Annotated in this window: 118 protein-coding genes, 3 tRNA genes and 1 rRNA gene (2 of these 122 running past the window's edge); 83 read left to right on the top strand and 39 right to left on the bottom strand. The window is 46.7% G+C overall.

The window, feature by feature from the left end; translation table 11 throughout:
• The 6 genes from N774_RS0109300 to N774_RS0109275 form a co-directional block, all read left to right on the top strand.
• Positions 1-2,274, top strand: partial view of a hypothetical protein gene (locus N774_RS0109300; protein WP_024860977.1) — the 3' portion only. The gene continues 654 nt to the left of window position 1, outside the view; the window shows 2,274 of its 2,928 coding nt (coding positions 655-2,928); its start codon lies beyond the left edge, outside the window; the stop codon is at positions 2,272-2,274.
• A 90-nt stretch (positions 2,275-2,364) separates the two neighbouring features.
• Positions 2,365-2,838 carry a hypothetical protein gene (locus N774_RS0109295; protein ID WP_024860976.1) on the top strand — a complete coding sequence of 158 codons (474 nt, stop codon included), beginning with the start codon at positions 2,365-2,367 and terminating at the stop codon, positions 2,836-2,838.
• Between the two features lie 63 nt (positions 2,839-2,901).
• Complete coding sequence (locus tag N774_RS0109290) at positions 2,902-3,186, top strand: hypothetical protein (protein WP_024860975.1); 285 nt, start codon at positions 2,902-2,904, stop codon at positions 3,184-3,186.
• 112 nt (positions 3,187-3,298) lie between these two features.
• Positions 3,299-3,499, top strand: coding sequence for a helix-turn-helix domain-containing protein (locus tag N774_RS0109285; protein ID WP_024860974.1), 201 nt, complete (start codon positions 3,299-3,301; stop codon positions 3,497-3,499).
• Between the two features lie 58 nt (positions 3,500-3,557).
• Positions 3,558-4,778 (top strand): tyrosine-type recombinase/integrase, encoded by a 1,221-nt coding sequence (locus N774_RS0109280; protein ID WP_024860973.1) that lies wholly within the window; start codon positions 3,558-3,560, stop codon positions 4,776-4,778.
• Positions 4,779-4,950: 172 nt separating this feature from the next.
• The gene (locus tag N774_RS0109275; protein ID WP_024860972.1) at positions 4,951-5,415 is read left to right on the top strand and encodes a GNAT family N-acetyltransferase; all 465 of its coding nucleotides are present in this window, start codon (positions 4,951-4,953) and stop codon (positions 5,413-5,415) included.
• A gap of 264 nt (positions 5,416-5,679) precedes the next feature.
• Here N774_RS0109275 and N774_RS0109270 read toward each other — a convergent pair.
• The 3 genes from N774_RS0109270 to N774_RS0109260 all read right to left on the bottom strand — a co-directional run bounded on the left by N774_RS0109270 (position 5,680) and on the right by N774_RS0109260 (position 6,004).
• Positions 5,680-5,755 (bottom strand) — tRNA-His (locus N774_RS0109270).
• Between the two features lie 63 nt (positions 5,756-5,818).
• Positions 5,819-5,895 (bottom strand) — tRNA-Arg (locus tag N774_RS0109265).
• 35 nt (positions 5,896-5,930) lie between these two features.
• Positions 5,931-6,004 (bottom strand) — tRNA-Gly (locus N774_RS0109260).
• 760 nt (positions 6,005-6,764) lie between these two features.
• Between N774_RS0109260 and N774_RS0109255 the strand changes: the two genes are divergently transcribed.
• The 11 genes from N774_RS0109255 (at position 6,765) to N774_RS0109205 (ending at position 18,920) form a co-directional block, all read left to right on the top strand.
• Positions 6,765-7,652, top strand: coding sequence for a carbohydrate ABC transporter permease (locus N774_RS0109255; protein ID WP_024860971.1), 888 nt, complete (start codon positions 6,765-6,767; stop codon positions 7,650-7,652).
• On the top strand, positions 7,652-8,557 hold the full coding sequence (locus tag N774_RS0109250) for a carbohydrate ABC transporter permease (RefSeq protein ID WP_024860970.1): 906 nt from the start codon (positions 7,652-7,654) through the stop codon (positions 8,555-8,557). Before N774_RS0109255 ends, N774_RS0109250 begins: the two co-directional genes overlap by 1 nt.
• Positions 8,558-8,590: 33 nt before the next feature.
• Positions 8,591-10,324, top strand: coding sequence for a biotin/lipoyl-binding protein (locus tag N774_RS0109245; RefSeq protein WP_024860969.1), 1,734 nt, complete (start codon positions 8,591-8,593; stop codon positions 10,322-10,324).
• 13 nt (positions 10,325-10,337) lie between these two features.
• Positions 10,338-11,510, top strand: coding sequence for an ABC transporter permease (locus tag N774_RS0109240; protein ID WP_024860968.1), 1,173 nt, complete (start codon positions 10,338-10,340; stop codon positions 11,508-11,510).
• A gap of 23 nt (positions 11,511-11,533) precedes the next feature.
• Complete coding sequence (locus tag N774_RS0109235) at positions 11,534-13,945, top strand: ABC transporter substrate-binding protein (protein WP_024860967.1); 2,412 nt, start codon at positions 11,534-11,536, stop codon at positions 13,943-13,945.
• 271 nt (positions 13,946-14,216) lie between these two features.
• Positions 14,217-14,738, top strand: coding sequence for a DUF4190 domain-containing protein (locus tag N774_RS19810; protein WP_024860966.1), 522 nt, complete (start codon positions 14,217-14,219; stop codon positions 14,736-14,738).
• Between the two features lie 94 nt (positions 14,739-14,832).
• A complete protein-coding gene (locus N774_RS19470; RefSeq protein WP_024860965.1) occupies positions 14,833-15,246 on the top strand; it encodes a DUF4190 domain-containing protein in 414 nt (137 codons plus the stop codon).
• A gap of 3 nt (positions 15,247-15,249) precedes the next feature.
• The gene (locus N774_RS0109220; protein ID WP_024860964.1) at positions 15,250-15,645 is read left to right on the top strand and encodes a DUF2752 domain-containing protein; all 396 of its coding nucleotides are present in this window, start codon (positions 15,250-15,252) and stop codon (positions 15,643-15,645) included.
• Between the two features lie 109 nt (positions 15,646-15,754).
• Positions 15,755-17,182 carry a lipopolysaccharide biosynthesis protein gene (locus N774_RS0109215; RefSeq protein ID WP_024860963.1) on the top strand — a complete coding sequence of 476 codons (1,428 nt, stop codon included), beginning with the start codon at positions 15,755-15,757 and terminating at the stop codon, positions 17,180-17,182.
• Between the two features lie 64 nt (positions 17,183-17,246).
• Entirely contained in the window at positions 17,247-17,957 is a 711-nt protein-coding gene (gene deoD, locus N774_RS0109210; RefSeq protein WP_024860962.1) for a purine-nucleoside phosphorylase, read from the top strand.
• A 399-nt stretch (positions 17,958-18,356) separates the two neighbouring features.
• The gene (locus N774_RS0109205; RefSeq protein ID WP_024860961.1) at positions 18,357-18,920 is read left to right on the top strand and encodes a DUF4190 domain-containing protein; all 564 of its coding nucleotides are present in this window, start codon (positions 18,357-18,359) and stop codon (positions 18,918-18,920) included.
• Between the two features lie 148 nt (positions 18,921-19,068).
• Here the strand turns inward: N774_RS0109205 and N774_RS0109200 are convergent, their stop codons facing one another.
• Both N774_RS0109200 and N774_RS0109195 read right to left on the bottom strand, forming a co-directional pair.
• Positions 19,069-20,442 carry an ABC transporter permease gene (locus tag N774_RS0109200; protein WP_024860960.1) on the bottom strand — a complete coding sequence of 458 codons (1,374 nt, stop codon included), beginning with the start codon at positions 20,440-20,442 and terminating at the stop codon, positions 19,069-19,071.
• Entirely contained in the window at positions 20,429-21,169 is a 741-nt protein-coding gene (locus N774_RS0109195) for an ABC transporter ATP-binding protein (RefSeq protein ID WP_024860959.1), read from the bottom strand. The genes N774_RS0109200 and N774_RS0109195 overlap by 14 nt, the downstream gene beginning before the upstream one ends.
• A gap of 422 nt (positions 21,170-21,591) precedes the next feature.
• Here N774_RS0109195 and N774_RS0109190 point away from each other — a divergent pair, with 422 nt between their 5' ends.
• From N774_RS0109190 to N774_RS0108975, 43 genes are all read left to right on the top strand, one after another.
• Positions 21,592-24,525, top strand: coding sequence for an extracellular solute-binding protein (locus tag N774_RS0109190; RefSeq protein ID WP_024860958.1), 2,934 nt, complete (start codon positions 21,592-21,594; stop codon positions 24,523-24,525).
• 169 nt (positions 24,526-24,694) lie between these two features.
• Positions 24,695-25,633 carry a carbohydrate ABC transporter permease gene (locus N774_RS0109185; RefSeq protein ID WP_024860957.1) on the top strand — a complete coding sequence of 313 codons (939 nt, stop codon included), beginning with the start codon at positions 24,695-24,697 and terminating at the stop codon, positions 25,631-25,633.
• 12 nt (positions 25,634-25,645) lie between these two features.
• Entirely contained in the window at positions 25,646-26,524 is an 879-nt protein-coding gene (locus tag N774_RS0109180; RefSeq protein ID WP_024860956.1) for a carbohydrate ABC transporter permease, read from the top strand.
• 218 nt (positions 26,525-26,742) lie between these two features.
• A complete protein-coding gene (locus N774_RS0109175) occupies positions 26,743-28,245 on the top strand; it encodes a hypothetical protein (protein WP_024860955.1) in 1,503 nt (500 codons plus the stop codon).
• The gene (locus tag N774_RS0109170) at positions 28,242-28,871 is read left to right on the top strand and encodes a Yip1 family protein (RefSeq protein ID WP_024860954.1); all 630 of its coding nucleotides are present in this window, start codon (positions 28,242-28,244) and stop codon (positions 28,869-28,871) included. Before N774_RS0109175 ends, N774_RS0109170 begins: the two co-directional genes overlap by 4 nt.
• A 12-nt stretch (positions 28,872-28,883) precedes the next feature.
• The gene (locus N774_RS0109165) at positions 28,884-31,700 is read left to right on the top strand and encodes a DUF5696 domain-containing protein (protein WP_024860953.1); all 2,817 of its coding nucleotides are present in this window, start codon (positions 28,884-28,886) and stop codon (positions 31,698-31,700) included.
• A 3-nt stretch (positions 31,701-31,703) separates the two neighbouring features.
• Positions 31,704-32,642: a carbohydrate ABC transporter permease gene (locus tag N774_RS0109160; RefSeq protein WP_024860952.1), complete on the top strand. Its 939-nt coding sequence runs from the start codon at positions 31,704-31,706 to the stop codon at positions 32,640-32,642.
• A gap of 12 nt (positions 32,643-32,654) precedes the next feature.
• Positions 32,655-33,665, top strand: coding sequence for a carbohydrate ABC transporter permease (locus N774_RS0109155; RefSeq protein WP_024860951.1), 1,011 nt, complete (start codon positions 32,655-32,657; stop codon positions 33,663-33,665).
• Positions 33,666-33,817: 152 nt separating this feature from the next.
• The gene (locus N774_RS0109150) at positions 33,818-35,632 is read left to right on the top strand and encodes a glycerophosphodiester phosphodiesterase family protein (RefSeq protein WP_024860950.1); all 1,815 of its coding nucleotides are present in this window, start codon (positions 33,818-33,820) and stop codon (positions 35,630-35,632) included.
• 462 nt (positions 35,633-36,094) lie between these two features.
• On the top strand, positions 36,095-36,409 hold the full coding sequence (gene rpsJ, locus N774_RS0109145; RefSeq protein ID WP_009985001.1) for a 30S ribosomal protein S10: 315 nt from the start codon (positions 36,095-36,097) through the stop codon (positions 36,407-36,409).
• Positions 36,410-36,519: 110 nt separating this feature from the next.
• Positions 36,520-37,152, top strand: a complete 633-nt coding sequence (gene rplC, locus N774_RS0109140) for a 50S ribosomal protein L3 (RefSeq protein ID WP_024860949.1) — start codon at positions 36,520-36,522, stop codon at positions 37,150-37,152.
• A gap of 17 nt (positions 37,153-37,169) precedes the next feature.
• Complete coding sequence (rplD, locus tag N774_RS0109135; protein WP_024860948.1) at positions 37,170-37,793, top strand: 50S ribosomal protein L4; 624 nt, start codon at positions 37,170-37,172, stop codon at positions 37,791-37,793.
• Complete coding sequence (gene rplW, locus N774_RS0109130; RefSeq protein ID WP_024860947.1) at positions 37,793-38,086, top strand: 50S ribosomal protein L23; 294 nt, start codon at positions 37,793-37,795, stop codon at positions 38,084-38,086. The genes rplD and rplW overlap by 1 nt, the downstream gene beginning before the upstream one ends.
• 72 nt (positions 38,087-38,158) lie before the next feature.
• Positions 38,159-38,992: a 50S ribosomal protein L2 gene (rplB, locus tag N774_RS0109125; protein ID WP_024860946.1), complete on the top strand. Its 834-nt coding sequence runs from the start codon at positions 38,159-38,161 to the stop codon at positions 38,990-38,992.
• A gap of 22 nt (positions 38,993-39,014) precedes the next feature.
• Positions 39,015-39,299 (top strand): 30S ribosomal protein S19, encoded by a 285-nt coding sequence (rpsS, locus tag N774_RS0109120; RefSeq protein WP_009984992.1) that lies wholly within the window; start codon positions 39,015-39,017, stop codon positions 39,297-39,299.
• A 20-nt stretch (positions 39,300-39,319) separates the two neighbouring features.
• Complete coding sequence (gene rplV / locus N774_RS0109115; RefSeq protein ID WP_019680104.1) at positions 39,320-39,655, top strand: 50S ribosomal protein L22; 336 nt, start codon at positions 39,320-39,322, stop codon at positions 39,653-39,655.
• A gap of 19 nt (positions 39,656-39,674) precedes the next feature.
• Positions 39,675-40,469 carry a 30S ribosomal protein S3 gene (gene rpsC, locus N774_RS0109110; RefSeq protein ID WP_024860945.1) on the top strand — a complete coding sequence of 265 codons (795 nt, stop codon included), beginning with the start codon at positions 39,675-39,677 and terminating at the stop codon, positions 40,467-40,469.
• Positions 40,469-40,894, top strand: a complete 426-nt coding sequence (rplP, locus tag N774_RS0109105; protein ID WP_024860944.1) for a 50S ribosomal protein L16 — start codon at positions 40,469-40,471, stop codon at positions 40,892-40,894. The genes rpsC and rplP overlap by 1 nt, the downstream gene beginning before the upstream one ends.
• Positions 40,894-41,094, top strand: coding sequence for a 50S ribosomal protein L29 (rpmC, locus tag N774_RS0109100; RefSeq protein WP_019680107.1), 201 nt, complete (start codon positions 40,894-40,896; stop codon positions 41,092-41,094). Before rplP ends, rpmC begins: the two co-directional genes overlap by 1 nt.
• 19 nt (positions 41,095-41,113) lie before the next feature.
• Positions 41,114-41,374: a 30S ribosomal protein S17 gene (gene rpsQ / locus N774_RS0109095; RefSeq protein ID WP_019680108.1), complete on the top strand. Its 261-nt coding sequence runs from the start codon at positions 41,114-41,116 to the stop codon at positions 41,372-41,374.
• A gap of 39 nt (positions 41,375-41,413) precedes the next feature.
• Positions 41,414-41,782 carry a 50S ribosomal protein L14 gene (gene rplN, locus N774_RS0109090; protein WP_009984984.1) on the top strand — a complete coding sequence of 123 codons (369 nt, stop codon included), beginning with the start codon at positions 41,414-41,416 and terminating at the stop codon, positions 41,780-41,782.
• An 18-nt stretch (positions 41,783-41,800) separates the two neighbouring features.
• The gene (rplX, locus tag N774_RS0109085) at positions 41,801-42,142 is read left to right on the top strand and encodes a 50S ribosomal protein L24 (RefSeq protein WP_024860943.1); all 342 of its coding nucleotides are present in this window, start codon (positions 41,801-41,803) and stop codon (positions 42,140-42,142) included.
• 18 nt (positions 42,143-42,160) lie between these two features.
• Positions 42,161-42,700: a 50S ribosomal protein L5 gene (gene rplE / locus N774_RS0109080; RefSeq protein WP_024860942.1), complete on the top strand. Its 540-nt coding sequence runs from the start codon at positions 42,161-42,163 to the stop codon at positions 42,698-42,700.
• 16 nt (positions 42,701-42,716) lie between these two features.
• The gene (locus N774_RS0109075) at positions 42,717-42,902 is read left to right on the top strand and encodes a type Z 30S ribosomal protein S14 (RefSeq protein WP_009984979.1); all 186 of its coding nucleotides are present in this window, start codon (positions 42,717-42,719) and stop codon (positions 42,900-42,902) included.
• 24 nt (positions 42,903-42,926) lie between these two features.
• Positions 42,927-43,325, top strand: coding sequence for a 30S ribosomal protein S8 (rpsH, locus tag N774_RS0109070; RefSeq protein ID WP_019680111.1), 399 nt, complete (start codon positions 42,927-42,929; stop codon positions 43,323-43,325).
• Positions 43,326-43,339: 14 nt separating this feature from the next.
• Entirely contained in the window at positions 43,340-43,885 is a 546-nt protein-coding gene (gene rplF / locus N774_RS0109065; RefSeq protein WP_024860941.1) for a 50S ribosomal protein L6, read from the top strand.
• Positions 43,886-43,904: 19 nt separating this feature from the next.
• Complete coding sequence (gene rplR / locus N774_RS0109060) at positions 43,905-44,264, top strand: 50S ribosomal protein L18 (protein WP_024860940.1); 360 nt, start codon at positions 43,905-43,907, stop codon at positions 44,262-44,264.
• 15 nt (positions 44,265-44,279) lie between these two features.
• Positions 44,280-44,780: a 30S ribosomal protein S5 gene (rpsE, locus tag N774_RS0109055; RefSeq protein ID WP_024860939.1), complete on the top strand. Its 501-nt coding sequence runs from the start codon at positions 44,280-44,282 to the stop codon at positions 44,778-44,780.
• A gap of 14 nt (positions 44,781-44,794) precedes the next feature.
• Entirely contained in the window at positions 44,795-44,971 is a 177-nt protein-coding gene (rpmD, locus tag N774_RS0109050) for a 50S ribosomal protein L30 (RefSeq protein ID WP_024860938.1), read from the top strand.
• A gap of 18 nt (positions 44,972-44,989) precedes the next feature.
• A complete protein-coding gene (gene rplO, locus N774_RS0109045) occupies positions 44,990-45,430 on the top strand; it encodes a 50S ribosomal protein L15 (RefSeq protein ID WP_024860937.1) in 441 nt (146 codons plus the stop codon).
• Position 45,431: 1 nt separating this feature from the next.
• The gene (gene secY, locus N774_RS0109040; protein ID WP_024860936.1) at positions 45,432-46,781 is read left to right on the top strand and encodes a preprotein translocase subunit SecY; all 1,350 of its coding nucleotides are present in this window, start codon (positions 45,432-45,434) and stop codon (positions 46,779-46,781) included.
• A gap of 15 nt (positions 46,782-46,796) precedes the next feature.
• Complete coding sequence (locus N774_RS0109035; RefSeq protein WP_024860935.1) at positions 46,797-47,435, top strand: adenylate kinase; 639 nt, start codon at positions 46,797-46,799, stop codon at positions 47,433-47,435.
• Positions 47,435-48,187, top strand: coding sequence for a type I methionyl aminopeptidase (map, locus tag N774_RS0109030; RefSeq protein ID WP_024860934.1), 753 nt, complete (start codon positions 47,435-47,437; stop codon positions 48,185-48,187). Before N774_RS0109035 ends, map begins: the two co-directional genes overlap by 1 nt.
• A gap of 14 nt (positions 48,188-48,201) precedes the next feature.
• Complete coding sequence (locus tag N774_RS0109025) at positions 48,202-48,444, top strand: KOW domain-containing RNA-binding protein (RefSeq protein WP_024860933.1); 243 nt, start codon at positions 48,202-48,204, stop codon at positions 48,442-48,444.
• 15 nt (positions 48,445-48,459) lie between these two features.
• A complete protein-coding gene (gene infA / locus N774_RS0109020) occupies positions 48,460-48,678 on the top strand; it encodes a translation initiation factor IF-1 (protein WP_009984966.1) in 219 nt (72 codons plus the stop codon).
• 52 nt (positions 48,679-48,730) lie between these two features.
• Positions 48,731-48,844 carry a 50S ribosomal protein L36 gene (gene rpmJ / locus N774_RS0109015; protein ID WP_009984964.1) on the top strand — a complete coding sequence of 38 codons (114 nt, stop codon included), beginning with the start codon at positions 48,731-48,733 and terminating at the stop codon, positions 48,842-48,844.
• 33 nt (positions 48,845-48,877) lie between these two features.
• Positions 48,878-49,246, top strand: coding sequence for a 30S ribosomal protein S13 (gene rpsM, locus N774_RS0109010; protein ID WP_024860932.1), 369 nt, complete (start codon positions 48,878-48,880; stop codon positions 49,244-49,246).
• A gap of 14 nt (positions 49,247-49,260) precedes the next feature.
• Entirely contained in the window at positions 49,261-49,665 is a 405-nt protein-coding gene (gene rpsK / locus N774_RS0109005; protein WP_024860931.1) for a 30S ribosomal protein S11, read from the top strand.
• Positions 49,666-49,686: 21 nt separating this feature from the next.
• On the top strand, positions 49,687-50,286 hold the full coding sequence (gene rpsD, locus N774_RS0109000; protein WP_024860930.1) for a 30S ribosomal protein S4: 600 nt from the start codon (positions 49,687-49,689) through the stop codon (positions 50,284-50,286).
• A gap of 66 nt (positions 50,287-50,352) precedes the next feature.
• A complete protein-coding gene (locus N774_RS0108995; RefSeq protein WP_024860929.1) occupies positions 50,353-51,318 on the top strand; it encodes a DNA-directed RNA polymerase subunit alpha in 966 nt (321 codons plus the stop codon).
• Between the two features lie 48 nt (positions 51,319-51,366).
• A complete protein-coding gene (gene rplQ, locus N774_RS0108990) occupies positions 51,367-51,708 on the top strand; it encodes a 50S ribosomal protein L17 (protein WP_024860928.1) in 342 nt (113 codons plus the stop codon).
• A 421-nt stretch (positions 51,709-52,129) separates the two neighbouring features.
• Positions 52,130-52,654: a preprotein translocase subunit YajC gene (gene yajC, locus N774_RS18255; RefSeq protein ID WP_024860926.1), complete on the top strand. Its 525-nt coding sequence runs from the start codon at positions 52,130-52,132 to the stop codon at positions 52,652-52,654.
• A 54-nt stretch (positions 52,655-52,708) separates the two neighbouring features.
• Positions 52,709-53,110, top strand: coding sequence for a TIGR04086 family membrane protein (locus N774_RS0108975; protein ID WP_024860925.1), 402 nt, complete (start codon positions 52,709-52,711; stop codon positions 53,108-53,110).
• On the opposite strand, the gene N774_RS18250 is transcribed toward N774_RS0108975, so the two are convergent.
• The 9 genes from N774_RS18250 to N774_RS0108925 all read right to left on the bottom strand — a co-directional run bounded on the left by N774_RS18250 (position 53,104) and on the right by N774_RS0108925 (position 62,504).
• Positions 53,104-54,741, bottom strand: a complete 1,638-nt coding sequence (locus tag N774_RS18250; protein ID WP_051463390.1) for a S1C family serine protease — start codon at positions 54,739-54,741, stop codon at positions 53,104-53,106. The two genes, N774_RS0108975 and N774_RS18250, sit on opposite strands and share 7 nt — an antisense overlap.
• 3 nt (positions 54,742-54,744) lie before the next feature.
• The gene (locus N774_RS0108960; RefSeq protein ID WP_242836667.1) at positions 54,745-56,220 is read right to left on the bottom strand and encodes a sensor histidine kinase; all 1,476 of its coding nucleotides are present in this window, start codon (positions 56,218-56,220) and stop codon (positions 54,745-54,747) included.
• Positions 56,221-56,259: 39 nt separating this feature from the next.
• The gene (locus tag N774_RS0108955) at positions 56,260-56,967 is read right to left on the bottom strand and encodes a response regulator transcription factor (protein ID WP_024860921.1); all 708 of its coding nucleotides are present in this window, start codon (positions 56,965-56,967) and stop codon (positions 56,260-56,262) included.
• Between the two features lie 329 nt (positions 56,968-57,296).
• The gene (locus N774_RS0108950) at positions 57,297-57,983 is read right to left on the bottom strand and encodes a sporulation initiation factor Spo0A C-terminal domain-containing protein (protein ID WP_024860920.1); all 687 of its coding nucleotides are present in this window, start codon (positions 57,981-57,983) and stop codon (positions 57,297-57,299) included.
• 275 nt (positions 57,984-58,258) lie between these two features.
• Positions 58,259-58,684, bottom strand: a complete 426-nt coding sequence (locus tag N774_RS0108945) for a hypothetical protein (protein ID WP_155250382.1) — start codon at positions 58,682-58,684, stop codon at positions 58,259-58,261.
• Positions 58,647-58,904: a hypothetical protein gene (locus tag N774_RS0108940; RefSeq protein WP_024860918.1), complete on the bottom strand. Its 258-nt coding sequence runs from the start codon at positions 58,902-58,904 to the stop codon at positions 58,647-58,649. Before N774_RS0108940 ends, N774_RS0108945 begins: the two co-directional genes overlap by 38 nt.
• A gap of 27 nt (positions 58,905-58,931) precedes the next feature.
• Complete coding sequence (locus tag N774_RS0108935; RefSeq protein WP_024860917.1) at positions 58,932-59,864, bottom strand: TIM44-like domain-containing protein; 933 nt, start codon at positions 59,862-59,864, stop codon at positions 58,932-58,934.
• Between the two features lie 53 nt (positions 59,865-59,917).
• Positions 59,918-61,291 carry an O-antigen ligase family protein gene (locus tag N774_RS0108930; RefSeq protein WP_024860916.1) on the bottom strand — a complete coding sequence of 458 codons (1,374 nt, stop codon included), beginning with the start codon at positions 61,289-61,291 and terminating at the stop codon, positions 59,918-59,920.
• 28 nt (positions 61,292-61,319) lie between these two features.
• The gene (locus tag N774_RS0108925; protein WP_155250381.1) at positions 61,320-62,504 is read right to left on the bottom strand and encodes a hypothetical protein; all 1,185 of its coding nucleotides are present in this window, start codon (positions 62,502-62,504) and stop codon (positions 61,320-61,322) included.
• Positions 62,505-63,523: 1,019 nt separating this feature from the next.
• On the opposite strand from N774_RS0108925, the gene N774_RS0108920 reads away from it, so the two are divergent.
• Both N774_RS0108920 and N774_RS19465 read left to right on the top strand, forming a co-directional pair.
• Complete coding sequence (locus N774_RS0108920; RefSeq protein ID WP_024860914.1) at positions 63,524-64,231, top strand: PspA/IM30 family protein; 708 nt, start codon at positions 63,524-63,526, stop codon at positions 64,229-64,231.
• A gap of 24 nt (positions 64,232-64,255) precedes the next feature.
• Entirely contained in the window at positions 64,256-64,429 is a 174-nt protein-coding gene (locus tag N774_RS19465) for a hypothetical protein (protein WP_196231544.1), read from the top strand.
• Positions 64,430-64,558: 129 nt separating this feature from the next.
• Here N774_RS19465 and groL read toward each other — a convergent pair whose 3' ends face one another.
• The 3 genes from groL to N774_RS0108900 form a co-directional block, all read right to left on the bottom strand.
• Positions 64,559-66,181: a chaperonin GroEL gene (gene groL, locus N774_RS0108910; RefSeq protein WP_024860913.1), complete on the bottom strand. Its 1,623-nt coding sequence runs from the start codon at positions 66,179-66,181 to the stop codon at positions 64,559-64,561.
• A 154-nt stretch (positions 66,182-66,335) separates the two neighbouring features.
• Positions 66,336-66,608 (bottom strand): co-chaperone GroES, encoded by a 273-nt coding sequence (locus N774_RS0108905; protein ID WP_024860912.1) that lies wholly within the window; start codon positions 66,606-66,608, stop codon positions 66,336-66,338.
• Between the two features lie 150 nt (positions 66,609-66,758).
• Positions 66,759-67,874: a hypothetical protein gene (locus N774_RS0108900; protein WP_024860911.1), complete on the bottom strand. Its 1,116-nt coding sequence runs from the start codon at positions 67,872-67,874 to the stop codon at positions 66,759-66,761.
• A gap of 58 nt (positions 67,875-67,932) precedes the next feature.
• Between N774_RS0108900 and N774_RS0108895 the strand changes: the two genes are divergently transcribed.
• From N774_RS0108895 to N774_RS0108885, 3 genes are all read left to right on the top strand, one after another.
• Positions 67,933-68,250, top strand: a complete 318-nt coding sequence (locus N774_RS0108895) for a YabP/YqfC family sporulation protein (RefSeq protein WP_024860910.1) — start codon at positions 67,933-67,935, stop codon at positions 68,248-68,250.
• Positions 68,192-69,358: a sporulation protein YqfD gene (locus N774_RS0108890; protein ID WP_080770468.1), complete on the top strand. Its 1,167-nt coding sequence runs from the start codon at positions 68,192-68,194 to the stop codon at positions 69,356-69,358. The genes N774_RS0108895 and N774_RS0108890 overlap by 59 nt, the downstream gene beginning before the upstream one ends.
• A 116-nt stretch (positions 69,359-69,474) precedes the next feature.
• Complete coding sequence (locus tag N774_RS0108885; protein ID WP_024860908.1) at positions 69,475-72,183, top strand: glycoside hydrolase family 9 protein; 2,709 nt, start codon at positions 69,475-69,477, stop codon at positions 72,181-72,183.
• Between the two features lie 173 nt (positions 72,184-72,356).
• Here N774_RS0108885 and N774_RS0108880 read toward each other — a convergent pair whose 3' ends face one another.
• The 21 genes from N774_RS0108880 to N774_RS0108780 form a co-directional block, all read right to left on the bottom strand.
• Positions 72,357-72,977: a hypothetical protein gene (locus tag N774_RS0108880; RefSeq protein WP_024860907.1), complete on the bottom strand. Its 621-nt coding sequence runs from the start codon at positions 72,975-72,977 to the stop codon at positions 72,357-72,359.
• Positions 72,978-72,987: 10 nt separating this feature from the next.
• Positions 72,988-74,274, bottom strand: coding sequence for a phosphoribosylamine--glycine ligase (gene purD / locus N774_RS0108875; RefSeq protein ID WP_024860906.1), 1,287 nt, complete (start codon positions 74,272-74,274; stop codon positions 72,988-72,990).
• A gap of 21 nt (positions 74,275-74,295) precedes the next feature.
• Entirely contained in the window at positions 74,296-74,832 is a 537-nt protein-coding gene (locus N774_RS0108870; protein WP_024860905.1) for a hypothetical protein, read from the bottom strand.
• A gap of 11 nt (positions 74,833-74,843) precedes the next feature.
• The gene (locus N774_RS0108865; protein WP_024860904.1) at positions 74,844-75,365 is read right to left on the bottom strand and encodes a hypothetical protein; all 522 of its coding nucleotides are present in this window, start codon (positions 75,363-75,365) and stop codon (positions 74,844-74,846) included.
• Between the two features lie 12 nt (positions 75,366-75,377).
• Positions 75,378-75,893: a hypothetical protein gene (locus N774_RS0108860; protein WP_024860903.1), complete on the bottom strand. Its 516-nt coding sequence runs from the start codon at positions 75,891-75,893 to the stop codon at positions 75,378-75,380.
• A gap of 99 nt (positions 75,894-75,992) precedes the next feature.
• Positions 75,993-76,583: a hypothetical protein gene (locus N774_RS0108855; RefSeq protein ID WP_024860902.1), complete on the bottom strand. Its 591-nt coding sequence runs from the start codon at positions 76,581-76,583 to the stop codon at positions 75,993-75,995.
• Between the two features lie 54 nt (positions 76,584-76,637).
• Positions 76,638-77,819, bottom strand: a complete 1,182-nt coding sequence (locus N774_RS0108850; protein ID WP_024860901.1) for a phosphoribosylaminoimidazolecarboxamide formyltransferase — start codon at positions 77,817-77,819, stop codon at positions 76,638-76,640.
• A gap of 33 nt (positions 77,820-77,852) precedes the next feature.
• The gene (locus tag N774_RS0108845; RefSeq protein WP_024860900.1) at positions 77,853-78,335 is read right to left on the bottom strand and encodes a hypothetical protein; all 483 of its coding nucleotides are present in this window, start codon (positions 78,333-78,335) and stop codon (positions 77,853-77,855) included.
• A gap of 26 nt (positions 78,336-78,361) precedes the next feature.
• A complete protein-coding gene (locus N774_RS0108840; protein WP_024860899.1) occupies positions 78,362-79,075 on the bottom strand; it encodes an IMP cyclohydrolase in 714 nt (237 codons plus the stop codon).
• Positions 79,076-79,104: 29 nt separating this feature from the next.
• Positions 79,105-79,725 (bottom strand): putative ABC transporter permease, encoded by a 621-nt coding sequence (locus N774_RS0108835; RefSeq protein ID WP_024860898.1) that lies wholly within the window; start codon positions 79,723-79,725, stop codon positions 79,105-79,107.
• 4 nt (positions 79,726-79,729) lie between these two features.
• Positions 79,730-80,353, bottom strand: a complete 624-nt coding sequence (purN, locus tag N774_RS0108830; RefSeq protein WP_024860897.1) for a phosphoribosylglycinamide formyltransferase — start codon at positions 80,351-80,353, stop codon at positions 79,730-79,732.
• Positions 80,354-80,391: 38 nt separating this feature from the next.
• Positions 80,392-81,273: an expansin EXLX1 family cellulose-binding protein gene (locus N774_RS0108825; RefSeq protein ID WP_024860896.1), complete on the bottom strand. Its 882-nt coding sequence runs from the start codon at positions 81,271-81,273 to the stop codon at positions 80,392-80,394.
• Positions 81,274-81,392: 119 nt separating this feature from the next.
• Positions 81,393-82,430 (bottom strand): phosphoribosylformylglycinamidine cyclo-ligase, encoded by a 1,038-nt coding sequence (gene purM, locus N774_RS0108820; RefSeq protein ID WP_024860895.1) that lies wholly within the window; start codon positions 82,428-82,430, stop codon positions 81,393-81,395.
• Between the two features lie 58 nt (positions 82,431-82,488).
• Positions 82,489-83,913 (bottom strand): amidophosphoribosyltransferase, encoded by a 1,425-nt coding sequence (locus tag N774_RS0108815; protein WP_024860894.1) that lies wholly within the window; start codon positions 83,911-83,913, stop codon positions 82,489-82,491.
• Positions 83,914-83,916: 3 nt separating this feature from the next.
• The gene (purC, locus tag N774_RS0108810) at positions 83,917-84,636 is read right to left on the bottom strand and encodes a phosphoribosylaminoimidazolesuccinocarboxamide synthase (RefSeq protein ID WP_080770467.1); all 720 of its coding nucleotides are present in this window, start codon (positions 84,634-84,636) and stop codon (positions 83,917-83,919) included.
• A gap of 192 nt (positions 84,637-84,828) precedes the next feature.
• Positions 84,829-85,476 (bottom strand): HAD hydrolase-like protein, encoded by a 648-nt coding sequence (locus N774_RS0108805; RefSeq protein ID WP_024860892.1) that lies wholly within the window; start codon positions 85,474-85,476, stop codon positions 84,829-84,831.
• Positions 85,473-86,129: a DUF4272 domain-containing protein gene (locus N774_RS0108800; protein WP_024860891.1), complete on the bottom strand. Its 657-nt coding sequence runs from the start codon at positions 86,127-86,129 to the stop codon at positions 85,473-85,475. The genes N774_RS0108805 and N774_RS0108800 overlap by 4 nt, the downstream gene beginning before the upstream one ends.
• Positions 86,130-86,169: 40 nt before the next feature.
• A complete protein-coding gene (purE, locus tag N774_RS0108795; protein WP_024860890.1) occupies positions 86,170-86,670 on the bottom strand; it encodes a 5-(carboxyamino)imidazole ribonucleotide mutase in 501 nt (166 codons plus the stop codon).
• Between the two features lie 25 nt (positions 86,671-86,695).
• Entirely contained in the window at positions 86,696-87,904 is a 1,209-nt protein-coding gene (locus N774_RS0108790) for a hypothetical protein (protein WP_024860889.1), read from the bottom strand.
• A gap of 15 nt (positions 87,905-87,919) precedes the next feature.
• The gene (locus tag N774_RS0108785) at positions 87,920-89,011 is read right to left on the bottom strand and encodes a WG repeat-containing protein (RefSeq protein WP_196231543.1); all 1,092 of its coding nucleotides are present in this window, start codon (positions 89,009-89,011) and stop codon (positions 87,920-87,922) included.
• Positions 89,012-89,033: 22 nt separating this feature from the next.
• On the bottom strand, positions 89,034-90,047 hold the full coding sequence (locus N774_RS0108780; protein WP_024860887.1) for a glycosyltransferase family 2 protein: 1,014 nt from the start codon (positions 90,045-90,047) through the stop codon (positions 89,034-89,036).
• Positions 90,048-90,603: 556 nt separating this feature from the next.
• On the opposite strand from N774_RS0108780, the gene N774_RS0108775 reads away from it, so the two are divergent.
• The 12 genes from N774_RS0108775 (at position 90,604) to N774_RS0108720 (ending at position 107,772) form a co-directional block, all read left to right on the top strand.
• On the top strand, positions 90,604-93,102 hold the full coding sequence (locus tag N774_RS0108775; protein WP_024860886.1) for a hypothetical protein: 2,499 nt from the start codon (positions 90,604-90,606) through the stop codon (positions 93,100-93,102).
• A 33-nt stretch (positions 93,103-93,135) separates the two neighbouring features.
• Positions 93,136-94,221 carry a hypothetical protein gene (locus tag N774_RS0108770; protein WP_024860885.1) on the top strand — a complete coding sequence of 362 codons (1,086 nt, stop codon included), beginning with the start codon at positions 93,136-93,138 and terminating at the stop codon, positions 94,219-94,221.
• 50 nt (positions 94,222-94,271) lie between these two features.
• Entirely contained in the window at positions 94,272-94,463 is a 192-nt protein-coding gene (locus N774_RS0108765) for a hypothetical protein (RefSeq protein ID WP_024860884.1), read from the top strand.
• Positions 94,464-94,977: 514 nt separating this feature from the next.
• A complete protein-coding gene (locus N774_RS0108760) occupies positions 94,978-96,033 on the top strand; it encodes a LacI family DNA-binding transcriptional regulator (protein ID WP_024860883.1) in 1,056 nt (351 codons plus the stop codon).
• A complete protein-coding gene (locus N774_RS0108755) occupies positions 96,023-96,562 on the top strand; it encodes a DUF5662 family protein (RefSeq protein WP_024860882.1) in 540 nt (179 codons plus the stop codon). The genes N774_RS0108760 and N774_RS0108755 overlap by 11 nt, the downstream gene beginning before the upstream one ends.
• 442 nt (positions 96,563-97,004) lie before the next feature.
• Positions 97,005-98,828, top strand: coding sequence for an excinuclease ABC subunit UvrC (gene uvrC / locus N774_RS0108750; RefSeq protein ID WP_024860881.1), 1,824 nt, complete (start codon positions 97,005-97,007; stop codon positions 98,826-98,828).
• Between the two features lie 534 nt (positions 98,829-99,362).
• On the top strand, positions 99,363-100,562 hold the full coding sequence (locus tag N774_RS0108745) for a type II secretion system F family protein (RefSeq protein ID WP_024860880.1): 1,200 nt from the start codon (positions 99,363-99,365) through the stop codon (positions 100,560-100,562).
• A 21-nt stretch (positions 100,563-100,583) separates the two neighbouring features.
• Positions 100,584-102,191, top strand: coding sequence for a pilus assembly protein PilM (pilM, locus tag N774_RS0108740; RefSeq protein ID WP_024860879.1), 1,608 nt, complete (start codon positions 100,584-100,586; stop codon positions 102,189-102,191).
• A gap of 2 nt (positions 102,192-102,193) precedes the next feature.
• Complete coding sequence (locus N774_RS0108735) at positions 102,194-102,991, top strand: hypothetical protein (protein WP_024860878.1); 798 nt, start codon at positions 102,194-102,196, stop codon at positions 102,989-102,991.
• A 70-nt stretch (positions 102,992-103,061) separates the two neighbouring features.
• The gene (locus tag N774_RS0108730; protein ID WP_024860877.1) at positions 103,062-106,286 is read left to right on the top strand and encodes a polymer-forming cytoskeletal protein; all 3,225 of its coding nucleotides are present in this window, start codon (positions 103,062-103,064) and stop codon (positions 106,284-106,286) included.
• A 15-nt stretch (positions 106,287-106,301) separates the two neighbouring features.
• Positions 106,302-106,772 carry a PulJ/GspJ family protein gene (locus N774_RS0108725; RefSeq protein ID WP_024860876.1) on the top strand — a complete coding sequence of 157 codons (471 nt, stop codon included), beginning with the start codon at positions 106,302-106,304 and terminating at the stop codon, positions 106,770-106,772.
• 13 nt (positions 106,773-106,785) lie between these two features.
• On the top strand, positions 106,786-107,772 hold the full coding sequence (locus N774_RS0108720) for a type II secretion system protein (RefSeq protein WP_024860875.1): 987 nt from the start codon (positions 106,786-106,788) through the stop codon (positions 107,770-107,772).
• Positions 107,773-107,827: 55 nt separating this feature from the next.
• On the opposite strand, the gene N774_RS0108715 is transcribed toward N774_RS0108720, so the two are convergent.
• Positions 107,828-108,700, bottom strand: coding sequence for a prepilin peptidase (locus N774_RS0108715; RefSeq protein ID WP_024860874.1), 873 nt, complete (start codon positions 108,698-108,700; stop codon positions 107,828-107,830).
• A gap of 138 nt (positions 108,701-108,838) precedes the next feature.
• Here N774_RS0108715 and N774_RS0108710 point away from each other — a divergent pair, with 138 nt between their 5' ends.
• The 6 genes from N774_RS0108710 to N774_RS0108680 form a co-directional block, all read left to right on the top strand.
• On the top strand, positions 108,839-110,521 hold the full coding sequence (locus tag N774_RS0108710) for a GspE/PulE family protein (protein ID WP_024860873.1): 1,683 nt from the start codon (positions 108,839-108,841) through the stop codon (positions 110,519-110,521).
• A gap of 24 nt (positions 110,522-110,545) precedes the next feature.
• On the top strand, positions 110,546-111,646 hold the full coding sequence (locus N774_RS0108705; protein ID WP_024860872.1) for a type IV pilus twitching motility protein PilT: 1,101 nt from the start codon (positions 110,546-110,548) through the stop codon (positions 111,644-111,646).
• A 486-nt stretch (positions 111,647-112,132) separates the two neighbouring features.
• Positions 112,133-112,681, top strand: a complete 549-nt coding sequence (locus N774_RS19965; RefSeq protein ID WP_024860871.1) for a type II secretion system protein — start codon at positions 112,133-112,135, stop codon at positions 112,679-112,681.
• A gap of 85 nt (positions 112,682-112,766) precedes the next feature.
• Positions 112,767-113,930 (top strand): S41 family peptidase, encoded by a 1,164-nt coding sequence (locus N774_RS0108695; RefSeq protein WP_024860870.1) that lies wholly within the window; start codon positions 112,767-112,769, stop codon positions 113,928-113,930.
• A gap of 111 nt (positions 113,931-114,041) precedes the next feature.
• The gene (locus N774_RS0108690; RefSeq protein WP_024860869.1) at positions 114,042-114,659 is read left to right on the top strand and encodes a type II secretion system protein; all 618 of its coding nucleotides are present in this window, start codon (positions 114,042-114,044) and stop codon (positions 114,657-114,659) included.
• 471 nt (positions 114,660-115,130) lie between these two features.
• Positions 115,131-115,343 (top strand): 16S ribosomal RNA (locus N774_RS0108680) (it continues 1,300 nt past the right edge of the window).

Raw genomic sequence — 115,343 nt, 5'->3', positions numbered from 1 at the left:
GGTTGGGACAGAGCGTTTAATGAGATATTCAACACTTGGCCTGATCTTAAAGTTCCATTCCTAATCCGTGAATCAAGCTATATGCTTACATTTGTGGGAGAGTATGGCGTTTCGTTCAATCAGATCATTAATTTCAAAACTACTGATATGGCTGACAGTTCATTGTGGGCTGCAATGTTTGATAACGTAAGTTACGGTCACGGTTCAGTACTCTCACTGAGCAGGGCCAAGAATATCGAACATGCAAGCAGGCTGCTGAATGATGCAGTTCTGCTTGTTGTTGATGATACAAAGGCAGATGAATCAAAAAAACGTGAGGAAGCAATAGATGTTCTTCAGCGTAGGGCGCTCAACAGCAATTCTGGTTTCTGTCAGATACCAGTGATCGTATCAGATTACGCATTTGCTCAGATGCGTCCGGATCTGTGTATTGATTTCTCAGGTTATGATGGTAACTATGATATCAGTCAGGCAGTCCTGACAGAGGTATTGGAGTCCCACGACGCCAAGCTCATCGAAAGAATACAGAAGGAATTTTGTGAGTTTATCGAGATTTTTAATGCGAATATCGAAGAAGTCTCTAAGAAGACTCCGTATATGATTCCTGCTCAACGCAGAAACGCTTACTATATACTCGTAGCTGCCCTACGAACATATGATGAATATTTTGGCGTATTCTTCGACGAAGGAACAGAGTCGAGGCTGGTAGATATCCTTAGTACATACAACGAGGTTGGTTCAAGTAACGATGAGTTACTACTTACTCTTCTAGGCAACTGTCTGAATGAGGAGATTAGCAGCGGACGCTTTAATTTCATAAAGCGGACGAAGTTTATCGTTATCAATCAAGGAAACAACTCGGTCATCGTTGACGATGACTACGTCTATTTCGATACGGACATAATAGGAGAGCTTGCTCGCAGTAAGTTAAAGCTTAATAGCGTCAACACACTTACGGATGCAATAAAAGCAAGCGATTGCCTTAATATCAATGATCACAATAGCAAGTGTTACAGGTTTCATGTTCAGAATTCCGATGGGGAATCGTATATGCTGTATACTTACGGCGTAAGCAAGAAACTTATCAATGCAGAAAATCGTAAGAGGCTTGAACTTGCCGATTATCAGAAGTTCCTTCTCGACTATAGTGAGCTTGGACAGAACGAGTTACTTCCGCTGGGTATAACAGCAGATGGCAGATATGTTGGTAAGGATATATCATTTGGGAATAAGTCCAACGATCATATCTTTATCACAGGACAGAGCGGAAAAGGCAAGTCCTTCTGCGCAACAAATTTATTACCATTATTGGCGATGCTCGGGAGCAGGATGCTCGTTTGTGACGTAAGTGACTCATTCACTCGTGATGAAGTTATCAGAGCACTTCCCCCAGAGGTCGTCGATGCTCTATTCGAGTTTATCGAAGTTGCTGACGGCAAAAGAAAAATACCTGTAAATCTTTTGCTCATTGGAGACTGTTCCGGCCTTCCGGCTAGGAAGCGCCGCATTGTCAGCTTTATTAAGGCTATTGCGGGTAAACTCGATAAGGACGAAACAAGATCCCTTACTGGCGTAATTTCGGATATGCTGAAGAGGTATCCAAATATTACTTCAGTTTCAACCGAAATGCTCCGTAACGCGCTTAAAAGAGGCGGTAAGGTCGGCAATCATGTGTTCAGCCTTATCAGTTCTACGCTTGACGACATTGACAAGATAGGGTTCGAGGAGCAAGGCTGGGCAGAATTCTTTGAAAAAACAAAAAAGATTCCGGTTCTATACTTGGGGAACGAATCAGGTGATAAAGAACACTCATTACTCGATGCATTGATAGCATCGGCTTTTGAGTGGCAACGAGACCATGATACAGCTCCGCTGTCAATAGTTGTGGACGAGATCAAAGACCAGTGTTTTGCTGAAGGCAGTCCACTACATACTATATTGACCCAAGGAAGAAAGTTCAACACCAAGTTCATAGGTATGACTACGGAATATATCTCAATCGGCAGTCGCGCTATCGACGTAGTTAAGGAGGCAGGTATCAAGATTTTCTTCCGACCTGCTAAATCCCTCGAGCGTATAGCTGTCGAGCTTGGATATAAGAACGCAGCTAACGCTGGCTTCGGTTCTATGGGTATCGGTGATATTATACTCTGCGCTGAGTTGTACAATAAAATTGACGGGGTGAACGAGCCTATCGTTATTCACGCAAAGGCTATCAAGTTCATCGACACACCTCTCTATGGAAAGTTCCAGAAGGAGTACGGTATAAAATAAGTTAATACTGGTTGCGCCCTTCGTGGGCGCACCGTATACAATAATTATATGCTAAATGACCATACAGGTCAAGCAGAAGGAGAAAAAATTATGTCAGAGTTAAAATGTAATAAAATCAACAAATATGAAAAAACCAATAATGTTAAGTCTGAGCCACCAATAGAGATTAGTACTTATTCCATAGAGGTTGGCGAAAAGATACTTGAAATGGGTTATTGCTTAAAGAGTGGGGAAAAATTTATTAAAAAGTTAACGGATGTGTTTTGGGTTAGGGAAGTTATTCGCTGTGCTAATCCATATAGAATAATAGAAATTGTCAAGCTCGTTTATTCAACATGCTGCAACGGTGTATGTGTTGCTATTATGCCGTTTAAAGATTTTTTGAATTGCAAGTATGACAAGTACTGCAATAATATCAAACGTTTCCCTGAATGCAGTGATAACGATTATAACAGATTATTTGATTATAATATCAAAAGTGCGGTTTATAAAGATGAGTATTTGAATTTTGACGAGATAGATAAACTCAAAGCTCGTTTTGGTACTTCCCCATTCCCATACTAATGGAGGTATTTGCCTAATAATTACCATATCAAGTCAAGCTCGGCTCTGAAAGGAGAGATTACTATGTATAGCATTAACCCACCACCGCTTTCAAAAGCAGGTTGGATATGGCTGAGGGAATGGCAGCATAAAAAAGGAATTTCCGATGAAGATTTTGCTTCCGGCCTGAAGATCCATATGAATACATTGAAATCCTATGATAATTCAGCACATACTTTGACTATCGAGAAGTTGGATAATCTCATGGCTACCGTAGGGGAAGAACCAATAGTTTATGTGATAAATAAGTATATTGAATATATTGCGAATTTGAGAAGATTCCAAGCTTACATTAACCATATGAACTAATATAATCCACAGAAATCAATGTGGTAAAACAACTGAGATGATTCAGTCTTGGTTGATAATATATGTAACTATAGTAAGCAGGTCAAGTGCCCTGCTCAGAAAGGAGAAAAAGATGTTAACAGCAGAGAATACATTTAAAGAGTATCCTGATATTGTTTCTACGAAGCAGATGATGAAAATGCTTCACATAGGCAGAAACAAAGCGTTTGAACTGCTTAAGGGCGACATACCGTCTATCAGAATAGGCAGCACGCACAAGATACCGAAGCTTTACATTATCGAATACCTCAATAAGCATTCGATGGAAAGTTAATATCATAATCACGGCTGCTGCGATGAACGGCAGCCGGATTTTTAGGAGGGTATAAATTATGGATTATAAGCTTCACACAAATAAAGGTCTGTGGCATGTCAACTTTTATGTCGCAGATGCTAAAGGCAAGAAAAGACGCAAGCAGTTATCTACCGGCATAAAGGCCTATGATAAGTACGGCAGAGAGATTAATAAGAAGCTTGCTGATGCAAAGGCCAAAGAGATAGTTGCGAGATTTGACGGTATCGTTGATAACGATTTTTCGACGTGGACGTTAGATAAATGTGTAAAGTACTGTCTTGAAAGCAATAAGACGAAGATATCTCCGACAACGTATAATGACTATGTTTCGGCTATAAATAAGCATATAACGCCATACTTTAAGAACGGGAAGCCATTGAAGGATATGAAGGCAAGAGATATAGAAGTGTTTAATGAGTATAAGTTGAATCAGGGGTTGAGCCCAAAGACTGTACATAAGCTTCTAAGTCTTATAGGTCCTGCATTCAGATATGCTGAGAAGAACGATTTTATCATTAAGAACCCTATGAGGGTTGTTGACAGGCCGTCGAAGGTCAAGAAGGAAGGCTGCTACTACAATGCAGCGCAGCTTAATATCCTTGCTCATGCGGCTAAAGGCTCATACATAGAAACACCTGTAGTACTTGCTATGGTACTCGGACTCAGAAGGTCTGAGATAGTCGGTATAACCTGGGATAACGTCGATTTCAATAAAAGACTGCTGCATATAAAGCAGAGCGTTATTATGGGCGATTCCAGCATACTTCCGCATGGGACCTATAAGGTCATAGGTCACACCAATAGCCTTAAGCCGAAGGATATTATTCTGAAATACTTCCTCAAGACTGAAAGCAGCGAGAGAAGCTTTACGATCAACGATGCACTTTATAACTATCTTAAAGCTCTTAAAGTAAAGCAGGAGACTATGATGAGGGAGACAAATGAGTATAAGGATTTCCTGTGCGTTAACCCTGTAGGTGCGTTAATAACGCCGGACAGTATAACGCATCAGTTTACTAAGCTCCTTGATGAAAATGAGCTCCCTCATATCAGGTTCCATGAACTCAGGCACTCTTGTATCAGCCTTCTCGCAAATAATAATGCGTTCTCGATGAAGCAGATACAGGACTATGCCGGGCACAGTGACTTTCTCACGACTTTTAACGTGTACAGTCATACCGATGATTCAGATAAAAAGAATGAAATGGACTATATTACAAGCTGCTTCACAGACCTATTCGGTGATAGCAGTGACTAATAAACGAAGAGCAGGTGTTCCTATATCGGGAGTACCTGCTTATGTTATACATGCTTGCTTATCACTTCTCATAGCAGTATTCTTGACTTTTGGCGACAGTGCAGTGTATAATATGGATAGTAAGCAGGGAACTGTGATAAATCGGAGTTTGTAAGAAGATCGAGGAAGTAGAATGAATATTGTCATAGTAGAAGAAAAACAGGTAAAAACAATTGTAGACATGTCTGTCAGAGCATTTGAAACAGACGTAAATGTTGGCGGAACAAAAGGCGACTGTCCGCCTGAATATGATTCAGTAGAATGGCATAAACAAATGGCTCGAGAGGGGCATTTGTATCAGGCAATGATAGGAAAAGATATTGTGGGAGCAGCCGTCATATTCTCGGACGAAACAAAAAATACCGTGTACATTGGCAGAATTTTTATTGACAGCATCTATCATAGAAAAGGTTATGGAACTCATTTAATGGAGTGCATAGAAAAGTACTACCCATTTGCCGAAGAATTTAATCTGGACACTCCAAGCTGGAATGTACGGACAAACGCTTTTTACGAAAAATTAGGGTATCAAATCATAAAAGAAGAGGACGGATTTGTTTTTTACAGGAAGACGAGAAAGGGAACTTCTAAATTCTGATTTAGCTTAGTACCATGATAGATTCAAAACTTATGGAAAATGATACAGAGAGTCCCCGCGAGTGCGGGGACTTATAGTTTTACGTTTTAACATTAATCGCGCGGCAGAAGAGTTATCAGCCCGATGAAAGATAGAACTTTTCATTTCTTTTTTTATGACATTGATATGCAGCTGATTTTGCAAGTATCGTCAAAAAGTGTAGGAAAACTGTAGGAAAAAAACGAAAAAAGCACTTCCGATTTCTCGAAAGTGCCTATTTCATGAGGGTGGGAGATGGGATTCGAACCCACGGTCTTCGGGACCACAATCCGACGCTTTAACCAGCTAAGCTACACCCACCATATTCAATAAATAAAAACGAAGCTCTCCATTAGATGGAGTCAAGTAACGGAGAGTTTCGGAATGGCGCGCCTTGCTGGATTCGAACCAGCGGCTTACTGCTTAGAAGGCAGTTACTCTATCCAGCTGAGTTAAAGGCGCACAGAAAACTTTAGCAGCAAAAGCTGCTAAGAGAATGGAGCGGGTGATGGGAATCGAACCCACGTAACCAGCTTGGAAGGCTGGAATTCTACCATTGAACTACACCCGCACGGCGTTTCAACATGAAATATTGTATCATAATCAGAGCTGATTGTCAATACCACTTTTGAAAAAAAGTCACATTTACTAAAAAAATCGACCTGTCAAACTTTATGAAAGACAAAATGCCGATTGATATTGTAAAACATGATTTTTTATAAAAAATCATGTCACAAAACGTTATTGTCTAACGTCTAATATAATAGAAGAGTATGGTATATTCAGTTCGGGCTTCTGCATTATTAAGAAAGAATTAAGATTTTCCGCAGTTTAAAAATAAGAATATGCATTTATAATTTCTAATAAAGTGACGGATTTGTAATTTAAAAGTCACGTTAATGTCACGTTTGTGTAGTATGATATGAATGTAATAAGGGGAGCGGCGGAAAAGAGCTGTCCGCATACATTGCTTTTTACTAAAAAAATCCCGAAATACAGGTCTTTATTTGCAATTATGCAGAAATATTCCCTGAATGTGAAGAACTGCTGCTCATTCTATTGACAAGGCTTTGTCAATGTTGTATTATTTTAAATGTGTAACAGAATACGAAAATATTTTTTATCAATGCACAAAATGACATACTTCGGTTGTGTTATTAGTGTGGAATGTTTTATACAGCCAATTGATACATACTAAAAGTTAAATTAAAAAAATATTTCTCGGCTTCGTCTTTTACGGCTTGGAAAAACACTTATATATAGAGCAGCCAAAAGCGAGGACGAAATAAAGATATAGATCAGCATAAGATTTTTTGTAAGGTTGTGTTAAAATGAGAAATAAGACAAAGGATCAGTGCGGAAGAAAAGGTGAGAGGATATTCAGCAATGTGTGCGTGCTGCCGAGCCTTATGGGAGTAATGATATTCTTCCTTGTTCCGTTCTGCATAGTAATATACTACTCACTGATCAACAATCCTGTTCTGAAGGATTTTGTCGGGATCGAAAATTACATCAAGCTGTTCAGCAATTCAGCTTTTACAAAGGCTGTTAAGAACACTGCGTTTTTCTCACTTGTAGCGGTACCGCTTTCGGTTATACTGTCTCTGGGGCTTGCGATGCTTCTGGAGCGCAATATCCCCGGCAAGAGCATATTCAGAACATTCTTCCTGAGTCCTCTGATGGTCCCCACTGCTTCTGTAGTTCTTGTGTGGCAGGTACTCTTCCACAATCACGGAACGGTCAATCAGATAGTTGAGGCAATGGGCGGACACTCAGTTGACTGGCTGAAATCCTCATCGGGACAGCTGGTTATAATATGTATGTTCCTATGGAAAAACTTAGGCTACAACATGATACTCTTCATGTCGGCGCTGTGTGCAATACCAAAGGACATCATTGAGGTGGCTGACCTTGAGGGTGCGGGAAGCTTCTATAAATTCGTACATATAAAGCTCAGGTATCTTTCGCCGACTATCCTGTTCGTGCTGATACTTTCCATGATAAATTCATTCAAGATATTCCGTGAGGTATACCTCCTGACGGGAAATTATCCCAACGATTCGCTTTATATGCTCCAGCACTTCATGAACAATACGTTCAACAGCCTTGACTATCAGAAGCTCTCGGCAGCAGCGGTGCTGTTTGCCCTTGTTATGATAGTGATAATGGCAGTTCTCCTCATTGCCGAGGACATCTTCGGAAAGGACGTGGAGAACTGATGAAGCTGAAAAGAATATCGGTGAAAAGCCGAAGAAAAATAATCAATTCCTTAGTATTTGTATTTATATTCATGGCGGCTGTACTGTTTATTATGCCCACGGTGCTGACGCTTGCAAACTCCTTTATGACTTCAAATGAGATAAACGCCAATTACGGCGCTATGCTGTCGAATATGACCGAGGACAAAAAGACCTTTATCTCCAGTAATGTAAACCTTAAATTCATTCCCGACAAGGTGACATTTGACCAGTACAAGGCAGTCCTCATTCAGAATTCCGACTATCTCATGAAGTTCTGGAACTCGGTATGGCTGACAGTTCCTATAACAGTGTTCCAGATGGCTGTGGCGATACTCACGTCATACGGATTCTCAAGGTATCCCAATAAATTCAAGGGTATCATCTTCTTTGCATATATCATACTTATGATAATGCCCTATCAGGTAACTCTTGTTCCCAATTATCTCGTTGCGGATAAGTTCGGACTGTTGGATACCAGACTTTCCATAATACTTCCTGCTGTATTCTCGCCTTTCAGTATATTCCTGCTGACAAAGGTAATGCGGCGCATACCTGTCTCATTTGTTGAGGCGGCAAAGCTTGACGGCGCAGGAGAATTCAAGATACTTACCAAAATATATATCCCACTTTGCAAGGGAGCTATAGTATCCATTGCCATGCTGGTATTCATAGATTACTGGAACATGGTGGAACAGCCCCTTGTACTTATGAAAGAATCTACGCTTCACCCCCTTTCCGTATTCCTTTCACAGATAAGCACAGGCGATATAGGTCTGGCGTTTGCGGTAGGAGTCGTATACATGATACCGACGGTGCTGATGTTCCTCTACGGTGAGGATTACCTCATAGAGGGAATAACCTATTCGGGCGGAATCAAGGGCTGATGCAGAAAAGTCATCTCTCAAAGGAGTAATAATATGAACGAAACAAAAGAAATTCAGGATATACAGGCAGAGCGCGGAGAAAAAGAAGCAAAGTCGCCTGCCAAAAGACGTGAGCTCATAAAGACGCTTATCATAATATTTCTGGCGCTGATGCTGGTGCTCACATTCTTTTCAAATACCATAATGAACAAGGCGCTCCCCGAGATCTCCACTGAGTCGGTTACTTCGGGAAAGCTCACTGAACGCATCAGGTCACAGGGCACTGTTGAGTCGAATCAGGCGTATGAGGTAAAGGCGGAAGCCAACAGAGTGGTGGAAAAGGTACATATAAAGTCGGGACAGGAGGTCCACAAGGACGACGTCCTCTTTACAGTAAACGCTGTGGGAAATGAAGCCCTTGAGCTTGCTGAATCGGATTACGACAAGGCAAAGCTGGATTACGAAACAGCTCTCCTGAAGGAGCCACTTGATTATTCCGAGGACAATCGGGAAATAAATGCTGCACGTGATGAGATAAATGCTCTCATCGCAAAGCGGGACGCCGCAAGGAACAATGAAGGAATATTAGCTGCGGAAAAGGAGAAAAACAAGTCCAACAAGGCTGAGTATTCAAGAGTTTCCGCTTTACAGACAAAGCTTGATACGGCTGTCCAGAATATCACTTCTGATATGTATGAGGAGGCTGACCCCGAATTCATCGGAGACCTTCCGACTCTTTACAGTGTTTATGCAGCTGCCGAGGAGGAGTACAAGACAGCCCACGATCTCTATGTAGAGGCTCTCACTGCAAACGCAAATGTTGAGATCACAAAGGCAGAGGCTGACGCCAAGCAGGCAGTAAGAGATTCTGCAAAGGACGCTTACATCAGTGCAAAGAGCAGCAAGCGCAGCGAGCTCAACTCACGTCTCAGCGAGGTCTCGGAGGAAGCTGCAAGGCTCAAGGGCGAGATAGAGGCTTACACCGACTCGATTACAGAGGAAGCAGGTAAAGACACCTATGAGTCTCTTGCCGCAAGCGTTATTGAAAAGCAGAATGCCCTTGAAAAGAAGATCATCGAGCTCAACAAGACAAAGAAGAGCGATTCCATAAAGGAACAGCAGAATGCTCTCAATCTTGAGTCCCTTAAAAAGGACATGGAAAGAAAAAAGGAAAAATATGAAAAGCTGAAAAAAGACGATAAGGCTACCGAGATAAGATCAAAGTACGACGGCGTTGTAAGCGCCATTAACATAAAGGTCGATGAGACTACCGTTGAGAATTCGCCCCTTGCCGTTATCGATCTTGTTTCCGAGGGCTATACCGTAAAGCTCACCGTTGACGCCGACAAGCTCAAAAAAGTCAAGAAAGGCGCCATTGCCGAGGTCATGAACAATTACGACGGCGATGTGGAAGCCGTTCTCAGCGAGATCAAAAGCGATCCGAGTGCGGGAGCAAAGAAAAAGTCCCTTATTTTCACGGTAACAGGCAATGTTGAATCGGGAGACACTCTTGATCTTTCCATTCCGCTCGGAAGCGGAACATATGATGCCATAGTCCCGAAAAGCGCAGTTGTTCCCGACAACGGCAGCAGCTACGTGCTTGTAGTCCGTCAGAAGAGCACTCCTCTTGGCAACCGCTATTATGCTGAAAGAGTTACCGTCAACGAAGAAGCAAAGGACGAGGTCTCCTGTGCAGTTTCGGGAGACATCAGCAGAGGCGACTTCGTTATCACCGCAGCAAGCAAGCCTCTCCATCCGGGAGATCAGGTACGCATGAAGGATAAATAAGGCGGTGCACCTTATGAAAAAAAGATTCAGACCTGTTTATGCGGTCATCGCCGCGGTGAATGCCGCCGCAGTTGCAGGAGCGCTGATACTCACGGCAGCGGGGAGCAGCGCTGCAAGGTCACAGCGTTACAACTACGCCCATGACCGCTGGAAAAACGGCAGCAAGGGAGATTACTCACAGGTGAGCTGCTTTTTCAGCGAGGACGCAGGCTTTGACAGGAATGAGGCAGCAGGCGTCAAGTCAAGACTGATGGGCAAGCTTAAAGAGGCTGCCATAGAGCCTAAGGAGACACAGAAGCTTGTCCCCGACGCATACAGCGCTTCGGCGGGAAAGGTCACGGTAACTGGCGATATCGGAAAGCGCTCGGAAGCAGAGATTACCGTGGCGGGAGGAGATTTCTTCCTGTTCAGGAGCTTCGATCTTGTCAGCGGCGCATTTTTCTCTGACGACGATCTTATGCAGGACGGAGTGGTCGTTGACCGACAGCTTGCATGGAATCTGTACGGCACGGACAATGTGGCAGGCAGCAGCATATACATAAACAACGTTAAGCTATATATTTCGGGAGTCATTGAACTGCCCCGAACTGATGCCGAGGAGCGCTGTATCAGCAGTACTCCCATGGCGTATATATCATACTATGCAGCAGAGCTTGTATTCGGCAGCGGTCCCGAAGAGGGCGGCGGAGATAAAGCCGGGTTCAGAAAGATCACCTGCTACGAATTTATCAGTCCCGAGCCTGTTGAGAATTTCCTTTATAACTTTGCAAAAGAGGATCTCAGCGAACTATACAGGGGGCAGATAAGCATAGTCGACAACAAGGAGCGATTTGTACCCGACAAGAGGGTCAAGGCTCTGAAACGGCTTGAGGACAGCGTTGTCCGTAAGGACAAGATAGTCTATCCGTTCTGGGAGAATGCTTCAAGAATGGTGGAATTCAAGCTTTCATTCATCTACGGAGGGCGCAGGCTTCTCCTTGCTATACCGCTTATAACGCTGATATGGCTGATAATCATGGCATACAGGACGTTTACGCGAAAGAAAAAAGAGCTCGGAAAGGCTGCGGTAAGCTTTGTATCGGCGAAGATGTCATCGCTGAGAAAAAAGAACAGCCGCAGCACGGAAGAGAACAAAGAAAGCTCCGCAACAGAAAAACAGGAGCAAACAAAAGAAAGTAAAATATAAAAAAACAAAAAAGAGGAATTATTATGAAAAAAACATTTACGACCAGAATCACAGCATTAACAGCAGCATTAACAGTTATCGTCGGCTCGGCAGCTTCATGCGGCAAAAGAGACAACGACAGCGAGGGAAGATCGAAGACAACAAAGGAGCTCATGGCAGCTTCCTACAAGGCAGTGGAAATAGACACTGATGTGGACGATGTCCAGAGCATTGACAGGATCGACGAGAACAGGATACTTCTCGGTTCGGCTGATGGAAGAAGCAATAGTCCCACATTCTATATCTCTGACAATGATTTCCAGAACTGTGAGCAGATCGATATCGACTGGGGCATAAAGGAGAGCGATGATGTTTACTTCAATACAGCCTACAGCCCTGACGGCGAGATACTGGCATTTGCAACATTCTGTGACTACGGTGACAAGGAGAAGCCGAATTTCGAGGATCCGAATTTCGATTATGAAAACTTTGACTTTGAAGAGTTTTACAGCAACGTAACATACAGCTATAAGCTTTATGCAGTCGATCTTGAAGGAAATATCAAGTCAAAAACAGATATTACAGGCCTTGAAGAATATGAAGATGAAGACGGTAACATTAACATCGGACGCATGTTCCCATGCGGCGGCGGAAAGATCATCTGCGAGACTTATATGGGCGAGACAGATGCTATCATCATAAACTCTGACGGAAAGGTCGGGGGCGAGCTCGACGGACTCGATGCCACCTATATCGACAGCGTTGCAGTGCTTGATGACAAGACCGTCGGTGTAGCAGGCTATTTCAAGGACGCTGATACCGCTGTCAAAATGCTTGACATTGATACGATGAAGCCCACAGGCGACGTTATCGACCTGAAGAAAGCAGGACTTTCAGATAATACAGGTACACTGTTCAGAGGCAACGGCGATTATAAGTTCCTTATGAGTACTTCTACGGCTCTCTGCGGAGTCAAGGAGGACGGAAGCGGCGTTGAGATCATCAACTGGCTGGATTCCGACTTTGGAAACGGCGATGCAAGCTCAATAATCTCCATGGATAACGGCGATTATGTAGTTGCGTATCAGGATTACAGCAGCATGACAGCCAGCTACGGACTGTACAGACTTACAAAACGTGACATTTCAGAGATCGAGAATACAAAGGTACTCACTATCGGCGTTATGTACGATAACTGGAGCGTAAAGCAGATGGTATCCGACTTCAACAAGTCTCACGACGGCGTTCGCTTCAAGATGGTGGATTACAGCAAGTATGATGAATACGACATGGAAAACGACAAGAGGATAAGCTCGGGAGAAGAGCAGCTCAAAAAGGATATCGTTTCAGGCAACGCTCCCGATATGATAGTATGCCAGAATCTGGCTATCATCAAGAATCTGGCAAACAAGGGACTTTTCGTTGACCTCAACGATTATCTCTCAAAGGACAGCGATATCCATACCGACGACATTATGCCCAATATCCTTGAGGCATGCAAGGTCGGCGGCAAGATGCTCTCAATTCCCACATCATTCAACGTAGAGACATATGCTATCAAGGAAAAGAACTTTGATAAGGATACATGGACTATCGACGAGATGATCGATACATACAGTAAGATGCCCGAGGGAACATCTCTCACTGCCCTTGACTCCAAGGAGTCCATTACCGAGATGATAATCAGCTCTCTCAGCAGCTGTATCGACTACGAAAAGAGGACCTGCAGCTTTGACACTCCCGAGTTCAAGAAGATACTCGACTTTGCAAACAAGTTCCCCAAGCAGGACGATATTATCGACTGGGACGACAACGATGCTGTTAATGAGATCTACAACAGTGACAACTTCATGAAGGATAAGCAGCTCATCGAGAATGTTTATATTTATAGTTTTGAAATGTACATTTCTCAGTTCAAGGGCAGATTCGGCAACGACAAGGTCAAGTTTATCGGCTTGCCTTCAGTAGGCGGAAACGGCGGCGTTATCTCACTGTCAGAGAATCTTTCTATCCTTGCGGATTCTTCCGATAAGGACACCTGCTGGGAGCTCATCAAGGAATTCTTCAAGGAATCTGATGAAGAGGATGAGGATTCACAGATGATGTATATGAACGGACTTTCCACTATCAAGTCCAAGTTCGATAAGATGGCTGATGCTGCTACAAAGAAGCCTTACTATATAGACGAAAACGGCAAGAAGATAGAGTACAACTACACATACTACGATCAGAGCAAGAACAAGGCAGTTGATATTGATCCTCTCACTGAGGAAGAGAAGAATGAGCTGGTAGACTATATCACCAATGCTACAGTTGTTGCAGATGAGTTTGATCCTGAGATACAGAATATCATCATAGAAGAAGCCGAGGCTTTCTTTGAGGGTGAAAAAACATCTGACGAGATCATCAAGAATCTCCAGAGCCGTGTTTCTCTGCTTCTCAGCGAGCAGGGCTGATAATATTCATGTAAACCTACTTAAATTGGTTTAAATACAACCTCCTTAATTTATGGCACTGCCGCCTGAACTGCGGCAGTGCCGCTCTCTTTATAGGGGAAAATAAAGGCTTGCTGCGGGCTGCGTTTATGATCACAATTTAAATATTTTAAATAAAAATTTCATATGACATCATAACTTTTTCCAATAATTTTTGTCTTTTCTATTGACAAAAATCGACTAAAGTGCTATACTTTACGTATTATAGTACCTTTAGGGAGGAATTTTAATAATGGATAACAATTACAACAACGATCAGCCAAATGGCTTCGACAGTCCGCCAAATTTGACGCCTGATCCTGAGACACAGCAGAACAGCTTTGACAGTCAGCCAAGTGTGACACCAAGTCCTGAGACACAGCAAAACGACACTGCCGGTCAGCCTAACGCAGCACCTGATTTCAATCAGGCACCTATGGGGGATTCTTATAACGGAAATGCACCCTACAATGCTCCTTTCAACGGAAGCGCTCCTACATCAGCGGGCGGTCCTAAGGGCAAGGCGATCGCTTCAATGGTACTCGGTATTGTTGCAGTTGTTCTGGGCTGCTGCATCCTTACAAGATGGATAGGTATCATATGCGCTATTATCGGTCTTGCACTCGGTGGTATAGCTATCAAAAAGAATGAGGACGGCAGAGGAATGGCTATTGCAGGTCTGGTTTGCAGCATAATCGCAATTGCATGGTTCCTTTTAGGTCTTATTCTTCTTGCAGCAGGTTCAGCTCCGTTAGGTTTAGCTGCATTTTCATAAAGCGGAAATAAATGCTTTCGGTGGATCGAAAACGTTTATTTTATAAATACCGATCACGGTATAATTTATTTTTAATTTAAAGGAGAGTTTTATCATGGATAACAATTATAATAACAATCAGAACGATTACCAGAACAATGGTCAGGTAAATGCTGATCCGTATGCTCAGCCTGCATTTGATCCATACAGCAATTCAATGGATCAGACACCCAAGTCAAACGGTATGGCTATCGCTTCTCTCGTACTCGGTATCATTTCAATAGTTATCTGCTGTACTACATGGCCCGGAGGTATCCTCGGAATCCTTTCTGTTATCTTTGGTGCAGTATCAATAAAGAAAAACGGCAAGAACGGTCTGGCAGTAGCCGGTCTCGTATGCGGTATAATTGGTACGCTCCTTGGCTTCGGTTATATGATCGTTATTCTCGTTAAGGGCGAAGCACTTATGAGCTGGGCTGAAAAGGCAGCTGAGAATGCCAATAAGGCAGCTATCTTTTTTAAGAAGTAATAAATGTCTAAACGTCTGAGAGCAGCAATTGCGATCGCTGTGCCCATCATGGCACTGGTCCTTCTTGCGCTCAGAGATAGAGTTATCGGACTGGCAAAGAGTCTTCCGCCATGCACTTTCCATAAGGTTACAGGCTATTGGTGTACGGGCTGCGGAAATACCAGAAGCTGTATTGCTTTATTGCACGGCCATATATGGACGGCAATAAGGAACAATGCAACTATGCCCTTTCTGTCACTGCTGCTGTGTCTGCTGTATGCTGAGAATCTTGCAGCTGTATTCGGTAAGGATATAAAGATCCTTCCGAGAAAAACGTGGATATGGATGATAGTGATAGGATTGTTCTTTGTGTATTTCATAATAAGGAATTTCATTCCTGCACTTGGTCCGATCTCTTAAAATATCAATAAAAAAGCTTCCGTTTCGGAAGCTTTTTTTGCTTGGACGTTGATTTATTAAAAATTTCATGTTATAATATTAGCGTATTATATTATGCGGAGTGTGAAAAATGAATAAATATAAAAAACTGGTCTTTAATACGGGGATCTTTGCTATCGGAAGCTTCGGTGCGAAAATACTTAATCTTCTGCTGACAAGGCTCTATGCCCTGAATCTGAGCGATACGGAATCTGGTATAAAGGGACTTCTTGAGCTTTCACTGCTGTTTTTGCAGCCTATATTCACCTTTGCACTTCAGGAGTACCTTATCCGCTTCGGTCTTGATAAGGAGTACGACAAGCGTGAGGTGTTCTCGACTTCGGCTGTCATAACCTCAGCAGGTATGATGCTCATGGCTATCACTGTGCCGTTCCTGAGCCGCATGTCCTCGCTGAGCTATATGAAGGGCTTCACCGTGATGCTCATAATCTATGTCATCATGTCGTCCCTGAGAATGCTCTGTCAGAACTTTGTCCGTGCAAGGGACCTTGTAAAGCTGTTTTCCATAGACGGTATCCTCGCCACACTTACTCTGCTGATATTCAACCTCATTTTCATCTCACATAATCACTGGGGAGTAAAGGGCTTCCTGCTGGCAGCTATCCTTTCCGACGCCTGCTCGGCGGTTTTCCTGTTTATTGCAGCTAAGCTCCATGAATACGCAGGTCTGCGCTATTTCAACAAGGAGCTGGGCAGGGAAATGATGCATTTTGCCGCACCTCTTATCCCTACCATAGTAATGTGGACCATTACCAGTCTTTCCGACAGACTTTTCATAAACAATATGAAAAGCGACCGCGTTGAGCTGGGAACGGGTATGGCGGGGATCTACGACTACGCCAACAAGATACCCAGCCTTATATCCATGGTATCCACCATATTCTATCAGGCGTGGAGCATGTCCGCAATAACGGAGAACTCCTCCGCTGACCGCAACAGATTCTACGAAAAGGTCTACTCTGCCTATGAAGCCGTGCTCTTTATGGCTTCCGCAGCGCTTTTCCTTATAATAAAGCCCATAACATCGTTCATTGTACCTTCAAAGACCTATTCCGAGTATGCTGATGTATATATTTATACTCCCATACTTGTGGTGGCAGTAGTATTTATGAGCCTTAACCAGTTCCTCGGCAGCATATACTCAGCTACCAAGCACCCCAAGAACTCCTCATGGACAGCCCTTGTAGCCTGCACGGTAAATATCGTGATGAACTACTTCCTCATACCCGAATGGGGCATACAGGGCGCCGCATTTGCAACATTCCTCAGCTATATCATCTGCTACGGCGCAAGAATGATAGACGCAAGATACTATGTGCCGTTCAGGTTCGATATGATAAAGACTCTGGTGAACACCGTATCACTGCTGCTTATGAGCGTTCTCATCATAGGAGCGCCTAAGCTTTATATGCTTTGGGTATCTCTGCTGTTCGTGCTGGTAATGTTCATCAATTATCAGGCGCTCATAGATACAGCAAAGAAGCTTCTGAAACGATAATGCCGCTGCGTGCGACATTCAACTCTCAATTCTCAACTCTAAACTAAATAAAGGAGGGCTAAATATGCCGACACCACACAACAATGCAAAGAATGGCGATATCGCTAAAACAGTTCTCATGCCTGGAGACCCCCTGAGAGCAAAATTCATTGCCGAGAATTACCTTGAAAACGCTGTATGCTACAACGAGGTCAGAGGTATGCTGGGCTTTACGGGTACCTATAAGGGAGTTCCCGTGTCCGTGCAGGGAAGCGGCATGGGTATGCCTTCTATAGGAATATATTCATGGGAGCTTTTCAACCAGTACGGCGTGGAGAACATTATCCGCGTAGGTACGGCAGGCGGCGTTGCTGACAATGTACAGCTCCGCGACGTAGTCATAGGCATGAGCGCAAGCACAAATTCAGCCTATGCATCGCAGTACAGACTCCCCGGCACATATGCGCCTACAGCTTCATGGCATCTCCTCTCCGCAGCAGTAAAGGCAGCAGAGACAAAGGGCGGCAGCTTCCATGTGGGAAATATCCTGTCCAGCGATACATTTTATGATGATGCCGACAGCCTTGCCGACTGGCAGAAAATGGGCGTGCTTGCTATCGAAATGGAGGCAGCGGCACTTTATATGAATGCTGCAAGGGCAGGGAAGAACGCCCTTTGTATCCTGACAGTTTCCGACTGTCCGCTGAAAGGCCTTTCCACTACTGCTGAGGAAAGACAGACTACTTTCCGTGACATGATGGAGATAGCTCTGGAGACTGCATATTCATTGAAATAATGTGTACCCGATAACCGCCGTCAGGCGGTTATCACTATTAATGGCAGAAAAAGCCTTAATAATACTGTTTTTTCTGCATTTTCAGCTGCCGAGCATAAATTAAAACAAGAAAAAATAAAATATTGAGGAATTTTAAGATAACTTTAAGATTATTTTAAGGTTGGGACGATATATTATAAGTGGATTAAGTAATCCCCCAATTCCCCTTCTATATTTATTCATTTCATTTGTTTAGGCTATGCATTATTGCATAGCTTTTTACTTTTATGGAGAAACCGCTCCGAAATCGGGAGTTCGGGATATTTTTTTGCTGTTTGACTTGCTATTTTTTCGCTTTTATGATATAATATCATTATATATTATTCTCAGTATTTTTTCGTATAATTTAAGGGGGCAGGCATGAATAACAATAACTACGGCGAAAATAACGAGACAGTTCAGAATAACGGAGCTTATCAGCAGAATAACCCTTACCCGCAGAATAATCCATATCCGCAGAACAATAACGGGTATCCTCAGCAAAACGGCTACCCTCAGCAGGGCGGTTATCCTCAGAATTATCCGCAGAACAATAATTACATGAACAATCAGCAGCCGTATTACGGCGGCTACCCTCAGCGCGGCGGTTATCCGCAGAACTATCCTCAGGGCAATTATCCTCCGCCTCCTATGTTCAACAATCCTTATGCTGCTCCCGATCCGAAGGAATTGGGCATGCCGGGCTTCGGCATAACGTCGATGATAATGGGTATATTATCTATTGTTGGCGGACTGTGCTTCTGGGTAGGCGGTGTTCCCTTTGCAGTTCTCGGTATCATATTCGGTATCGTGGGTATGATAGTCAAGGGCGGCAGAGGAATGGCGATCGCAGGACTTATTTTGAGCGTGTTCACACTTGTGGGCGGCTACATTATCTGGGACTTCATTTCAGGCGGTCTGCTTGAAGAGCTTGGGATACGTTAGTACAAGGCATAAATTGGTTTACATAAATATACGGCAGGGCAGCTCGGTCAGGGCTGTCCTGCTGTATTTTCAGCGTATACTGAAATAAAAAGGCGCAGCAGCTCCGCACGGGAACTGCTGCGCCTTTTCATGGGGAAAGGGAAGAGGATTAATCCTCGGTGGTTTTGCTTGATTTTTTGAACTTGGACTTCTGTCCGAGATTGAGCGAGATAGTGAGTATCTTGTCTGACTTGAAAAGCTTGAGAGCGAAGAACATCACTACTGCGAATACAATTATCTGATAGCCGAAGCCCAACCAGAATGCGGTGGTATTTCCGAACATGAGGTTTGGCATGGCGGTGAATGTGTGAGTAAATGGGATAGCATAGATGACTGCCTTTGCTGCTGTAGGAAGCGAGCTTATATCAGTGAACATGGTTATCATCCATGGTATCATCACCAGCATTACTATAGGGAGTATCATGGTCTGAGCTGACTTTGAGTCATTGACCAGAGCTCCCAGTATGATCGATAATGCAAGGCATATCATTATGGTGATGAAGAGCTGGGCTCCTATGAGCAGGTAATCCGCTGCACCCAGCTGAAGTCCCAGCTGCTTTAAGGCGTCTCCCGACGACATTATGGTGGAAAGAGCAGTGCCTGCGGGCTCGGAAGCGTCCTTTGGCAAGCCCGACGCGATATCCGAAGTCATTGAGGACATCATACCCGTAGTGTATGATGTGAAGCCGATCATCATTACGCCTGCGTTTAAAAGAGCAACGATGGCGGCTGCCAGCATTTTTGCTGTTATAACCGAACCTCTTGAAACAGGTGTGGATAACAGAGTTTCCAGAGTTTTGTCGATCTTTTCGTTTGAGATAGAAGCGATAAGTGACTGTGAAGTCATCATTATGAGTATCACAACTATGAGCGGAAGTATCATATTCTGCATCATAAGCTTGGTCACTATCGAGCCCATGGATACCTTTGCGGACTTATCCGCAACTACCGTATGCTCGGTAACTGTCAGAGGATCCTCGATAGTCATGAGCTGTTCCTTTGTAACGCCCTTCTGGTCTGCCATTTTCTGTGAGACGTAAAGCGTTATTGCGGACAGGGTATTTTCGGGACCCGAGGTCATATTGCTGAATGCTGCCGCACCCTTGACCTTGCTTACGGAGAGTACCTCGGGCTTTTCGCCCTTTTCCACAGCTTCACCGAAGCCCTTGGGTATCAGTACGAAGCTTTTCAGCTTCTTCTGAGCTTTAAAGGCAGAAGCGAGATCGTCTTCAGCAGCGGATACAAGGTTTATCTCATTGCCGTTTGCTTTGAAGTGATCGAGCATTTCGCCTGTGAAAGCGGAATCGTCCATATTACAGATGTGAAGCGTAGTGCTTTTTGCTTCCTCGACTATCTCGCTGGTAGCTGATTCCATGACATGTCCCATAATGAAGAATATAGCCAGCATAAATATGAGGGAGAATATCATCTGTTTGTTAATGAGCTCCGAGAGCTCTTTCTTGAGCAGGTTAATGAACTTCATTCTCTTTCACCACCCTTTCAAAGACATTCTCGAGGTTGGGCGCTTCATAGCGTGCCTTGAGCTCGTCGGGGCGTCCCGTCACCATAAGGTGACCCTTTGAGATGATGCCGACGCGGTCGGAAACGAACTCTATCTCGAGCATATTGTGTGATGAGAGAAGGAAGGACATCTTCTCTTCTGCTGCAAGCTTTTTTATCATTTTGCGTATCTCGATAGCGTTTAGAACGTCGAGACCGCTGGTAGGCTCGTCAAGGATAGCGAGCTTTGGTTTTGTCATTACAGCTCTTGCAAGGAGAAGCTTACGTATCATACCGCGGCTGTAGCTGCCGATCTTGTCGCCCAGCCTGTCGCCGAGACCGCATATTTCCTTTGCGCGGTCAACGTATGAATTGAGCTTATCTATATCTGATGTAAAAAGCCCTGCCATGAAACGCAGGTACTTGATACCTGTCATCTGCTTGTAAGCGCCCGCCTCATCGGGAAGGTAGGTTATGTTTTCCCTTACCTTGTCGGGAGCCTTTATTATACTGTGACCTGCCACCACAGCGTCGCCTGCTGTTGGCGTCAGCAGAGTGGAGATCATTCTGATAGTAGTGGTCTTGCCTGCGCCGTTGGGACCGATAAGAGCAAATATCTCGCCCTCGGCAATTTCAAAAGAAACCTTGTCTGCTGCCAGCACTTTTGAGTACTGCTTGGAGAGTTCCTTTACTTCAAGTACGTTTGCCAAAAATCTCTCTCCCCATATAAAATATAGTAGTGTATTTAATGCTTTTTCTCTACTCATATCATACCACATAAAGGGTAAAATGTCAATACAATATGTAGAAACGCAAGCAAATTTTACACTTTTTTAATATTTCTGAAATTGGCACGTCCAATTTTTAAAATCGGAAGAAAAAAAACTGGAGCAACTTACAGTTTATTATTCTTCTCATTGTACAGTATTATCATAAAAATCGTTGATTAAGCTAAATTATGAGTGGTAAAAAATATTATTTATATTTCAGAAACAGCCATTTTCTTGACATTGTACCATAAATTTGTTATACTGATTTTTGAAGAAAATGTACAGTCCGCTAAGTCAGCGGCATGACTGTCAGTGCGCATGTTTTGCGCTTTTTTATTTGCTAAAAGGTGGTGAGGTCGGAGATGAACAGGTTACTGCGCAGATTTGCCGCAGGAGCTTTTGCGCTTATCATGGGAGCACAGGCTTGCATGGGCGCAGCTTCGGCTTTTGCTGCTGAAAACAGCGTGTCCGCAGAGACTGCCGCAGCCATGGCACGGGACTACTATGCGATAGAATCCTCTGAGACGGAGATACCGTCCTACAGCGAATATTACGATATGTATTCCGACAAGCCCATGAGCGGCAGCGGGATATTCGTCAGTGCCGCCGATTATTCGGCTTGTGATAACGGCGATATCACCGTGGGGAGCTTCATCGACGACAGCGGCGAGAGCCGTGACGGGGTGCTGCTGTGGAACAGCTCCGACGGAGAGGTCACTTATGATATTTATGTACCCGAGACAGGGCGATACTGTATCGGCGTGAGCTACTGCCCCATGATATCCGTCGGCTCGGATATAGAGCTGAAATTGGAGGTGGACGGCAGTCTGCCCTATGATACGGCTTCGAGACTAAAGCTGAGCAGGGTATGGGTGAACGAGCGCGAGATATACACTGATATGCGCGGCAATCAGGTGCGTCCCTTGCAGGTCCAGCGTACTATGTGGCAGGACTGCTTCTTCGGGGACGTGGACGGGCTTTTCAGCGAGCCTCTATTCATTTATCTGGAGAGAGGCATGCATGAGCTGAAATTCAGCTCCGAGAGAGCTCAGCTTGCCATTGAGAGCTTCACTCTGAGAGCTCCAGACAAACTGCCCACATACAGCGAGTATGCGGCTTCTGTGGGAGCTGATATGACCGTGGAGGGTACTCCCTCGGCAAGCTTCAGAATAGAGGGGGAGAGCGCGGCTTACAAGTCCGATCCTACTCTTTACCCTACATATGATAACAGCAGCTACCTTGTGTCTCCTGCTGACCCGAGAAAAATGGTGTACAACACCCTCGGCAGCGGCAGCTGGAAAAAGGCGCTCCAGACCGTAACGTGGGAGATACCTGCGGATAAGGTGGGTGCAGGGGGCTGGTATAAAATAGGCATAAAGGCGCGTCAGGATCAGATACGCGGCTTTGACTCCAACAGGCGCATATATATCGACGGTGAAGTCCCCTGTCAGGAGCTTGACCGCGTGAAATTCAGCTACGACACGGACTGGTCAGTGGTTAGTCCCAAAAGCGGCGGCGATGACATATACGTATGGCTGGAGGGCGGAAGAGCCCATACCATTTCAATGGAGGCTGTTACGGGAGATATAGGCGATTATCTCCGCAGCCTTGAGAGCGTCATAAAGGAGCTCAATGTCTACTACCGCAAGGTGCTGATGATAACGGGGCCCAATCCCGACAAGTATACCGATTATTATGTACATGAGAAGATACCCGAGCTTCTGGACAGATTTGAGATAATCTCCATTGAGCTGAGAAATGTTCAGAAGGGTATCGAAAGTCTCAGCGGCTCAAAGGGCTCGGAGGCGGCTGCACTGGAGAACATGGCGGTTATCCTTGACAAATGCACTGAAAAGCCTCTCAGGATACCCAATTACCTCGGTCAGATAAAGGACGGCAGCGCTGCTTTGTCGGCGTGGGTCAGGGACAACCGCGACCAGCCTCTGGAGATAGACTATATTGAGTTCGCAACTGCAGACAGGTACTTCACAAGCTGCGACGAGAAGCTGGGAAAGACACTGAAATTCGGGCTTGACGCCTTTATCGGCTCATTCTTCGAGGACTACACCACACTCTCCGACGTTACAGGCGAGGAAGCCATAAACGTCTGGGTATCCCTCGGACGTGATCAGGCACAGGTGGTCAAGGAGATGACCGAGAATCAGTTCATGCAGGAAAAAGGCATACCCGTGTCCGTGAATCTTGTCACAGGCGGCGTGGTGGAAGCGTCTCTTGCAGGGAAAGGTCCCGATGTGGCGCTTTTCCTCGGGGGAGAGTTCCCCGTGAACCTTGCCATAAGGGATATGCTGGTGGATATGTCACAGTTTGAGGACTTTGACGAGGTCAGGGGGCGTTTTCAGCAGAACGCCATGACCCAGTACAGCTACAACGGGGGCTGCTACGGACTGCCCATAAGCCAGTCATTCCCTATGATGTTCTACCGCACCGATGTTCTCACGGAGCTTGGCTATACATCGCCGCCCGAAACATGGGACGGGCTCAGGGATATGCTGCCTGCGTTGCAGAGAAACTATATGTCCGTGGGACTTGTGCTCCCACCCAACAATATCTCACCTGCAACGGAGACAGGTCACACCTTTGCCCTGCTCATGCTGCAAAAGGGTAAAAATTACTACAACGAGGAGCAGACGGCGTCTTCCTTTGATTCTGTGGAGGCAGTCCAGTCCTTTGAGGAGTGGACAGACTTCTACACGAAGTACAGCTTTGAGCAGACCTACGACGCGTTCAGCCGCTTCCGCACAGGTGAGTACCCCATAGTTATTGCAAATTATACATTCTTTAATCAGCTCACGGCGGCAGCGCCTGAGATAAACGGCTTGTGGGACTTCTGTCCCGTGCCGGGAACTGTCCGCGAGGACGGAACAGTGTCTCACGGGGCGAACTCCAACGGCGCAGGAGCTATCATCTTTAATAAAGTAAAGAACAAGGAAAACGCATGGGAGTTCGTGAAGTGGTTCACGGATACTGATACTCAGGTGCAGTACGCGGCGCAGATAGAGGGACTTCTCGGTACTATGGGACGTTTCGATACTGCGAATGTGGAAGCGCTGGGACAGCTCTCGTGGTCAAAGGACGAGCTTTCAAGGCTTCGGGCACAGCAGGCTGAGCTTGAGGAGATACCCGTTACGCCTGCGTCCTATGCGGTGACCCGCAATATAATGAACGCGTTCAGAGAGACTATCAACGAAAAGAAGAATCCCCGTGATACCCTTATATGGTACAACAGGGACATAAACGACGAAATAACGCGAAAGCGGAAAAACCTCGGACTTTAAAAAGTTGACAGTTGAGAGTGGAGAGTTGAGAGTTATGGTATCGCCTGACGGCGATAAAATTCAGATATGTCCGCGTTAGCGGACACAACAACTCTCAACTCTAAATTCTCAACTCTAAATTCTCAACTCTAAACTGATCTAACGGCTTAAAAGGAAAGGAAGTGAGCATATGGCAGTCAATGTGAAAGAAACAGATACAAAGGGCAAAAAGCGCGGCAAAGGCGAGCTCCTGAACGAGATAAAGCGCAATAAAGCCTGTTATGGCATGATAGCGCCCTTTATGATATTTTTCATAGTGTTCACGGTAGTGCCCGTGCTCATGTCCCTGCCAATGGGCTTTACTGACTTCGACATGGTAAGAGCGCCCAAGTTCGTGGGACTTTCCAACTTCACCACGCTGTTCCTTTCCGATAAGATCTTCATACGCTCCATAAGGGTAACTATCGTTTTCGCCCTGCTCACAGGACCCGTCAGCTATGTTCTGTGCTTCCTGCTGGCATGGCTCATAAACGAGATGAACCCAAAGCTGAAAGCCGTATTCACGCTTATCTTCTACGCGCCGTCAATGGCGAATGTGTATACCGTATGGCAGCTCATCTTCAGCGGCGATATGAACGGCTATGCCAACTCCTTCCTCATAAATCTCGGTTTTATCACAAAGCCCATACAGTGGCTCACCGACGGACGGTACGTTCTCGGCGTTACTATAATAGTACAGCTGTGGATATCCCTCGGAGCAGGCTTCCTTGCACTCCGCGCAGGCTTCCAGAATATAGACCGCTCCATGTATGAGGCGGCGGCTATCGAGGGCATACGCACACGCTGGCAGGAGCTCATTTACATCGTTATTCCCTCAATGGGACCGCAGCTCATGTTTGCGGCGGTAATGCAGATAGTAAGCTCCTTTACCGCAGGTACAGTTGCTCAGAACCTTGTGGGCTTCCCGAGTACGGACTACAAGGCTCATACCATAATGACACACGCCTTCGACTACGGCTGGCAGCGCTTTGAAATGGGCTATGCTTCGGCGATTTGCATGATACTCTTCATTGCAATGTTCCTGTGCAACAAGCTCATAGCCAAGGTGCTGGGCAAATATATGGACTAAGGGGGCGGAGCTTTGGCAAATGTAGATACAGCGAAGCTTCGCGCTTCAAACAGACAGGCAGGCAGAAAGATAGGCGGCAGCGTTTTCATATTCCTGCTGCTGACTGTCCTCGGACTTTTCATGGCTCTGCCCATATATCTCACGGTGGTAATGTCAATAAAGCCTGTGGAGGAGCTCTTTGTGTTCCCGCCCAAGCTTTACGCCGTAAGACCTACTCTTGACAATTTCGGCGATATGTTCAGAGTGCTCCACCAGAACCGAGTGCCGTTCTCAAGGTACGTGTTCAACAGCGTATTCGTAACGGCTGCGGTGACGGTGCTGCAGTGCTTTTTCTCGTCAATGGCAGCATTCGTATTGGCAAAGTGCAAATTCCCGGGCAGCAAGCTCATAAACGGACTGATAGTGGTGGCTCTGCTGTACCAGAGCAGTGTCATCTACATAATGCAGTACATCGTTATGGCGAAGCTGCACATGATAGATACATATATGGCGCTGATATTCCCTGCTATAGCCTCGCCTATGGGACTTTTCCTCATGCGGCAGTCCATAAGTCAGGTCCCCGACGCAATGATAGAGGCGGCAAAGGTGGACGGCGCAGGACTTTTCCGCATATGCTGGCAGGTGGTTATGCCCAATCAGAAGCCTGCACTTATGACCCTGATAATATTTGCATTCCAGGGCGCATGGAATATACAGACGGGCTCGGTGGTCTTCAAGGAGCAGTACAAGACCCTGCCTACAGTGGTATCGCAGGCGGCTTCATCGGGACTTGCCCGTGCAGGCGTAGCAATGGCTGCGGCAGTATTCCTGCTCATACCGCCAATTGTAATATTCATGCTGGCACAGCGTCAGGTCATCGAGACCATGGCACATTCGGGCATTAAGGAGTGAGCCTTTAGGCTTGTAGGGGCTGCCTTTGGCAGCCCGTAATGGCGAATGATTTATTGACAGATAGTTGAGAGTTGAAAGTTGCGGTGTCGTCTGCGGCGACATTATTCAAATAATGTGAGCGAAGCGAACACAATAACTCTCAACTATCCATTCTCAACTCTCAATTCGCCCAATATTCGGCGAAGCAGAATATCGGGCGGTGAAAGGAAGTGAAGCAAATGAAGTCAAAACTGAAAAGATGTATCACGGCTGCGGCTGCATTTGCTGCACTTCTTACTATGGGCGTATCCTCGGCGGCAGCGGAGGGAGCTCCCTATGAGAGCTACAACTACGACCGCTGGGGCGACGCTATACCATCACAGGCAGGCTATCTCCCTGACTGCACACTGTCGGGCATCGACATGGGCGTAGGAGCTTTTGAAAGTCCCAGCGATATCTTCTTTGACAGCAGGGGACTGCTCTATATTGCCGATACAGGCAACGACCGCATAGTTGTGACGGGCAGCGGATTTGACGGCGCTGAGCGCATATACGACCGCTTCACCATGCCCGACGGCTCTGAGACTTCTCTCAAACAGCCTATGGGAGTTTATGTTTCGGCAGAAAAGGGACTTATTTATATTGCCGACACGGAAAATGCCCGTGTACTTGTATCGGATATGGACGGAAACGTTCAGTGTGAGATGACCAAGCCGGAGTCCGAGGTCTACGACCAAAAGCGTACCTTTCTGCCCCAGCGTGTAGTGGCTGACAAGGCAGGCAACGTATATGTAGTCCTCGGCAACATCACCACGGGAGCGGCAATGTTCTCTCCCGACGGCGAATTCATGGGCTTTTACGGAGCAAACCGCGTTGCACCCACTGCAAAGATAATCAGCAATTACGTCAGGGGACTTTTCATGTCCGACGAGAAAAAAGCAAACAGGACGAGGACTGTCCCCTCGGGTATCACAAGCTTTGATATGGAGGGCGACTTCATCTTTACCTGCACATCGTCCATGACCAAGTCCACCGATATAGTCAAGAAGCTCAATGCGGCAGGAAATAACATCTTCGCTGACAGGGAGCTCTATTTCGGCGACTACAAGCCCGTTTACGACGCAACTCAGAACAAGATGTACTCGCCGTCCATGGTGGATATCGATATTTCCGAGGACGGCTGCATAAACTGCCTTGACTTTACAACGGGCAGGATATTCCAGTACGATGAGGAGTGCAACCTGCTCTTTATTACGGGAGCTGTCGCAAAGCAGACAGGCGGCTTTGACCATGCGGCGGCTGTGGAATCCTACGGGGACAAGCTTTATGTTCTGGACTCCTCAAAGGATACTATAACCGTATTCAGAGAGACCTCATTCGGAAGCATAGTCCACAAGGCGTCATCTCTCTACAATGACGGATATTATGAGGAAGCTCTCGGTCCGTGGCAGGAGGTCCTCAAACGTGACGGCAACTACCGCAGAGCCTATGTGGGAGTGGCTTCGGCGCTTCTGCGCAAGGGCGACTACAAGGGCGCAATGAAGTACGCAAAGCTCGCGGACGCAGGTGACATATACAACAAGGCTTTTGAGGGCAGGCGCAGGGAGTTCCTGAAAGAAAACTTCACGGCTATAATAGCTGCGTTGGTGGTAGGCGCGTCAGCTCTCACAGCTTTTGGAAAATACAGGAAAAAGCGCGGAGCTGCGGCAAAGACTGAGAAAAAGGAGGCGGAGCAGCTATGATGGATCTTACACAGAAGCAGTGGGTAAGACATGCTGTGACCCACCCTGTGGAGGGCTTTGAGGATATGCGCTGGAAAAAGGCAGGCTCTCTGAAAATAGCCATGCTTATCGTTGTGCTCCTCTTTTTCGGCGAGATAGCCTACGGACGGCTCTACGGCTTTCAGTTTTATATAAGCTACGACAAGACATTTAATATAATCCCGTATATCGTGCGGAGCTTCGTGCTCTTCGGCGCATGGGCAGTGGGAAACTGGTCTGTGTGCACTCTCCTTGACGGCGAGGGAACTCTGCGGAATATCAGCATTTACAGCGCCTACGCTCTTATACCCTATGTGGCGCAGCTCTATCTCAACGTCATACTCTCCCATTTTCTCATACGCGACGAGTACGTCTTTATGCAGGTCATAAAGTTCATAGGCGTGGGCTGGACGGTGATACTGTTGTTTTCGGCGGTAAAGTCGGTACATCAGTACAGCTTCAAAAAGACCGTCCTCGCCATAGGATTCACACTGTCGGCGATGTTCATCATGCTGTTCCTGCTGGTGCTTTTCATGTCACTGATACAGCAGATATACATCTTCATATCCACCATTTACACCGAGCTCTCCTACAGAGCTAAGGTCTGAGAGGCGGCAGCTATGGGCAGAATATCAAAAAGGCTGCTGCTTTGCCTGCTTGCAGTATCGTCACTGACGGTATCGGGCAGCGTGTATGCGGAGGAAACGAGCAGCGAAGCTGCGACCCCAGCGGCTGAAGCCGCCGACGAAAGCGCTGAGCCCGAAAAGGCGAAGCGCTACGAAGCCGAGGAAAAGGCGGAGCTCTCCGCCGCGGACGCAGAGAAGTATCTGAAAAAGATAGGCTCCGCCGACGGCTTCGACGTGTACATCAAGGAGGATAAGTTCGAGGATAAGCTCTGGGAAGCCGCAGGCGGCAAGCCCAAGAGCAAAAAGGACTACACCGAGGAGCAGCAGCTCCTTGCGGACAAGATAGCCGAGCTGAAAAAGCTGGGTGAGCTTGTTATTATAGATAAGAAGACGAGCAGGGCTGCGGCAAGCTTCAAAAGCGGCAGCAAATGCGACGAGGGAAAGCTGTGGGTCAGCGACGCAGGCAGGTTCTTCGTCATTACCGACGAGGATGCTGCAAAGGTCGTAAGGCTTCGGCAGATAGTCTCAACTCTTGACAGCAAGTATGCTTTTATATCTTCCGACGGAAAGACGCTGGAGCTTCTGCGCAAGGACATGAAGCGCCCCGACGAGGAGTTCACATACGACGGTACTGAGGACGGAAAAGCAGTCTACAAGTCCCAAAGCGGCAGCTTTGCATGGCTCACTGCGGACAAAAAGCACTATCTCGGTGCATTCCGCTACGGAGCCGAAAACGACAGCTTCCGTATGCTTGTTGACGACAGGACTGCCATATTCGGCATCGAAAACAAGGAAACAGGCTATATCTGGTGGTCGTCGCCTCTTGAAGCCTCTCAGGACAAGCTGGCTACGGGACTTCTTGCGGACGAGCTGCGTTCGTCGAATATGCTGAGATACGGCGTGCCACTGAGCCGCTCGGGCAATAATATGCTCCGCTCGGGCAGCGACAGCGACTGCGTTTTCACGGTCAGCGATATACAGGGCGGTATCCGCGTGGTATACAATTATACGGGCGCAGGCTTCAAGTATCCCGTGGAGTACACCCTTGAGGACGACCACCTCCGCGCAAGTGTAAAGGTGTCGGAGATAGAGGAGAGCAACTCCTCCAATATCGCCACGGAAATGACGGTGCTGGGCAGCTTCGGTGCGGCTTCCGACAAGGAGGAGGGCTATTTTGTAGTCCCCGACGGCAGCGGTGCGCTGATACGCTTCAACAACCGCCGTACCTTGCAGAACAACATCTATCAGCAGCGCGTTTACGGAGCTGATGTTACGGCTGTGCCCCAGAACAGGGGAGCAGTCACCGAGCAGATATACATGCCCGTTTACGGCATAGTAAAGGATGACAACGCTCTCCTTGCAGTCGCGGCAAAGGGCGACTCCAACGCCTACCTCACAGCCAATGTGTCAAGGCAGTCCAACAGCAGCTACAATATCTGCAATTTCACGTTCATTCTCCGCGGCACTGACAGCTTCTACATGTCGGGAAACAACCGCGATAAATATACTGTTTTCGAGCGGGGAGCCATAAAGTCCGACGACATCGAGATGCTCTACTACCCCATATCCAAAAAAGGCGCGGACTACGTTGACGTTGCCGAGCGCTACAGGCAGTATCTACTTGATGAGCAGGGCGTGAAGATACGCAGCAGTGCGGACAGCGCCCCACTGTATCTTGACCTTTACGGCGGTGTAATGAAGAAAAAGCCTGTGCTGGGCATACCCATATCGCTTAAAGCTTCCCTTACCGACTACGGACAGGCAGCTGATATCATCGGCAGTCTCAAAGACAGCGGCGTGGGAGATATGGTCATATCCTACAATAACTGGACAAACGACGGCATAAAGAATAAAATAGACACCGACGGCAAGCCCTCCGGCAGGCTGGGCGGAAAAAGCGATTTCAAGGCGCTCACCGACCTTATAGACGACAGCGGCTACAGTCTCTATCCCGTGTCCGATAACAGGGACTTCCGCTCGGGCAACGGCTATTACTCCTTCTCGGGTACGGCTGTTAGGGTCTCGGGCTCATATTCCCGTATCGTCAGCTACGACAAGGCTTACGGCGTTCCCGACGGCTTCAGAAAGAACCTGTCCCTGCTCTCCCCAAGCTATTACTCCGAGATATTCGGCGATATAGCCGAGAACTACTCCAAGGCAGGACTCAGCGGCGCAGCTCCTGCGGGACTGACGGCTTCCCTGTACGGCGACTACGGCAAGAAGAACATTTCCCGTGCAAAGGCTGAGAAGCTTCTCATCGAGGGCTGCAAGACCATAGACGACAAGCTCAGCGGCGGCATACTTGCAGACAGGGCAAACGCCTATGCTCTGCCCTATGTGAGCCATATCACGGGAGCTCCCATGACTTCAAGCAGGTTTGACCTTTTTGACGAGGATATACCATTTTATCAGATAGTGCTCCACGGAGTCATACCCTATTCAACGACGGCTGTGAACGGCAGCCCCGACCCTGAGGAGGTGCTTCTCATGGCGGCGGCTACGGGAAGCAATATCAGCTATGACATGATATACGAGGAGACGGGCGAGCTCAAGGATACTGAGCTTGACCGGCTGTATTACGCAAATTACAGCGGCTGGACGGAGACTGCCGCAGAGGACTACAGGCTGCTTGCGCCGCTTCTGAGTGCGGTGTCCGACAGCTTTATCATGGGCTATGAGCAGGAGGGCGATACCATAACCACCGAGTTTTCAAACGGTACAGTGGTAACGACCGACCTTGAAGCCATGACCGTGAGATACAACGGCTCTGTAATAGAGCTCGGCAAAAACAAGGAGAAAGGAGAGAGCTGACCCATGAGCGCTAAAACGGAAGCTTTGGCAAAGACTGCAAAAAAACGCCGCAGGCTGTCATATGAACGGCGCAAAGCCCTTTACGGCTACGGCTTCATAGGTCTGTGGCTGGTGGGAACTGTTCTTTTCTTTCTAATTCCTCTCGGGAAGTCACTGTGGTACTCCTTTTCAGATGTTTCCATAGACCCCGGAGCTGTACGCACAAGCTTTGCGGGGCTGAAAAATTACTTCACCGTTATAAACGAGGATCCTTATTATACGGAATATCTGGGAGAGGTGCTTCTGGAGACTCTCTGGAAAACTCCCCTGATACTGATATTCTCGCTGTTCATAGCAGTTATACTCGACCAGAAATTCCACGGCAGGACTCTTGCAAGAGCGGTGTTCTTCCTGCCTGTTATCATCGCCACAGGTCCTGTGTACAGGATAATCAGCGGCGATATGGACTCTACGGGCAACTCGGGGGCGGCACAGTTCTCTACCATGTTCTCCACTGATCTGGTGGGAGAACTCATGCAGTTTCTCGGCATCTACGACCTCAGCGACAGCATGAGCACCTTTATCACGGCTGTTGCGGACAATGTATTCGGCATAGTCTGGAGCTCGGGCATACAGATACTTCTGTTCCTTGCGGCTTTGCAGAATATCCCTCCCTCGGCAAAGGAAGCCGCTACCATGGAGGGCGCTACGGCGTGGGAGTATTTCTGGAAGATAACCTTTCCCTACGTGGGACCGTTCATACTGGCAAATCTCATATTCACCGTCATAGATTCCTTCACTAATCCCATGAACAAGGTCATGGAGCGTATCTCAGCCATGAGAAGTCAGTTCGACTTCGGTGAGGCGGCTTCAATGGCGTGGATATACTTCGTAATAGTTCTTGCGGCTATAGGCATTATCACAGGCACGGTCAGCAGGTTCATCTATTACGAGAACGAATAAGGGGGTGAGCTTATGGCAGAAGAAACTGTAAAGGCTCAGACCGCAGACCTGAGCAAAAAGGCTTTGAAGCAGCAGCGCATGAAGGCTATGTCGCCAAAGGAGCGGAACTACTTGCTGAGACTGGCTGTGAGGAACAGGATATGGAAGGTATTCAGATTTGTCATACTCTTCGGACTCGGCTTCGTTATCATGTATCCGCTTCTTTATATGATAAGCTGCGCTTTCAGGGAGCGGGCCGACATGAGCGACCCCACTGTAATGTGGATACCCCGTCACTATACCTTTGACGTTATCACAGAGACTCTCGACGCTATGGACTACTGGAAAACACTGGGGACTACCCTTTTGCTGAACATAGGCTGCTCGCTGTTTCAGGTGGTATCCTGTGCCATAACGGGCTACGGCTTCGCAAGATTCAAGTTCAGAGGAAAGAGACTCCTCTTCGGAGTAGTCATAATGATGATACTTGTACCGCCTCAGGTAATATCCCTGCCGCTGTACACACAGTTCCGTTACTTCGGCATAAATGGACTTTTCTCACTGAACCTTATCGACACCAAGCTGACTATGTATCTCCCTGCCATGACCGCAAACGGCATACGCGCAGGACTTATGATACTCATATTCCGCCAGTTCTTCAAGGGCATGCCCCGAGAGCTTGAGGACGCTGCCTATATCGACGGCTGCGGACCGTTCATGACCTTTGTCAGGGTAATGGTCCCCAATGCGGCTTCGGCATTCCTGACGGTATTCCTGTTCTCGGTGGTGTGGTACTGGAACGACTACTATGTGAGCAGTACATTCTTTACCAACACCAAGACCATAGCAATAATGCTGTCCAATCTGGACAACGAGCTGAGGGCGAGACTTTTCGATGACCCCACGGTGCAGATAAGTCCGAGGGAGCAGATAGTCTGGAAGGAAGCGGGCTGCCTGCTGAGCATAGCTCCCGTGCTGCTTATGTATGTGTTCTTGCAGAAGCATTTCACAGAGGGCATAGAGCGCTCGGGACTTGTGGGATAAGATACTATCCTGACAATTTATATATGATTATAAGAAAAATATATCCGTCTTTCGCTTGAAAGGCGGATATTTTATTGACAAAGGGCTGTATTGCGCGTATAATTGAATTATATCCATACGGCGGTCATAGCCGTTATTTTTCGGAGTTTACAATGAAAAAAATATTAAGATCCGCAGGAGTATTCCTGAGAGCAATGCCCCACTTCCTCGTTTTTGAACTGCTCTTCAAGCTCCTGCTTCTGGCGATAGGTACTCCCGTACTGGCTCTGCTGCTGAAGCTGACCATGAAGATATCGGGCATAACCTATCTCAACGATGAGAATCTGCTGGTCTACTTAAAGCACCCTGCGACTATCGTCGTTATCATAATGATGATCTTTGCCTATGCCTTTTTCTCCTTTGCGGAGCTGTCCGCGCTGGCAGGCTGCTTTGCATGCTACAGCAAAAAGGAGCGCATCTGGGCAGGAGGAATGTTCAGAACAGGCGTCAGCGCCTTTGCAAAAGCTTTCAGAGGCTCGGGAGTTCTGCCTTTTCTTGCGTATATGGCAGTAATGCCGCTGGCACAGTTCTCGCTGTCCTCGGGAATGTTCATGGCACCGCTCATGCCGCTGCTGAGGCGGATATTCTACTCGGTCAGCAGCAAGGCTGCCATTGTGTCGTATGTTCTGCTCCAGCTGCTTTTCATAATCCTCATGATAAGCGGCTGCTACAGCATACACTACCTGATACTCACAAAGAACTCCTTCCATGACTGCGTAGAAAAGAGCAAGCAGAAAATGAAAGGGCAGCGCTTCAAGATGATATTCATGATGTTCCTCTGGAGCATCTCCGTGGTACTGCTCATAGGCATAGTAACATTCGGTCTGAGCTTTCTTATAGTATTTATCATAAAAGGCTTTTCGAGTCCTAATGCTGCGTTCAAGACAGCGCTTAAAGTGCTCCGCTACACATGGAGCATATTCACGGCTGTATCCGCTTTCTTCTCAGCTCCTGCGGTGATGTGGTGGCTGACGGAGCGCTTCTACGAGGACGAAAAGGAAGAGGAGATACTTCTCCCTAACCGCAATGAGAATAAGCTCCTCTTCAGAAGCAAGGTGATTATCGTTACGGTGATGGCGGCAGCGGGACTTGTTATGAACCTGTCCTATGTCAAGGCTCTTTACCGCGGAAATATCAATCTTAACGTGGGCATAATCACCCGTACACAGGTAAGCGCTCACAGAGGCTTTTCCAAGAAGGCTCCCGAGAATACCATTCCTGCCTTTCAGGCTGCTATGGACTGCGGCGCGGACTTCATAGAGCTGGACGTTCAGCTCACAAAGGATAAGCAGCTGGTGGTCATACACGATGATAAGCTTGACAGAACTACTGACGGAAAGGGCTTTGTAAGGAACCACACCTATGACGAGCTTATGCAGCTGTCGGCGGGAAGCTGGTTCGGCAAGGACAATGAGTTCGACGATGTACAGATACCGCTGCTGTCTGAGGTGCTCGACCTCGTTGGCAAGGACATAATGCTGAACATCGAGATAAAAAAATCAGGTGACCCAAAAGCTACAGCCGAAAGCGTAGTGGATATGATAGAGGAGTACGGCATAGTGAATTCCTGCTATGTGACCTCGTTCTCATATCCTGCCCTGAAAAAAGTCAAGCAGCTCAATCCCAAGATAAAGACGGCGTTTATCGCCAATCTGGCGACGTCAACTTCCTATGCGCAGCTGCCATACATTGACGCAGTGAGCATGAATTACCTGTTCGTCAATCAGAGCGTGGTCAATACCGCCCATCATCACGGCAAGCGCGTTTTCGTCTGGACAGTGGACAGACAGAGCGAAATGCAGAAGATGATGGCGCTGGGCGTGGACAATATCATCACCGACTGCCCTGATAAGGCTCTCGAGGTGGTGGACTCACAGAAGGTGGGAGATACCGTTCTTACGGTGCTGAAATCAATATTCGGAAGCTGATGTGCGGCAGCTCCTGCGGCAGAGATAAGTCCGCAGGAGTTGTTTATGATATATTGTTAAAACAAAATTATCGTTCATTAAAAATTTACAAATACAATTTCTGCAAATTGTTGATTTATCCCTTTATATATGATATAATTGATTACGTTGAGTGCGCTGAAATGCGCGCTGACTGCAGAAGATATGCGTTGAAGCGGAAGGTTGCTGCCGGTATGGCAGGTAATTTCCGTGGAGTATGTCCGATTTTAAACCGGGCGAATGGGATATCGAACACAGTTTGTGGTTATGGTTCACGCAGCTTGCGTATGCGTGGATTATGCTCTTTTTGTGCTCATATTATGCTAAGACCGCTCGGAAAACATCAGTTTTTCGAGTTTTTTTATCAGATGAAGCATGAAACACACGGAAGCGTGTGATATTCCAATCTGCGTCCCCGTAATTAATTCCAAGGAGGCGAAAATAATGGCAGTCAACGAAAAGATCAGATTCAAGATCAAGGGTTACGATCACGCTACTGTTGATATTGCAGCAGCTAAGATCGTAGAGGCAGCTAAGAGAAGCGGTGCAAGAGTTTCAGGACCTATCCCGCTCCCAACAGATAAGGAAGTTGTTACTATCCTCAGAGCTGTACACAAGTACAAGGACAGCCGTGAGCAGTTCGAGATGAGAACTCACAAGAGACTTGTAGACGTTATCCGTCCTACAGACAAGACAACAGCTGCTCTTGACAAGCTTGAGATCCCCGCAGGCGTAGACGTTGTTATGGAAGTCAAGTAATTGACTGAAATTACGCTTGAAACTACCGCTCGGGAAGCGGAATGACGGTGATCCGTCGGTCACGTTGATGTGTAAATCATCAACCAATAACCTAACAGGAGGAAATGAAAATGCAGAAAGGCATTATCGGTAAGAAGATCGGTATGACTCAGATCTTCGACGAAGCAGGAAAAGTTGTTCCTGTAACAGTTGTAGAAGCCGGCCCATGTGTCGTTGTACAGAAGAAAACTGTAGAGAACGACGGTTATGCAGCACTTCAGCTGGGCTACGGCGACGTAAAGGTACAGAGAGTTAACAAGCCTATGAAGGGTCACTTCGACAAGGCTGACGTTGCTTGCAAGAAGGAACTCAAGGAGTTCAGACTTGCTGACTGCGACGCTCTTAACGTAGGCGACATCATCAAGGCTGATACATTTGCTGTAGGCGACGCTATCGACGTTGTCGGCACAAGCAAAGGTAAGGGATTCGCAGGTGCTATCAAGCGCCACAATCAGCACAGACTCAAGGAAACTCACGGTACAGGCCCTGTTCACAGACAGGCAGGTTCAATGGGTGCTTGCTCATCCCCTTCAAGAATCTACAAGGGCAAGGGCATGGCAGGTCACATGGGTGCTGAGCAGGTAACTGTACAGAATCTCGAGATCGTTAAAATAGACGTTGAAAACAATCTCATCGCTATCAAGGGCGCTATCCCCGGTCCTAAGGGCGGTATCGTTTATATCGTTGACAGCGTTAAGGCTTAAGGAAGGAGGAAGCGTATATGTCTACAATTTCAGTATTTGATATGACAGGTAAGCAGGTTTCCGAGACAGAGCTTAACGACGAGATCTTCGGAATCACTCCCAACGAAGGCGTTATGCACGCTGCAGTTGTTAATTACCTTGCAAACCAGAGACAGGGCACACAGTCCACACTTACAAGAACAGAAGTAAGCGGCGGCGGCAGAAAGCCCTGGAGACAGAAGGGTACAGGCCATGCAAGACAGGGCTCTATCCGTGCTCCTCAGTGGGTACACGGAGGAATAGCTCTCGGTCCTAAGCCCAGAGATTACAGCTATTCACTTAACAAGAAGGTGAAGAGACTTGCTATGAAGTCTGCGCTTTCTACAAAGGTGATCGATAACAACATGATCGTTCTTGATGCTCTCACACTTGAGGATTACAAGACAAAGACAGTTGTTGATATGCTCAAGGCTCTCGGCGTTGAGGGCAAGGCTCTCATCGTAACAGCTGAGGCAGATTCAAAGGTGATCAAGAGCGCAGCTAACATCCCAGGTGTTAAGACTGCTGCTGTAAATACACTTAATGTATACGACATTCTCAACTATGACAAGTTCATCATTGTTAAGAATGCAGTAGGCAAGATCGAGGAGGTGTACGCATAATGAAAGCAGCTCAGGATATCATTCTTAAGCCTGTAATCACTGAGAAGTCAATGGACGATCTCCAGACAGGAAAGTACACCTTTAAGGTAGCTAAGGACGCTAACAAGTCCGAGATAAAGAAGGCTGTTGAGCAGCTCTTCGGCGTAGAGGTCGCTAAGGTAAACACAATGAACTGCAACGGCCGCCAGAAGAGAGTCGGCAGATTCGTCGGCAAGACAGCAGACTGGAAGAAGGCTATCATTACTCTTACAGCGGATTCAAAGGCTATCGAGTTCTTCGAGGGCATGGTTTGATCCCCTATTAAATAAGTAAGAGAGTTATGGGAGTAATGCTCCCGCAAAAAATGCATTAAAGGAGAAATTAAAATGGCTATAAAGACTTATAAGCCTACGACACCTTCGAGACGTCAGATGACTGTAACTGACTACTCGGTTCTGTCAAAGGTTGAGCCGGAGAAGAGCCTTCTCGAACCAATGAAGAAGAAGTCGGGAAGAAACAGCTACGGCCGTATAACAGTTCGCCACAGAGGCGGCGGTAACAGAAGAAAGTACCGTATAATCGACTTCAAGAGAGACAAGGACGATATGATCGCAGTTGTTAAGACTCTTGAGTATGATCCTAACAGAAGCGCATTCATCGCACTCGTTGAGTACGAGGACGGCGAGAAGAGATATATCCTTGCTCCTAACGGACTCAAGGTAGGCGACAAGATCGAGTCAGGCGCTGAGGCCGATATCAAGCCCGGCAACGCTCTCAAGCTCGCTGATATCCCTGTTGGTACATTCATCCACGCTATCGAGCTTTATCCCGGCAAGGGCGCTCAGCTCGTAAGAAGCGCAGGCAACCAGGCTCAGCTCATGGGTAAGGAAGACAACTACGCTCTCGTAAGACTTCCTTCAGGCGAGATGAGAAAGGTTCCGATCAGCTGTAAGGCTGCTATCGGTCAGGTTTCCAACATCGATCACGAGAACGTAAACTTCGGTAAGGCAGGCCGTGTAAGAAACATGGGCTGGAGACCTACTGTTCGTGGTTCTGTCATGAACCCATGCGATCACCCACACGGTGGTGGTGAAGGTAAGTCGCCTGTAGGACGTCCCGGACCTGTTACTCCTTGGGGCAAGCCTGCACTTGGATACAAGACTCGTAAGAAGCATCACAGAACTGACAAGTTCATCGTAAAGCGCCGCAACGGCAAGTAATCTGAAAGGAGGAACTGATTAAATGAGCAGAAGCATCAAAAAGGGACCTTATGTCCAGGAAGTTCTCCTGAAGAGGGTCGTTGCAATGAATGAAGCAGGCGAGAAGAAGGTTCTCAAGACATGGAGCCGTTCATCAACAATATTCCCTGACTTCGTTGGTCACACATTCGCTGTACATGACGGTCGCAAGCACGTTCCGGTATATGTAACAGAGGATATGGTAGGTCACAAGCTCGGCGAGTTTGCTCCTACAAGAACTTACAAGGGCCACGCAGGCTCAAAGACATCTAACAACGGTAAGAAATAAGCGGAAGGAGGAGCTCAGAGATGGAAGCAAGAGCTTATTTAAGAAATGCTCGTATATCACCCAGAAAGGTGCAGATCGTACTGGATCTTATCAGAAACAAGCCTGTTGATCTCGCTTTAGCTACTTTAGATCTTACTCCTAAGGCTGCAAGTCCTATCGTTGCAAAGCTTGTTAAGTCCGCTCAGGCAAATGCTGAGAACAACTTCAGCATGGATAAGGATAATCTCGTGGTTTCAGAGTGCTTCGTTACACCGGGACCTATCATGAAGAGAATCATGCCGAGAGCACAGGGCAGAGCATATAGAATTTTAAAGAGAACTTCACACATCACAGTCGTTCTCAAGGAAAAAGAATAATCCCAAGGAGGTTTGAATAATGGGCCAGAAAGTTAATCCACACGGTCTTCGTGTCGGCGTTATAAAGGATTGGGATTCTCGTTGGTATGCAAACAAGTCTGATTTCGGCAATGCCCTCGTAGAGGATTACAACGTTCGTAACTACATCAAGAAGAGCCTGTACGCTGCAGGTGTTCCAAGAATCGAGATCGAGCGTTTTGCTGATAAGGTCAGAATCCACATCCACTGCGCTAAGCCCGGTATCGTAATCGGCAGAGGCGGCGCAGAGATCGAGAAGCTCAGAGCACAGCTCGAGAAGATGATGAACAAGCAGGTTTTCATCAACATCATTGAAGTTAAGCAGCCTGATATGGACAGCCAGCTCGTTGCTGAAAAGATCGCTCTCGACCTCGAGAACAGAGTATCTTTCAGAAGAGCTATGAAGCAGTCGATCGGCAGAACAATGCGTCTTGGCGCAAAGGGTATCAAGGTCAAGGTTTCAGGCAGACTTGCCGGTGCCGAGATCGCAAGAAGCGAGAGCTACCACGAGGGTACTATCCCGCTCCAGACTATCCGTGCTGATATCGACTACGGTTTCGCTGAGGCTGATACAACATACGGCAAGCTTGGCGTAAAGGTTTGGATCTATAAGGGCGAGGTTCTCAAGGGCGATGCTGCTAAGGCTGCTGCTCAGAGAGAAAAGCTCGAGAGAAAGAACGATACAAGAAATAATGACAGACGCCGCCGTGACGACAAGCGTGACGGAAACAACAACAGAAGAGGCGGAAACAGAAATTTCAATCGTGACGCTAAAAGAGAAGGAGGTAACCAGTAATGCTGCTTCCAAAGAGAGTTAAATACCGCAGAGTCCACAGAGGACGTATGAAGGGTAAGGCATGCAGAGGAAACTTTGTAGCATACGGTGATTACGGTATTCAGGCACTTGAGCCTGCTTGGATCACATCCAACCAGATCGAGTCTGCCCGTATCGCTATGACACGTTATATCAAGAGAGGCGGTCAGGTTTGGATCAAGATATTCCCTGACAAGCCAGTAACTAAGAAACCGGCTGAAGTACGAATGGGTTCAGGTAAGGGTGCTCCTGAGTTCTGGGTAGCAGTAGTTAAACCGGGCCGTGTACTTTTCGAGATCAAGGGCGTACCTGAGGAAACTGCAAGAGAAGCTATGCGTCTCGCTATGCACAAGCTTCCTATCAAGTGTAAATTCGTATCTAAAGCAGAGCAGGAGGTTGAGCAGTAATGAAGGCATCAGAAATCAGAGAAATGTCAGTTGATGAGCTCAACGAGAAGCTCGCCAGCCTCAAGGAAGAGCTCTTCGCTCTCCGCTTTCAGCTGGCAATCAATCAGCTTGATAATACAGCAAGACTCAAGGCTGTAAAGAAGGATATTGCACGCATCAAGACATCTCTGCGTGAGGCAGAGCTTGCTGCACAGCAGTAAGAAAGGGAGGATTTAGCTAATGTCTACTGAGAGAAACCTTAGAAAAACAAGAGTAGGTAAGGTTGTAAGCGATAAGATGGATAAAACCGTCGTAGTTGCTATCGTTGATAACGTTAAACACCCGCTTTATAAGAAGATCATCAAGCGTACCGTTAAGCTTAAGGCTCACGATGAAAACAATGAGTGCAGAATCGGTGACCGCGTTGAGGTTATGGAAACACGTCCGCTTTCAAAGGATAAGAGATGGCGTGTAACAAATATCATTGAAAAGGCTAAGTAATTTTGATAGAAGCTTAAAGCTTGAAAGGAGGAACTCGCTGTGATACAGATGCAGACTTATCTTAAAGTCGCTGATAACACAGGCGCTAAGGAGCTTATGTGTATCAGAGTTCTGGGAGGTACACGCAGAAGATATGCAAATATCGGCGATGTAGTAGTTGCTTCAGTAAAGAAAGCAACACCCGGAGGCGTTGTAAAGAAGGGCGATGTTGTAAAGGCAGTTATCGTTCGTTCAGCAAAGGGTCTCAGAAGAGAGGACGGTACTTACATCCGTTTCGATGAGAACGCTGCTGTTATTATTAAGGAAGACAAGAACCCCAAGGGAACCCGTATTTTCGGACCTGTTGCTAAGGAGCTCCGTGAAAAGGAATACACAAAGATCCTCAGCCTTGCCCCTGAAGTTCTTTAATGGAGGTGTCATTCGATTATGAATAATTTACACGTTAAAACCGGTGACACTGTAATCCTTCTCACCGGCAAATACGAGGATAAGTTCGACAGCAAGGGCGACAGAAAGACAGGTAAGGTCGTAGAAGTAAGCCCTAAGGAGAACAAGGTCATCGTTGAGGGAATCAACATGATCACAAAGCACGTAAAGCCTACAAGAATGGGCGAAAAGGGCGGCATCATCAAGACAGAGGCTCCCGTTTACGCTTGCAAGGTACAGCTCGTTTGCCCTAAGTGCGGCAAGCCCACAAGAGTTGGACACGTTGTAGAGGACGGCAAGAAACTCCGCGTTTGCAAGAAGTGCGGAAAGTCTTTTGAATAATAGTAAAGGAGAAACGACATGGCAAGTTTAAAGGATTTTTATGTTAGCGACGTTGCTCCTGCACTTATGAAGAAGTTCGGCTATAAGAGTGTTATGCAGATCCCGAAGCTCGACAAGGTGATCATCAATGTCGGCGCAGGTGAAGCAAAGGACAACGCAAAGGTCATCGACGCTATCATGACCGATCTGGCAGCAATCACAGGTCAGAAGCCTGTAATCTGCAGAGCAAAGAAGTCAATTGCTAACTTCAAGCTCCGTGAGGGAATGCCCATCGGCGTAAAAGTAACCCTCAGAGGCGAGAGAATGTATGAGTTCGTAAACAAGCTCTTCAACGTTGCGTTCCCACGTGTACGTGACTTCAGAGGAATCAGTGCAAACTCATTCGACGGCAAGGGCAACTATTCCACAGGTATCAAGGAACAGCTTATCTTCCCTGAGATCGAGTACGATAAGATCGACAAGGTAAGAGGTATGGATATAAACTTCATCACAACAGCACAGACCGATGAAGAGGCAAGAGAGCTCCTTTCACTTATGGGCGCTCCGTTCATCAAGTAATCAGGGAGGAATAGAAATGGCTAAGAAGGCAATGATCAATAAGCAGCAGAGAACTCCCAAGTATTCCACAAGAGCTTACAACAGATGTAAGATCTGTGGCAGACCGCACGCATATCTCAGAAAGTTCGGCATCTGCCGTATCTGTTTCAGAGAGCTTGCACACGACGGTCAGATTCCTGGTGTTAAAAAGGCAAGCTGGTAAAATACAAGAAGGAGGTCATTCGGCATGCAGATAACTGATACAATCGCTGATCTTTTAACAAGAATTCGCAATGCGAATACTGCAAAGCACGCCACTGTTGACGTTCCCGCTTCAAGAGTAAAGAAGGACATCACACAGATCCTCGTAGATGAGGGCTATGTAAAGGGCTTCCAGCTCATCGAAGACGGAAAGCAGGGTGTTATCAGGATCACGCTTAAATACGGCGACAACAAGTCTCCCGTTATAACAGGCCTTAGAAGAGTTTCTAAGCCCGGTCTGCGTATCTATTCAAGCTGCGCAGATATGCCAAAGGTAAGAAAAGGCCTTGGTATCGCAATCGTTTCAACTTCAAAGGGAATCGTAACTGACAAGAAGGCAAGAGAGCTCAATGTCGGCGGCGAAGTCCTCGCATACATCTGGTAAGGAGGATATCGATCATGTCAAGAATCGGTAAAATGCCCATCAGCGTTCCTGCAGGTGTAGAGATCAAGAACGAAAACAATCTTATCACTGTAAAGGGACCAAAGGGTCAGCTTTCAAGACAGTTCAGTCCTGAACTCGGCATCAGCGTTGAGGACGGTACTTTAACAGTAACAAGACCAAGCGACGACAAGCGTCACCGCGCACTTCACGGTCTTACAAGAACACTTATCAACAACATGGTTGAGGGTGTAACAAACGGATATTCAAAGACTCTCGAGATCGAGGGTGTCGGCTACCGTGCTGCAAAGAGCGGCAACAAGGTAACACTTAACCTTGGTTACTCACATCCTGTTGTACTTGAGGAAACAGACGCTATCAAGCTTGACGTTCCTCAGCCAAACAAGATCATCGTAAGCGGTATCGACAAGCAGGCTGTAGGTCAGTTTGCAGCTGAAATACGCGAAAAGCGTCCACCTGAGCCATACAAGGGCAAGGGTATCAGATACGAAGGCGAGCATATCATCCGCAAGGAAGGTAAAGCCGGTAAGGGTAAGAAGTAATTAGAAGGAGCAAATTGCTATGATAAAGAAATTTGACAGCAATAAGGCAAGATTAAAGAGACACCGCAGAGTTCGTGCAAAGATCTCAGGAACTCCCGAGCGTCCCCGTCTCAATGTGTTCCGTTCAACAAAGCACATCTATGCTCAGCTCATCGATGATGTAAACGGCGTTACTCTTGCTTCTGCATCAAGCATGGATAAGGGCTTTGAGGGCAACGGCGGCAACGTTGAGGGTGCTCGCAAGGTCGGCGAGATGATCGCTAAGAACGCAGCTGATAAGGGAATCAGCGAAGTAGTTTTCGACAGAGGCGGCTACCTCTACCACGGAAGAGTCAAGGAACTCGCAGAGGGTGCACGTGAAAACGGATTAAAGTTCTAAGAGGGAGGTAAAACAATGGCTAATATTGAAACACAGGCTCCTGAGTTCGTTGAGAAGGTCGTAGCTATCAACCGTGTATCAAAGACTGTTAAGGGCGGACGTATCATGAAGTTCTCCGCACTGGTAGTTGTTGGTGACGGAAATGGTACTGTAGGCTTCGGACTCGGAAAGTCAGGAGAAGTTCCGGATGCTATCCGTAAGGGCATCGAGGACGCAAAGAAGAACCTTGTAAAGGTTGCTCTCAAGGGAACTACAATCCCCCACGAAATCGTAGGCGCTTTCGGCGCAGGCAGAGTTCTTATGAAGCCCGCTGCTCCCGGTACCGGTGTTATCGCAGGTGGTCCTGTTCGTGCCGTTATCGAAGTAGCAGGTATCAAGGATATCAGAACAAAGTCACTTCGTTCAAATAATCCCTGCAACGTAGTAAGAGCTACAATCGACGGTCTCGTAAACTGCACTTCCGCTAAGGATGTTGCTGCTAAGAGAGGCAAGTCTGTTAAGGAAATTTTAGGTTAAGGAGGCAGTAAGAAATGGCAAAGAATATCAAGCTCGTAAAGAGCCTCATTGGTAGAAAGCAGGACCAGATCGCTACTGCTCAGTCACTTGGCCTGAGAAAAGTCGGAGACGTAACAACACAGCCCGACAATGAGCAGACAAACGGAAAAATCAAGAAGATCTCACACCTCGTTGAGGTTACAGAAGCGTAAACAAGGAGGTGCAACGATATGAAAATTCATGAATTAACACCTGCACTCGATTCCAACAAGGCTGTAAAGCGTATAGGCAGAGGCCACGGTTCGGGTAACGGCAAGACAGCCGGTAAGGGTCACAAGGGCCAGAAGGCTCGTAGCGGCGGTGGAGTAAGAATCGGCTTTGAAGGCGGTCAGATGCCACTCGCAAGAAGAATCCCTAAGAGAGGCTTCAACAACATCTTCGCTACAAAGTATGCTATCGTTAACGTTTCCGATCTTAACAAGTTCAAGGACGGCACAGTAGTTGACACAGAACTCCTCATTGCTTCAGGTCTCGTAAAGAAGGTTTATGACGGAGTAAAGATCCTTGGAAATGGAGAGCTTACCGCTAAGCTGACAGTTAAAGCTGCAAAATTCTCACAGAGCGCTGTTGAGAAGATAGAAAAGGCAGGCGGAAAGACTGAGGTGATGTAATGTGTTTCAGACGCTGAGAAAGGCGTGGGGTGTACCCGAGATACGCAAAAAGATCTTATACACATTACTCATGATCATACTGTTCAGATTCGGATGTGCAGTAGCCGTTCCTTTCCTTAATACAGATGTCGTAAAGTCCTGGATGGATACAAACGCATCGGACGGCGGCTTCCTCGATTACATGAACACCATCACCGGCGGCGCTATGTCGCAGGCAACCGTTTTCTCACTTTCAATAACACCATTCATCAACGCTTCCATCATCATGCAGCTGCTCACCTATGCACTGCCTCCTCTCGAGCGTATGCGCGACGAGGGCGAAGAGGGAAGAAAGAAGATCGACAAGATCACAGCCGTTGTGGCTATGTTCCTTGCTGTGTTCATGTCATTCGCTTACTACCTTACACTCAAGCGTATGAATGTTGAAAGTGCAGACGGCACAAGTCAGCACGCTCTTAAATATATGAGCGGCGGCGAGGGCTTATTTGCAGCCTTCGTTATCATCGCTTGCTTCGTTGCAGGCGCACTCATCGTTGTTTGGATGGGTAACAGAGTCAGCGACAAGGGTATCGGAAATGGTATCTCCATTCTCCTCTTTGCCGGTATCGCGGCAAGATTCCCCACCGACGCTGCACTTCTTATCACACTTACAAAGAATAGTATCCAGAAGGGTGAAAACGGTAAGTACCTCTGGGTAACTATTGCATACTATCTCTTTATTATCGCAGAGATCGCTTTCATCGTTTATATGAACGAGGCTGAAAGACGTATCCCGATACAGTACGCTAAGCGCGTAGTCGGCAGAAAGCAGTACGGCGGTCAGAAGACACATATCCCGATAAAGGTTATCATGAGCGGTGTTATGCCTATCATCTTCGCTATGTCGTTTATGTCTCTTCCATCAGCTATACAGATAATCAAGCAGAATCCGCACGACGGAAGCTTCTATGCTAAGTTCTGCGATTTCTTCAGCACAAGAAGCTGGGGATATGCAGTTATCTACTTCCTGCTCATCATTGCGTTCAACTACTTCTACGTATCGATACAGTACAACCCTGTTGAGATAGCAAACAACCTTCGTCAGTCAAACGGCGGTATCCCCGGTATCAGACCCGGTAAGCCCACATCTGACTACATTCAGAGAGTACTCAACAAGATCTCTCTCGTGGGTGCTATCTTCCTCGGCATCATCGCTATTATCCCGATCTTCATCTCAATGGCAGATGAGCAGCTGAGAACACTTTCAATGGGCGGTACAACTATCCTTATCGCAGTATCAGTTGCGCTTGAAACAACAAGAACACTTGAATCACATCTTATGATGCGTCATCATAAGGGCTTCTTACAGTAAAAGGAGGACCGACATATGAACCTTATCTTTTTAGGCGCTCCCGGCGCAGGCAAGGGTACTCAGGCTGAGGTAGTTTCCGATGCTCTGAATATTCCTCAGATATCAACAGGCAATATTCTCCGCGAGGCTGCTAAGAACGGCACAGAGTACGGTCTCAAAGCTAAGGCTGCTATGGACGCAGGCGCTCTCGTTTCTGACGATATCGTTATCGGTATCCTGAAGGAGAGGATCGCTGAGGACGACTGCAAAAACGGTTTCATCCTTGACGGTTTCCCGAGAACGGTTCCTCAGGCAGAGGCTCTCGACAAGATGAACATCAAGATCGATAAGGTAATCGAGATCCACGTTCCCGATGAGACTATCAAGCAGAGAGTTTCAGGCAGAAGAGTCTGCCAGGGCTGCGGAGCTTCTTACCACATCGAATACAAGCCTACTAAGGTAGACGGCGTTTGCGACAAGTGCGGCGACAAGACTATCGTTCGTAAGGACGATCAGCCGGAGGTCGTTCTGGACAGACTCGCAACATACCACGAAAAAACAGCTCCTCTCAAGGACTACTACGAGAAGCAGGGCAAGCTCGTCACTGTTATCGGTCAGGAAGAGGTTGCTGAAACTTCAAAGCTCACACTGGCAGCAGTAGGGGTAGAGAAGTAATGAGCATAACTATCAAATCGAAGTCCGAATTAGCCATAATGCGTGAAGCAGGTAGGATAACCTGCGGCGCAATATGGTATGCGGGCGAAAGATTAAAGGCGGGAATGACAACACTCGATGTTGACAAGCTGATCGGCGAGTACTTCGCTCGTCACGACAGCAAGTCCTGCTTTAAAGGGCTTTATGGATTCCCGGGAAACGCTTGTATCTCAGTAAATGAGGAGATAATCCACGGTATCCCTAAGGCGAGCCGCAGGTTAAAAGAGGGCGATATAGTAAGCATCGACACGGGAGCTGCTTATAAGGGCTTCAATGGCGACAGCTGCTGGACCTTCCCTGTGGGTAAAATTTCTGATGAAGCTAAAGCATTGCTTGAGGTTACAGAGCAAAGCCTTTACGAGGGCATAGCTCAGGCTCAGGTTGGCGCAAGAGTCGGAGATATTTCTCATGCTGTAGAAGAGTATTGTGCTTCACGAGGCTACGGAATCGTAAGAAATTACTGCGGCCACGGAATCGGCAGAGAGGTTCACGAATCACCCGAAGTACCGAACTGGGGTAAGGCAGGTCACGGACCCAGACTGGTAGCGGGTATGACTATCTGCATTGAGCCCATGATAAATGTCAAGGGCGACGACGTAAAAGTCATGAAGGACAATTGGACAGTCGTTACGAAAAGTGGTTCACTTTCAGCTCACTTTGAGCATATGATCGCAATAACTCCTGACGGTCCCGTTATACTGACACAGCCCTGACGGAGGACAAAATTGTGAAGCTGCTTAAAGGCTCTGTTGTAAGAGCGGAGGCAGGACGCGACGGCGGAGGATACTTCGTTATCGTGGAAGCCGATGAAAAGTATTGTCTCATCGCAGACGGCAAGACCAGAAAGCTGGCAAGCCCCAAGCGAAAGAATATAAAACATATCCGCGTTACAAACAGTATGATCGATGTAAACGATATAACTGATAAAAAACTCAGGAATATGCTGAAACAGTTCAGCGAGGCTGAGTAAAGGAGGTTATGCAAGGTGTCAAAAGAAGATGTAATCGAGGTCGAGGGCGTTGTTACTGACGCTCTGCCAAATGCAATGTTTAAGGTTCAGCTTGAGAACGGACATGAGGTATTATCTCACGTTTCGGGTAAGCTCAGAATGAATTATATCAGAATCGTACCTGGTGACAAGGTAAAGCTTGAAATGTCACCGTACGACCTTTCAAAAGGCCGTATAACATGGCGCGTTAAGTAATGAATATAGGATATCAAGTATATCCGTTATCCGCTATAAGGAGGTATTTTCAATGAAAGTCAGACCTTCAGTAAAACCTATTTGCGAAAAGTGCAAGGTTATTAAACGTAAAGGCAGAATCATGGTTATCTGCGAAAACCCAAAGCATAAGCAGCGTCAGGGCTAATCCCCGTCGCATTAATGGAGGTGCAATTTTAATATGGCAAGAATAGCCGGTGTTGACCTTCCAAAGAATAAGAGAATCGAAATCGGTCTCACTTATATCTACGGAATCGGTCGTCAGACTGCAACAAATATCCTCGCAGCAACAGGCGTAAATCCTGACGTAAGAGTTAAGGATCTCGCAGAAGAGGATGTAGCTAAGCTTCGTGACTATATCGATGAGCATTACACAGTTGAGGGTGACCTCCGCCGTGAAGTTGCTCTTAACATCAAGAGACTTGTTGAAATAGGCTGCTACAGAGGCGTTCGTCACCGTAAGGGTCTCCCCGTAAGAGGTCAGAGAACAAAGACAAACGCAAGAACCCGCAAGGGCCCTGTAAAGACTATCGCTAACAAGAAGAAGTAAGGAGGTCATGAGCTTTGGCACAGCAGAAGGGTAAAAAAGTTACTACTGTCAGAAGACGTAGAGAACGTAAGAATATCGAGAGCGGCGCTGTTCATATCCAGTCCACTTTCAATAACACGATCGTTACGATCACAGATACAGCCGGAAACGCTATCTCTTGGGCAAGCGCTGGCGAACTCGGCTTCAGAGGCTCAAAGAAGTCCACTCCTTTCGCAGCTCAGACAGCTGCTGAGACAGCTGCAAAGGCAGCTATGGAGCACGGCCTCAAGAATGTTGAAGTATACGTAAAGGGACCCGGTGCAGGCCGTGAAGCAGCTATCAGAGCACTTCAGACCGTAGGCCTTGAGGTTAGAATGATCAAGGACGTAACACCTATCCCGCACAATGGCTGCCGTCCGCCTAAGAGACGTCGTGTCTGATCAAATTGGAGGTGTAATAATATGGCAGTACAGAAAGAACCAATTCTTAAGAAGTGCAGATACCTGGGCATCAGCCCCGCTGTAATGGGCGTTTCAAAGAAGGAATCTATCCGTTTCAAGAACGCTAACAACAGAAAGAAGATATCTGAATACGGACTCCAGCTCAAGGAAAAGCAGAAGCTGAAGTTTATCTACGGCGTGCTCGAGAAGCAGTTCAGACACTACTTCTCAATCGCTGAAAAGATGGAAGGCAAGGCCGGTGACAATCTTCTCACCGTTCTCGAATCCAGACTCGACAGTGTTGTTTACAGAATGGGCCTCGCTCTCACAAGAAGAGAAGCAAGACAGCTCGTTGTACACAGCCACTATACAGTAAACGGCAAGAAGGTAAACATTCCTTCCTATAGAGTTAAGGTTGGCGACGTTATCGCCCTCAGAGAAAAGGACAGAACTTCCGATAAGTTCAAGGCAACAGTAGAAGAGACTAAGGACAGACTCGTTCCTGTATGGCTCACTGCTAACAAGGACGACTTCTCTGCTACAGTAAATCGTCTTCCCTCAGCTGAGGATATTGACTACGAGGTAGCTACTCACCTCATCGTCGAGCTGTACTCCAAGTAATCAATTTGATCTACTTGAAGATTCAGTTTATCAAAACAACATTAATTGCGAAATAGGAGGGTTTTTATGCTGGAAAAAATTAATAAGCCTGATATTGAGATCGTCGAACTCAAAAGCGACGGCAAGTACGGCAAATTCGTTTTAGCACCGCTGGAGCGTGGATACGGTATTACACTTGGAAACAGCCTCAGACGTGTGCTGCTCTCCTCACTTCCTGGCGTAGCTGTAACATCTGTAAAGCTTTCGGGCAAGGATGGTACAGTTCACCATGAGTTGTCAACTATCCCCGGCGTTAAAGAAGACGTTACGGAGATAATCCTCAGTATCAAGGGACTGACCGCAAAGCTTTACGGTGAAGGACCTAAGACAGTGTATGTTGAGGCAGAGGGCGAATGTGAAATTACAGCAGGCGATATAAAAACCGACTCTGAGGTTAATATCCTCGATCCCGGTATGCACATCGCTACACTGGGTAAGGACGCAAAGCTCTATATGGAAATAACTATCGACAGAGGAAGAGGCTATGTTTCCGCAGAAAGAAACAAGAAGCAGATCAACCTCCCAGTTGATGTTATCGCTGTAGACAGCATATATACTCCTGTCCTCAAGGTAAATTATACCGTAGAGGATACGCGACTCGGTCAGGTCACCGACTATGACAAGCTTACCATGGAGGTATGGACAGACGGTACTATCTCCGCTAAGGAAGCTCTGTCACAGGCAGCCAATCTCCTCAACGAGCATCTGAAGCTGTTCATCGACCTCTCAGAAGAGGCTGGACTTGCTGAGGTCCTTGTTGAAAAGGACGAGAAGGGTAAGGAGAAAATCCTTGAGATGACCATTGAGGATCTTGACTTATCTGTACGTTCATTCAATTGCTTGAAGCGTGCAGGTATTAATACCGTAGATGACTTGATCAATAAGTCTGAGGAAGAAATGATGAAGGTTAGAAACCTTGGAAAGAAGTCCTTCGACGAAGTCAAGGAGAAGCTCCAGTCACTGGGCTTTGACCTTTCTTCAGAAGAGGAATAAACCATATAACGTGCGTATAGCGCACAACTATAAAAAGGAGTGAATACAATGCCGGGTACAAGAAAACTGGGCAGAACATCTGATCATAGAAAGGCTATGCTCAGAGGCATGGTAACTTTCCTGCTTGAGAACGGTCAGATCGAAACTACCGTAACAAGAGCAAAGGAAGTTCGTGCAGTTGCAGAAAAAATGATCACTATCGGTAAAAATGATGATCTGCACTCCAAGCGTCAGGTATTCTCTTACATCACTAAGGAGTCCGTTGCTAAGAAGCTTATCGACGAGATCGCTCCAAAGTATGCAGAGAGAAACGGTGGTTACACACAGATCATAAAGATCGGTCCTCGCCACGGCGACGCTGCTGAAATGGCTATCATCAAGCTCGTTTGATCGCAGATATTACCAGAAAGCCGTTCCCTTTCGGGAGCGGCTTTTTTATGCTTGTTCTCTGAGGGGACGCCTTCACTTGCAAGGCGTCCCCTTTTTCAAAACAGTCCACTGGACTGTTTTGAAATTCACCCCTTGCGAAGCGCCTTACGTATTCGGGGCGCTGCCCCGATCCCCGCAAGGGCTGTCCCCCTAATCGGGTCCGTCCCCTCTGTCGCGTTGCGACATCTCCCCACCCTGTGGGGAGTAACCCTTGACCTGACCAAAGGGAGTATACTCCCTTTGGAATCCTATTCATAGGTTATTTTTTTACGGCATAAATAAGTTTTATGGCAGATTTTTAGCCGTTGGGCTTGCTTTTTTTTAAATAACGTGTTATAATAAAAAACGTATGAAATACAAATAAAACGAATGGAGAATCATTATGAATAAGAAGATATTATCATCTCTTGCTGCCGCTGTGGCTACAGCTGCTATGGCAGGAGTTTCAGCTATGAACGCTTTCGCTGACGACGCTGCGGGCGCAGCTAACAGTCAGGGAACAGGTCAGATGAGCGCAGGTGCAAGCATGGGCGGTATGCTCATTCCTCTCGTTATCATGTTCGCACTGCTCTACTTCGTTGCTATCAGACCTCAGAAGAAGCGCGACAAGGAGCTCAAGGAAATGCAGCAGAGCCTTCAGGTAGGCGACGAGATAGTTACAGGCGGCGGAATCGTCGGCATCGTTGTAAGCGTTGGCGAGGATACAGTCGTTATCGAGACAGGCGGCGCTAAGCACAAGCTCAGAATCAAGAACTGGGCTATCACCGAGAACGTTACCGCTATGGAGCGCATGAAGGAAGCCAAGGCAGGCGGCAAGAAGACTTCAGGTCTTGAGACTGCGGCAGTTGTTGATGATACTGCCGAGGATAAGAAGTCTAAGAAAAAGAAGGAAGACGAAGAAGAATAAAATAACAGACCTCCGCATAGAATTCATAAGGATTCTATGGCGGAGGTCTTTTTTATGCGCAGACACAGAAGAAGTCTTTGGACAAACAGTGGGCTGAGCGTGGCTGCGGCGGTTCTGCTGGGACTTGGTTGTACATTGGCTGCCGCTGCTTTACTTGCGGCGCTGCTGTTTTATGTTATGAGGGATATGTCTATGGCAGGAGCATTTGCAGGCGCAGCTCTTTCATTCGGCGCTTACACGGGAGCGTACATCTACGGCAAATACCGCCGCAGAAAGGGACTTTTCGGGGGCTCGCTCTGCGGAGCTGTTATGTATATCGTCATTGCAGCTGCGGCGTTCAGTATTTCGGGAGAGATCACGGGCATAAAAAAACTCCTCCTGCTTACCGTATTCGGTGCAGCAGGGGGAGTTGCAGGTGTCAATTCAAAGCGCCCAAAGAAGCTTCGGGATCAGTAGTTGCCCGAGGTGTCCTCCATGAGCTTGAACTCAATGGTGTAATAGTCTATATTGCCGTCCTTATCCACATGAGCGCAGGCAGCGGGAACAGTGTCGCCTGCCTCGTACTGGCTGCTTATGGTGTCATAGAGCTCGTCGTAGGTGCTGACGGTCTTGCCGTTTATCTCGATGATGAAGTCGCCTGCCTTGAGCTCGGTATTGGCTATATCGCTGTCCTTGTCGATGCTGTCGATATAAACGCCCTTAAAGTCCTTGGGAAGCTCATAGCCCAGCACCTCTTCGATAGCCTTTCGCTGTGCCTCTGTGTCCATACCGCGGAGCCTGATACCTATACGGAATCTGCCTGCCACGAAGCCGTTCTTTATGAGCTCCTCAATAACGGGAGAGGCTTCATTGATGGTGATAGCAAAGCCAAGGCCCTCAAATTCTGCGCTGACGTACTTTGAAGAGGTGATACCTATTACCTGACCGTACATATTTACCAGTGCACCGCCCGAGTTTCCTGGGCTGATGTCGGCGTTGGTCTGTATGCAGTTCATCTCAAAGCCTGTGGAGTCGCTGCGTATCTTACGGTTCACAGCTGAAACGATACCGTCAGTAACGGTATTGGAGAGGTTTGCGGGGTTGCCGATAGCGATGACCTGCTCGCCTACCATAGCTTCATCGGAGTCGCCAAGGGTAGCAGGGGTGAGTCCTTTTGCGTTGATCTTGACAACGGCGATATCGGTCTTAGCGTCTCTGCCTATGATCTTTGCGTCATAGAAGTCGCCGTCATTGGTCTCAACCTTATGGTAGCCGTCAGCCTTTAAGACATGGGCATTTGTGACGATATATCCGTCCTCGTTGAGAACTATGCCCGAGCCGGTACCCTCGGTCTTTTTTGCAATATACGACGAATAATCGGCATAGGTGTATATCTTTACGATAGAGGGCTTTACCAGAGATGCAACTCCCTCGGGAGTATACTTGCCTTTTTCGTCCCTGAAGTTTTCCTCATCGTTGGCGCCCTTGGGCTTTGACTCCTTATAGAGCACCACCTGCTGGGGATTGCCTATCTTGTCCACTATCTCATCGCTCTTGACGATGTCGTGGATTATACCGAATATGGATATTCCTCCTGCTATGATCACAAGTATGAGAAACAGCGCCGCAATAGTCTTTTCACCGGTAGGACGGCTTTTCTTCTCTGATAAGCCGAAGTCGTCCGTGTTGTTCTGTCTGCGGTCAAGCTCCTCGAAACCAATGGGCTCATACATAAAGCGGTCGTAAACGGGACGTTTGGGCTGCTGCTGGTTGTAGCCGCTGTTATTATAGCCCTGCTGACCGAAGCTGTTCTGACTGTTATTATTGTACTGACCGTAGTTATTTTGACTTGGACGGCTGTAATTACTGCGGGGCTGAGCATAGCCGCCTGACTGATCATAGCCGCTTGGCTGCCCGTAGCCGCTGTTCTGAGAATAGTTATTCTGAGTCGGCGGCGGAGGCGTCGGACTGCCGAACCTGTCAGGCTCATTTATTCCCTGCATACCGCCGAAGCTTCTCTCCTCAGAGGGCTTTTCATGCTTGGGGACATAGGGCTGCTGATAATTGCTCCCATAGGGAGAATTATTGTAGTTGTTGTTTTCGTCCATTGTTTATCCTTTCCTTTTGGGCTGCTTCTCGGGCAGCTGAATGAGAAACTCGGTATACTCTCCGTACACGCTCTTAACAACGATATGACCGTGGTGGAGATGAACTATCTTTCTTGATATGGCAAGACCGAGACCGAGTCCTGTTGTATCCTTGCCGCGTGACGAGTCTGTCTTGTAGAAGCGGTCGAATACCTGAGTTATCTCGGTATTTTTCAGGCCCTCGCCCGTGTTCTTTATGCCGATGGTACACATACCCGTTACTGAACGCTCAAAGCGGAACGAGAGTATACCGCCGTCGTTTACGAACTTAACGGCATTCTCCACCAGGTTATATACTACCTGCTGGATAAGGTCGGCGTCAACCTCGCAGGTCATGCGGTCGCTTCCAAGACCCTCTACCTCAAGGTGCTTGTCCTCTATCTTTTTCTCAAACATGAGAACGGTCTGTATTACTATCTCTGTAAGGTTAACGTCGCGGAAATTCGGACGGAGCGTACCTGTTTCAAAACGTGACATATTGAGCATTGAGGAAATAAGGATCCTCAGACGCTTTATCTCCTTTGAGACAAGTACAAGGTACTCATTCTGTTTTGTCTTGGGGATAGTACCGTCAAGTATACCGTCTACGAAGCCGCCTATGGTGGTGATAGGAGTTCTCAGCTCATGGGATACATTGGCAATAAAGGTCTTGCTGGTCTCTTCACTTTTGGCGACGTCCGCAGCGACAGCGTTTACGTAGTCTGCTATCTCGGGAGTGGTATAGGGTACATCAGTGGGTATCTTTTCCGAGAAATCTCGCCTTGCATACTGTTCACTGATACGTTTGAATTCGTTCTCGTAATTTGAAAGCTTTTTGAATTTATGCCTGATGACGAAAAGCTGAATGAGTATGCTCAGAGCGCATATCAGCGAGTATATAATGGTTATCTTTACGGAAAATGAATTGATATCGTCGGATTTGGTATAGAATTTGGCAAACATTCTGGTAGGCACAAGGTCGTTTTCCGCCTTCAGGAAGAAGCATGTGCCGTAGAGCATATATGGCTCGTCAGCGGAGATATTCTTCGTTTCAAGGTTGAGAAAATCCTTGCTGCTGAGTCTTTCAAGCTCAGCTTCGGATATTTTCGAGCTGTTCTTGACTACTTTTTTGGGTTCTTCGTTGTAGTCGGCGTCAGAGAGGACGCAGTTGCCGTTTTCGTCGTAAATATATATCATCAGGTGGTATTCACGGGAGAATACCTCATGAAGTCTTTTTATATTGGCAGAACGTGTATCGCGGGTCTCTGCGAAGTCCTTTTGCATGGATTTTGTGAAAAGGTCGCCTATGGACTGTAAGTCGCGGAGCTTTGACGTTTTATACAAGGAAGAGCTGACAGTTATTGCCGCAATACCTATGAGGATATTTACTGACAGCATTATGAGAACGAGAAATATAAAGAGCTTATCGTATGAGCTTTTTTTGCTTTTCAAGGGTATCACCTCTATACAAAACAAGGGGACAGACGTCCCCTTGAAGAATTATTCCTCTTCCTCTGCTTCAAATTTATAGCCAACGCCCCATACTGTCTTGAGAGTCCACTTTTCGGAGATGCCCTCAAGCTTTTCACGGAGACGCTTGATATGAACGTCGATGGTTCTTGAGTCGCCGTAGTACTCAAAGCCCCATACCTCGTCAAGAAGCTGGTCACGGGTATAAACCCTGTTCGGATTTGATGCAAGGTAATAGAGAAGCTCCAGCTCCTTAGGCGGAGTATCGATATTCTTGCCGTTTACCTTGAGCTCATAGCTGTCCATATTTACAGAGAGCTTGTCATAGTGTACTTCCTTCTGCTCGGGCTCAGCCATGCCTGTACCCACGCGGCGTGTAACTGCGTTGATACGCGCAATGACCTCCTTTGCGTCGAAGGGCTTTACGATATAGTCATCAGCACCCAGTTCGAGACCGATAACCTTGTCGATAGTCTCGCCCTTTGCTGTAATCATTATGATCGGAACGTTTGAGATCTTTCTGATCTCACGGCACACCTGCCAGCCGTCCTTGCCGGGCAGCATGATATCAAGGAGCACCATATCAGGGCTCAGAGCCTTGAATTTTACAACAGCGTCGTCGCCGTCATGACAAAGAAGGACACTGTAGCCGTCCTTTTCGAGGTAAAGTCTGAGGAGGTCGCAGATGTTCTTATCATCGTCAACTATTAAGACCTTTGGATTTTTTTCGTTAGCCATGTGTTAATACCTTCCTTCCGTATAAAACATATACTTCCCCTTATTTGCGCCTTTCGCAAAGAAAGTATTTAATTGTGCTCCGTCCTTTCGGATAATGCTTCCACGCGAAATATGAATACTGCATCTGAAAGACCTGCGGGAACAAAAGGGGATCATGTCTTTCAGCATTATTCCTTCCCCCACGCGCTTAATCTTCTTGAAAACATCATGTCGGAGCTTTGAAATGTATTAAATTTATTATAACTCAGTTTTACCAAAATGTCAATCAAAAATAACCATTTTTTGAATATGTGAGATAATTTTTGACAAATTCACAAATGCGGAGCTGTTTATTTGTCGGGTTGACGAAAAAATGCGTCACAAACGGCACAAATGAGCTCGGTATTTGTGGGCTTTTGGGTAAATCTGCGGTCGGTCAGACGTGACAGAGCACCGCTGACGGCTGCATTTGCACCGAGACTGCGGAGGGAGCGTTCCACAGCGGCGGCGGTGGTGTGAAAGGCTTCTGCCGTTTCCTCATAGATACCGCTCATGCCGCCCCATATCCTTTCGGGAGCATTTATGCACAGCTCGCATACTTTAGCCAGACAGCAGAAGCCGCCCAGCTGTCTCGGAAAGCCTGCTTCTTCAAGGAATACCTCTATTTGCGGCAGGAGCTCAGGGGGAGCGTCAATGCGCATCATGACCATGCGGCAAAGGCTGCTGACAGAGAATGGCATACGGAAGCAGTATAACGCACCTGCGCTGAGAAAGCTTCTGCGGACGCTTGTCAGAGAAGTGTAAAGTCCCGCGAATACTGATACTCCCTTGCTGTGGGCGGAGCCTATGAAGCCGAGAAGCTTCTCGTCGGGGCGGTATGCGAACAGTATTATGCCATTGTATCCGCCGCTGCCGAGCTTTTCAGCCATGACCGAGAGACTGCCGCGGCAGCATTCCGAGGGTATACCCATATTTATCAGTCTGTGAGCGAGAAGTCTGCCCAGAGCGGCGGTATCGTCGCAGATAAGAAGCTTCATATTTATCCCCCCTAACAATAAGGCTCCCGAGATATTTCGGAAGCCTAAGATTTAAAAAACTTCGATTTTATCAAGGGACGCCTTCACTTGCAAGGCGTCCCCTCTTTCAAAACAGTCCACCGGACTGTTTTGAAATTCACCCCTTGCGAAGCGCCTGACGTATGTTGGGCTTTGCCCAAGCCCACCAGAGGCGCTGCCTCTGGACTCCGCCAAAGGGAGTATACTCCCTTTGGGATCCCATTATTAGTTAGAACAGACTTTTCGGCAATCTGTGCTTATTTTGTCTTTTGCGAAAGTGCGGTTATATTGTCAATAGCCCAGTCAAATGTATCTGTGGTTATTACAGAGCCGCAGAACGGACACTCGGCTGTCTGGTTCACGTCTACATGAGCGCCGCAGTGAGGACAGGTCTGGGGCGTGACTCCCGCGGAGATCTTGGTCTTTACGCCTGTAGTTCTTGTCAGCGTCCATTCATAGGTCATGAACTTTTCGCTGACCTCGCTGCCGCTGACTATAGCGCCCGTAGCGTCGTCCTCGGGCTCGGGCTCTTTTTTCTTCTTAGGCTTGCGGTGATAGTCGATAGTTCTCTTGATAGAGTCCTTCAGCGATGAAAGGGCAACTCCCACGATTATGACGATTATTGCCGCCAGTATAGCCAGAACTTCATCTCGCTTTTGAGCTGCACATGGTACAGCCGTCACAGCTGAACCAGCTGCTGTCGTCGCTGCTATCGGAATTGCTGCCTGTATACTGGGCAGAGGTAGGCTTTTCTTCTTCCACCTGCCAGTTGCTGTCATAGCTGAAATCCTCGTCACCTGCATAATTGCCGAAATCCTTTTCGGTGGCGTATGCGTTTACAGGCATTACAAGGAGGCTGACTATCATTATCAGCAGCGGTATTAAACATTTTAGCCTTTTCATATTATGTTCCCCGAAGAAAAACAAGCTTTATCTTGTCTGCTGTGAAATTGCTCTGATGTTTGTCACTACCCAGTCGAAGGTATCTGTTGTGAGTACAGACTGGCAGTATTCGCATACGGTAGAGTGATTTATATCAACATGAGCGCCGCAGTACGGACAGGTCTGTGAGGTAGTACCTGTTGAGCGTGAGGTTACAACACCTGTTGTACGAGCCATGGTCCATTCATAGGTCATGAACTTCTCCTTGGTCTTGCTTCCGCGTATTACCTTGCCTGTGCGGTCGTCCACAACATAGTCGACTATTCGGGTATTGAGCTTGGCTATCATTATATCGTAGCCGTTTTCCTGCTTCCAGCCAAGAAGCTCTACTCCGAGAACTGCTATACGTTCAACGAAATTGGTCTCAAAATTCTTGCGGTGAGCGTCAAGCTGCCTGTCCATCTGAGCAAACATGGCGTCGGACAGATAGGGGCGAAGCTCGGTGATGTTCTTTGCCTGCCAGTCGTTCTGGAAGCGCACATAGAGGTTTGCCAGCTTTTCCTTGAACTCTGTAGGCGAGAAGGTAGGATCAACTCCCGAATACGAAGCCACGCTCTTGAGAGAAGCTGTTGGAGTTGGCTGTATGTGAGGAGTATTTACTGGTCTGTTATGTGTGCTTTTGCCTGATTTCAGCAGAGCAGGACCGATTATGAGTATAAGGAATATGAGAATGAATATCCAGTCACCGTCGGAGCTTGAACTGCCGCTGTAGCTGCCTCCGCTGTAAGAGTAATCATCGTCGTCCCAGCTGCTTCCCCAGTCGCTGCCGCCGCTGTCCCAGCTGTCACCGCTGTCCCAGCCGCCGCCAAAGTCGGAATCGCCCGAGAAATCACCGAAGTCCAGACCTCTTGCACGGACAGGCACGATAACGAGTCCCAGTATCAGTGCGATCAAAGGTATGAGTTTAAAGAATTTTTTCATAATATGTTCCCCCTATATCATGATAATAAGATGCGAGAATACCTGTGAAAAGGTCATTTCTTTGCCGAAACGGTCTTGTTCTTTCTGGAATATCCGAAGTAATGCTGGTTCTTCTGAGTAAGGCACATTCCTATGGTGATCCAGAAATACGGAACAACATTTACAATGCTGCTGTTGAAAAATGCCTGTGCAGCATAACCGAAAAACATACCAAGCAATATCCAGTTTATGAAGCGTTCCTCGCTGTCATCGTTATGTATGACGTTCCTTACAGCAGTTTTTGCTGCATATACGAGCAGTGTCATGTATGTTATGAATTGAAATACTCCCTGAGTTACAAGGTAGTGAAGATATTCGTTATGGCCTTTGCCCTGTGTAAAGGTATCATGATAATCAGGATCTTTATAGAAGACGTCTCTGTAATTATCAAGCCCTATTCCGAATGCCCAGTATTTAGGGACAGCTTTTAAGCCCTGCTTCCAGATAACAACTCTGCGTGAACCTAATTTATCAATATCAGAATTCAATTCATTTGAGGTGAGCTCAATCTTCCAAGTTATCCTTTCAAATACCAATATGCATGTAGCTATCACGGCTGCCATTCCTGCCATAAGCAATAAAAAGCGTTTCAGAATGCTGCTGAGCTTCTTTTTATCATAGCCCATATGTTTCATTACCATCATTGAAAATATCATAAAGACAATGAATCCGAATGTGCCGACCCATGCCAGTCTTGCTTCTGCCGAGATCAGAGTGTAAAAACAGAACATGGAAAGGATATACATACTGTTTCTGATAAATTTATTTGCTGTATAAAGGTATATACCTGCCGTGCAGGCAAACATAAGTACGCTTAATCCGCCGTACCAGTTTGAATGCTGTATCAGACCATAGCTTATATTCTGTGCAGTTATATAACCATCATCATAATAACAATCGATCAAATGTATACCAAATGTCTGCATAGCTGCAACAGTGACCTGAATAAGAGTTACGATAACAAAAACAACAAGGATATTTTTTCTGAGCTGCTTTTGCTTTATCATTGTACCTGCCAGCATTAAACTGAAATAGCCCATAAAATTAGATAGCCATTCATCATAATCAAATCCGAACCATGTGGCATTCTTGTTCTGAGTGAACAAAGCTGACAACAGAGCAAAAGCAAACAGTAACAGATACAGAAGATCTGAAAGGTAATATTTTATGTCTTGATGCTTCAGAAAATGTACTATAAATGCAAAGATTCCGATATATCCTGCGATTTGTATGATTATCGGCTGACTAGCAAAAGGATGAGAATGATTTTCATCCAGTATTTCTGTAACAGGGAGAGAGAGCATTACAAGAATGATATAGTAGAAGAAGAATTTTTCTGATGTAATAAGCTCAAAAAAATCCGAAAGCCTTTTTTTGACTTCATTCATTTGTTTTATTCAGATCCTTTCATACGTTTTATAAAATGGAATACTCCTTACCATAAAGCTTTTTATAGGTCTCATCTGTGCATAAAACATATAGCTCTATCGTTTCGATTTTATTTTTATAAACCATGGAGCTGTTTTCTGAAAAAGCAACAGCTGTGTATTTGTTTTTTAAATCAAGTTTATTCCGTATATCTATCCATTGAGCAGGTGCTTCACAAATTATAAAATCAGGTTCGGCTTCTGCTTTTATTGCTTCAACTTCATGCTTTATTTCGTCATTGGAGTGGGTAATATGCGTTAGAAAAGCATATTCGTCAAAAGGTGCATAATAAAAGACATTTTCAAAATATGCATTTGCAGATATACAAGTGCCTGATACAGTTTGATCCCACGCAGCTAAAAAACACTTTTCTGACAGATCGTGTTCTTTTATCCATTCGGCAAAATCTCTTCCCGGAAAGTATTTGCCTTTTATATCGGAGTAATAGCAGAAACCGCTCCAATACAGATTAACAGCAGTGAAAACAGCAGCTGCGCCAACGGCGATTTTTTTTGTAAGGCTTGGTGATATGCCGATTTTTTTCAGCTTTTCGCCGAATTCGCTTATTTCAACAGCTTCCTTATCGGAAGCGGTCCATAGTATGAACAAGGAGAAATAAAGGAATATACAATAATGACGCGGCATTGCATAGACAGAAGTCAGGAACGCAATGCAGCAAAACGGAACAAACAATTCACAAAGCATTTTTCGCTTTTTACAAACAGCGAAAAGGCATATCCAGATGACGGATGATATCAGAGCTGCACTTAAAACCTCATATAAAGGATTTATTTCACTTTGCATCAGCTCAACATTGGAAGAAAATGATGTGAACAGAGTTTCAGACGGAATAAAAAAAAAGCTTAACAGATAGCAAATGAAATAGCTGTAGTGTTTTTCTTTTTGAAGTGCATAGGCATCATTTCTCGGTATTATATCGATCATCAGAAAAACTGCAAATGCAAGCAGAACGGTGTAGAACACTAAAAGCTTTTTATTATTTGCAATTCGCAACACGCATTTTTTTATGCTGTGTTCGTGTACAGCGTCACTTATAAGGTCTGCAATAACTATGCCGCCTGCAAACGCGATACCATAGGAGTGCAGTGCGCACATCAGCATGAGTGACAGACAATATCTTACAGGCTTGTTATAACGGTCTTTATAGAACATTGCTGTAAGGAGAACAGCAAGCATCAGCAGCATATACGGACGTGAAATCACACTGTTCTGATAAAGCATGTAGTAGCTCAACGGAATGATAGTTTTTGTTATCCTGCTGAACGGTGAGCGGAATTCGATAATAAAAAGTACAGCCTCAAAGAAAATGAAGTTGACTGACTTGAGCGCCGTTTCATATGGCAGCCCGAGCATTATGGTAAACTTCAGGATAATATGCCAAAGGGGAGGGTGACCCTCATAATGAGTCCAGAAAAACAGTATATCATGCCATGAAGCATCTCTTGCAATGAGGTATGCCTGAGCTTCATCGAACCACGGTTCGTGGAAATACAGCCCGACAACGACTAATGCAGATATGACGGCTATAAAAGCGAGTGATATAACCGATTCCTTGATTTTTAGTGATTTGTCCATTTTTTTACCTTTCTGAATGTATTGCCTTTTCAGAAAAACCAAATTTGATATATGAGAATCATATACCCATTACATTATATCATACCCGTATTATTTTGTCAAATTATTTGTAAAATGTTTTGCGTTAATTGAAGCGGTTTGTGCTGAGTATACATTGATAATTCGACGTATTAACGCTGAAAAAGAGCTTTTGTACACAGAAGCATAGAATTTTGCACAGTTTATTTGTATAGCTTTTTCACTAAAAAATATTGACAAATCAATGAATTCAAGTTAAAATAGTAGTCGGGGATCATTTTTTGAAAGGGCAGCTTTCCGTGATATCTGAAAATGATATGACAGGCATTGAAGCACATACCTTTGATAAAAGGAAATAATTACCTGATCTCCTTGAAAAATTTCCCGGTATTAACGAATAAGAAAAAAACGGGGAATAATTTTGTAATAATGCGTTCACAGATATTGCTGATAAATGAAAATCAGATGAAATCAATACCCTTTTTATTGACAAGTAAATCATTATACCATATAATGGTCTTGTGACACAAGGGGTGTGTCCATGAAGCATTCTTACATGAAACAGGAGGATTATAATTATGGGAATTTTTGCAAGATTAAGTGACCTTCTCAAGTCAAACGTAAACGACCTTATCGACAGAGCAGAAGATCCTGAGAAGATGGTCAAGCAGGTCATCATCGATATGCAGACCGAGCTCACAAAGGCTACTCAGAACTACGGCAAGGCTAAGGCAAGCGAGCGCCTTGCTGAGAAGAAGTACCTTGAGGCTGAAAAGATATCTGCTGACTGGGAGTCCAAGGCTAAGGCAGCTCTCGCAAGAGGCGATCAGGATCTGGCTAAGCAGGCTCTCGCAAGAAAGGTCAAGGCTGACGAGGACGTTACTAATTATAAGGAGATGTATGAGTCAATCTCAGATCAGACCGAGGCTATCGGCGATCAGGTAGAGGTGCTCAAGTCAAAGCTTGAAGAGGCTAAGAGCCGTCAGGCAATGCTCATCGCACGTTCACAGATGGCTGATACAAAGAAGAATCTGGCTAAGGCTGCGGGCGGCTTCTCAGGCAACTCGTCTTTTGAGACCTTCCAGAGAATGGAGGATAAGATCGAGCGCAAGGAAGCTGAGGCTGACGCATTCTCCGAGATCGCAGGCGACGCTCTTTCGGGCGGAAGCGGCGATGACCTCAGAGATTCATTTGCACAGATCGAGTCTGACGCCAAGGTAGACGCAGAGCTCCAGAGACTTATGGCTGAGATGAACGGCGGAGCTGCTTCTCAGGACGCAGAATAAAATAAACGTAAAGGACTAAACAATATGAGCCGCAAGAATAAAGAAGAATATTCCGCAAAAAGAACTTTCAGGGATTCGCTGCCTGTTACAGGTGCGATATGCCTTGTTCTCGTATCAGCATCATACTTACTATTACGCAGCAGAAGCAACAAGCTCTACTATGAGAGATGGAAGGAATATGAGGATTGCGGTATCTGAATAATACACAAAAGCTCCGAAGCTTTATGCTTCGGAGCTTTTTGCAGCGTGACGTCGAGGACGCCGTTCCCTACACAAAAAAAGGCGAACCCGATTCAGGTTCGCCTTTAATTATGCATTATGCATTAATTAATACATACCGCCTGCGGGCATTGCAGGAGCAGCAGGTGTGTCCTCCTTGATATCAGCTACAAGGCTCTCTGTTGTAAGAACCATTGAAGCTACAGAAGCTGCGTTCTGGAGTGCGCTTCTTGTTACCTTTGTAGGATCAACGATACCTGCGGGTATCATGTCTGTGTAAACCTCGTTGTAAGCGTCGAAGCCGTAGCCAACCTTACGTGAGCGAATGATCTTGTCAACGATAACGCTGCCCTCAAGACCTGCGTTCTCAGCAATCTGACGTACAGGAGCTTCAAGTGCCTTGAGGATTATCTTAGCACCTGTCTTCTCGTCGCCCTCAAGTGTGGGAACAAGCTTGTTTACAGCGGGCATTGCGTTTACGAATGCTGTACCGCCGCCTGCTACGATACCCTCTTCAACAGCTGCCTTTGTAGCTGCAAGAGCGTCCTCGATACGGAGCTTCTTTTCCTTCATCTCGATCTCTGTAGCTGCGCCGACCTTGATAACTGCAACGCCGCCTGCAAGCTTAGCAAGTCTCTCCTGAAGCTTCTCGCGGTCGAAATCAGATGTTGTAGTCTCGATAGCTGCACGGATCTGGTGAACTCTTGACTCGATAGCCTTCTTATCGCCTGCACCGTCAACAATGATAGTGTTCTCCTTCTGGATAACTACCTGCTTAGCCTGACCGAGCTGCTGGATTGTTGTCTCGCTGAGTTCAAGACCGAGCTCAGAAGAAATTACCTCGCCGCCTGTGAGAACTGCGATATCCTTGAGCATTTCCTTACGTCTGTCGCCAAAGCCTGGAGCCTTAACAGCTGCAACCTTGAATGTGCCTCTGAGGTTGTTGAGGATAATTGTTGTGAGAGCCTCGCCCTCAACGTCCTCAGCAACGATAACAAGCTTCTTGCCCATCTTTACGATCTGCTCGAGAAGTGGGAGTATCTCCTGGATAGAAGATATCTTCTTGTCTGTGATAAGAATGAAAGCGTCGTCGTAAACAGCTTCCATCTTGTCTGTATCTGTAACCATGTAAGGTGAGATGTAGCCTCTGTCGAACTGCATACCCTCAACTACCTCGCTGTAGGTCTCAGCAGTCTTGCCTTCCTCGATAGTGATAACGCCGTCAGCTGTAACCTTTTCCATAGCCTCAGCGATGAGCTTACCAACGTTCTCATCAGCAGAAGAAACTGTACCTACCTTAGCGATATCCTCTGTACCCTGTACAGCCTTTGAGTTCTCAACGATAGCCTTTACAGCCACGTCAACAGCCTTAGCGATACCCTTCTTGAGAACCATTGGGTTTGCGCCTGCTGCGATGTTCTTCATACCCTCACGAACGATAGTCTGAGCGAGGAGAGTAGCTGTTGTAGTACCGTCGCCTGCTGCGTCGTTGGTCTTTGTAGCAACTTCCTTAACGAGCTGAGCGCCCATGTTCTCGAAAGCGTCCTCGAGCTCGATGTCCTTAGCGATAGTAACGCCGTCGTTTGTGATAAGGGGAGCGCCGAACTTCTTATCGAGAACTACGTTTCTGCCCTTTGGTCCCATTGTTATTCTTACAGTATCAGCAAGCTTGTCGATACCTGCCTGAAGAGCCTTTCTTGCGTCTTCGCCGTACTTTATATCCTTAGCCATTGTAAAAAACTCCTTTATAATATAGTTTAGAATTGAGAGTTAAGAGTTGAGAGTTGCGGTGTCCCCTTACGGGGACAAATCTAAAAGTCTTTTTAATTGATCGGCGTAAGCCAATACATTAACTTTCAACTCTCCACTCTCAACTCATTATGCATTACTTAACTGTTGCGAGAATGTCTTCCATTTTAACGATGATGAACTCTTCGCCCTCGAGCTTTACATTAGTGCCCGAATACTTGGAAATGAGCACCTTGTCGCCCTTCTTAACTTCCATTTTAACGTCAGAGGTTCCCGGACCTACCTCAACGACCTCAGCTACCTCAGGCTTTTCCTTTGCCGAGCCCGAAAGAATGATACCGCTCTTTGTGGTCTCCTCAGCCTCGACCATTTTAACTACAACTCTGTCCTGTAATGGTTTGATAGTCATGATATATACCTCCTAAAAATTAATAAGCAATTCAAGTTTAGCACTCTTTATCTTTGAGTGCTAATTATATTTTACCACCTTTTTGCAATAAATCAAGCCTTTTCTGCAAGCTTTCACAATTTTTGGCACTATATACAAATAATTCAACTTTCAGCAGCTTTTTGTGTGCTGTAAGCTGCTTTTGCCGCCAAATTCCAATATCAGCATAACTGTCATTATTATAAGCATTACCGACGGCACAGGGGAGCTGTTCCCTGCGCTGCTTATCCGCGGCAACATGACTTCTGTAACTTCTCCCGTCATAAAAAAGGGCATTATGAGCCTGCATATGAAGAAGCTCAGCACCGCCGCTGCGCTCCTCATTATTATAAAGGGCTTCAGGGACAGCTTCCCTGCGGTCAGCACGGCTATCTGGAATATTACGCATACTCCGCCGAATGCGGTCAGGGCACTTATGTAAGGCAGCAGCAGCCAGTCGCCGCATGGAAATTTGCTGATATTCGTCACATCTAACAGTGCGGCGACTGTTGCCTCGCCGCTTATGCGGTCGAGGCAGGGGAGCTTCCCAAGAAGCTCCCCTGCTGCTGCCGTGGCGCCCGTTCGGGCGAATGCCGCGTTCGCAGCTGCAAACGCGGCTATCATAATGCATATATCCCCCATGGCTCTGCCGCTGCGCAATACGCAGTCAGTGAGCATATCCGCGGATATGCTCACACTGCGGGGGCTGCGGCCTGACGCAGCGGTCCTGCGCAGCGGCACCGACATTATAAGAGCGAGGATAATATTTGCGGAGACCGTAGATACAAGTATTACCAGTCCCGCATTCCGCGACGAGTAGAGCTGCCGCGATATGCAGCCGAATATAAATGCAGGACCTGCTCCGAAGCACAGTCCCGAAAGGAGCTCCGCTCGCTTCTTTGTGAGCCTGCCTGCTGCGACCTCCCCGCAGAGCATTTTCACTCCCACGGGATAGCCTGCTATCATGCCGAATGTGAATATGGGAAAAATGCTCCCCTCCATGCCGAAAACAAGCCTGCTGAGCTTCTCAAGCCGCTTGGGCAAACAAGTAAGCATACCGCTCCTCGTTATCAGCGACGACACTATCATCATTGCAAACAGGGACGGTATAACTATATCTATGCACCGCTGTATGCTCTCCTCCACAGCCTCCGCAGCTGCTCCAACATCGGTAAGAAAGTACAGAAAGGCAGCCGACAGCGCCGCTATTTTCGCGGCTTTTATGGCTTTTTCGGCATATTTCTTCATAATCATCACCCCATAAATCATATTATTGGGAATGAAAAAATATACGGGAGTGAAGCTTATGTTTGAATGGCTTGCAGAGCTGACACGGGAAACGCTCTATCTGAATACGAGCATACATATATCGGGAAACAACGAGCTCATCATTGACAACTGCCAGAGAATAGAGGAGTACAACGAGGTGTTCATGAGGCTGCTGTCGGGAGGACTTTTCATAAATATCCGTGGGAACGGTCTGAGAGCCTACGACTTCCGTACAGGCGGACTTGTTATCCGCGGCTGCATCGAGAATATAGAATTCACAGAAAGGAGCAGACGCCATGAGCCTGAGAATGAGGAGAAGCATAAGGATAAACGCACAGGGGAAGCAGCTGAATAAGTTCATCAACGCCATACATCAGCATAGGATAGACTGCCGCGGACAGTACTGCCGCAGCGAGGTCTTTTACTGCGACATATACCGCCGCGACTTAAAGGAGCTCCATGATATAGCCGAGAAATACGGCATAGAGCTGAAAGCTGCCGAGTACGACAGCCTTTTTGCACGGCTGTTCCGCTACCGCCGACGCCTTGGCATCATCATCGGCATATTGCTTGTGCTTACAGCTGCTCTTTACTTTTCACAGGTGGTGGTGACTATCGAGATTGAGGGAAACTCTGCCGTCAGCGATGAGGTCATACTCGCAGCCCTCGATGAGCTTGACATAAAGGCGGGAACGCCCATTTGCAGGATAAATATCCCCTACTGCGAGAACAGACTCCGCCTTATGATAGATGACGTGGCATGGGCAGGCATACGCCATACGGGAAGCCGCTTGGTGGTGCAGGTAACCGAGGTAAGACAAGTCCCCGAAATGCTCCGCGACCGCGTCCCCTGCAATATAGTTGCCAGCCGAGACGCTGAGATAAGCTCCGTGCTTGTGCGCAGCGGACAGCTCTGCCATATCGTGGGAGACTACGTCCCCAAGGGGACTATCCTTATCAGCGGAGTTGCCGAAAACGAAGCAGGCAGGAGCTTCATCCACCACGCCATGGGAGATATCCGCGGTATCTATGAGGAAAATATCAGCTTCTCCGCACCGTTCCGCTCCGAGGAGATATCTCCCACAGGCAGGAGCGACACTCAGCGCAGTCTGCGGCTTTTCAGTCTGGATATACCCTTGTATTTCGGGAACAGCGGCTACAAAAGCAGTACCTCGGAGACAAAAGAGAAAAACGCAGTCATTTTCGGGCATGAGCTGCCTCTCGGAATAAAAACAAAAACGCTCTCGGAAACAGTTCTCACCGAAAAGGAGTACACCGAGGAGGAGCTTACCGCAAAGCTAATGGAGCGCGTCTACCTCTACGAGAACAACTTTCTCGGCGAGGGCACGGATATACTCAGCCGAAGCATGACCACGGAAAAGTCTGCTGACACTCTCACACTATCCGTTAACTACAGACTGGAGGGAAGTATCTGCGAACAAAGGGATATCTTTATAAAATGAACCTCCAAGCCTTGACATTAACGGTGTTTTGTGGCATAATAACATTGTATAGCTATGTATACTCGTGAGGAAGCTCCGTTCCGCGGAGCAATATATTATGAGAGGAGAGTTTTACAATGCTAAAAAAACTGACAGGCGGTATCGTTTCCGCCGTCCTTCTGGCATCGTCCGCCGTTTCGGCTCTGCCCGCAGGTGTTATGACAACAGTTAACGCAGCTGACGGCAAGTTCAACTACGCTGACGCACTGGATAAGTCACTGTTCTTCTATGAGGCACAGCAGGCAGGTCCGCTCCCTGAGTGGAACAGAGTTGAATGGAAGGCTGACTCGGCTATGAGCGACCCCGTTCTCGGCGGCTGGTACGACGCAGGTGACCACGTAAAGTTCAATCTGCCTATGTCTTACTCGGCTTCAATGCTGGCTTGGGGACTTTATCAGTACCCCGACGGCGTGGAAAAGGCAGGTCTCAAGCAGACCTACGTCAACAACCTCGAATTTGTCCTTGATTATCTCGCAGAGTGCGATAAGGGCACAGAGATAATCTATCAGGTAGGTATCGGTAAGCACGACCATACATGGTGGGGTCCTGTTGAGCTTCTTGAATACGGTATGGAGGACAACGGTCACTCCGTTGAAGAGGCAAGAGCATGCCTGAAATCTTCAAAGGGCTGCTCCGCTGTATTCGGTGAAATGGCAGCTGCTCTTGCAGCAGGTGCGGCAGCTCTGGACGGCGACATCGACGCTTCCAAGAAGGCTGACTACTTAAAGCACGCAGAGAACATATACAAGATAGCAAAGACATCTCCAAGCGACGATGTTTACAATAAGAGCGACGCTCAGGGCTTCTATCAGTCAAGCCACTTCTACGACGAGCTCTTCTATGCAGCAAACTGGCTCTACATCGCTACAAAGGACGACGCCTACCTTGCAGACGCAAAGAGCTTCATGCCAAACCTTGGCAAGATGCTGGGCGAGGGCGATACCCTTGCTTACGGCTGGGCTCACTGCTGGGACGACAATATGCAGGGCGCTATGCTCCTCTACGCTATAAATACCAATGACTCCAGCGCTATCGCTCACGTTAAGAAGCACTGCGACCGTTGGGTAAACGGCGACGAGGCTAAGATAATCGACGGCGGTCTCCGCTGGCTCAGCAACTGGGGCTGTCTCAGATACGCTAATACAGCTGCTTTCATTGCAACTGTTGCAGGTGATACTATCCTCACATCAGAGGCTTCAAAGTACACAGAATTTGCTGAAGCTCAGGTGAACTACGCTCTCGGCGACAACCCGCTGAAGCAGAGCTACGTTGTAGGCTTCGGCGACAAGTATCCTCAGAACCCCCACCATCGTACAGCTCACGGCTCATGGAAGAACGATCTGAAGATACCCGATAAGACAAGACATATCCTCTACGGCGCTCTCGTAGGAGGTCCCAATCAGGACGGCTCATACAACGACGACCGTCAGGACTTCATCAATAACGAGGTCGCTACAGACTATAACGCAGGCTTCACAGCTATGCTCTGCAAGATGATCGACAAGTACGGCGGAACCAAGGACGCAAGCTTCCCTCAGCCAGAGGTACACGACGGTCCCGAGTTCTACGTTGAGGTGCTCTCAAAGGGCGGCGACGCAAGCGGACAGACTATCAGCTTCAAGGTAACAAACCACTCCGCATGGCCTGCAAGAGTTCAGGACAACATCTCATTCAGATACTACATGGACCTCAGCGAGGTCAAGGCAGCAGGCAAGAACCCTGAGGATCTCGTTATCCGCTGCGACCGCGACCAGTCCGCTATGTACGCTGCAAAGGGCTACAAGACAGCTGAGATATCCAAGCCAAAGCAGTACAGCGGCGATATCTACTACATCGAGGTAAATCTCCCCGACGGACGAGTTGTTCTTCCTATCTCCGAGGGACAGCAGCAGTGCGAGATACTTCTTGCTATCGTAATGCCCGACTACGGCAGCGGCTGGGATTCATCAAACGACTTCTCCGCTAAGGATCTGGGCAAGACAGCAAAGGGCACTGACGGTTCAGCTGTCGGCGTAGTTACACCTTATGTTCCTGTATACGTAAACGGCAAGCTTTACTACGGCGAAGAGCCCGACGGCACAAAGGCTGACGGTCTCGGCGGCACAGGCAGCGATACTCCAAGACCCACCACAACAACAGTTACAAAGCCCATTACTACAACTACTACAACAGCTACAACAACAGTTACTTCTAAAGGGAGTACTACAACTACGACAGTTACTGATGCAGATACAACAGCTACTACAACAATCAATAGCAGACAGCCTTATGTTGTTAACGGTACCGCTTTCGGAGACGTAAATGAGGACGGCACTGTAAATCAGAAAGACGTTGACCTTCTTAGAAACTATATTGCAGACCCAGCAGCATATCCACTTACAGAACAGGGGGCAAAGAACGCAAATGTTTCTACCATGGGCGATGATAAGATTACAGCAGAAGATGTTGATATTCTTGTAAAATATATTGAGGGTTCTGTAAGCAAGCTACCACAGTATGCAGGTGCTGCAAGCGGTCCAAACGACGAACCTGTTGACGGTATCCTCTACGGTGACGCTAACTGCGACAGAAATGTTGATATGTCCGACGTTGTTATTATCATGCAGAGCCTTGCTAATCCTAACAAGTACGGCATAAACGGCACTGACAAGAACCACCTTACAGAGCTTGGCTCCAATCAGGGTGACGTTGACAGAGCTGTTGAGGGAATCACTTCAAATGATGCGCTCTTTATCCAGGAGTATCTCCTCCACAAGAGAGCAAACCTCTTCCCATCTGTAAAATAATGCTAAAGGCGAACCGAAAGGTTCGCCTTTTTTTGCAGCGTTGACGCATGTTTCACTCGCTCACGATCATCAATGTCGTTGTTCGTACATCGCTTACAGCACTTCTTTATTGGAGGACGGATAATATCCGCCCCTACTAAAAAACGCCTGCACTTGAAAGTGCAGGCGTTTTTTTAATCATCAACAAATGTACTCTTGTATTCCGCAACACGGGCACGGTCGCCGTAGCAGTCCACTTCGATATCTTCGTTTCTGATAAGTCTTTTGAGTGAATAGAACAGTACCGAATATGCGATGGCGTTTGTAAGGATACTGAAATATATTCTTATTCCAAGAATATTTCCCAGCATTCCCGCAAACATCATGGCGATGCAGATGATTATCATCATTTCAAGCTTTTTCTTGTCCTTGTCAAGCTGTAAAAATGACAGACACACAAAGCCCGAAACTGATGAATGTACCATTGCGAGCAGGCGTGAATACGGCTTGTAGAATTCAAACCTGTATGCGTTTATTTCCAGTATCATCATTACAGCTTCAAGTATTATATAAAGGGTAAGGCATACTTTCATTGTGGTTCTGAATCTTATTGATGAAGCTATCAGCCAGTCACCGAATATAAATGCTCCGAAGCCTGTGAACTCGGTGATATACGCCAGAAGCTCAAGCAGCTTTGATAATGGTGTCCCTGCATTATAGGTCTTGTAGAATGCAAGACATATGAGGCTGAAAATAAGAAACAGGATATTACCGATCAGGCAGAATATTAATCCGCTGTTTAGACGTTCATGCATGATGCGCTCCTTAACCGAGAGCTTTAAGAGCTCTCTGTCCGATATCTTTTCTGTAGTGAGCGCCCTCAAAGCTTATTTTGGCAACACCCTCATAAGCCTTGTCGAGAGCAGCCTGCAAGCTGTCGCCCTTTGCTGTCACGCCGATGACACGTCCGCCGTTGGTAAGGAACTTTCCGTCCTCGGAGAGCTTTGTACCTGCATGGTATACGAAGCAGCCCTCTACCTGACCCTTGTCGTCGAAGCCGTTCATTACGATGCCCTTTGGATAGCTTTCGGGATAGCCGCCGCTTGCCATTACTACGCAGGCACAGCTGCCCTTATGCCACTTGATATCCACCTTGTCAAGCTCATGGTTGTAGATAGCCTCGAATATCTCGTAGAGGTCAGCGTCCAGCATGGGGAGAACTACCTGTGTCTCGGGGTCGCCGAAGCGGCAGTTGTACTCTATTACCTTTGGTCCCTTTGGAGTTATCATAAGTCCGAAGTAGAGACAGCCCTCGAATGTGCGTCCCTCGGCGTTCATAGCGTTCATAGTGGGTATGAATATCTTCTCCATGCACTCCTTGGCGATATCCTCTGTGTAGCAGGGATTGGGAGATATAGTGCCCATACCGCCTGTGTTGAGCCCCTTGTCGCCGTCGAGAGCACGCTTGTGGTCCATAGATGATATCATAGGAACGATAGTCTTGCCGTCAGTAAAGCTGAGTACCGATACCTCGGGACCTGTGAGGAATTCCTCTATAACTATTCTTGCAGAGCTCTTTCCGAATTTGAGCTCGTCTATCATCTCATGTACAGCTGCAACAGCCTCCTCCTCGTTCTGAGCGATGATAACGCCCTTTCCGAGAGCAAGTCCGTCAGCCTTGATAACAGCGGGGTAGCTGTTCTGCTCTTTGAGGTAAGCGATAGCCTTGTCTGACTCGGTGAATACCTCATAGAAAGCAGTAGGGATACCGTACTTCTTCATGAGTTCCTTTGAGAACACCTTTGAGCCCTCGATTATAGCTGCATTTGCCTTTGGACCGAAGGTCATGAAGCCCTCTGCCTGCAAAGCGTCCACCATACCGAGTACCAGCGGGTCATCGGGAGCGACTACTACCATATCGGGTCTGAGCTCCTTTGCCAGAGCGACTACGCCGTCAACGTCTGTAGCGCCAACATTGAAGCACTCAGCGTACTTTGAGATACCGCCGTTTCCGGGAGTACAGTAAAGCTTACCCACATTGGGGCTTTCAGCCAGCTTCATGATAATGGCGTGTTCGCGTCCGCCGCCGCCTACTACTAATATGTTCTTCATTGGAAAATTCCTCCTGATATATTAAGATAAAGTATCTTCTGTGTTATTGAAATCGCCGTTTACAGGCGGATAAATATTATTCTCAGCACCGTTGTATATCTCTATAGCTCCGCAGCAGTAAAGGAGTATGGTCGCAGCGCCGCTGAGCAGGCCTGTATAAGCTCTTATTCTGCTCAGCGAGGATATTATAAAGACCTGGGTGCTGCCTGCGATGTAATATACAACGTTGGTCGACAGAACAGAAACAACAGAGGATATCAAGCCAAAGGCTGCTGTAAGTATTACAGTAATGGTACCTCTGCGCTTTACAAGATCGGGCTTGCTGCGGTTAAAGGCAGCAAGGACAAGCTTGGGAACAAATGCGATAAGCATAGCCAGCATAAGAATGATCTTGGTCTGAACAGACAAAGTGGTATTGTCATTGGAAATATGGTACAGCTTTTTTGAAAGCTCCACCAATGGATCGCATAATATAAAAGCTGTGTCCAGAAGCATTTTTGCTGCTAAAAAAACTATAGCTGCGGTCAATGCGTTTTTTATACCTTCTCTTTTTTTCATAAGTTTATCCTTTATGCAGCCTTTTCAGAGGCGTTTTTAGAAACGTTTTTATCTCCGCCGTATATCTCCACAGCTCCGCAGCAGCATATCATCACCAGAGCCATACAGCTTAGCAGACCTGTAAAGCTTCTTATGGAATTGATGGACGATACCATTGATATTATTTTTTCGCCGTACTTCTTTGAAAGCTGTATCAGTACGATACGGTGCAGGAATATGGAAGCGGCGAAGTCCATGAAAAACATTATCCCTGCCGCAATAACAGTAGCTACCCCTCTTTTTTTTCTCAGATCGGTCTTTGTGTAGTTCACAGCAGAAACAATACCTATAGGTGCAGAAATTATTAGGGCTTCAATTATGAGCCCTAACTTCAGATCAGTCGGCAGGATGTCTTTTTGCAGATTTTCGCCAAAAAGGGCAGTATGCACCGAATAGTGGTCGTTCAGTACAAAAAAGATGTCCAGTGCCAGCTTTGTGATGGAGAAAAGTACTGCGATAATTTGTGTGACTCTTAGTATATTTGGTTTTGACATTATATCTCCTTTTTATTTGTATTTCAGATGTTTAACGTGTCTGTCCTCGTCGATACCAAGGGCAGCAGCCGTGCATACCAGCACAAGGGCTCCCACAAGGAATATGCCGAAGAAAAAATTGATATATTCAGTGCGCTGTATGAGCCAGCTCTCTGATGTGTATGAAGTCATAGAAGAATGGGAAATGAGCAGTGCTATGATATGCTCTGCAAGAAAGCCTAATATCCACAGAGCAGGAGCGGCTTTAAGGGTGCGTTTGCATCTCTTTGCAGAAAAAGCCCAGCCCACACAGCTCATTATGTATATGATGAACGGAAGCCATACTGCCTCGGCTGTGCAGAGCAGAGCTTTGCATTTGCCCGAGATGAGCATTTCGGGGTGAGAAGCCTTGAAAGCGTCGCTTGCGGCTGCATTGAACACCGTTCCCGATAAAAAACAGGAAATAATGGACAGAATGATGTAAAAAACGCAGAAAATGGCTGCGGTTATATAAAGCTTTTCAAGCTTGATAGAATTATAGCTGCCCATGATCTTTCCCCCCCGAAAAAATATAACATGCAGTATTTATCCGTATCTGTTGCCTATACAAGTATAGTATAACATAATCAAAGGAATATTGCAAGATATTTATTGATTGTTTTCGGTAAGCTTTATACTGCTGAGCAGGTCTGTGATCTTGCCGTCCATATAGCCGAAGTTATTGCTTTCCGCATAGGCGCAGAGGTACTTGTTGTCTCCATAGTCGGCAAAATATGTTCTGCCGTGGGTCTCGTCGTCTATAGCCCATTCGTAGTAGTAAAAGGTCATGGCGGCAGTAGCGGCTGCACCTGTAAAGATTATGTCAGAGTTATTTGCTTCCATTACGATATTCTGAGCGCTCTTTCCGCCGTGATCGTCGTCGGAGACATAGACGCTTATGCCGCAGGTATTTATATCCTTGTCGGTGATGAGCTGGAGATCATAGGGTGCATCGGACTGAGAGCCGATGAATCTCCAGATATTCGGATCTGCGTACAGGGAAAAGCCCTCGCCGCTGTAGGAGCCGTTTTCGTACTTGGCATTGGTGCTGACCTTTTCTGTCAGCACGGTATTTGCTGATGCCTCAGTTGTTGATATTTCCGAGGAGGGAGGGGTGACACCGTAGGGATCGGTACAGCTGCATAGAGTAAACAGCAGCATGGAAGCTGCAAGAACAGCTTTCAGGGAATTATTTTTCATGTTTTATCTCCATAGACAAGGCTGCGGTCATCTCTGACCGCAGCCGATAGTTTATTAGTGGTGGAACAGACGAATGCCTGTGAATGCCATTGCGATGTTGTACTTGTTGCAGGTCTCGATAACGTTGTCGTCACGGATAGAACCGCCCGGCTCTGCAATGTACTCAACGCCTGACTTCTTAGCTCTCTCGATGTTGTCGCCGAATGGGAAGAATGCGTCCGAACCGAGACAAACGCCTGTGTTCTTAGCAAGCCATGCCTTCTTCTCCTCGCGTGTGAATACAGCAGGCTTTACCTTGAAGATACGCTGCCACTCGCCCTCACGGAGAACGTCCTCGTACTCGTCGCCGATGTATACGTCGATAGCGTTGTCGCGGTCTGCGCGGCGGATATCGTCAACGAACTGAAGTCCCATTACCTGCGGGGACTGTCTCAGCCACCAGTTGTCAGCCTTCTGACCTGCAAGACGTGTGCAGTGGATACGGGACTGCTGTCCTGCACCGATACCGATAGCCTGTCCGTCCTTTACGTAGCAAACGGAGTTGGACTGTGTGTATTTCAGTGTGATGAGAGAGATAAGGAGATCGTCCTTCTTGTCGTCGGGGATATCCTTGTTCTCAGTAACTACATTAGCGAGGAGCTCACGGTTGATGTCAAGCTCGTTGCGTCCCTGCTCGAAAGATACGCCGTATACCTGCTTTGTCTCGATAGGAGCAGGCTTGTAGCTCTCGTCCATTTTGAGTATGCAGTAAGTGCCCTTTCTCTTGGACTTGAGTATTTCCAGAGCCTCGGGATCGTAGTCGGGAGCGATAACGCCGTCTGATACCTCGCGCTGTATCATCTTTGCTGTGCAAACGTCTACCTTGTCGGAAAGAGCGATGAAATCGCCGTAAGAGGACATTCTGTCAGCACCTCTTGCTCTTGCGTAAGCGCTTGCAAGGGGAGTGAGCTCGCCCAGATCGTCTACCCAGTAGATCTTTTTGAGATCGTCGCTGAGAGGTCTGCCGATAGCAGCGCCTGCGGGAGATACGTGCTTGAATGAGGTAGCTGCGCACATACCTGTAGCAGCCTTCAGCTCCTTAACGAGCTGCCAGCCGTTGAATGCGTCAAGGAGATTGATATAGCCCGGCTTGCCGCAGAGCACCTCGATAGGGAGCTCGCTGCCGTCAGCCATATAAACTCTTGAAGGCTTCTGATTGGGGTTACAGCCGTATTTTAACTGCATTTCATTTGACATTGTTAATGTCCTCCTTATAATAATTCATAATTCTTATGCCTTTTGATCTGCCTGATTGACTTTTCTTATCCTTTCAAGCTCTTTGCGGATATTGTCAGCCCAGTCTGCATCGTCGTTGCTTATACGGTACACACGGAAGCCGTTGGCGATACCGTTTTCGTAGACGGACTTTTCGTCGTCCACATGGAGGTCTATGCGGTAAGCCGCAGGGTATTTCGACGGGAAATTCGCCCTGCCCCTTGCCACTTCTTTTTCGTGGCGGACGGCGTTGACTATGCTGTCTATCCTTATGCCGTAATGCTTGAATATACCGTTGATATAGCGCTCCGTTCTGTTGGAGGTAGTGTATATCCACAGCTCTGTATCGGACTTGTTTATCTCCGTGAGAAGCTTCACAGCACCCTTTCTCAGCTTGTCCTTGTATAGCTTGTTATACGGGAATTTAAGCTCGGGCTCTGTGGAGACTTCCGCAGGATTTACGAACAGAGTTTCATCAAGATCAAATGATATTTTCATAATGATTAAGCCGAAAGGCGACGTTATCACTTGTTCTTGTTTACGATACGTGTTTCTTCGGCGTTTGTTTCGAGGTTCACATAGCGAACGAAAAGAGATACCTTGTTGTCTGCGTTGAGATTGTTCCAGAGCATATCTGTGAACTGGTCGATATTTCCGCTTATGCCGACAAGCTTTGGCTCGCCCTCAAAGCTTGGCAGGGGAGAACCGTCGCCCATATAGGTGTGGATAAAGTGTCCCTCGCCTGCGATAGGATTTGTGTAGCTGAATGTGTATCTCTGACATGAGTCGGGGTTGCCGTTAGCGCTCTTGAGGATAGACATTGCGTAGTTGAAGCCCTCATCGCCGAAACGGAGTATACCTGAGATACGGGGAGTGTAGTTGGGAGCGTCGTCCTCGAATTCTCTTGTGCGGAGAGCCTGCTCAAAGGTGTACTGCTTGTCCATGAGCTCGTAGATAGTATCGGTCTGATCACCGTTTGTAACGATGAGCTTATTGCCGAGAACTCTTACGGGAGCGTAAATGATGAGGTGGGGATCGGTGAGCTTTGAAGGATCGAAAGCCTCTGTGCGGATACCCTTGCCGTCCTCGATGAATACACGGTTGCGGCTGTTCTCGCTTCTGCCCATGATGAAGTAAGCAGTTACAGCGTACTTTCCGCAGTCGCTCTTACCGATGACGATACCTCTTCCCGGGTAAGCGTTTGTGCTGAGTTCCTTTGCTAAGTCAAGCTTTTTCATAATAAATACTCCTTTCGGATAATGGTTTATTAATGTATAAATACTATATGATGAATGAACATTGCGGCTTCTGCCAGTTTCGGTGTGTAGCCCGTAGCCTTTGTGAAGATGAAGTCCGCAAGGACTATCACCAGCACTGCAAGTGCGATGATATTGAGTGTTCTGGGCTTGGGCTTTGCTAGGAGCCAGTCGAAGAAAGGTTGTACTAAATACATGAACAGCAGACCGCCAAGTCCGAAGCGGACAGAGGTACTCAGGGCGATACGCGCCTGGAAGTTGTACTTGTACCGCGCGTAGGTCTGCCACGGCCACGAGCCCGTTGTTGCTTCAAGTATGTAAGTTGCTGCCAGCTCCACCAGTGTGGCGACTGCCATACACCCCAGGAAGATGAGCAGCGGTTTGACTATATTCAGCCATTTCACGTTCTTCTTCCGCATGAGCCACCCGAAGCACAGCAGGAACAGAAGTGCTCCCACGCCGTATATGGGACAGTAAGGACCAAACATATTGCCCCTGTTATGGAAGCCCCATTTATAGACCACTACCTCGAGGAATACCTCATAGCACCAGCCCATTACCGCATACATCCAGAAGCAGAGAAACAGCTTCTGAATAGTTTGTTTTTCCAATAATTCCTTTATCTTTGCCATGATTTTATTTTACGTAAGCCTTTCCGTCAACGATGTCTATCCTGTCCTGACAGAAGAGAGATACCGCCTGTGGAAGAAGCTTCCACTCCACATTTTCCATTATGCGGCGCTGAAGCACCTCGGGAGTGTCGTCCTTTTCCACGCTGACAACGCCCTGAAGTATGATAGCTCCTGCGTCGGCTTCTTCGTTTACGAAGTGTATGGTAGCACCGCTGACCTTTACTCCGTAGGAAAGAGCAGCTTCGTGAACTTTAAGTCCGTAGAAGCCCTCGCCGCAGAATGAGGGAATAAGTGCAGGGTGTACGTTTATTATTTTATAAGCGTAAGCCTTTGTGACGCACTCATCGAGGATAGTCATAAAGCCTGCCAGTACCACAAGGTCGGCTTTTTCCTCGTTAAGTGCCGCGAGAATGGCTTTGCTGTAGCTCACGCTGTCAGAGTATTCTTTACGGGGGATAACTCTTGTGGGAATATCGTTGTTTTTTGCACGCTCGAGAGCGTAAACGCCCTCCTTTGAGGAGATAACGCAGGTTATTTTTCCGCCCTTGATGACGCCCGACTTTTCGGCGTCGATAAGAGCCTGTAAATTAGTGCCGCCGCCCGAAACGAGCACGACTATATTCTTCATTGTGTATTCCTCCTGTTATTTTATCGCAAGAGCGAATATTATTCGGGGAACTGAACGTGTCCCTGTATTATTTCGGTATCGTCGTATGAGAGGGGGATATCCTTGTCGATGACTACCTGACCGTATATATCGGTTATGCGGAAAGTGAAAGGACCTGCGCCCATATCTCTTGACTCGAAATAGTTATACGGACGGCGTGGTATCTCCACGAACTCGCCGTCTGCATTGAGGTATTCAAGCTTGGTTATAGGATAGCGGTGATTGCGCACCTGCACTCCGCACCAGAATTCCGTGCTGCCCTCTTTGTATTTGAAGCATATGGGAGCATTCTCCGCGGTATCAAGGGGGATTATCTTCCAGCTTACGGGAACTCTGCCTTTCTCAACGGGAGCGATAAGGGGGAAAGCGTCCGTATAGAGGTCAAGGTCGCCCTTTTTGCCCTCGGGGAGCTCGTCCGTTACCAGCATTTTTATAGTGCCCGACTCACCTGTAACTTCAAGATAAGCCCCTGCAAGCTGAGCCTCGTTGTAGTCGTAATGGTTCATTGCGACTATCCAGTAGTCATGGGACACAGGGTCAAGCATAGCGTGACCGCCTGTGTATCCGCCGCCGTAGAAGGTGCCCTCGCCGGTATGTACAGTGCCCTTTGGTTCAAGGATACAGTCCTCGTCAATGGGCAGGTCGGGTATCTCAAATTCTGTGGGAGCCTTGCCGTTTACTCCCAGCACGAATTTCTGGAGAGCATTGAGCTCAGCTCTTGATATCTCCTCATTTTTTCGTGCAGTTATTAGGTCGAAGCTGTCCACTCTGCCGTCACAGTTATAGTCAAAATCTATTTGTGAAGCAGCTCCGCCGTATAAAGGCGATACTGCAAGAATGGCACATACCATTCCCACAGCCGCTATTTTAACGAATTTCATAAACATCACCGTCTTTTTAAAATTTCCAAATCCCATATCCCGTGGTGCTTGAAGTTTTTACATTGAATTCGGACATTTTTGCGGTTATTGCTATGATGTTTAAAGAGTCGTTTGCTTTATCAGCAGATGATAACGCCCTCTTCGGACTCGACCAGCTCGCCCAGAACGTAAGCGTCCTCGCCTGCAGCCTTGATAGCTGCTATAGCCTTGTCAGTGTCGTTCTTGTCAACTGATACTATCATGCCGACGCCCATATTGAATGTGTTGAACATATCTCTCTCGGGGATATCGCCTGTTCTCTTGATAAGGTCGAAGATAGGAAGTATCTGTACTGCGTTCCTCTCGATCTTTGCTGCAAGGTTCTTGGGGAGAGAACGTGGGATATTCTCATAGAAGCCGCCGCCTGTGATATGTGAGATAGACTTAACGTTTACAGCGTCGAGAAGGCTCATTACAGCCTTAACATAGATGCGTGTAGGTGTGAGGAGGCATTCGCCGAGAGTAGTTCCCAGATCGTCGAAGTGCATATTGAGGTTCTGCTCGTTTACGTCAAATACTCTTCTTACGAGAGAGAAGCCGTTTGAGTGAACGCCGCTGGACTTGATAGCGATGAGAACGTCGCCTGCCTTCTGAGTATCGGGCCGGAGGATCTTGTCCTTGTCGACAACACCTACAGAGAAGCCTGCAAGGTCGTATTCGTCCTCGGGCATAAGACCGGGGTGCTCGGCAGTCTCGCCGCCGATGAGAGCGCACTGTGCCTGAACGCAGCCCTCTGCTACGCCTGAAACGATAGTAGCTATCTTCTCTGGATAGTTCTTGCCGCAGGCGATATAATCAAGGAAGAACTGTGGCTTTGCGCCGCAGCAGATGATATCGTTTACGCACATGGCAACGCAGTCGATACCTACTGTATCATGCTTATCCATGATGAAAGCGAGCTTGATCTTTGTACCAACGCCGTCTGTGCCCGAAACGAGAACAGGCTTGCTGATACCTGTCATATCCAGCTCAAAGAGACCGCCGAAGCCGCCTATGCCTGAGAGAGCGCCCTTTATCATAGTGCGGGCGATATGCTCCTTCATGAGCTCAACCGACTTGTAGCCTGCGGTAACGTCAACGCCTGCCTTCTTGTAGCTTTCGGAAAAACTGTTGTTCATTAATATACCTCCATAGTTGCCTGTCTCCCTGCCGCAGGCAGGGAGACAGAATATAAGTTTATTCTTTACCGTTCCAGCAATATGTGCAGAGCTTGCAGGCTTCGAGACCTACAGCCTTTTCTGTGCCCTCAAGGGTCTGGAATTCCAGTGAGGTAAGGCGGAGCCTCTTGCATATCTCATCTCTGAGTCTGCGGCCTCTTTCAGTTGCGGAATTGCTGTACTCCTCGATGTGTCTTACGCCTACGGGGCCCTCAAATTCGTCGATTATCTGGCGTGCGATAAGCTCCATCTCGGAGGTGCTGCGTGAGAAGTTGAGGTACTTGCAGCCGTACATGATAGGAGGACAGGCAGAGCGCATATGTACCTCTTTTGCGCCGTGCTCGTAGAGGAATTCTACTGTCTCTCTCATCTGTGTTCCTCTTACGATACTGTCGTCAACGAAGAGGAGCTTCTTTCCGTTTATGAGCTCATGTACGGGAATGAGCTTCATTTTGGCTACCTGATTTCTCATGCTCTGGTTTGTGGGCATGAAGCTTCTTGGCCATGTGGGAGTATACTTGATGAACGGTCTTGCAAATGGGATACCGCTCTTGTTTGCATAGCCGATAGCGTGGGGAGTGCCTGAATCCGGAACTCCGCAGATGTAGTCAACATCGGGAAGTCTGCCGTTCTTGATGTCGTTTTCAGCCATTATCTCACCGTTGCGGGTACGCATAACTTCAACGTTTACGCCCTCGTATACGGCATTGGGATAGCCGTAGTAGGTCCAGAGGAAGGTGCATATCTTCATCTTTGAAGGATCGCCCTTGTCCAGTACCTTACATTCGTCGGCTGTGAGCTCTACTATCTCGCCTGCGTCAAGCTCTCTGTATGTGGCATAGCCAAGCTTCTGGAAAGCAAATGACTCGGTTGACAGGCAGAAGCCGTCGCTTCTCTTGCCTATGATTATAGGAAGTCTGCCGAAGCGGTCTCTTGCGGCGATGATACTTTTATCTGTGAGTATGATAAGGGACATAGTTCCCTCTATCTTCTCCTGAGCGTAGCGGATACCCTCAACGAATGAGCTCTTCTGAGCGATGAGAGCGCCGATAAGGTCGCCCGAGTTGATATTGCCGCTGCTCATTGACTCAAAGTTAGCGCAGCCCTGTTCAAGGAGCTCGTCTACCAGCTTGTCTGCGTTTCTGATGATGCCTACAGAGCAAATAGCGTAGATACCCAGCTTTGAGCGCACAAGGATAGGCTGAGGGTCTGTATCGCTGATACAGCCGATACAGAGCTTGCCTCTCATATTTACAACATCATTCTCGAACTTTGTACGGAAGGGAGAATTCTCGATGCTGTGGATATTTCTCTGGAATCCGTTCTCCTCCGACCATGAGGTCATACCGCCTCTTCTTGTGCCCAGATGTGAATGATAGTCTGTTCCGAAGAATACGTCGGTAACGCAGTCGTTTTTAGAGGCTGCACCAAAAAAACCGCCCATATATTACTCTCCCATAAGTCTCTTCATGATTTCCTGATATGCTTCTTCAACGCCGCCCATATCTCTGCGGAAGCGGTCCTTGTCCAGCTTCTCGTGAGTTGTGGAATCCCAGAAGCGGCAGGTATCAGGTGATATCTCGTCAGCGAGGATGATAGTGCCGTCAGCAGTCTTACCGAACTCGATCTTGAAGTCGATGAGGTCGATGTTGAGACCCTTGAAGAACTTAACCATGAACTCGTTTACCTTGAAAGCATACTTTGAGATAGTGTCGATATCTTCCTTTGTAGCGATACCGAGAGCAAGTGCATAGTAGTCGTTGATGAAGGGATCGCCGAGATCGTCGTTCTTATAGCTGAATTCAAGGATAGGGCAGAGGAGCTGCTTGCCTTCTTCAACGCCCATTCTCTTTGAGAAGCTGCCTGCGGCAACGTTTCTGATGATTACCTCAAGGGGAACGATGGAAACCTTCTTTACGATAGTTTCGCGGTCGCTTATCTCCTCAACGAGATGAGTGGGAACGCCTTCCTTTTCGAGCATCTTGAACATGAAGTTTGTCATCTTGTTGTTGATAACGCCCTTACCTGTGATAGTGCCCTTCTTTTCACCGTTGAACGCAGTTGCGTCGTCCTTGTAATCAACGATTACGAGGTTAGGATCGTTTGTGGCATAGACCTTCTTAGCCTTGCCCTCATAGAGCTGTTCCTTCTTTTCGATGTTTGACATTTTAAAATTCCTCCTTGAGAATTATATAAATGATTATATATGCAATCCCGCAGCATTACGGGAATTGTATTCGTTTGTTAAGCCTTTAGCCTTTAGCCCTTAGCCTGTTGTGCCGCCTTCGGCGGGAAATTTAAATCAGTCTGCGGAGAAGACACATTTTTTAGCTAACGGCTAATGGCTCACGGCTAATAGCTATAAAAGCATATCCGCTGCTTTTTCGGGTGTTTCTGCGATGTAGTCAGCACCTGCTTCCGTGAGCTCCTCTATTGAGCCGAAGCCCCAGAGTATACCCATGCATTTCAGACCTGTCTTATGAGCGCCGAGAACGTCCTGTCTGCGGTCTCCTATCATGAGCACGCGGCTCCTGTCGGAAATATCTGCCTTTTCGAGAACGTACTCGATGACCTCGTCCTTGTTGTTGCGGGTGCCGTTGATATTGGCTCCGCCCACTATTTCAAAGAAAGGGGAGAGCCCGAACCTGTCAAAGATACGCACTGCGTATACCTCGGGCTTGCTTGTGGCGACCATTATCCTTTTGCCGCCGTCCTGAAGCCTTTTCAGCATTTCGGGGATACCGTCGTAGACGCGGTTCTCGAACAGTCCCACGGTGGAGTACCTCTCGCGGAATATCCCTACAGCCTCGTTGACCTGCTCCTCGTTCATGCCGCAGAACTCCGCAAAGGAGGTGTACAGCGGCGGCCCGAGAAATTTATTGGTATCCTCGGGAATATCGTAGCCCATGCGCTCTAAGGCGTATTCAAGGCACTTGACTATGCCCTCGGTGGAGTCTGTAAGAGTGCCGTCCAGATCGAATAAAAGTGTATCGAAATTACTTATCATGTGTCGAGACTCATTTTGAACCAGTCGTCGGTACTGCTCATTGTCCACTCGATAGCGAGTCTGCGCTCGTATACGATGTCTTTGTCAAGACCGCCGATATTCCAGTCGCTGTCAATGTAGGCGTGATGATCGCAAGCCCAGTCATAGCGGAAATAGAGGTCAGCCATATCAAGTATCTCGTCAGCACTTCTGAGACTGCACTGGCTCTTGAAGTCCTCCATGCTCTCGCACTGTGAAACAAAGTTGATAGCCGTTTTGCAGTCGCATATCTCAGCGGCATCTGTGATGTCGTCAAGAAGTCCCAGAGCCCAGAAAAGTGCCCAGCAGCATTCGTATTCCCAGACTACCGCTACCAAGTCCTGCTCGGAGGCTTTGTTCTCCATGACACGGGTCTCATATGAGTTGAGATCGTTCTCAACGCCGAAATAAACCATAAGGCGCTTGAATTTCTCCATACCCTCGGGATTGTTGTCGTTGAGCTCGATAGCAGCCTGTGTGGAGAGCAGGGCGGCTACTGCACGCCTGCATATCTCGTCAAAGCTTCTGAGCTTTACCTGATCGGCAGACTTTATAGGCTCAAGCTCTTCCTGAAAGTCTATGCCTTTCTGAGTGAGTATCTTCTCGGAGTTTGCTTTTCTTTCTTCGGGTGTCATGGTCAGACCTCCTTTTGTTGTTTTATGTTATATTTACGGCTCAGAGAGCAGCTATCTGCTCCTGTAAAGCTTTGTCCTTTGCGATAACGCCATCAGCCATTGACTTTTTCTCGGCAGCAAGCTTTGCAGCCAGCTCCTCGTCGGCGATAGCCAGCATCTGTACAGCTAAAACGGCAGCGTTCTTCGCTCCGTCGATACCTACTGTAGCAACAGGTACTCCCGGAGGCATCATGACTGTAGCCAGAAGTGCGTCAACTCCCTCAAGAGCCTTGGACTTCATGGGGATACCGATAACGGGGAGAGTTGTGTGACCTGCCACAACGCCTGCAAGGTGAGCAGCCATGCCTGCGGCACAGATTATGGCGCCGAAGCCGTTTGCTCTTGCATTTGAAGCAAATTCGCAAGCCTGTGCGGGAGTTCTGTGAGCGCTCATTACGCGGCACTCAAACTCAACGCCGTACTTTTTGAGCTCAGTGAGAGCTGATTTTACAACAGGGAAGTCGCTGTCGCTTCCCATGATAACTGCAACTTTCTTAGACATTTTTCATTTCTCCGTTTCTTTATATTTATTCATATGACCTTGCTATGCATATGAAGTTGCTGCCGATAATATCGGTGGATTCGCTGTCTGATAATAATAACAGGGTCAGATTCGGGTCATCCCACATATAAATGCTGTCACTGCCGATGTCTTCATTGCTTCTCGTGCCGTATTCGGCTTCAAACCTCGGAGTGAGAGCTTTGAATATCTTTTTGATCTCGTCCTTGTCGCAAAGGCTTTCATATCTGCCGTCAATGCGGTGCACGCCAAGTTCGTATCCATAGGAACTGATACGGTCTTTTGACTTGTCGAATTCAACATAGAGTGTGAAAGGGAGCTCCGTGCCGAAGGCATCGTCCTTGTCAAAATTCCACTCATAGAACGGACAAGAGATCCTTTCCTCACTGTAGGCAGGTTCTTTGCCGATAAAGGAAAGCGCCTGATCTATTGTGAACCTGGAATCCAGCTGAGAGAACAGGCTTCCCTCGGATATAAGCTCTCCGTCAAGCAGAGTTTTATTGCTGCTGTCTGTTGTGGTCTCCTGCGCTTTTTTCTTTGCACTTGCAAGCAGCTTGCCGTAAGCTTCGTCTGACATATCCTGCATGTAAACGTCGCCTGTCTCCTTATCGGGGAGATATACAGCCGTGAGGGACAGGCTGCCGAAGCTGTTGCTCCAGCCTGCGTCGCCGATAAAATTGTCAAACTTATCATTAGTGGTGAAATAGTCGCCGTAATGCTCATGTATCTGCTCAAAAAGCTTGTCGTATACGGCTTTTATTTCTTTCTCGGAGTGCTTGTTCTTTACGGTGTAGTCATTGTCGGTAACTCCGAAATGACAGGCCATGCTTATGAGCTCGCCGTCGGGAACAAACGCCAAGCGTTCATATCCCTCCATGTCGATACCGAGGTACGGAAAGCTGTCAAAGGGGATATTGTAATAAACCACATCGGGACCGATAGAGTTGACCTTTTCCTCGCTGCGCTCAAAATCGGTATCTATTAACGCCTTTACCTCCGCCTCGGTCATGCCAAGCCTTATATCTTGGAGCATAAAGAATTCTGTGCCGAACTTTTCTGAGCTGTCGGTGGTGGTAGTAGTGTCCTCCTCGGCAGCAGTCTCAGCCTCTGTTACAGTCGTGCTTTCCTCTGCCTCATTGGCAGGATCGGCCGTTCTTCCGCAGCCTGCCGATATGAGCAGTTCAGCCGCAGCGATGAATGCAAGTATCTTTTTCATATTGTTTCCTCTATGTCAGTTTTCCTGCGGCAAAGCTCCCTGCGGGACATCGGGCTGAGTTTCGGGCTCAGGCTCGGTCTCGTGATAATTCGGCTTTTCCTGTTCAAAGGCGCCTGATACCGCTTTGAGGTCGGTATCGGAGCTGCCTGTAAATTCTATGACAGCCTTGTAATCGTCCCTGATCTTATTGCGCTGGTTGTTCTGATCCTTATAGATGATACCTGTATCTGCGGTCACAGAAGCTTCATAATGGGGTATCTTATCGTTGGATTCTTTGGGCTGGACGCTGATTTCGGTCAGAGCTATAAGCTTCCTTAGCGTGATGTTCTTCTCATCGGGGAACAGTCTGCGGAAAGCGTTTTCGGGAGCATTTCCAAGCTCGTCGAGAAGCTTCAGTGCTTTCGCGTCGTCCATTTCGTAAGCGAACTCCAGATACTTTTCGACGGTGTCTCTTATTTTTTCCATCATGGGGATCGTCAGTCCCTGAGCTGTGATCTTCATGCTGTAGGGACAGTTCTTGCATGTTCCGTTTATGACAGCGTGATCGAAAATAAATTCCGAGCTCGTGACATGGTAGGTATAGGTGCTGCTGCCCGATGTGACGCTGAGCTCACCGTTGGCGTATGAGCAGTTGTCCCATGCTCTTGAGAAGCAGGGATCGAAGTTGCTGTTGTAGACCACAGAGGACTTTTTATCATCTGTTCTGGCAATGTAGAGTACGCGCTCGGGGCTGGCAGCCTGCTTTATATCCGAATAGACAAAAGGCACTACGATGTTTCCCTCGTAGTCGATGCAGCCGTACATCTCTTTATTGTGCAGATGCTTTGAAGCAATACACCTGTCACTGTTGCCTGTGAACTTTATGGTCTGCCACTCGGGTGAGACTATCACATGCTCGCTGCTGTCGATGATGCCCACAAGTCCCTCACTGTTCTGAAAAGCGCGGTTGCCTGCCGAATCAAAGCCCAGCTTCTTTTCGATTATGGTCTGGGAGCCGCTGCTTACGGCACTTTTTTCCGTTCTGGAATAAAAGCGCGTGATAGCGACTGCGAGGACGATGATACCGATAAACAGCACAGAGACTATGAGTCTCGTTTGTTTATTCAATACTTTCGTCCCTTCCCCGCGTTTACCTGCTTTCATTTTCCGATTCGCTGACAGGAGCCGGATTCTGAGCCTCAGCCTTGCGCTGGCGGTAGATGTCCTCAGTCTCCTTGGTTATATAGATCGGACGATTTTTCGTCTCAAGGTATGTCTTGGAAAGGTACTGTCCCAGTATTCCCACGCTGAAAAGCTGCAGGCCGCTGAAAAGGAATATGAGGCACAGCATGGTGGGATAGCCGTCGGGAGCGTCGAGCCAGCCGAACATCGACCTGATTATAGTGATGACTATCAGTACAAAGGCTATGAGGCAGGTTATGATTCCCAGCAGGGAGGCGATAGCCAGCGGAGCTGTTGAGAATGCCATAATGCCCTCGAGAGAGTACTTGAATAGTCCCCAGAAGGACCATGAAGAGGTGCCTGCAGGACGCTCTACGTTTTCGTATTCGATATAGCGGGTGTTGAAGCCTACCCAGCTGAATATGCCCTTTGAGAAGCGGTTGTACTCGGACATATCGAGAATGGCGTCCACCATCTGTCTTGTCATGAAGCGGAAGTCCTGAGCGCCGTCCACTATCTCGGTCTGGGAAATTTTGTTCATTATTTTATAGAAAAGCCTTGCGAACCATGAGCGGACCTTTGATTCGCCCTGTCTGCTGACGCGGCGCGTTGTAGCGCAGTCGTACTCGCCGTTTCGCACATAGCTGTACATCTTCGGCAGAAAAGCAGGGGGGTGCTGGAGGTCTGCGTCCATGACCACGACGAAGTCGCCCTTTGCGTTCTTCAGACCTGCGTACATGCCCGATTCCTTACCGAAATTACGGGAAAACGAAATATATCTTACCCGCTTGTCCCTTTCCGACAGGGAGCGGAGAATGTCAAGAGTTGTGTCCTTTGAGCCGTCATTGATGAAAAGATACTCAAAGGTGAGCTCGGGAAAATCCTTTGACATCCGGTCGGAGACCTTGGTTATCTCTTCGTAGAACATGGGCAGGACTTCCTGCTCATTATAGCATGGAACTACTACTGAAACGAGTTTCACGTTTTTTCCTCCTTCAAAGAAGCTTGGGCAGAGGCGGGAAAGGCGTTTCCGTATCTGCCAATACACTATTAATAATACAACAAAATCAGTGATAATGCAATAGCAAAATGTATGATTTCATAATTTTTTACACCTATGTAAAATAATGGCACATAAGGACGCTGTTTTTGGACTATCTGATAGTCGCGGCGGGAGCAGAAAATGATGCGGGAACGCAAAAAAACGCGATATAAGGCGGTTCCGGGCATGATATTATTTGTATAATTTACCTTAAACAAAGTATGGAATTTCTGACAAAAAAATCAATAACGATTTGTTATTTTCACCGAAAATTTTAAAATCGGTATAATTTTTGCGTTCATTTTTGAAGAAAGTGTTGATTTTTTTTGAAATGTCATGTATAATATACTTGTATAGTTGTTCGCGTCACGGACACTCCGCAGGCGGTGGTCGGAGATCACAGACAGAGCAAGGTACCGTGATGATGTGGGAAATCGGCGTTCCGCTGCCGTAAAAGCGGAAAAAGCGGCGTTTGCTGCGGTTGGGAGAGAGGAATATGGATATAACACTGGTAACATCTTCGTTTGACAAGCTGGTTCACGGAACCGAAAACGAAAAGAAAACAGGCTGTGGTATCAACCTTCTTAAGCCTGAAAACGTAACTCGTTTCCACAGAACTTCACAGATGACGGATCTGAAGGAGATAACCTGTGAGAAATGTAAAGCCAGCCTGGCGAAAAAGCTTATAAAGGCTGACAAAAAGGAAATGGCTCTTCTTCTCAAGGAAGAGAAAAAGCGTGAGAAGCTCGGCATGAACGACGCAGGCATCGTTCCGCTGGGAAATACTACCGCAAGGATCACAAGAGATCCAGATGCCAAGAGAAAAGAAGAGGAAGCAAGAAGAAAGGCTCAGGAAGAGCAGAGAAAAGCTGCGGAGGAGAAAAGAGCTGCCGAGGAAGCAGCAAGGGAAGCCGAAGAGCAGGAGCTCTATGCACGGTTCAACGGCAAGCCTGATAACAATATCCCCGGTACGGGCATCGCAATGGACGAAAGCCTTGCACAGTTCGCTATAAATGCTCCGCAAAATGAAGCACAGGCACCTGCACCTTCACCTGTACCCGCAGGTTCACCTGCTGCCGAGGACGATTTCCTCGCACAGTTCGCAATAAACAAACCCGGTGAGACAGCAGCACCTGCTCCCACTGCTGCGGCTCAGCAACAGGATGATTTCCTTGCACAGTTCGCTATACCTACTCCGGAACAAACACAGAATACAGATACAGAACCTTATTATAATGCGCCTCAGCAGCCTGTGGGAGGCTACGGATACGAGCAGCCCTCAATACCTGCTCCTGTTGAGCCCATACACAGCGATGAGGACATAATGAACCTGTTCTCCATAAATAACGCTCCCGTTCAGGAAGCTCCTGCATACGGACAGCCTGTTATTTACGACGGAAGCCAGCCACTTTACGATGCTCAGGGCAATCTTATACAGGGTATGCCTGTTACAGCTGACGAGTATGCTGACGCTCCTATAATGAACGTTCCACAGGATACGGCGTGGGATTATGTGGCAGACCAGTTCTTCGGCGGTGAGGTGGCTGCCGACGGTGTGGCTCCTGCTGTACCCGACGGCTATGAAAACGTTCAGCCGGGAGAAATGGCAGAGCTTTCAGTTCCGATAATAGAGAATATCTCAGCTCCCGTTATCGACGACATCAATGCTGCCATCGAAGCAGCTGCCAAGCCCTACGGCGGAGTACCCTCAGGCGGCATGAATGCTCCTGCTCCTGAAAATATCCAGGCTGCGGACAGTGCGAATGCTCCCGTTTACGGTCAGCCGATAGATCCGAATACTGCTTATATGTACGGCGATATCCCGCTTGTTGAGGATATCGTAGCTCCCGAAACCGACGTGCTCCCGTCTGCTGCAAGCGTTGCGGCAGAGGCTCTCAGCGGAGCACCTACAGTTGACGATATCACAGCCCCCGAGTTCGATGAGCTTCCTTCCGCAGCACAGCTTGCAGCAGAGGCTCTCAGCGGAGCTCCTACAGTTGATGATATCGCAGCTCCCGAGTTCGACGAGCTCCCACCCGCAGCACAGCTTGCGGCAGAGGCTCTCAGCGGTGCACCTATGGTAGACGATATCACCGCACCTGACTTTGATGAGATCCCAATTTACAATGACATCGCGGCACAAGGTCTTGACTATATGCAGGCACCTGTGCTTGATGATATAAACGCACCAATCTATAATGCGCCTTATATGGCAGAAGAGGAGTTTGAATTTAACATGAGTGATTATAATAATTATACAGCACCCGGTGCTGAGGCACAGGATGTAAACGCTGAGCAGCCAAAGCAGACTCAGCCCCAGATCGTAAAGGTTCCCCAGTTCGCAGGCTATGACGCAAACAATCAGCCTGTATACAAGTACGTTCCAATGAGACTTATGGGCTATGACCAGAACGGCAAGCCTGTATTCGCTCCCCTTAACGCTCAGCCTCAGCAGGCAGCAGCTCCTGCACAGCAGACAGCAGCTCAGGCACAGCAGGCAGCAGCAGCTCCTGCTCCCGCACAGCAGGCTCCCGCAAAGTCTATCGTTCCCAAGAAGCCCGTTCCCACAACAGGCGTTCCACAGGCTAATATCTCAAAGATAGCTGTAAACCCACATGCTAAGTCAACATCACAGGCTTTCATCAATGCTATCTCAAGCTCAAGAGCGTACGCTGACAAGAACCTCATCGAGACACAGGGACTTCAGGCTAACAGCCCTATCCTCAATTCTGTTGAGGACGTTCTCTCCACAATGGGCGATGATTCCGCAAAGAAGAGACAGATGGCTCAGTCACAGCAGAATGTGCCTGTATTCGACGAGTATAAGGCTCCTGCTTCATCATACAACAGAAGAGGCGGCAATTCTCCTGTAAGAACTCAGCAGTCATACGACAAGGACGTTCGCTACATGACAAAGTCCGAGCTGAAGGCTAAGAAGAAGCAGGATAAGATCGATGCCAAGTTCAGAAAGGAAATGAACAAGAGAGGCTTCTGATCCTGTCAGATATAAACGAAATGAGGAAAAACAATGGCAGAAAACAAGATCCTCGAAGAGCTGAGGGCTAAGCTCACAGGCTCTGCCGAAGAGGACAACAAGTTCCTTCGTGCTGAGGCGGAGCGCTTTGCCGAGAAGAAAGATCTGGACGGCGTGAACGCCGCAACTGAGCTCCTTCTCGAGCTTATGCCGCAGGCACAGAAGGACGAGATAGAAAGACTCATCACCCTTGACGGTATGCGTCTTGACCGCATGCATGAAAAGATAATCAAGCTCATACGCGAAAAGAATATCGCCGAGGCTAAATCTCTTGCGGAGAGACTCTACAAGAAGATAAAGCTGGATTACAAGGACGGCGAGAATAACAAGTTCGTTTCTCTCAGGAATCCCTTTGAGGACAATCTGTATCAGCTGAGATACAAGCCTGAGAAAACACTTAACCGTACTCCATTCGATTTTGCTACATACATCACTACATACGGCTATCTGCTGGTAGATACGGGCTCACCCGTTGACGCGATCCCCGTTCTTGAGGACGCCATCGAGTACAACCCCGTGGACTGCGGACCCAGATTCGAGCTTGCTGAGGTGTATAAGCTTCTGAAAAACAAGAGAATGACCCTTGAAACATCAAGAGATACTCTTAAATGCGCTTCCTCACCTGCGGCTATTGCGCGAGTTTACGCCAATGTAGGCTATATCCTGACGGATATGGGCGAGTTTGATGACGCTGTGGCTTTCCTTACAGCAAGTCTTCTCTTTGCACCGCATCCTGCCATTCCATATGAACTGAGAGATATCGCAAACCGCAAGGGCAGCCCTATCAAGCAGCCCACTCAGGAGGAGATCGCCGAGGTCATGAAGAAGTATGACTTTGAGTTCGGTCCCAATGAGGACGTTGTCTCTGTAGCGGCTCAGCTTTCTGCGAATTATCTCATTGATCAGGATATCCCCAATGCGCTGAAGGCTCTGAAAATGACCTACGGACTTACCCGTGACGAGAAGGTCAAGGAGATCATACTTAAATACGAGCCCGATGCAAAGATCGGAGCTCCTGACAAGGAGGAGGGCGGAAAGCCCGATATCACCCGGACGGTGAACGATTCTCCAGAAGAATAATGAATAATAGTTCATCTCCCGCAGATAATAGCTGTGGGAGATGATTTTTTATGAGCAAAAACAAGAAAAAGATACCCGTTCCCGATCCCGAAGACGACGAGGAGTATATCTGCCCGTCGGCTTCATGGGGCAATACGACGGGACTTACCCCTTATTCCGCAGAGGACAGTATCGAGAGAGCTTCCTATGATGAGGTATACCCGTTCCTGCACCAATATGGCGGTAATAAGGATAAGAAATAACGCGATTTTAATAGGGGATGCCTTCACTTGCAAGGCGGCACTAATCGTGCCCGTCCCCTCTGTCGCTACGCGACATCTCCCCACACCGTGGGGAGTCACCCTCTCAAAAACAGTCCACCGGACTGTTTTTTGATTCACTCCTTGCGAAGCGCCTTCGTATTATTTCGCTGTTCTCTGAAAACTTTGAACAGCGACCAGAGGCGCTGCCTCTGACCTTACTGGTACGTCCCCTCTGACGCTACGCGACATCTCCCCATCTTATGGGGAGTCACTCCGCCAAAGGAACACAGTCCCTTTGGAATCCCTTTCTTAGTTTTATCCGACTTTTCGGCTCTTGTTTATATGCACAAAAATCGTACTGCTCATTGTATGGCTTTAACAAAATTCAAAAAATATCTTTATTTTTTACTTAAAACATGATATAATATATCTTGTTAATTTAAGGCAAAAACTCAGAACTTACAGTATTATCAGCTAAATTGCAGCAGCGTCGAATACTTAAAAGAGGTGACATATGAAAAACGGAGTTAAAATGCTGGACATCGCCGCAAAGCTGGGCGTAAGCGTGGTAACAGTGTCCAATGCTCTTGCGGGACGTGACGGAGTCAGCGAGCAGATGAGAAAACGCATATGTGAAACAGCGGAAAAAATGGGCTATAAGCCATCAAATACCAAAAGCGAAAGAAAGCGCCTTTCAATGTCAAAGGTGAGCAAAAATGTTGGTATCCTTACCTCCGAGCGCTTTGTCGGTGCAAGAGGTACGTTCTACTGGGAGCTTACTGCCAGCATTTCAAATCAGCTCTCGCAGCATAACGTATGTACCGTTTATGAGTGCGTTACGGCAGACAGCGAGACCAACGGCATACTGCCGAATATGGTGGCAGAGGGAAAGGTGGACGGCGTTATCGTCATCGGACAGGTCCACAGGAGCTACATAAAATGTCTCAGCAAGCTGACCATGCCGCTGATGTTCGTGGACTTCTACGACAACAGATACGATATCGATTCCGTAATTTCCGACAGCTTCAACGGCGGATATATCCTCACCGACTACCTCGTGTCAAAGGGACACCGCAAAATCGGCTTTTTCGGTACTCTCAACGCCACCAGCAGCATCAACGACCGCTATCTCGGATATGTCAAGTGCATAATGGAAAATGAGCTGGAATTCCGCAGGGAATGGATAATCGGCGACCGTAACGAAAAGGGTATACTCAACGAAAAGATAGACTTCCCCGAGGAGATGCCCACGGCTTTCGTGTGCAACTGCGACGAGACCGCATTCCGCGTAATATCGGCGCTAAAGACCAAGGGAGTCCGCGTTCCCGAGGATATAAGTGTGGTGGGCTACGATAATTATACCGTATCAAGTATCTGTATACCGACTATAACGACAGTTGAGGTGGACCTTGCGAAAATGGCGGAGGTCTCGGTCAAAATTATGGTCAAGAAGCTTGCAGACCCGAAATACAGGGAGGGACGCCGCATAATCAGCGGAAAGCTCATCGAAAAAGAAAGCGTGCTTGACATAAGCGGAAGCTACAGTGAGGAGCGTTCCAATGCTTATTGAGAATTTTTTCGGACACCTGCGGACCGTGCTCCAGCACCGCCACAAGGTGTTTATCCACTGCGTCAAGGCAGGCATACCGCTGAGGGGACTGCTCCACGACCTGTCCAAATTCTCACCTACGGAGTTTATCCCGGGAGTTCGCTATTTTCAGGGAGACAGAAGTCCAAACGAGCGTGAGCGTGAGGTGGACGGAGCTTCCAAGGCTTGGATGCATCACAAGGGCAGGAACCGCCATCACTTCGAGTACTGGACGGACTACAACATGAAAACGAAAAGGCTTGAACCTGTGAAAATGCCCGATATATTCATATTTGAGATGTTCTGCGACCGTGTTGCGGCGTCAAAGACCTACAACAAGGATAATTACAACGACTCAATGCCGCTGGAATATTTTCTCAGAGCGAAGCCGCGGCGTGTTATTGAAAAGACAACAGCGGCGAAGCTGGAATTCCTGCTGACAATGCTCCGTGACAAGGGCGAGGACGAGGTGTTCCGCTATATCCGCAGACAAGTGAGAAAGAGCCGTTAGTAGGGGCGGATATTATCCGCCCGAAATATTTCAATGTAGGGATGACCATTGGTCGTCTGCTTGTTAAATACGCCTTGTAGGGGCTGGCGTCCTCGACAGCCTTGATAAAAGGGACGCCCTCACTTGCAGGGCGTCCCTCTTCTAAAAACAGTCCACCGGACTGTTTTTAGAATTCACCCTTGCGGTGACTCCCTGTAGTACAGGGAGATGCCCGAAGGGCAGAGGGTCGTCGCTCCTGTTAGGAGCGCCTTCGTATAGTTTCACTGTTCTCTGAAAGCTGGGAACAGCGACCAGAGGCGCTGCCTCTGACCTTACTGGTACGTCCCCTCTGACGCTACGCGACATCTCCCCATCTTATGGGGAGTCACTCCGCCAAAGGAACACAGTCCCTTTGGAATCCCATTCATAGGGACATTTTACTTTTTGAGAAAGGGGAGATTTTATGAATCCGAGACTGCCGTATCTGCGCGAAAAAACTGCTAAACTGACTGCGTCCCCGGGTGTATACATTATGCGCCGCAAGGATAGCTCCATAATCTACATCGGCAAGGCGAAAAATCTCCACAACCGCGTGAGCAGCTACTTCCGCGAGAATCCCGACCATACGCCGAAAGTTGCCGCAATGGTGTCCAATGTCTATGACTATGACTTCATCGTTACGGACAGCGAATATGAGGCTCTCCTGCTGGAATGCAGTCTCATTAAGCAGCACAAGCCAAAGTACAATATTCTCCTGAAAGACGACAAGGGCTACCACTATATACGCATTTCCGACGAGGAATACCCCCGCATTACCAACGAGAAAAACACCAAGCAGAGCGGACGCTATCTGGGTCCCTACACCAGCGGATTCATCACAAAGGAAGCCGTCAACGAGGCGAACCGCGTGTTCATGCTGCCCACCTGCAGGCGTAAGTTTCCGCAGGATTTCGGCAAAAGCCGTCCCTGTCTCAACTACCACATCAAACAGTGCATGGGAGTGTGCCGCGGCAGGATAAGCGCCGAGGATTACCGCAGCGCTGTCGAGCAGGCTGTGGAGTTCATAAAGAGCGGCAGCGCACAGTCCGTGGAGCGCATGGAGGCGGAGATGAACGAAGCTGCGGAAGCCCTTGAATTTGAGAAAGCGGCTATGCTCCGCGACAGGATAAACGCCGTCAGAAAGGCGTCCGAAAAGCAGAAAATAATCAACAGCGGCGTGGACTCCGCAGATGTTATCGGCGTTGCCGAATTTTATGACGGACTGTATATTTCTGTGCTCATGTACCGCGAAAACAGACTTTTCGACAAGGCTGTCTTTGAGTTTCCGCTGCCCGATGAGGGCGACGACATTCTCAGCTGGTTCATGCTGCAATTTTACTATAAAAAGCCTGATATACCGCACTCTGTCATTGTTGACCATATGCCGGAGGACTCGGAGCTCCTTACGGAGATGCTGGAGGGACAGGCAGGGCGCAAGGTGAAGCTCCATGTGCCTCAGAAGGGCAGACAGCTGGAGCTTCTGAAGCTTGCAAAAAATAACAGTGCGGAATATGCCGCAATAAAAAACGACCGCACAGGCAAAGAGGTCATTGCTCTGGAGCAGCTGGGACAAAGTCTGGGGCTTGCCAAGCCGCCCCGATATATCGAGGCTTACGACATTTCCAATCTGTCGTCGGAGTCAATGGTTGCGGGAATGGTAGTATTTGAGGACGGCAGACCGCTGAAAAAAGCCTACAAGCGCTTTACCGTCAAAGAGCAGGAGCTGCAAAACGACTACGGAAGCATGCGCGAGGTGCTGAAAAGGAGGCTCATGCATATCGTCACAGGAGAGGGGGACGAGTTTTTCACAAGGACTCCCGACCTGATACTCCTTGACGGCGGAAAGGGGCACGTAAATGCCGTAGCTCCGCTGCTTCGGGAGCTGGGACTGGATATCCCGCTTTTCGGCATGGTCAAGGACGACAAGCACCGTACCCGCGCCATAGCAACGGGGGGCAGGGAGATACAGATAAACAGCCTGAGATCAGTATTTGATCTGGTGACGAGGATACAGGACGAGGTGCACCGCTACTCTGTCAGCTTCATGCACTCAAAGCACAAGAAAAAGACCTACAGCTCGGAGCTGCTGAAAGTACGAGGAATAGGCGAGAAAAAGGCTGCGAAGCTGTTCATGAGATACAAGACCATAGCTAAGCTGAGGGAGGCTTCTCCCGAGGAGTTAGCTGCTGCGGCAGGAGTAAATATGGAGACGGCACAGGAGCTCTGGAGAGCTGTCCGCGAGATGTAAACGAGCCCCGAGAATATTCAGTAAATAATGACAGTATATTATAATAGTATACGCCGTCCGAAATTCAAAAACGGGGTACTTATAGTAAAATAAATAAACTATACTGTAGAAAATGCAGCGTTTTTTTGTATAGTAGTATTCAAATTTTTGGACAGAACAGTCAAAATCACTAAATTACTAATATGCAAATTGCCGCAGTTTACAATTCTGTAAAAATTCGCGAAAAAAATGAGCTTTTATGTTGCAATTTGAAAGCGGGTGTGATATAATTATTGTGGAAGTTTAACAATGTTTGGTATCAGTGTGCTATACCTCATGTTGTGCTGCCTTTTTTCGCTGAATTTTTCGTTAAATAGGAGCCGTTTGAATATCTTGATATTACCGATAGTATAAATCTTGGTAAATATTGATAAAAAACGGTAGATTATTTATGTCAAAAAAGCGATTGAAAAGTAACACTATAAATGCTATAATTGTTATTATTAAGGCAGTGAGAAACGTTCATCACAAGTAATTAATTATGGAGGTGGTTTCATGAAGAGTTTTTCCTACGTTGCTCAGGACGCGAAAAGCAGACAGGTCAAGGGAATCATAAATGCGGAGAATGAGCAGGAATTCTTGCAGAGAGCCAAGGAAAAGGGCTTGTATGTCAAGGATTACAAGGAGAGCGATTCAGACGACTCAAAATCAATTTACAAGTTTAAAACCCCCGAGCTTGCATTCTGCTGCAGACAGCTTGCAGCGATGCTCACATCAGGTCTTACACTTGTAAAAGCCATTGATATCCTGACAAAAGAACAGGAAAACGAAAAGGCAAGAGCAATATGGCAGGACATTTACGAGAACGTACAGAAGGGTGAATCCTTCTCGTCAACTCTGGAAATGCACTCAGGTTCTTTCCCAGACTTCCTCATCTCAATGGTCGGCGCGGGCGAGAGCTCAGGTTCTCTGGATGTTATTATGAACCGAATGTCTGACCACTACGCTAAGGAAAACAAGCTGAAGAATACTATCAGAGGCGCTATGATCTATCCTATCATACTTCTGGTGCTCTGCGTAGTTATCGTAATCTTCCTCTTCACGGTCATCATGCCTACTTTCATCGACATGTTCGACAGCAAGGAAGACATGCCTGCTCTGACGAGAGTTATGGCGGGAATCAGTGACTTCCTGACTAAGAAGTGGTACATTCTTGTTGTTCTTCTTATTGCAATAGTACTTGGTCTTAAATTTGCACTCAAGAATCCCGAGATCCGTGTCAAATTTGACCGAATGCTTATCAAAGGTCCCGGCTTCGGCCCACTTATCACAAAAATCTACACAGGACGTTTCGCAAGAACTCTTTCCTCACTTTACTCAAGCGGTCTTCCGATGGTTGAATGCCTTGAAAGAGCTTCATCTATCCTTGGTAATGCTTATGTCGATCAGAAGTTCGTTGACGTTATCGACGAGGTAAAACAGGGCGAGACTCTTTCATCTGCAATCACACGTACAGAGATATTCGAGCCGATGTTCTGCTCGGTAATCTATGTCGGCGAGGAGTCAGGTGCACTTGACACGATCCTTGAGAAAACATCTGATTATTATGAAGATGAATCAGATTCAGCCGTTCAGCGACTTGTAAGTACGATCGAGCCTATACTTCTTATATTCATGGGCGTAATCATCGGACTTGTCGTATGTGGAATCTATCCTGCACTCTACGGTGCTATGGAAAACTTGGAAAACGGTTAATAAAGAAAGGTGGAAAGATAAATGCTTTCATTTGATATCACTGATAGAAATATACGAGTTGTTAAGGGCGTTGAAAGCAACGGTAAGATCAAGATCAGCTCCGCTGCTACTGTAAACGTTGAGGAAGGACTTATCGTTAACGGACACGTTAAGGATGTTCCAGCAGTTGCTACCCTTATAAACAACGTACTTAAAATGCACAGAATGCCTGACAAGGAAGCGATCGTTTCGATCTCCTCCAACCTTACGATCTTCAAGGAAATGACAGTTGCCAAGGGCAGAGGTCAGGATCTCCAGAAGACAGTTAAGCTCCAGATGCAGGCAGAGCTCAACCTCGACGATTCATACAGCGTATCCTATATCATAGTAGGCGATGCAGACAGCAGAGATGTTAACGAGCCATCATACAAGATACTCGCTACAGCTTGTCCTTATGAGATCGTAAACAGCTACAGAGAAGTGTTCAAGCTCCTCAGCATCTCACTCAGATCAGTAATGATCGGATGTAACTGTATCACAAAGGTTCTTCTTGCTGATACAAAGATCAAGTCAAAGATGCCTCTCCTTGCTGTACAGATCGACAACAACTTCATCTCACTCAACCTCTATGAGCAGGGACAGCTTTCATTCTCACGTTTCGCTTCCATCGATGCTGCCGACTACGGCTACTCCGATGACTACGTATTTGAAGCAGTTAACGAGAACATCTTCCGTATGCTTCAGTTCCACAGAAGCCGTAACACAGGTGAGTCCATTGAGAACGTTATCTTCTACGGAGATACCCATGAGTATGTAAGACTTACAGATGAGCTTGAAAAACTCGACCTCAAGACAAGTCTTATCAACGTTCCTCCACAGATACACGGACATGAAAATCTTGAGTTCTCTCTTTATGCTAACGCTATCGGCGCTATGTTCAAGAGAAACAGAGAGATCGAAAAGATCAACCTCCTTGACACAGACTTCAGTACTGCTGTTAAGAACCGCGTAGGCGGCAAGAACAACGACAGCATGGGAAGCATTATACTTCTTGCTTCGCTTCTCGTTGCAGGTCTTGTAGTAGGCGGTACATGGGGCGTTCTGAAGCTCAAGGGCAACAGCATCAACAAGGATATCAGGGAGTGCAATGAGTTCATCGAAAGCCCTGATACACAGAAGAAGCTCGAGCATCAGGCAAGACTTCTCGGCGTAGAGGATACAGTTAAGGCTTATGCCACCAAGATGACCAATGCAAGTGATGCATATAAGTCGATGCCTCAGATAGAGGGTAAGGCTTATGATGAGATCGAGAAGATCCTTAAAAAGACTCTTGAAGATGCAAAGGTAGAGTTTAAGGAAGATAATGACAAGATCGTTCAGCCACAGTACAGCGACGGTATAATAAGCTTTAACGTAAGCTGTGACGGAGTCAAGGATGATTATGCACAGAAAGTGCCTGCTGATTTTGTAAAGAACCTTCTTGAGAGCGACCTCTTTGAAGCAGCCGGATACAAGGGATACAGTGCCGCTGTTGTTAAGGAAGAGGGCAAGGAAGACAGAGTATCGATAGCATTCCAGTCAAGCGTAAGACTTGTCGGTGCTAACGACATAACTGCTAATTCTGGAAATAGTTCAGAGGAGGAGAAGTAACAATGAAATTAAATTATAGAGACAAGATCATTGCAGGTGTTCTGTTAGCAATAATCATATTGCTTGTAGGCTTCTTTGTACCTGTAAAGAATCAGATCAAAAAGAATAAGGCCGATAAGGCAACTCTTGCTGAAAGACAAGAAGTAAAAGCAGACTACGAAAAGAAGATAGCACAGATCCCGAAGCTTCAGGAATCTATCCGCAGCATTTACAACAGTGCAAAGGATACAACTAAGATCTTTGTTCCTGTTGAAGATGTTGAAAATCAGATCCTGGTAGATAAGTATCTGCAGAAGTGTGCAGATGATTGCCATGTAAGAATCCTGAACCTTGATCTGAAGGAAGCAACAGTTTCTCCTATTGATTACTATTTCTTAGATGAACAGGATAAGTTCAAGAGTATCAGAAGTCAGGCGGACATCAACGGAAATCTTCAGGCAGAATACGATGCTTCAGTAGCAGGGAGCGTAGCACTGTCACAGAGAGCTAAGGAAAACGTTATCAAGAATCAGTATGGCGTAAAGATAATCGGTACAAAGAAGAATGTATGGAAGTATCTTGAAGCTATAAAGAAGATCGACAGCGCAGTAGTTATCAATTCAGTAAGTATTTCCGATTTCACATTCGGTAAGGACGCTGCCAAGAGGGCAGGCACACAGATGCCGGATTCTCCGGAGGATGGAGCAGAGGTTTCTGTTCAGGTAGAAGGAAAAGAGATAAAGAATACATCTGATGTACAGATCGTTATATCAATTTATTCAGTAATTGAAATGGAAGAACCTGACGTAGAATTAAAGTAATAATGAAGAAAAAACCTGCTTCAAACGCTACAGTTATGAGAAAGATGTAACTTGAAAGGCGGTTAGGGAAATGAAAACAGAGAAAAGAAACAAATTGCGCGGCACGGTACTGTTTACCGTAGTCGCTGTAATGGCACTTCTTATAATTTTTCTGACGGGTACTCTTGCGCTTGCAACAGCTTCAAGTAACAGAGCGCATAAATCCTACTCGTCATCACAGGCAAGTTATACTGCTAAAACAGCTATTTCAGGTTTTACAGAGGCTATGTCAAGAGACAGCAACATTGCAAAAACTGTTGTGTCTCTTGGTGTAGATTCAAATCCCTCTGTAATATATCCTGAAGTAAGGATCAATAAGGGCAGCGCTGTGGATAAGAGCGTTGGTCTGATCGGTTATTGGGACAATAACGGCAAATGGCAGGATAACAAGATCATCGTAGAGAAGGTCAACAGCACAGGCACAGATCAGTATTACTATGATCTCAAGCAGGGCTCCGAGACCTACGGCAAGTGGGTCAAGGTCGATATGGTAAAGATAACAGCTACTGCCCGTGTGGCAAAGGAAGAAGCAACTGTTACTGCTTATATCAAGAAGAGACCTGAAGAGAAGAATACTGAAAGCCCTTCGCTTCCTACAGGAATCAAGGGATTCAATACCGTCGGTGACGGTAACTTCAGAAACGGCGGCAGATTTACAGGCGGTCTCGGTATCGGCCTTAAATCAAATGTCAAGAACGAATATGTTCTTCACAATGCTTGCGAGATCGACACTACACTTACATTCATTAACGGCGATGTAAGAGCCGGTACATCAACATTTGCTATTGATGTTCATGATTCAGGCGAAAGACCCGTGTCAGAGACTATCATCAACGGTAACCTTTATCTGGCAAACGGTCAGGATGCAACAAATCCTCTGGTACAGCTGAATTATAAGATGAACAGTAATTACAGACAGCAGCAGATACCTTACCTTTATATTGACGGTGTTCTCTCATTCGGTTCACAGTGTACATTAGTTGCAGCTGCCGACAATGATCACAAGTCACCGTACAATATCTTTGTGGGTACATTAATGGCTAACAGAAACGATTATCGCTGTGACTCAGGCGATCTCTATATGATGGATGAGTACACAGGCGACGATAACGTATACAGCGATGTATTCCTTGGCGAGCAGTATGTTTGGAATCAGTCAACAAATCAAAATGATATTCTTCCTGCTAAAAGAGACGTTATCAAGGGTGATAACTACTACGGCAACGGCGGAACATCATATCTTTATAAGTGGGTTAATTCCGTATATAACAAGACAATAAACCAGAATGAATCATACGGCGGCAGCATGTACTGCAACGGAAGACTTCACATTTCAAATGTTAACTATGTTGAGGGCGATGTCCGCGTAAAGGGTGATTGCTATGTTGACGGCAATACAACTATCAAGGGCGACCTTGTTGTCGGCGGAGCTCTCCATGTTAACGGTTCTCTGACTGCAAGAAGAATCTTCTGCGACAATGTTGGTACATACGGCGGTACATCCGGTAATGTAACAGCTGAAACATTCACTACAGTAAATAATACTCTTCATATCCCCGATGAGCTCAAGCCATACGGAAATAACCTCAGCGAGCTTTCTGCTTATGAGGTAGAGTTCCCGAAGCGCAGCTTCTTCGTATGGGATCCTGCTGCTCATAAAGATTCAGCAGGCAATATGATGCTTATAGACGGCAACGAGGCAAATGATTCATATGTTCTTTACTATTCATGGAAGGAAGAATACGCTCCCGGCATGAAGATATATATGGACAAGGAATTGAGAACATTCAAGTACATATATGGCGATGAGACATTTGAAGAAGATGGCTATGAGTTTGTCGGAACAGTTGACGAGACCCTTGATGCTCTGTTGGCATCAGAGTCATTCCTCAGAGATGATGTAACTACAGATGTAGTTAAGACATTCTTAGATAAGCCTATATATTCAAGTGAGCTTCCTAAGGTGGACGGTGAGACAAGAACATGGTATTACGTAATGCCTAAGTATGTCCGCGATGACAACAGCGGTCAGCCTCTTTTCCGTGAGACTTCAATAAGAACAGATTCCGAAAAGGGCTATTACATCGTTGAAGGCAATACAGACCATAAGTTTATTACTCAGCTTCCGTATTACACATTAGTTACTTATGACGGACAGGAAACAAATACAGTAGTTTCAGGTTCAACAACAATTTACAGTGATACAGAGCCGCATAATATAGTAGATGCGGATTATGTAAGAAGAGCTTCTACACCAACAGAGCAGACAGTTGTAAACAGCAACATTTACAAATATGCTTCATACGGTGAGCCAGCATATCCTGTAAAGATGGAAAGAACTGCAATTTATGCAGACAAGAGCAAAAAGACCAAGATCGTAAGAACTCTTACCGAAGTAAGAGAAGAAATGAATCTTGATAATCTCGAAAAGTCATATCCAAAGGATGTTCCTGCAAGTTACAAGACTGATGCAGAGGGCAATATTGAATATGACGGAAGCGATGCTTCAAAGAGAAATACAACGATCACAAAGAGCTGTACTATCAAAAATGATGTTGATAACGTAAAGATAACGATCAATCCACAGGGCAAGACCATATGGGTCATTCTTGAAAATGTTACCATGAAGAATGGTGCAGATATCTTTGTTGATCTTATTCAGACTGATGACGCCGGCAACAAGTTCGAGGCAGGAAAGGTTTGCTTCCTTGTAAAGGGTATGCTTTACCTGTCAAATCAGAACTCAATAGTTAACAAGGAAGTTACTACAGGCGGTCCATACTTCTGCAAGAACTGCCCAAGTGACACATTCGATTACACCAAGGACTGGGGCATGGAATTCTACGGTACTGAGCAGGATACTTCAAAGGGTATCCCCGGCTCAACTATCCAGATGACAAACTTGTCTACTATAACAGGTGCATTCAGATGTCCTTATACTAACTTTGCATGTATGCAGAAGGGTAAATGGACTGTTAAGTATATTGACGAGTATGGTGTTGACTGGTCAAAGAAGGCAGGCGGACAGACCAGAGGAGCTGATCTTACAAGTGGTGCACCGCCTATCATCGGTAACGCTCTCTTCAAGGACGTTCTCCAGCAGGATTCAAGCGGAAATGATCTTGGCATGAATGAATTCGGTATGTACTATACACAGTGCGGTCAGGGCGGAAGCGCTATCGGCAACTCAAACAACAATACAAAGGTTACTACTTCCGAGGGTGTATTTGATATACTTTACTTCTCAGGAGTATAAGGGAGGCGTGTTCTTATGAAAAAAGTTAATAAAAAACTCAAGGGCATGACTCTGGTTGAAATGATAATTTCTATCGCTATCTTTGCGATCATGGGCGGACTGCTCATACTTGTAGGTACTCACATCGATGCCACAAACAGAGCTACAAATGTTCTGAAAAACAAGGTATCCACTGAGTCACCCTACGCTGCTAATCAGATCAAGGATTATACCAACAAGGCAAATCAGCCTGCAACACTGCCCGCAAGCGATGTTGAGGTAGAGGTCAAGGTCGGCAGCTCAGACGTAAAGATGAAGGCAAAGAAGTATGCTACAGAGGATCTCGTTACCGACAGTCTCAGCGATGCCGATAAGGCAGCTGTACAGAAAAAGGCCAACGGTAACCTGAATCTTCAGTTCATTGAGGTCGAGCCGGTTACAACTACGGCTACAGGAACTACTACGACCGGAACGACCACAACAGCAACTACTACAACTACGGCGTAAGTGAGGTGGTCATATGGAAAAGCAAAATAAATCAACGCTCAAGGGCTTTACCCTTGTAGAGCTGCTTGTTGTTATGGCGATCTTCTCAATTCTTATGACCGCTGCACTTGCTCTTACAACGCCTGTATCGAATATGTACAAGAATACGGCGCTGTCAGAAAAGACGTACTCGCTGTCACATAATATACAGGAATATATCCAGGGTACTCTTGAGTATGCCGATAACCTGTATATCTATACATCAGATGAGCTTGGTACAGAGTATTCTACAGATCTGTATAAGCTTGCTGAAGAGTACAGAAAGTCACATTATGACGGACTCGTTACTTCTGATGACGGTTCAAACAGCAGATTTGTCAGAGGCAAGATCTATATAATGCGTCTTATGAACAATGCTGATGCTGCAAAGGGCATCCCGGCAGGACAGATCACACTTCGTGAGTACCGCTTTGAGAACAATCAGGAAATAACATCTGATGTTACTGAAACTCCTATGCTCAATTCCACATACTTTGACGCAGGAGATTCAAACTACAGCTTCAGTTATGCACTTGGTGCTTCAAAGCTCGTTGGTGCTCCTGTTCCTGCAGGCGGCGACAGTGATTCTTACTACAAGGCACTGAAGACCGATAAGAATAACACAGACATCGGTATAACACGAAAGAATCTTTCGATATCAATCGTTCTTGACAAGGATCCGAGCAGACAGGGTTATGTTGATGTATCAGGAGCAAACAGCTACAGAGCTTTCAAGTCTCCTGTTGCAGTACAGATCGCAAACCTGCCCCTTACAAATATCAACTCAAGAACAGGTGTTAACCCGACAGGTGTTCCGAGAGTAAGATATAATGATCCAACAGCAAAGGATACATTAAGATTACAGAAGGATAATACAACACCTCCCGAGTGCGGAGAGGCATTCCGTGCTAAGTTCAATACAAAGGTAGATTTCACAAACGATATTTACTTTGTATTCTCTTATGCAGATGAACTTAAATAAGTAAAAAAACAGGCAGCAGTTCAATGCTGCTGCCTGTACTTATTTTTCACTGTTTTTATTCGGTAGCCAGAAGGTTAAGATACCACTGAGCTATCTGATTACCCCATAACGAGCCGACGGCAATTCCGATAGCAAGGAAAGGTCCGAAGGCGAACTTTGAATCCTTTGTAACTGCCTTGACGAGAATCCCACCAACGGCAGCGGTAATGATTCCAATAAATGTTGAAGCGATAACAGCTTGTGTTCCGAGGAATGCGCCGGCTGCGAACATTAAATATGTATCGCCAAGCTCAATGGCTCTGAAATCCTCACCGAATTTCTTCTTAATGATGGGACGGCTTAATTCGCCGATGATGAAGAACGGAACACTGATAACGAACATTCCAATGATACGGCTTTTCAGTGTAACATCTCCGTTTTCACGAGAGTAGAAGTAAGCAAGCGGGAAAGCAAGAAGAAGTATAATGGCTACCATGCCGATAAATATTTCTTTCGTATCCCAGTCGATGAATGCGATGACAATAAGAAAAGTCATCAGAACGCAGGTTATTATGGATTTAACATTTATATCCAGGACGTAAAACGTCAGAACATAGAGAATACCGTTCAGGGATTCTACTATTGGATATCGCGGTGATATTTTTGCACCGCAGTTGTGACATTTTCCTCTCAGCATTATCCAGCTGAAAACAGGTATCAGATCGATGGGTCTGATCTTTGCGCCGCAGGTCATGCAGTGGGAAGCCTTTTCCTTATCCTCCTTGCTTCGTTTAAGGCCGATAACAGATTCGCCCTTTGGAAGTCTCAGGATAACAACATTAAGAAAGCTTCCGATGCAGATGCCGAATAGGAAAATTACGACGTAAAACATGATCTTGAATGGCAGCTCGGTAAATTCACTGTGGAGCATATCTTCAAATCCGAACATGATTTTACCCCTCCTTCATAAATATTAATGTACATAATATTATTATAACATAATTTATGGAAAATTCAAGTAAAATTTTAGAATGCTGACTGTATGACGGATACAGCACGGCATTCAGAAAATAAGCGGAGGTTTTTTATGAGAAACGAGAGAATTGGTGACTACTTAGTCAATCAAGGGCTGATCACAAGCGAACAGCTTCAGCAGGTTCTTGACGCTCAGAAAGCGTCAAACGGCGCAAAGAAGTTCGGCGACGTAGTTGTTGAACTCGGCTTTATGTCTGAAGTCAATTTCGCAAAAGCACTGGCAGGAAATCTGAGAGTTCAGTACGTTGACCTTGACAATATCGAGATCAATACTGACGCAGTTCAGATGGTTCCCGAGGCTCTGGCAAGAAAGCATACCGTAATTGCTATCAATGTACAAGGTAAGCGTCTTACAGTTGCAACGAATGATCCTGTAAACTTCATCGTACTCGAGGATATCAAGGTTTCCACAGGTATGGACACCGTTCCTGTTCTTGCAACAACATCTGCTATCAACAAGGCGATCGGTAAGTGCTATTCAATGCAGAACGTTGACAGTGTTCTTGAGGGCGTTTCCGCTATGGGCGGCGACCTCGGTGAAATGTCTGAGGCTGACATCGAGTCTAAGGACAGAGTAGAGAGTGCTCCTATTGTTAAGCTGGCAACAACTATCGTTGAGAACTCTTACAGAGCAGACGCTACCGATATCCATATCGAGCCATTCGATAAGTATACAAGGATCCGTATCCGTGTAAACGGCGACCTCGTTGAACTCATGAATATCTCAAGTGCAGTTCACAGCGCACTCACTACACGTTTCAAGCTCATCAGCGGTATGAACATCGCCGAGAAGAGAATCCCTCAGGACGGCCGTTTCACACAGGTCGTTGACGGAACTACTCTTGATGTCCGTGTATCCTCACTTCCTATGGTACATGGTGAAAAGATCGTTATCCGAATCCTTTCAACAGGTCAGATCGCTCTTCGTAAGATCACCGATCTGGGTATGTCTGATTATAACTATACACTGTTCGAGTCAATGCTTCGTGTTCCTCACGGCGTTATCCTCGTTACAGGACCTACCGGTTCAGGTAAAACAACAACTCTTTATGCGGCTCTCGGTGAGATCGCTAAGCCAAACGTAAACGTCGTAACCGTTGAGGACCCTGTCGAAAAGGCTATCGACGGTATCAACCAGTGTCAGGTTAACGTAAAGGCAGGCATGACATTTGCCGCTGCCCTTCGTTCTATCCTCCGTCAGGACCCTGACGTAGTTATGATCGGTGAGATGCGTGATACCGAAACAGCCGATATCGGTATCCGTGCCGCTATCACAGGACACCTTGTTCTGTCGACCCTCCATACCAACGACGCTGCTTCAACAGTTGTACGTCTTGTTGATATGGGTGTAGCTCCTTACATGGTTGCTACTTCTATCATCGGCGTTATCGCACAGCGACTCCTCAAGGTTCTGTGCCCGACATGCAAAAAGCCAAGAATGTCTACTCCCGAAGAGAACGAGCTCATGGGTATCGACCATTCTATCCAGATATATGAGCCGGGTGGATGCCCCTCATGCAATAATACAGGATACAGAGGAAGAACTGCTATCCACGAGATCATTCACTGTACAAATAAGGTTTCTTCTATCATCGCAGCTAACGGCAGCAAGGAAGAGATCGAAAAGGCAGCTAAGGAACAGGGAACCAAGCTTCTCCGTGACAACGCTTCAGAGCTTGTACAGGCCGGCGAAACATCAATTGACGAGCTTGTAAGAACTACATTTACTGTATAATGGCTTGTAGGGAGGATTATTAATATGGCAATCGAAATTCATAGAATACTTGACGAGGTAAGACTCCTCGGCTGTTCTGACCTTCACTTCACAGACAGGATCGCTCCTGTTGTACGTCTCAACGGTACTCTCAGAACCATGCGTTCACAGTACCCCGAAATGGACGAGGAGGAAATACTCAACATCGTTCATCAGATGACAAACGACGCTCAGCAGACAAGCATCAACAACCATAAGGATACCGACTTCTCGTTCACAACAAGAAGCGGCTACCGTCACCGTGTAAACGTATACTTCCAGAAGGGCAAGCCAGCTATCGCTATCCGTCTTCTGAGAAACGATATCCCTACACTTGAGGACCTCGGACTTCCTCCGATACTTGCTGACTTCGCAATGCGTCCCCGTGGACTCGTTCTTGTAACAGGTCCTACCGGTTCAGGTAAATCTACAACCCTCGCTGCTATGATCGACTTCGTTAACCTTAACAGAAGCGCTCACGTAATCACAGTTGAGGACCCTATCGAGTACGTTCACGATCACAAGAGATGTATGGTCAACCAGAGAGAGATCGGCGACGACGTTCCGTCATTCGCTCTTGCTCTGAGAGCTGCTCTCCGTGAGGACCCCGATGTAATCCTCGTAGGAGAAATGCGTGACTTCGAGACTATCCAGGCTGCTGTAACCGCTGCCGAAACAGGACATCTCGTTATGTCAACACTTCATACAACATCTGCAGCTGATACTATCAACCGTATCATCGACGTTTACCCAGAGCATCAGCAGCAGCAGATCAGAACACAGCTGGCTAACAACCTCGTAGCTGTTATCTCACAGACACTTATTCCTAAGAAGGACGGTTCAGGCCGTATCGCTTGTATGGAAATTCTTAACGTTACCGACGCTATCTCGGCTATGATCCGTGATAACAAGATCCACCTCGTTCAGTCTGCTATCCAGACAGGTAAGCAGCAGGGCATGATGTCTCTGGATATGGAGCTTGCAAGACTCGTATCCAAGAATGTTATCGGCGAGGTAGACGCTCTCGAGAAGTGCCTCGACAAGCAGGAGTTCTATCGTTTCCTGTCACAGCTCGGCGGTGCTCCCAGAGGCGGCGTACAGGGTTAATAATATTTTCATATAAAAATACTATATGTATCAAAATACCGTCGCTCGTGAAAAAGTGCGACGGTATTTTTTATGAACAGACTATTGATCAAATGACAAGAAATTATTTTTGGAAACACAAAATCGGAAATTTTTCAAAAAAGACATTAAAAAAAGTTCAAAAAACCTCCGAAAAAGCCTCAAAAATCGCTTTACACAGAGTATAAACAAGTGTGAATATAACAAATACTAAATTAAAGATTTAATTTATTCACAGTATCTTGTGCACTTCGACGAAAACACTAAAAAAAATATGCCGATTCACCGTTCTAATGTAAAAATCGCCCTCAGATATGGATTTTTTCTTCTGAAAGTGTTGACATTATGTGAATAAGGTGGTATACTATAATCACAGGGAAGGGAAAGGGAGAAAAAAATCCCCGGACCTAAAAAAATCGTGTGAAAGTAAAAGCTTTCACAAAAATTTATTTAAATGAGGGTTTTCTTATGAAAACTACAAAGAAAGGTTTTACACTTATTGAGCTCATCGTTGTTATCGCTATCATCGGTGTTCTCGCAGCAATCCTCGTTCCAGCAATGCTCGGTTACGTAAAGAAGTCAAAGGTTTCAAGCGCTAACTCAGCTGCTAACACACTCCAGAAGGCTATCAACACAGCTCTCGTTGAAATTGATGAAGAGACTGAAGAGGCTGCTAAGATCAAGTCAATGACAGGTACAAGCGGTGCAAATGCAGCTGCTGGTAAGGTTGTTACTGCTGATGGTGCTATCTCAGATTCTCAGTATTCAGATGCAAACACATACAAGAAGATCGTAAACTACATGGATAAGGTTTACAAGTATGATTTCTATGCAGTATGTGACGGCGGCGTTTGTGTAGGCGTTGCTCTCAGACAGCCTAATGCTAAGTACACAGGTACTTGCCCCGGTGGTGTTATCACAGTTGATAACTTTGAGTCTAAGTCAAAGACAGCTCTCAGCGACCTCGCTTCACAGGCAGCTACAAAGGGCGGCTGGACATCTACAGACAAGACTTGATGAGTTCTAAATTATTGAACTTATAAATTCTAATTAAAAATTAATGCTCCTTCCATTTGGGAGGAGCATTTTTTTAGGAGGAAAAATGAAATTTGACCTTACTAAATTAACGTATGGCTTTTTTGGGGCTTGTGCTGTAGCAGGCCTTACTTACCTTGGTGTCACAAAGTATTACGAAAAGGAAATAGCTTTTGGCGAGAACTATAGCGGCGTTATTAAAGCTATGGAAAACATTGACGAGGATTACTATAAAGATGCCGATAAAGAGAATTATGAACGCAATATGGTAAGCGGACTTCTTAAAGGACTCGGTGATACCTATACTTTTTGCTCCGACAGCTCAAAAGCTCTTGAAATCAGCGTCAATGCCTCCATGCAGATGCAGACAGCTGGATTTAAGGTAGGCAAGGATGAAAACAACGGCGATATGGTGGTTACCGAGGTCATTCCCGAATCCTATGCGGAAAATATCGGATTAAGAGAAGGGGACATTATCCTCAGTATCGACGGGAAGAATGTCAGACAAACAGGATTTGACAATATCGTAAGGGAGCTTCTTGGAAAAAGCGATACCTCAGCCGAGCTTGTCATAGAACGTGACGGCGATACGAAAAATATCACCTATGTCCGCTCTATAGATGAAAAGCGGTTCCTGCCGCTTTATAAGGAGATCCTTGATAATGGCATACTGTATTATCGCTTTGACAGCTTTGACGAGGGAGAAACAGCTAATTTTAAGCGAATCTTCGACGGCTTCTCATCTGAAGAAGAGATAAAAGGCATCGTTTTCGACCTGCGCAGCAACGGCGGAGGAGCAATGTCTGAGGCAGTCGGATTCTTTGATCTTTTTGCTCCAGAAGGAAGTCATGTTGTATGTGAGGAAACAAGATCCAAGAAAAAGGAAATATATAAGACTACAGCTGATGTCCAGATCAAAGATATTAAGGTCGCTGTCCTTGTGTCGGAGGAGACTCTGAGCTCGGGAGAGATATTTGCAGCCCTGTTCAGCAATACGGGCAGAGGAACTGTTATTGGTTCACAGACCGGCGGTAAGGGAGTCTTCCAGCAGACGTACACGTTATCTGATATGTCGACTTATTCTATCGTATCAGGATATTACTATGTAAATGATATACCTAACTATGACAAGGTAGGCATTACACCTGACATTGTTCTGGATATGGAGAAAAGATTCAGATGCACAGACGATGATATCCAGCTGGAGAAAGCCATTGAGCTTCTCAGCTAATTGCACAATAAACAGCAGAAAAAATTGGAGCATAAAGATTTTTTTATTGTTGACAAAATATGAACTTTTTGATATAATAGAATTGGAAAATTGTTTTGGAGGTGCTTTTCTATGAAGAGCAAGAGAAAAGGCTTTACGCTCGTTGAGCTTATTATTGTTTTAACAATTATAGGTATCCTTAGTGCTATTGTTATACCTTCATGGGGCTATTTCATGAGAAGAAGCAGAGAAAGAACTGCTAATTCAAAAGCAAAAGTTGTTTTCAATGCCGCTCAGACAGAGATCACAAGAACTGCACAGAGAGAGCGTACAACAGTAAATGTAAGCGATCCTGTGTATCATTCAGATACAACTGTAAAGGATAATGCAAATAAATCCCTTTATGTTGGTACAGGTGATTTTTATTTCTACTGGGACGGCGATAAACAGAGCGGATACAGTATCGATAAAAACGGAAACAGTACCGCAACAACAAAGAAAAATGAAAATACCAAATTTGCGAATGCAGTAAATAATATTTGCGGAACCGAGGGTACATATAAAATATATGTACATAATTATGCTGTTCAGTCTGTTGTATACAGTACTAAATCCAACGGTCAGTATAAGGGAACTTATCCCAAATTAATGGGCGCTGATCAGTTGTCAGATGCAACTGAAAAAGACATTCGTTCACATTCAGTTGAAACTATTAGCCTTGCTGATATGAAGGGTATAGCGCTTCCATAAAATATGACATGTATATGTCCGTATAAAAAGATTCATTAAGCAGCTGCTTTTGCAGCTGCTTTTTTTATTGCTTTTTGCTGTCAAGGGAGGGAGTTTTCAATATTTTCGACGAGATAAAGTTGAAAAGTTTATACTTGACAATTTCTTACAAAAGAGTTATAATGTATTTACTGTCCGACAAGGAAGCGAGGGCGCTAAAAATTTCTTAAAGAAATTTGAAAAAAGTGCTTGACAAACCTGAAAGATAGTGATATAATATTAAAGCTGTCCCGCGAGGGGGAGTAAACAGCATCTTGAAAATTGAACAATGCGAATAAGAAAAGTAACGACCCTTGAGATTCCTTTTCTTGAGCTTTAGGGCTTGAGGAGAGAAAAGTCAAGACAAGACTAAAAAACACTTTGAAGTAATAACGCAAGCGTTATGAACTGGATCAGATATTTTAGTACAGAGATGTACTGATATATACAACTTTAATAAAGAGTTTGATCCTGGCTCAGGACGAACGCTGGCGGCACGCTTAACACATGCAAGTCGAACGGAGATATTTTGAGTTTACTTAGGATATCTTAGTGGCGGACGGGTGAGTAACACGTGAGCAACCTACCTTAGAGAGAGGGATAGCTTCTGGAAACGGATGGTAATACCTCATAACATAGTTGGAAGGCATCTTTTGACTATCAAAG

Origin of the sequence: Ruminococcus flavefaciens AE3010, assembly GCF_000526795.1 — a bacterium.
Classification (GTDB): Bacteria; Bacillota; Clostridia; order Oscillospirales; family Ruminococcaceae; genus Ruminococcus; species Ruminococcus flavefaciens_D.
The sequence above is the reverse complement of the archived record's forward strand: the minus strand, read 5'-3'. Positions and strand labels throughout refer to the sequence as shown.

Bases quoted from the DNA above. Each gene is read 5' to 3' on its own strand.
- N774_RS0109295 (WP_024860976.1), top strand. From the start codon at position 2,365: ATGTCAGAGTTAAAATGTAATAAAATCAACAAATATGAAAAAACCAAT.
- N774_RS0109290 (WP_024860975.1), top strand. From the start codon at position 2,902: ATGTATAGCATTAACCCACCACCGCTTTCAAAAGCAGGTTGGATATGG.
- N774_RS0109285 (WP_024860974.1), top strand. From the start codon at position 3,299: ATGTTAACAGCAGAGAATACATTTAAAGAGTATCCTGATATTGTTTCT.
- N774_RS0109280 (WP_024860973.1), top strand. From the start codon at position 3,558: ATGGATTATAAGCTTCACACAAATAAAGGTCTGTGGCATGTCAACTTT.
- N774_RS0109275 (WP_024860972.1), top strand. From the start codon at position 4,951: ATGAATATTGTCATAGTAGAAGAAAAACAGGTAAAAACAATTGTAGAC.
- N774_RS0109255 (WP_024860971.1), top strand. From the start codon at position 6,765: ATGAGAAATAAGACAAAGGATCAGTGCGGAAGAAAAGGTGAGAGGATA.
- N774_RS0109250 (WP_024860970.1), top strand. From the start codon at position 7,652: ATGAAGCTGAAAAGAATATCGGTGAAAAGCCGAAGAAAAATAATCAAT.
- N774_RS0109245 (WP_024860969.1), top strand. From the start codon at position 8,591: ATGAACGAAACAAAAGAAATTCAGGATATACAGGCAGAGCGCGGAGAA.
- N774_RS0109240 (WP_024860968.1), top strand. From the start codon at position 10,338: ATGAAAAAAAGATTCAGACCTGTTTATGCGGTCATCGCCGCGGTGAAT.
- N774_RS0109235 (WP_024860967.1), top strand. From the start codon at position 11,534: ATGAAAAAAACATTTACGACCAGAATCACAGCATTAACAGCAGCATTA.
- N774_RS19810 (WP_024860966.1), top strand. From the start codon at position 14,217: ATGGATAACAATTACAACAACGATCAGCCAAATGGCTTCGACAGTCCG.
- N774_RS19470 (WP_024860965.1), top strand. From the start codon at position 14,833: ATGGATAACAATTATAATAACAATCAGAACGATTACCAGAACAATGGT.
- N774_RS0109220 (WP_024860964.1), top strand. From the start codon at position 15,250: ATGTCTAAACGTCTGAGAGCAGCAATTGCGATCGCTGTGCCCATCATG.
- N774_RS0109215 (WP_024860963.1), top strand. From the start codon at position 15,755: ATGAATAAATATAAAAAACTGGTCTTTAATACGGGGATCTTTGCTATC.
- deoD (WP_024860962.1), top strand. From the start codon at position 17,247: ATGCCGACACCACACAACAATGCAAAGAATGGCGATATCGCTAAAACA.
- N774_RS0109205 (WP_024860961.1), top strand. From the start codon at position 18,357: ATGAATAACAATAACTACGGCGAAAATAACGAGACAGTTCAGAATAAC.
- N774_RS0109200 (WP_024860960.1), bottom strand. From the start codon at position 20,442: ATGAAGTTCATTAACCTGCTCAAGAAAGAGCTCTCGGAGCTCATTAAC.
- N774_RS0109190 (WP_024860958.1), top strand. From the start codon at position 21,592: ATGAACAGGTTACTGCGCAGATTTGCCGCAGGAGCTTTTGCGCTTATC.
- N774_RS0109185 (WP_024860957.1), top strand. From the start codon at position 24,695: ATGGCAGTCAATGTGAAAGAAACAGATACAAAGGGCAAAAAGCGCGGC.
- N774_RS0109175 (WP_024860955.1), top strand. From the start codon at position 26,743: ATGAAGTCAAAACTGAAAAGATGTATCACGGCTGCGGCTGCATTTGCT.
- N774_RS0109170 (WP_024860954.1), top strand. From the start codon at position 28,242: ATGATGGATCTTACACAGAAGCAGTGGGTAAGACATGCTGTGACCCAC.
- N774_RS0109165 (WP_024860953.1), top strand. From the start codon at position 28,884: ATGGGCAGAATATCAAAAAGGCTGCTGCTTTGCCTGCTTGCAGTATCG.
- N774_RS0109160 (WP_024860952.1), top strand. From the start codon at position 31,704: ATGAGCGCTAAAACGGAAGCTTTGGCAAAGACTGCAAAAAAACGCCGC.
- N774_RS0109155 (WP_024860951.1), top strand. From the start codon at position 32,655: ATGGCAGAAGAAACTGTAAAGGCTCAGACCGCAGACCTGAGCAAAAAG.
- N774_RS0109150 (WP_024860950.1), top strand. From the start codon at position 33,818: ATGAAAAAAATATTAAGATCCGCAGGAGTATTCCTGAGAGCAATGCCC.
- rpsJ (WP_009985001.1), top strand. From the start codon at position 36,095: ATGGCAGTCAACGAAAAGATCAGATTCAAGATCAAGGGTTACGATCAC.
- rplC (WP_024860949.1), top strand. From the start codon at position 36,520: ATGCAGAAAGGCATTATCGGTAAGAAGATCGGTATGACTCAGATCTTC.
- rplD (WP_024860948.1), top strand. From the start codon at position 37,170: ATGTCTACAATTTCAGTATTTGATATGACAGGTAAGCAGGTTTCCGAG.
- rplW (WP_024860947.1), top strand. From the start codon at position 37,793: ATGAAAGCAGCTCAGGATATCATTCTTAAGCCTGTAATCACTGAGAAG.
- rplB (WP_024860946.1), top strand. From the start codon at position 38,159: ATGGCTATAAAGACTTATAAGCCTACGACACCTTCGAGACGTCAGATG.
- rpsS (WP_009984992.1), top strand. From the start codon at position 39,015: ATGAGCAGAAGCATCAAAAAGGGACCTTATGTCCAGGAAGTTCTCCTG.
- rplV (WP_019680104.1), top strand. From the start codon at position 39,320: ATGGAAGCAAGAGCTTATTTAAGAAATGCTCGTATATCACCCAGAAAG.
- rpsC (WP_024860945.1), top strand. From the start codon at position 39,675: ATGGGCCAGAAAGTTAATCCACACGGTCTTCGTGTCGGCGTTATAAAG.
- rplP (WP_024860944.1), top strand. From the start codon at position 40,469: ATGCTGCTTCCAAAGAGAGTTAAATACCGCAGAGTCCACAGAGGACGT.
- rpmC (WP_019680107.1), top strand. From the start codon at position 40,894: ATGAAGGCATCAGAAATCAGAGAAATGTCAGTTGATGAGCTCAACGAG.
- rpsQ (WP_019680108.1), top strand. From the start codon at position 41,114: ATGTCTACTGAGAGAAACCTTAGAAAAACAAGAGTAGGTAAGGTTGTA.
- rplX (WP_024860943.1), top strand. From the start codon at position 41,801: ATGAATAATTTACACGTTAAAACCGGTGACACTGTAATCCTTCTCACC.
- rplE (WP_024860942.1), top strand. From the start codon at position 42,161: ATGGCAAGTTTAAAGGATTTTTATGTTAGCGACGTTGCTCCTGCACTT.
- N774_RS0109075 (WP_009984979.1), top strand. From the start codon at position 42,717: ATGGCTAAGAAGGCAATGATCAATAAGCAGCAGAGAACTCCCAAGTAT.
- rpsH (WP_019680111.1), top strand. From the start codon at position 42,927: ATGCAGATAACTGATACAATCGCTGATCTTTTAACAAGAATTCGCAAT.
- rplF (WP_024860941.1), top strand. From the start codon at position 43,340: ATGTCAAGAATCGGTAAAATGCCCATCAGCGTTCCTGCAGGTGTAGAG.
- rplR (WP_024860940.1), top strand. From the start codon at position 43,905: ATGATAAAGAAATTTGACAGCAATAAGGCAAGATTAAAGAGACACCGC.
- rpsE (WP_024860939.1), top strand. From the start codon at position 44,280: ATGGCTAATATTGAAACACAGGCTCCTGAGTTCGTTGAGAAGGTCGTA.
- rpmD (WP_024860938.1), top strand. From the start codon at position 44,795: ATGGCAAAGAATATCAAGCTCGTAAAGAGCCTCATTGGTAGAAAGCAG.
- rplO (WP_024860937.1), top strand. From the start codon at position 44,990: ATGAAAATTCATGAATTAACACCTGCACTCGATTCCAACAAGGCTGTA.
- N774_RS0109035 (WP_024860935.1), top strand. From the start codon at position 46,797: ATGAACCTTATCTTTTTAGGCGCTCCCGGCGCAGGCAAGGGTACTCAG.
- map (WP_024860934.1), top strand. From the start codon at position 47,435: ATGAGCATAACTATCAAATCGAAGTCCGAATTAGCCATAATGCGTGAA.
- rpmJ (WP_009984964.1), top strand. From the start codon at position 48,731: ATGAAAGTCAGACCTTCAGTAAAACCTATTTGCGAAAAGTGCAAGGTT.
- rpsM (WP_024860932.1), top strand. From the start codon at position 48,878: ATGGCAAGAATAGCCGGTGTTGACCTTCCAAAGAATAAGAGAATCGAA.
- rpsD (WP_024860930.1), top strand. From the start codon at position 49,687: ATGGCAGTACAGAAAGAACCAATTCTTAAGAAGTGCAGATACCTGGGC.
- N774_RS0108995 (WP_024860929.1), top strand. From the start codon at position 50,353: ATGCTGGAAAAAATTAATAAGCCTGATATTGAGATCGTCGAACTCAAA.
- rplQ (WP_024860928.1), top strand. From the start codon at position 51,367: ATGCCGGGTACAAGAAAACTGGGCAGAACATCTGATCATAGAAAGGCT.
- yajC (WP_024860926.1), top strand. From the start codon at position 52,130: ATGAATAAGAAGATATTATCATCTCTTGCTGCCGCTGTGGCTACAGCT.
- N774_RS0108975 (WP_024860925.1), top strand. From the start codon at position 52,709: ATGCGCAGACACAGAAGAAGTCTTTGGACAAACAGTGGGCTGAGCGTG.
- N774_RS18250 (WP_051463390.1), bottom strand. From the start codon at position 54,741: ATGGACGAAAACAACAACTACAATAATTCTCCCTATGGGAGCAATTAT.
- N774_RS0108955 (WP_024860921.1), bottom strand. From the start codon at position 56,967: ATGGCTAACGAAAAAAATCCAAAGGTCTTAATAGTTGACGATGATAAG.
- N774_RS0108950 (WP_024860920.1), bottom strand. From the start codon at position 57,983: ATGAAGCTTCTTATCTGCGACGATACCGCCGCTCTGGGCAGACTTCTC.
- N774_RS0108940 (WP_024860918.1), bottom strand. From the start codon at position 58,904: ATGAAAAGGCTAAAATGTTTAATACCGCTGCTGATAATGATAGTCAGC.
- N774_RS0108935 (WP_024860917.1), bottom strand. From the start codon at position 59,864: ATGAAAAAATTCTTTAAACTCATACCTTTGATCGCACTGATACTGGGA.
- N774_RS0108930 (WP_024860916.1), bottom strand. From the start codon at position 61,291: ATGAATGAAGTCAAAAAAAGGCTTTCGGATTTTTTTGAGCTTATTACA.
- N774_RS0108925 (WP_155250381.1), bottom strand. From the start codon at position 62,504: ATGTTCTATAAAGACCGTTATAACAAGCCTGTAAGATATTGTCTGTCA.
- N774_RS0108920 (WP_024860914.1), top strand. From the start codon at position 63,524: ATGGGAATTTTTGCAAGATTAAGTGACCTTCTCAAGTCAAACGTAAAC.
- N774_RS19465 (WP_196231544.1), top strand. From the start codon at position 64,256: ATGAGCCGCAAGAATAAAGAAGAATATTCCGCAAAAAGAACTTTCAGG.
- groL (WP_024860913.1), bottom strand. From the start codon at position 66,181: ATGGCTAAGGATATAAAGTACGGCGAAGACGCAAGAAAGGCTCTTCAG.
- N774_RS0108905 (WP_024860912.1), bottom strand. From the start codon at position 66,608: ATGACTATCAAACCATTACAGGACAGAGTTGTAGTTAAAATGGTCGAG.
- N774_RS0108900 (WP_024860911.1), bottom strand. From the start codon at position 67,874: ATGAAGAAATATGCCGAAAAAGCCATAAAAGCCGCGAAAATAGCGGCG.
- N774_RS0108895 (WP_024860910.1), top strand. From the start codon at position 67,933: ATGTTTGAATGGCTTGCAGAGCTGACACGGGAAACGCTCTATCTGAAT.
- N774_RS0108890 (WP_080770468.1), top strand. From the start codon at position 68,192: ATGAGCCTGAGAATGAGGAGAAGCATAAGGATAAACGCACAGGGGAAG.
- N774_RS0108885 (WP_024860908.1), top strand. From the start codon at position 69,475: ATGCTAAAAAAACTGACAGGCGGTATCGTTTCCGCCGTCCTTCTGGCA.
- N774_RS0108880 (WP_024860907.1), bottom strand. From the start codon at position 72,977: ATGCATGAACGTCTAAACAGCGGATTAATATTCTGCCTGATCGGTAAT.
- purD (WP_024860906.1), bottom strand. From the start codon at position 74,274: ATGAAGAACATATTAGTAGTAGGCGGCGGCGGACGCGAACACGCCATT.
- N774_RS0108870 (WP_024860905.1), bottom strand. From the start codon at position 74,832: ATGAAAAAAAGAGAAGGTATAAAAAACGCATTGACCGCAGCTATAGTT.
- N774_RS0108865 (WP_024860904.1), bottom strand. From the start codon at position 75,365: ATGTCAAAACCAAATATACTAAGAGTCACACAAATTATCGCAGTACTT.
- N774_RS0108860 (WP_024860903.1), bottom strand. From the start codon at position 75,893: ATGGGCAGCTATAATTCTATCAAGCTTGAAAAGCTTTATATAACCGCA.
- N774_RS0108855 (WP_024860902.1), bottom strand. From the start codon at position 76,583: ATGAAAAATAATTCCCTGAAAGCTGTTCTTGCAGCTTCCATGCTGCTG.
- N774_RS0108850 (WP_024860901.1), bottom strand. From the start codon at position 77,819: ATGTCAAATGAAATGCAGTTAAAATACGGCTGTAACCCCAATCAGAAG.
- N774_RS0108845 (WP_024860900.1), bottom strand. From the start codon at position 78,335: ATGAAAATATCATTTGATCTTGATGAAACTCTGTTCGTAAATCCTGCG.
- N774_RS0108840 (WP_024860899.1), bottom strand. From the start codon at position 79,075: ATGAAAAAGCTTGACTTAGCAAAGGAACTCAGCACAAACGCTTACCCG.
- N774_RS0108835 (WP_024860898.1), bottom strand. From the start codon at position 79,725: ATGGCAAAGATAAAGGAATTATTGGAAAAACAAACTATTCAGAAGCTG.
- purN (WP_024860897.1), bottom strand. From the start codon at position 80,353: ATGAAGAATATAGTCGTGCTCGTTTCGGGCGGCGGCACTAATTTACAG.
- N774_RS0108825 (WP_024860896.1), bottom strand. From the start codon at position 81,273: ATGAAATTCGTTAAAATAGCGGCTGTGGGAATGGTATGTGCCATTCTT.
- purM (WP_024860895.1), bottom strand. From the start codon at position 82,430: ATGAACAACAGTTTTTCCGAAAGCTACAAGAAGGCAGGCGTTGACGTT.
- N774_RS0108815 (WP_024860894.1), bottom strand. From the start codon at position 83,913: ATGGGCGGTTTTTTTGGTGCAGCCTCTAAAAACGACTGCGTTACCGAC.
- purC (WP_080770467.1), bottom strand. From the start codon at position 84,636: ATGTCAAACATCGAAAAGAAGGAACAGCTCTATGAGGGCAAGGCTAAG.
- N774_RS0108805 (WP_024860892.1), bottom strand. From the start codon at position 85,476: ATGATAAGTAATTTCGATACACTTTTATTCGATCTGGACGGCACTCTT.
- N774_RS0108800 (WP_024860891.1), bottom strand. From the start codon at position 86,129: ATGACACCCGAAGAAAGAAAAGCAAACTCCGAGAAGATACTCACTCAG.
- purE (WP_024860890.1), bottom strand. From the start codon at position 86,670: ATGTCTAAGAAAGTTGCAGTTATCATGGGAAGCGACAGCGACTTCCCT.
- N774_RS0108790 (WP_024860889.1), bottom strand. From the start codon at position 87,904: ATGAAAAAGATACTTGCATTCATCGCTGCGGCTGAACTGCTCATATCG.
- N774_RS0108775 (WP_024860886.1), top strand. From the start codon at position 90,604: ATGGATATAACACTGGTAACATCTTCGTTTGACAAGCTGGTTCACGGA.
- N774_RS0108770 (WP_024860885.1), top strand. From the start codon at position 93,136: ATGGCAGAAAACAAGATCCTCGAAGAGCTGAGGGCTAAGCTCACAGGC.
- N774_RS0108765 (WP_024860884.1), top strand. From the start codon at position 94,272: ATGAGCAAAAACAAGAAAAAGATACCCGTTCCCGATCCCGAAGACGAC.
- N774_RS0108760 (WP_024860883.1), top strand. From the start codon at position 94,978: ATGAAAAACGGAGTTAAAATGCTGGACATCGCCGCAAAGCTGGGCGTA.
- N774_RS0108755 (WP_024860882.1), top strand. From the start codon at position 96,023: ATGCTTATTGAGAATTTTTTCGGACACCTGCGGACCGTGCTCCAGCAC.
- uvrC (WP_024860881.1), top strand. From the start codon at position 97,005: ATGAATCCGAGACTGCCGTATCTGCGCGAAAAAACTGCTAAACTGACT.
- N774_RS0108745 (WP_024860880.1), top strand. From the start codon at position 99,363: ATGAAGAGTTTTTCCTACGTTGCTCAGGACGCGAAAAGCAGACAGGTC.
- pilM (WP_024860879.1), top strand. From the start codon at position 100,584: ATGCTTTCATTTGATATCACTGATAGAAATATACGAGTTGTTAAGGGC.
- N774_RS0108735 (WP_024860878.1), top strand. From the start codon at position 102,194: ATGAAATTAAATTATAGAGACAAGATCATTGCAGGTGTTCTGTTAGCA.
- N774_RS0108730 (WP_024860877.1), top strand. From the start codon at position 103,062: ATGAAAACAGAGAAAAGAAACAAATTGCGCGGCACGGTACTGTTTACC.
- N774_RS0108725 (WP_024860876.1), top strand. From the start codon at position 106,302: ATGAAAAAAGTTAATAAAAAACTCAAGGGCATGACTCTGGTTGAAATG.
- N774_RS0108720 (WP_024860875.1), top strand. From the start codon at position 106,786: ATGGAAAAGCAAAATAAATCAACGCTCAAGGGCTTTACCCTTGTAGAG.
- N774_RS0108715 (WP_024860874.1), bottom strand. From the start codon at position 108,700: ATGTTCGGATTTGAAGATATGCTCCACAGTGAATTTACCGAGCTGCCA.
- N774_RS0108710 (WP_024860873.1), top strand. From the start codon at position 108,839: ATGAGAAACGAGAGAATTGGTGACTACTTAGTCAATCAAGGGCTGATC.
- N774_RS0108705 (WP_024860872.1), top strand. From the start codon at position 110,546: ATGGCAATCGAAATTCATAGAATACTTGACGAGGTAAGACTCCTCGGC.
- N774_RS19965 (WP_024860871.1), top strand. From the start codon at position 112,133: ATGAAAACTACAAAGAAAGGTTTTACACTTATTGAGCTCATCGTTGTT.
- N774_RS0108695 (WP_024860870.1), top strand. From the start codon at position 112,767: ATGAAATTTGACCTTACTAAATTAACGTATGGCTTTTTTGGGGCTTGT.
- N774_RS0108690 (WP_024860869.1), top strand. From the start codon at position 114,042: ATGAAGAGCAAGAGAAAAGGCTTTACGCTCGTTGAGCTTATTATTGTT.